123 protein-coding genes, 1 tRNA gene and 2 pseudogenes (2 of these 126 cut by a window edge) are annotated in these 113,318 nt (G+C 42.8%); 71 read left to right on the forward strand and 55 right to left on the reverse strand.

Annotated features, from left to right (window positions below; translation table 11 throughout):
* Both ycf46 and SYN7509_RS0217490 read right to left on the reverse strand, forming a co-directional pair.
* Positions 1-121, reverse strand: partial view of a stress-responsive protein Ycf46 gene (ycf46, locus tag SYN7509_RS0217485; RefSeq protein ID WP_009633422.1) — the start only. 1,388 nt of this gene lie to the left of the window's left edge; 121 of the gene's 1,509 nt are visible here — the first part of the coding sequence; its start codon is at positions 119-121; its stop codon lies beyond the left edge, outside the window.
* A gap of 81 nt (positions 122-202) precedes the next feature.
* Complete coding sequence (locus tag SYN7509_RS0217490; protein WP_009633423.1) at positions 203-547, reverse strand: slr0373 family blue light stress response protein; 345 nt, start codon at positions 545-547, stop codon at positions 203-205.
* A gap of 205 nt (positions 548-752) precedes the next feature.
* Between SYN7509_RS0217490 and SYN7509_RS0217495 the strand changes: the two genes are divergently transcribed.
* Genes SYN7509_RS0217495 through SYN7509_RS0217505 form a run of 3 tightly spaced genes read left to right on the forward strand, consistent with a single transcriptional unit; the run spans position 753 to position 3,299 of the window.
* On the forward strand, positions 753-1,901 hold the full coding sequence (locus SYN7509_RS0217495) for an NAD-dependent epimerase/dehydratase family protein (RefSeq protein ID WP_009633424.1): 1,149 nt from the start codon (positions 753-755) through the stop codon (positions 1,899-1,901).
* 1 nt (position 1,902) lies between these two features.
* Positions 1,903-2,157 (forward strand): DUF4291 family protein, encoded by a 255-nt coding sequence (locus tag SYN7509_RS0217500; protein ID WP_009633425.1) that lies wholly within the window; start codon positions 1,903-1,905, stop codon positions 2,155-2,157.
* 11 nt (positions 2,158-2,168) lie between these two features.
* Positions 2,169-3,299: a glycosyltransferase family 4 protein gene (locus SYN7509_RS0217505; RefSeq protein WP_009633426.1), complete on the forward strand. Its 1,131-nt coding sequence runs from the start codon at positions 2,169-2,171 to the stop codon at positions 3,297-3,299.
* Positions 3,300-3,400: 101 nt separating this feature from the next.
* Here SYN7509_RS0217505 and SYN7509_RS0217510 read toward each other — a convergent pair whose 3' ends face one another.
* The 3 genes from SYN7509_RS0217510 to radA all read right to left on the reverse strand — a co-directional run bounded on the left by SYN7509_RS0217510 (position 3,401) and on the right by radA (position 7,026).
* A complete protein-coding gene (locus SYN7509_RS0217510) occupies positions 3,401-3,664 on the reverse strand; it encodes a DUF7219 family protein (RefSeq protein ID WP_009633427.1) in 264 nt (87 codons plus the stop codon).
* Between the two features lie 324 nt (positions 3,665-3,988).
* The gene (locus tag SYN7509_RS0217515) at positions 3,989-5,515 is read right to left on the reverse strand and encodes a hypothetical protein (RefSeq protein ID WP_028954406.1); all 1,527 of its coding nucleotides are present in this window, start codon (positions 5,513-5,515) and stop codon (positions 3,989-3,991) included.
* A gap of 17 nt (positions 5,516-5,532) precedes the next feature.
* On the reverse strand, positions 5,533-7,026 hold the full coding sequence (gene radA, locus SYN7509_RS0217520) for a DNA repair protein RadA (protein WP_009633429.1): 1,494 nt from the start codon (positions 7,024-7,026) through the stop codon (positions 5,533-5,535).
* Positions 7,027-7,225: 199 nt separating this feature from the next.
* On the opposite strand from radA, the gene rpaB reads away from it, so the two are divergent.
* From rpaB to SYN7509_RS0217535, 3 genes are read left to right on the forward strand one after another with little or no spacing between them, the layout of a single operon-like run.
* Positions 7,226-7,954, forward strand: a complete 729-nt coding sequence (rpaB, locus tag SYN7509_RS0217525; RefSeq protein ID WP_028954407.1) for a response regulator transcription factor RpaB — start codon at positions 7,226-7,228, stop codon at positions 7,952-7,954.
* A gap of 10 nt (positions 7,955-7,964) precedes the next feature.
* Positions 7,965-8,621, forward strand: coding sequence for a cofactor assembly of complex C subunit B (locus tag SYN7509_RS0217530; RefSeq protein ID WP_009633431.1), 657 nt, complete (start codon positions 7,965-7,967; stop codon positions 8,619-8,621).
* Between the two features lie 9 nt (positions 8,622-8,630).
* Positions 8,631-9,149, forward strand: a complete 519-nt coding sequence (locus SYN7509_RS0217535; protein WP_009633432.1) for a DUF456 domain-containing protein — start codon at positions 8,631-8,633, stop codon at positions 9,147-9,149.
* Positions 9,150-9,324: 175 nt separating this feature from the next.
* Here the strand turns inward: SYN7509_RS0217535 and SYN7509_RS0217540 are convergent, their stop codons facing one another.
* From SYN7509_RS0217540 to SYN7509_RS27770, 9 genes are all read right to left on the reverse strand, one after another.
* Positions 9,325-9,621: a hypothetical protein gene (locus SYN7509_RS0217540; protein ID WP_009633433.1), complete on the reverse strand. Its 297-nt coding sequence runs from the start codon at positions 9,619-9,621 to the stop codon at positions 9,325-9,327.
* A 97-nt stretch (positions 9,622-9,718) separates the two neighbouring features.
* A complete protein-coding gene (locus SYN7509_RS0217545; RefSeq protein WP_009633434.1) occupies positions 9,719-10,360 on the reverse strand; it encodes an SDR family NAD(P)-dependent oxidoreductase in 642 nt (213 codons plus the stop codon).
* Positions 10,357-11,118: an alpha/beta hydrolase gene (locus tag SYN7509_RS0217550; protein ID WP_009633435.1), complete on the reverse strand. Its 762-nt coding sequence runs from the start codon at positions 11,116-11,118 to the stop codon at positions 10,357-10,359. The genes SYN7509_RS0217545 and SYN7509_RS0217550 overlap by 4 nt, the downstream gene beginning before the upstream one ends.
* A complete protein-coding gene (locus SYN7509_RS0217555) occupies positions 11,115-11,870 on the reverse strand; it encodes a class I SAM-dependent methyltransferase family protein (protein WP_009633436.1) in 756 nt (251 codons plus the stop codon). The genes SYN7509_RS0217550 and SYN7509_RS0217555 overlap by 4 nt, the downstream gene beginning before the upstream one ends.
* A 16-nt stretch (positions 11,871-11,886) precedes the next feature.
* Positions 11,887-12,939, reverse strand: coding sequence for an aminotransferase class V-fold PLP-dependent enzyme (locus SYN7509_RS0217560; protein ID WP_009633437.1), 1,053 nt, complete (start codon positions 12,937-12,939; stop codon positions 11,887-11,889).
* The gene (locus tag SYN7509_RS0217565) at positions 12,939-13,532 is read right to left on the reverse strand and encodes a CDP-alcohol phosphatidyltransferase family protein (RefSeq protein ID WP_009633438.1); all 594 of its coding nucleotides are present in this window, start codon (positions 13,530-13,532) and stop codon (positions 12,939-12,941) included. Before SYN7509_RS0217565 ends, SYN7509_RS0217560 begins: the two co-directional genes overlap by 1 nt.
* The gene (locus tag SYN7509_RS0217570; protein ID WP_009633439.1) at positions 13,529-14,191 is read right to left on the reverse strand and encodes a lysophospholipid acyltransferase family protein; all 663 of its coding nucleotides are present in this window, start codon (positions 14,189-14,191) and stop codon (positions 13,529-13,531) included. Before SYN7509_RS0217570 ends, SYN7509_RS0217565 begins: the two co-directional genes overlap by 4 nt.
* Entirely contained in the window at positions 14,188-15,201 is a 1,014-nt protein-coding gene (locus SYN7509_RS27765; RefSeq protein ID WP_009633440.1) for a Rieske 2Fe-2S domain-containing protein, read from the reverse strand. Before SYN7509_RS27765 ends, SYN7509_RS0217570 begins: the two co-directional genes overlap by 4 nt.
* Positions 15,201-16,160: a phosphatidate cytidylyltransferase gene (locus SYN7509_RS27770; protein ID WP_009633441.1), complete on the reverse strand. Its 960-nt coding sequence runs from the start codon at positions 16,158-16,160 to the stop codon at positions 15,201-15,203. Before SYN7509_RS27770 ends, SYN7509_RS27765 begins: the two co-directional genes overlap by 1 nt.
* Positions 16,161-16,466: 306 nt before the next feature.
* On the opposite strand from SYN7509_RS27770, the gene SYN7509_RS0217585 reads away from it, so the two are divergent.
* Positions 16,467-16,814, forward strand: a complete 348-nt coding sequence (locus SYN7509_RS0217585) for a hypothetical protein (protein WP_009633442.1) — start codon at positions 16,467-16,469, stop codon at positions 16,812-16,814.
* A complete protein-coding gene (locus SYN7509_RS26285) occupies positions 16,811-17,116 on the forward strand; it encodes an HNH endonuclease (protein ID WP_009633443.1) in 306 nt (101 codons plus the stop codon). The genes SYN7509_RS0217585 and SYN7509_RS26285 overlap by 4 nt, the downstream gene beginning before the upstream one ends.
* A 94-nt stretch (positions 17,117-17,210) precedes the next feature.
* Here SYN7509_RS26285 and SYN7509_RS0217595 read toward each other — a convergent pair whose 3' ends face one another.
* Entirely contained in the window at positions 17,211-18,596 is a 1,386-nt protein-coding gene (locus tag SYN7509_RS0217595) for a DUF3370 domain-containing protein (protein WP_009633444.1), read from the reverse strand.
* A gap of 163 nt (positions 18,597-18,759) precedes the next feature.
* On the opposite strand from SYN7509_RS0217595, the gene minC reads away from it, so the two are divergent.
* From minC to SYN7509_RS26290, 4 genes are all read left to right on the forward strand, one after another.
* Positions 18,760-19,557 carry a septum site-determining protein MinC gene (gene minC / locus SYN7509_RS0217600; protein WP_009633445.1) on the forward strand — a complete coding sequence of 266 codons (798 nt, stop codon included), beginning with the start codon at positions 18,760-18,762 and terminating at the stop codon, positions 19,555-19,557.
* Positions 19,554-20,360, forward strand: coding sequence for a septum site-determining protein MinD (gene minD, locus SYN7509_RS0217605; protein ID WP_009633446.1), 807 nt, complete (start codon positions 19,554-19,556; stop codon positions 20,358-20,360). The genes minC and minD overlap by 4 nt, the downstream gene beginning before the upstream one ends.
* Before the next feature lie 29 nt (positions 20,361-20,389).
* On the forward strand, positions 20,390-20,683 hold the full coding sequence (gene minE / locus SYN7509_RS0217610; protein ID WP_009633447.1) for a cell division topological specificity factor MinE: 294 nt from the start codon (positions 20,390-20,392) through the stop codon (positions 20,681-20,683).
* A gap of 527 nt (positions 20,684-21,210) precedes the next feature.
* Positions 21,211-21,933, forward strand: coding sequence for a hypothetical protein (locus SYN7509_RS26290; protein ID WP_009633448.1), 723 nt, complete (start codon positions 21,211-21,213; stop codon positions 21,931-21,933).
* A gap of 64 nt (positions 21,934-21,997) precedes the next feature.
* On the opposite strand, the gene SYN7509_RS0217620 is transcribed toward SYN7509_RS26290, so the two are convergent.
* The 4 genes from SYN7509_RS0217620 to SYN7509_RS0217635 form a co-directional block, all read right to left on the reverse strand.
* The gene (locus tag SYN7509_RS0217620) at positions 21,998-23,398 is read right to left on the reverse strand and encodes a ferredoxin:protochlorophyllide reductase (ATP-dependent) subunit N (protein ID WP_009633449.1); all 1,401 of its coding nucleotides are present in this window, start codon (positions 23,396-23,398) and stop codon (positions 21,998-22,000) included.
* Between the two features lie 126 nt (positions 23,399-23,524).
* Positions 23,525-24,172: a DUF5331 domain-containing protein gene (locus SYN7509_RS30210; protein ID WP_009633450.1), complete on the reverse strand. Its 648-nt coding sequence runs from the start codon at positions 24,170-24,172 to the stop codon at positions 23,525-23,527.
* Between the two features lie 29 nt (positions 24,173-24,201).
* Positions 24,202-25,065, reverse strand: a complete 864-nt coding sequence (bchL, locus tag SYN7509_RS0217630) for a ferredoxin:protochlorophyllide reductase (ATP-dependent) iron-sulfur ATP-binding protein (protein ID WP_009633451.1) — start codon at positions 25,063-25,065, stop codon at positions 24,202-24,204.
* A gap of 508 nt (positions 25,066-25,573) precedes the next feature.
* Complete coding sequence (locus tag SYN7509_RS0217635) at positions 25,574-25,828, reverse strand: TIGR02450 family Trp-rich protein (RefSeq protein ID WP_009633452.1); 255 nt, start codon at positions 25,826-25,828, stop codon at positions 25,574-25,576.
* Between the two features lie 130 nt (positions 25,829-25,958).
* Between SYN7509_RS0217635 and SYN7509_RS0217640 the strand changes: the two genes are divergently transcribed.
* Together SYN7509_RS0217640 and clpB are read left to right on the forward strand one after the other, a co-directional pair.
* Positions 25,959-26,651: a Uma2 family endonuclease gene (locus SYN7509_RS0217640; protein WP_009633453.1), complete on the forward strand. Its 693-nt coding sequence runs from the start codon at positions 25,959-25,961 to the stop codon at positions 26,649-26,651.
* Between the two features lie 121 nt (positions 26,652-26,772).
* A complete protein-coding gene (gene clpB, locus SYN7509_RS0217645; protein ID WP_009633454.1) occupies positions 26,773-29,403 on the forward strand; it encodes an ATP-dependent chaperone ClpB in 2,631 nt (876 codons plus the stop codon).
* A 27-nt stretch (positions 29,404-29,430) separates the two neighbouring features.
* Here clpB and SYN7509_RS0217650 read toward each other — a convergent pair whose 3' ends face one another.
* Positions 29,431-29,979 (reverse strand): SRPBCC family protein, encoded by a 549-nt coding sequence (locus tag SYN7509_RS0217650; protein ID WP_009633455.1) that lies wholly within the window; start codon positions 29,977-29,979, stop codon positions 29,431-29,433.
* A gap of 211 nt (positions 29,980-30,190) precedes the next feature.
* On the opposite strand from SYN7509_RS0217650, the gene SYN7509_RS0217655 reads away from it, so the two are divergent.
* The gene (locus SYN7509_RS0217655) at positions 30,191-30,772 is read left to right on the forward strand and encodes a thioredoxin family protein (RefSeq protein ID WP_009633456.1); all 582 of its coding nucleotides are present in this window, start codon (positions 30,191-30,193) and stop codon (positions 30,770-30,772) included.
* Between the two features lie 48 nt (positions 30,773-30,820).
* On the forward strand, positions 30,821-31,873 hold the full coding sequence (locus tag SYN7509_RS0217660; RefSeq protein WP_009633457.1) for a threonine aldolase family protein: 1,053 nt from the start codon (positions 30,821-30,823) through the stop codon (positions 31,871-31,873).
* Between the two features lie 16 nt (positions 31,874-31,889).
* Here SYN7509_RS0217660 and SYN7509_RS0217665 read toward each other — a convergent pair.
* From SYN7509_RS0217665 to hisF, 3 genes are all read right to left on the reverse strand, one after another.
* Positions 31,890-31,962: transfer RNA gene (locus tag SYN7509_RS0217665), tRNA-Ala, on the reverse strand.
* A gap of 165 nt (positions 31,963-32,127) precedes the next feature.
* A complete protein-coding gene (locus SYN7509_RS0217670) occupies positions 32,128-32,319 on the reverse strand; it encodes a hypothetical protein (RefSeq protein WP_009633458.1) in 192 nt (63 codons plus the stop codon).
* A gap of 72 nt (positions 32,320-32,391) precedes the next feature.
* Positions 32,392-33,165, reverse strand: a complete 774-nt coding sequence (gene hisF / locus SYN7509_RS0217675; protein WP_304412706.1) for an imidazole glycerol phosphate synthase subunit HisF — start codon at positions 33,163-33,165, stop codon at positions 32,392-32,394.
* Between the two features lie 78 nt (positions 33,166-33,243).
* On the opposite strand from hisF, the gene ruvB reads away from it, so the two are divergent.
* Entirely contained in the window at positions 33,244-34,341 is a 1,098-nt protein-coding gene (ruvB, locus tag SYN7509_RS0217680) for a Holliday junction branch migration DNA helicase RuvB (protein WP_009633460.1), read from the forward strand.
* Positions 34,338-35,138: a tetratricopeptide repeat protein gene (locus SYN7509_RS0217685; protein ID WP_009633461.1), complete on the forward strand. Its 801-nt coding sequence runs from the start codon at positions 34,338-34,340 to the stop codon at positions 35,136-35,138. Before ruvB ends, SYN7509_RS0217685 begins: the two co-directional genes overlap by 4 nt.
* Here SYN7509_RS0217685 and SYN7509_RS0217690 read toward each other — a convergent pair.
* Complete coding sequence (locus SYN7509_RS0217690) at positions 35,130-35,903, reverse strand: TIGR01548 family HAD-type hydrolase (protein ID WP_009633462.1); 774 nt, start codon at positions 35,901-35,903, stop codon at positions 35,130-35,132. The two genes, SYN7509_RS0217685 and SYN7509_RS0217690, sit on opposite strands and share 9 nt — an antisense overlap.
* A gap of 98 nt (positions 35,904-36,001) precedes the next feature.
* On the opposite strand from SYN7509_RS0217690, the gene SYN7509_RS0217695 reads away from it, so the two are divergent.
* The 3 genes from SYN7509_RS0217695 to SYN7509_RS0217715 all read left to right on the forward strand — a co-directional run bounded on the left by SYN7509_RS0217695 (position 36,002) and on the right by SYN7509_RS0217715 (position 38,775).
* Complete coding sequence (locus SYN7509_RS0217695; protein WP_009633463.1) at positions 36,002-36,301, forward strand: 30S ribosomal protein PSRP-3; 300 nt, start codon at positions 36,002-36,004, stop codon at positions 36,299-36,301.
* A 423-nt stretch (positions 36,302-36,724) separates the two neighbouring features.
* Positions 36,725-38,023, forward strand: coding sequence for a DEAD/DEAH box helicase (locus SYN7509_RS0217710; RefSeq protein ID WP_009633465.1), 1,299 nt, complete (start codon positions 36,725-36,727; stop codon positions 38,021-38,023).
* A gap of 407 nt (positions 38,024-38,430) precedes the next feature.
* Positions 38,431-38,775 carry a DUF1815 family protein gene (locus SYN7509_RS0217715; RefSeq protein ID WP_009633466.1) on the forward strand — a complete coding sequence of 115 codons (345 nt, stop codon included), beginning with the start codon at positions 38,431-38,433 and terminating at the stop codon, positions 38,773-38,775.
* Positions 38,776-38,862: 87 nt separating this feature from the next.
* Here the strand turns inward: SYN7509_RS0217715 and recA are convergent, their stop codons facing one another.
* The 5 genes from recA to serA all read right to left on the reverse strand — a co-directional run bounded on the left by recA (position 38,863) and on the right by serA (position 46,808).
* Positions 38,863-39,945: a recombinase RecA gene (gene recA, locus SYN7509_RS0217720; protein ID WP_009633467.1), complete on the reverse strand. Its 1,083-nt coding sequence runs from the start codon at positions 39,943-39,945 to the stop codon at positions 38,863-38,865.
* Between the two features lie 186 nt (positions 39,946-40,131).
* Positions 40,132-42,783, reverse strand: a complete 2,652-nt coding sequence (locus tag SYN7509_RS0217725) for an MGH1-like glycoside hydrolase domain-containing protein (RefSeq protein WP_009633468.1) — start codon at positions 42,781-42,783, stop codon at positions 40,132-40,134.
* 183 nt (positions 42,784-42,966) lie between these two features.
* Positions 42,967-44,172, reverse strand: coding sequence for a glutathione S-transferase family protein (locus SYN7509_RS0217730; protein WP_009633469.1), 1,206 nt, complete (start codon positions 44,170-44,172; stop codon positions 42,967-42,969).
* A 149-nt stretch (positions 44,173-44,321) separates the two neighbouring features.
* Entirely contained in the window at positions 44,322-45,215 is an 894-nt protein-coding gene (gene prmA / locus SYN7509_RS0217735) for a 50S ribosomal protein L11 methyltransferase (RefSeq protein WP_009633470.1), read from the reverse strand.
* A gap of 12 nt (positions 45,216-45,227) precedes the next feature.
* Entirely contained in the window at positions 45,228-46,808 is a 1,581-nt protein-coding gene (gene serA, locus SYN7509_RS0217740) for a phosphoglycerate dehydrogenase (RefSeq protein ID WP_009633471.1), read from the reverse strand.
* A gap of 263 nt (positions 46,809-47,071) precedes the next feature.
* Between serA and SYN7509_RS0217745 the strand changes: the two genes are divergently transcribed.
* Together SYN7509_RS0217745 and SYN7509_RS0217750 are read left to right on the forward strand one after the other, a co-directional pair.
* Complete coding sequence (locus SYN7509_RS0217745) at positions 47,072-47,587, forward strand: hypothetical protein (protein ID WP_009633472.1); 516 nt, start codon at positions 47,072-47,074, stop codon at positions 47,585-47,587.
* Between the two features lie 28 nt (positions 47,588-47,615).
* Positions 47,616-48,395: a photosystem II S4 domain protein gene (locus tag SYN7509_RS0217750; protein WP_009633473.1), complete on the forward strand. Its 780-nt coding sequence runs from the start codon at positions 47,616-47,618 to the stop codon at positions 48,393-48,395.
* A 94-nt stretch (positions 48,396-48,489) separates the two neighbouring features.
* On the opposite strand, the gene SYN7509_RS0217755 is transcribed toward SYN7509_RS0217750, so the two are convergent.
* The 9 genes from SYN7509_RS0217755 to SYN7509_RS0217800 form a co-directional block, all read right to left on the reverse strand.
* Entirely contained in the window at positions 48,490-49,284 is a 795-nt protein-coding gene (locus SYN7509_RS0217755; protein ID WP_009633474.1) for an SDR family NAD(P)-dependent oxidoreductase, read from the reverse strand.
* A gap of 73 nt (positions 49,285-49,357) precedes the next feature.
* Positions 49,358-50,554 carry a bifunctional phosphopantothenoylcysteine decarboxylase/phosphopantothenate--cysteine ligase CoaBC gene (gene coaBC / locus SYN7509_RS0217760; RefSeq protein WP_009633475.1) on the reverse strand — a complete coding sequence of 399 codons (1,197 nt, stop codon included), beginning with the start codon at positions 50,552-50,554 and terminating at the stop codon, positions 49,358-49,360.
* Positions 50,555-50,770, reverse strand: a complete 216-nt coding sequence (gene isiD / locus SYN7509_RS0217765; RefSeq protein ID WP_009633476.1) for a protein IsiD — start codon at positions 50,768-50,770, stop codon at positions 50,555-50,557.
* Positions 50,771-50,891: 121 nt separating this feature from the next.
* Positions 50,892-51,755, reverse strand: coding sequence for a 6-carboxytetrahydropterin synthase (locus tag SYN7509_RS0217770; protein WP_009633477.1), 864 nt, complete (start codon positions 51,753-51,755; stop codon positions 50,892-50,894).
* 92 nt (positions 51,756-51,847) lie between these two features.
* A complete protein-coding gene (locus tag SYN7509_RS0217775; RefSeq protein ID WP_009633478.1) occupies positions 51,848-52,531 on the reverse strand; it encodes a J domain-containing protein in 684 nt (227 codons plus the stop codon).
* A gap of 60 nt (positions 52,532-52,591) precedes the next feature.
* Entirely contained in the window at positions 52,592-53,563 is a 972-nt protein-coding gene (gene cysK / locus SYN7509_RS0217780; RefSeq protein WP_028954410.1) for a cysteine synthase A, read from the reverse strand.
* A 68-nt stretch (positions 53,564-53,631) separates the two neighbouring features.
* Positions 53,632-54,069 (reverse strand): RrF2 family transcriptional regulator, encoded by a 438-nt coding sequence (locus tag SYN7509_RS0217785; RefSeq protein WP_009633480.1) that lies wholly within the window; start codon positions 54,067-54,069, stop codon positions 53,632-53,634.
* 157 nt (positions 54,070-54,226) lie between these two features.
* On the reverse strand, positions 54,227-55,984 hold the full coding sequence (locus tag SYN7509_RS0217795; protein ID WP_009633481.1) for an iron uptake porin: 1,758 nt from the start codon (positions 55,982-55,984) through the stop codon (positions 54,227-54,229).
* A gap of 323 nt (positions 55,985-56,307) precedes the next feature.
* The gene (locus SYN7509_RS0217800) at positions 56,308-56,865 is read right to left on the reverse strand and encodes an SPOR domain-containing protein (protein WP_028954411.1); all 558 of its coding nucleotides are present in this window, start codon (positions 56,863-56,865) and stop codon (positions 56,308-56,310) included.
* A 194-nt stretch (positions 56,866-57,059) separates the two neighbouring features.
* Here SYN7509_RS0217800 and mnmA point away from each other — a divergent pair, with 194 nt between their 5' ends.
* Entirely contained in the window at positions 57,060-58,115 is a 1,056-nt protein-coding gene (gene mnmA, locus SYN7509_RS0217805; RefSeq protein WP_009633483.1) for a tRNA 2-thiouridine(34) synthase MnmA, read from the forward strand.
* Between the two features lie 83 nt (positions 58,116-58,198).
* Here the strand turns inward: mnmA and SYN7509_RS0217810 are convergent, their stop codons facing one another.
* Both SYN7509_RS0217810 and SYN7509_RS0217815 read right to left on the reverse strand, forming a co-directional pair.
* The gene (locus SYN7509_RS0217810) at positions 58,199-58,741 is read right to left on the reverse strand and encodes a hypothetical protein (RefSeq protein WP_009633484.1); all 543 of its coding nucleotides are present in this window, start codon (positions 58,739-58,741) and stop codon (positions 58,199-58,201) included.
* 148 nt (positions 58,742-58,889) lie between these two features.
* Positions 58,890-59,288 carry a hypothetical protein gene (locus tag SYN7509_RS0217815; RefSeq protein ID WP_009633485.1) on the reverse strand — a complete coding sequence of 133 codons (399 nt, stop codon included), beginning with the start codon at positions 59,286-59,288 and terminating at the stop codon, positions 58,890-58,892.
* 514 nt (positions 59,289-59,802) lie between these two features.
* Here SYN7509_RS0217815 and SYN7509_RS0217820 point away from each other — a divergent pair.
* From SYN7509_RS0217820 to SYN7509_RS0217840, 5 genes are all read left to right on the forward strand, one after another.
* Positions 59,803-60,366, forward strand: coding sequence for a YdeI/OmpD-associated family protein (locus tag SYN7509_RS0217820; protein ID WP_009633486.1), 564 nt, complete (start codon positions 59,803-59,805; stop codon positions 60,364-60,366).
* 50 nt (positions 60,367-60,416) lie between these two features.
* Complete coding sequence (gene sat, locus SYN7509_RS0217825; RefSeq protein WP_009633487.1) at positions 60,417-61,592, forward strand: sulfate adenylyltransferase; 1,176 nt, start codon at positions 60,417-60,419, stop codon at positions 61,590-61,592.
* 42 nt (positions 61,593-61,634) lie between these two features.
* Positions 61,635-63,644 (forward strand): caspase family protein, encoded by a 2,010-nt coding sequence (locus SYN7509_RS0217830; RefSeq protein ID WP_009633488.1) that lies wholly within the window; start codon positions 61,635-61,637, stop codon positions 63,642-63,644.
* A 142-nt stretch (positions 63,645-63,786) separates the two neighbouring features.
* Positions 63,787-65,904 carry a bifunctional arginine dihydrolase/ornithine cyclodeaminase gene (locus tag SYN7509_RS0217835; RefSeq protein WP_009633489.1) on the forward strand — a complete coding sequence of 706 codons (2,118 nt, stop codon included), beginning with the start codon at positions 63,787-63,789 and terminating at the stop codon, positions 65,902-65,904.
* Positions 65,905-66,032: 128 nt separating this feature from the next.
* Positions 66,033-66,530 carry a 2TM domain-containing protein gene (locus SYN7509_RS0217840; protein ID WP_009633490.1) on the forward strand — a complete coding sequence of 166 codons (498 nt, stop codon included), beginning with the start codon at positions 66,033-66,035 and terminating at the stop codon, positions 66,528-66,530.
* A gap of 5 nt (positions 66,531-66,535) precedes the next feature.
* On the opposite strand, the gene SYN7509_RS0217845 is transcribed toward SYN7509_RS0217840, so the two are convergent.
* Positions 66,536-66,892: a DUF2237 family protein gene (locus tag SYN7509_RS0217845; protein WP_009633491.1), complete on the reverse strand. Its 357-nt coding sequence runs from the start codon at positions 66,890-66,892 to the stop codon at positions 66,536-66,538.
* A 244-nt stretch (positions 66,893-67,136) separates the two neighbouring features.
* Between SYN7509_RS0217845 and SYN7509_RS0217850 the strand changes: the two genes are divergently transcribed.
* Both SYN7509_RS0217850 and SYN7509_RS31395 read left to right on the forward strand, forming a co-directional pair.
* A complete protein-coding gene (locus tag SYN7509_RS0217850) occupies positions 67,137-67,562 on the forward strand; it encodes a hypothetical protein (RefSeq protein ID WP_009633492.1) in 426 nt (141 codons plus the stop codon).
* A 19-nt stretch (positions 67,563-67,581) separates the two neighbouring features.
* Positions 67,582-67,704: a hypothetical protein gene (locus tag SYN7509_RS31395; RefSeq protein ID WP_255327315.1), complete on the forward strand. Its 123-nt coding sequence runs from the start codon at positions 67,582-67,584 to the stop codon at positions 67,702-67,704.
* A gap of 11 nt (positions 67,705-67,715) precedes the next feature.
* Here the strand turns inward: SYN7509_RS31395 and SYN7509_RS0217855 are convergent, their stop codons facing one another.
* A complete protein-coding gene (locus SYN7509_RS0217855; protein WP_009633493.1) occupies positions 67,716-68,150 on the reverse strand; it encodes a type II toxin-antitoxin system VapC family toxin in 435 nt (144 codons plus the stop codon).
* Between the two features lie 514 nt (positions 68,151-68,664).
* On the opposite strand from SYN7509_RS0217855, the gene SYN7509_RS29290 reads away from it, so the two are divergent.
* Positions 68,665-69,494 (forward strand): IS1 family transposase gene (locus tag SYN7509_RS29290; protein WP_148297933.1). Its coding sequence is split into 2 segments (ribosomal slippage): positions 68,665-69,006 and positions 69,009-69,494, totalling 828 coding nucleotides; the frame shifts between segments, so codons are not numbered across the junction.
* Here the strand turns inward: SYN7509_RS29290 and SYN7509_RS0217865 are convergent.
* The 6 genes from SYN7509_RS0217865 to SYN7509_RS0217890 form a co-directional block, all read right to left on the reverse strand.
* Positions 69,486-69,761, reverse strand: coding sequence for a hypothetical protein (locus SYN7509_RS0217865; RefSeq protein ID WP_009630757.1), 276 nt, complete (start codon positions 69,759-69,761; stop codon positions 69,486-69,488). The two genes, SYN7509_RS29290 and SYN7509_RS0217865, sit on opposite strands and share 9 nt — an antisense overlap.
* A 122-nt stretch (positions 69,762-69,883) precedes the next feature.
* Positions 69,884-70,474 carry an RloB family protein gene (locus SYN7509_RS0217870; RefSeq protein ID WP_009630758.1) on the reverse strand — a complete coding sequence of 197 codons (591 nt, stop codon included), beginning with the start codon at positions 70,472-70,474 and terminating at the stop codon, positions 69,884-69,886.
* Positions 70,467-71,750, reverse strand: a complete 1,284-nt coding sequence (locus SYN7509_RS0217875; RefSeq protein WP_009630759.1) for an AAA family ATPase — start codon at positions 71,748-71,750, stop codon at positions 70,467-70,469. Before SYN7509_RS0217875 ends, SYN7509_RS0217870 begins: the two co-directional genes overlap by 8 nt.
* A 113-nt stretch (positions 71,751-71,863) precedes the next feature.
* On the reverse strand, positions 71,864-72,478 hold the full coding sequence (locus SYN7509_RS0217880) for a helix-turn-helix domain-containing protein (protein ID WP_009630760.1): 615 nt from the start codon (positions 72,476-72,478) through the stop codon (positions 71,864-71,866).
* A gap of 59 nt (positions 72,479-72,537) precedes the next feature.
* Positions 72,538-72,990, reverse strand: coding sequence for an HNH endonuclease (locus SYN7509_RS0217885; protein ID WP_009630761.1), 453 nt, complete (start codon positions 72,988-72,990; stop codon positions 72,538-72,540).
* Entirely contained in the window at positions 72,980-73,240 is a 261-nt protein-coding gene (locus SYN7509_RS0217890; protein ID WP_009630762.1) for a hypothetical protein, read from the reverse strand. The genes SYN7509_RS0217885 and SYN7509_RS0217890 overlap by 11 nt, the downstream gene beginning before the upstream one ends.
* Positions 73,241-73,406: 166 nt before the next feature.
* Between SYN7509_RS0217890 and SYN7509_RS0217895 the strand changes: the two genes are divergently transcribed.
* The 14 genes from SYN7509_RS0217895 to SYN7509_RS0217960 all read left to right on the forward strand — a co-directional run bounded on the left by SYN7509_RS0217895 (position 73,407) and on the right by SYN7509_RS0217960 (position 85,697).
* Positions 73,407-74,648, forward strand: a complete 1,242-nt coding sequence (locus SYN7509_RS0217895; RefSeq protein ID WP_009630763.1) for an FAD-dependent oxidoreductase — start codon at positions 73,407-73,409, stop codon at positions 74,646-74,648.
* Complete coding sequence (locus tag SYN7509_RS0217900; protein ID WP_009630764.1) at positions 74,649-74,906, forward strand: sarcosine oxidase subunit delta; 258 nt, start codon at positions 74,649-74,651, stop codon at positions 74,904-74,906.
* Positions 74,903-77,758: a 2Fe-2S iron-sulfur cluster-binding protein gene (locus SYN7509_RS0217905; RefSeq protein ID WP_009630765.1), complete on the forward strand. Its 2,856-nt coding sequence runs from the start codon at positions 74,903-74,905 to the stop codon at positions 77,756-77,758. The genes SYN7509_RS0217900 and SYN7509_RS0217905 overlap by 4 nt, the downstream gene beginning before the upstream one ends.
* The gene (locus SYN7509_RS0217910; protein WP_009630766.1) at positions 77,755-78,348 is read left to right on the forward strand and encodes a hypothetical protein; all 594 of its coding nucleotides are present in this window, start codon (positions 77,755-77,757) and stop codon (positions 78,346-78,348) included. The genes SYN7509_RS0217905 and SYN7509_RS0217910 overlap by 4 nt, the downstream gene beginning before the upstream one ends.
* The gene (glnT, locus tag SYN7509_RS0217915) at positions 78,345-79,673 is read left to right on the forward strand and encodes a type III glutamate--ammonia ligase (RefSeq protein WP_009630767.1); all 1,329 of its coding nucleotides are present in this window, start codon (positions 78,345-78,347) and stop codon (positions 79,671-79,673) included. The genes SYN7509_RS0217910 and glnT overlap by 4 nt, the downstream gene beginning before the upstream one ends.
* A gap of 2 nt (positions 79,674-79,675) precedes the next feature.
* Positions 79,676-80,572 (forward strand): class II glutamine amidotransferase, encoded by an 897-nt coding sequence (locus tag SYN7509_RS0217920; protein WP_009630768.1) that lies wholly within the window; start codon positions 79,676-79,678, stop codon positions 80,570-80,572.
* A complete protein-coding gene (locus tag SYN7509_RS0217925; protein WP_009630769.1) occupies positions 80,560-81,246 on the forward strand; it encodes a GltB/FmdC/FwdC-like GXGXG domain-containing protein in 687 nt (228 codons plus the stop codon). Before SYN7509_RS0217920 ends, SYN7509_RS0217925 begins: the two co-directional genes overlap by 13 nt.
* A gap of 33 nt (positions 81,247-81,279) precedes the next feature.
* Positions 81,280-81,786 carry a GNAT family N-acetyltransferase gene (locus SYN7509_RS0217930; protein ID WP_009630770.1) on the forward strand — a complete coding sequence of 169 codons (507 nt, stop codon included), beginning with the start codon at positions 81,280-81,282 and terminating at the stop codon, positions 81,784-81,786.
* An 88-nt stretch (positions 81,787-81,874) separates the two neighbouring features.
* Positions 81,875-83,218, forward strand: coding sequence for an FMN-binding glutamate synthase family protein (locus SYN7509_RS0217935; RefSeq protein WP_009630771.1), 1,344 nt, complete (start codon positions 81,875-81,877; stop codon positions 83,216-83,218).
* Positions 83,219-83,312: 94 nt separating this feature from the next.
* Complete coding sequence (locus SYN7509_RS0217940; RefSeq protein WP_009630772.1) at positions 83,313-83,609, forward strand: hypothetical protein; 297 nt, start codon at positions 83,313-83,315, stop codon at positions 83,607-83,609.
* 439 nt (positions 83,610-84,048) lie between these two features.
* Positions 84,049-84,309, forward strand: coding sequence for a hypothetical protein (locus tag SYN7509_RS0217945; protein ID WP_009630773.1), 261 nt, complete (start codon positions 84,049-84,051; stop codon positions 84,307-84,309).
* Positions 84,310-84,774 (forward strand): type II toxin-antitoxin system VapC family toxin, encoded by a 465-nt coding sequence (locus SYN7509_RS0217950; protein ID WP_009630774.1) that lies wholly within the window; start codon positions 84,310-84,312, stop codon positions 84,772-84,774.
* Between the two features lie 287 nt (positions 84,775-85,061).
* On the forward strand, positions 85,062-85,283 hold the full coding sequence (locus SYN7509_RS0217955; RefSeq protein ID WP_009630775.1) for a hypothetical protein: 222 nt from the start codon (positions 85,062-85,064) through the stop codon (positions 85,281-85,283).
* Positions 85,284-85,337: 54 nt separating this feature from the next.
* Positions 85,338-85,697, forward strand: a complete 360-nt coding sequence (locus tag SYN7509_RS0217960; protein ID WP_009630776.1) for a pepsin/retropepsin-like aspartic protease family protein — start codon at positions 85,338-85,340, stop codon at positions 85,695-85,697.
* Between the two features lie 264 nt (positions 85,698-85,961).
* Here SYN7509_RS0217960 and SYN7509_RS26300 read toward each other — a convergent pair whose 3' ends face one another.
* Positions 85,962-86,681 carry a TetR/AcrR family transcriptional regulator gene (locus tag SYN7509_RS26300; protein ID WP_009630777.1) on the reverse strand — a complete coding sequence of 240 codons (720 nt, stop codon included), beginning with the start codon at positions 86,679-86,681 and terminating at the stop codon, positions 85,962-85,964.
* A 140-nt stretch (positions 86,682-86,821) separates the two neighbouring features.
* Here SYN7509_RS26300 and SYN7509_RS0217970 point away from each other — a divergent pair, with 140 nt between their 5' ends.
* The 11 genes from SYN7509_RS0217970 (at position 86,822) to SYN7509_RS0218020 (ending at position 93,850) form a co-directional block, all read left to right on the forward strand.
* Positions 86,822-87,238, forward strand: coding sequence for a DUF1761 domain-containing protein (locus tag SYN7509_RS0217970; protein ID WP_009630778.1), 417 nt, complete (start codon positions 86,822-86,824; stop codon positions 87,236-87,238).
* 205 nt (positions 87,239-87,443) lie between these two features.
* On the forward strand, positions 87,444-87,836 hold the full coding sequence (locus SYN7509_RS0217975) for a MarR family winged helix-turn-helix transcriptional regulator (protein ID WP_071994205.1): 393 nt from the start codon (positions 87,444-87,446) through the stop codon (positions 87,834-87,836).
* 76 nt (positions 87,837-87,912) lie between these two features.
* Positions 87,913-89,148: a cytochrome P450 gene (locus SYN7509_RS26305; RefSeq protein WP_009630780.1), complete on the forward strand. Its 1,236-nt coding sequence runs from the start codon at positions 87,913-87,915 to the stop codon at positions 89,146-89,148.
* A gap of 137 nt (positions 89,149-89,285) precedes the next feature.
* Entirely contained in the window at positions 89,286-89,699 is a 414-nt protein-coding gene (locus SYN7509_RS26310) for a helix-turn-helix domain-containing protein (protein WP_051482582.1), read from the forward strand.
* Positions 89,677-90,240, forward strand: a complete 564-nt coding sequence (locus SYN7509_RS0217995) for an IS630 family transposase (protein ID WP_038021010.1) — start codon at positions 89,677-89,679, stop codon at positions 90,238-90,240. Before SYN7509_RS26310 ends, SYN7509_RS0217995 begins: the two co-directional genes overlap by 23 nt.
* A complete protein-coding gene (locus tag SYN7509_RS0218000) occupies positions 90,219-91,139 on the forward strand; it encodes an NADP-dependent oxidoreductase (RefSeq protein ID WP_432205688.1) in 921 nt (306 codons plus the stop codon). Before SYN7509_RS0217995 ends, SYN7509_RS0218000 begins: the two co-directional genes overlap by 22 nt.
* Positions 91,140-91,262: 123 nt before the next feature.
* Complete coding sequence (locus SYN7509_RS0218005) at positions 91,263-92,123, forward strand: SDR family oxidoreductase (protein WP_009629859.1); 861 nt, start codon at positions 91,263-91,265, stop codon at positions 92,121-92,123.
* Positions 92,124-92,147: 24 nt separating this feature from the next.
* Complete coding sequence (locus tag SYN7509_RS0218010; protein ID WP_028954417.1) at positions 92,148-92,882, forward strand: SDR family oxidoreductase; 735 nt, start codon at positions 92,148-92,150, stop codon at positions 92,880-92,882.
* A gap of 104 nt (positions 92,883-92,986) precedes the next feature.
* Positions 92,987-93,259 carry an alpha-ketoglutarate-dependent dioxygenase AlkB family protein gene (locus tag SYN7509_RS29295; RefSeq protein WP_051482596.1) on the forward strand — a complete coding sequence of 91 codons (273 nt, stop codon included), beginning with the start codon at positions 92,987-92,989 and terminating at the stop codon, positions 93,257-93,259.
* Positions 93,260-93,262: 3 nt separating this feature from the next.
* Positions 93,263-93,607: an alpha-ketoglutarate-dependent dioxygenase AlkB gene (locus tag SYN7509_RS29300; protein ID WP_084610693.1), complete on the forward strand. Its 345-nt coding sequence runs from the start codon at positions 93,263-93,265 to the stop codon at positions 93,605-93,607.
* A gap of 33 nt (positions 93,608-93,640) precedes the next feature.
* Positions 93,641-93,850 (forward strand): hypothetical protein, encoded by a 210-nt coding sequence (locus SYN7509_RS0218020; RefSeq protein ID WP_028954418.1) that lies wholly within the window; start codon positions 93,641-93,643, stop codon positions 93,848-93,850.
* A gap of 118 nt (positions 93,851-93,968) precedes the next feature.
* Here SYN7509_RS0218020 and SYN7509_RS0218025 read toward each other — a convergent pair whose 3' ends face one another.
* A complete protein-coding gene (locus SYN7509_RS0218025; protein WP_009630225.1) occupies positions 93,969-95,060 on the reverse strand; it encodes an NAD(P)-dependent alcohol dehydrogenase in 1,092 nt (363 codons plus the stop codon).
* A gap of 99 nt (positions 95,061-95,159) precedes the next feature.
* On the opposite strand from SYN7509_RS0218025, the pseudogene SYN7509_RS31800 reads away from it, so the two are divergent.
* Positions 95,160-95,342: pseudogene (locus SYN7509_RS31800) on the forward strand (helix-turn-helix domain-containing protein); the annotation flags it as partial.
* 27 nt (positions 95,343-95,369) lie between these two features.
* On the forward strand, positions 95,370-96,050 hold the full coding sequence (locus SYN7509_RS0218030) for a LysR substrate-binding domain-containing protein (protein ID WP_227501567.1): 681 nt from the start codon (positions 95,370-95,372) through the stop codon (positions 96,048-96,050).
* 77 nt (positions 96,051-96,127) lie between these two features.
* On the opposite strand, the gene SYN7509_RS0218035 is transcribed toward SYN7509_RS0218030, so the two are convergent.
* The gene (locus SYN7509_RS0218035; protein ID WP_009630223.1) at positions 96,128-97,066 is read right to left on the reverse strand and encodes an AraC family transcriptional regulator; all 939 of its coding nucleotides are present in this window, start codon (positions 97,064-97,066) and stop codon (positions 96,128-96,130) included.
* A gap of 266 nt (positions 97,067-97,332) precedes the next feature.
* On the opposite strand from SYN7509_RS0218035, the gene SYN7509_RS0218040 reads away from it, so the two are divergent.
* The 8 genes from SYN7509_RS0218040 (at position 97,333) to SYN7509_RS0218075 (ending at position 105,251) form a co-directional block, all read left to right on the forward strand.
* Positions 97,333-97,689, forward strand: coding sequence for a ferritin family protein (locus SYN7509_RS0218040; RefSeq protein WP_028954420.1), 357 nt, complete (start codon positions 97,333-97,335; stop codon positions 97,687-97,689).
* A 28-nt stretch (positions 97,690-97,717) separates the two neighbouring features.
* Entirely contained in the window at positions 97,718-98,326 is a 609-nt protein-coding gene (locus SYN7509_RS0218045; RefSeq protein ID WP_009630221.1) for an SAM-dependent methyltransferase, read from the forward strand.
* A 113-nt stretch (positions 98,327-98,439) separates the two neighbouring features.
* Positions 98,440-99,096, forward strand: coding sequence for a 2Fe-2S iron-sulfur cluster-binding protein (locus SYN7509_RS0218050; RefSeq protein WP_009630220.1), 657 nt, complete (start codon positions 98,440-98,442; stop codon positions 99,094-99,096).
* Positions 99,097-99,129: 33 nt separating this feature from the next.
* Positions 99,130-100,113, forward strand: a complete 984-nt coding sequence (locus tag SYN7509_RS0218055) for an FAD binding domain-containing protein (protein WP_009630219.1) — start codon at positions 99,130-99,132, stop codon at positions 100,111-100,113.
* Positions 100,110-102,350 carry a xanthine dehydrogenase family protein molybdopterin-binding subunit gene (locus tag SYN7509_RS0218060; RefSeq protein ID WP_009630218.1) on the forward strand — a complete coding sequence of 747 codons (2,241 nt, stop codon included), beginning with the start codon at positions 100,110-100,112 and terminating at the stop codon, positions 102,348-102,350. Before SYN7509_RS0218055 ends, SYN7509_RS0218060 begins: the two co-directional genes overlap by 4 nt.
* Before the next feature lies 1 nt (position 102,351).
* Positions 102,352-103,524 (forward strand): XdhC family protein, encoded by a 1,173-nt coding sequence (locus SYN7509_RS0218065; RefSeq protein WP_028954421.1) that lies wholly within the window; start codon positions 102,352-102,354, stop codon positions 103,522-103,524.
* Positions 103,521-104,135, forward strand: coding sequence for a nucleotidyltransferase family protein (locus SYN7509_RS0218070; RefSeq protein WP_028954422.1), 615 nt, complete (start codon positions 103,521-103,523; stop codon positions 104,133-104,135). Before SYN7509_RS0218065 ends, SYN7509_RS0218070 begins: the two co-directional genes overlap by 4 nt.
* A 66-nt stretch (positions 104,136-104,201) precedes the next feature.
* The gene (locus SYN7509_RS0218075; protein ID WP_009630187.1) at positions 104,202-105,251 is read left to right on the forward strand and encodes a Kelch repeat-containing protein; all 1,050 of its coding nucleotides are present in this window, start codon (positions 104,202-104,204) and stop codon (positions 105,249-105,251) included.
* 40 nt (positions 105,252-105,291) lie between these two features.
* On the opposite strand, the gene SYN7509_RS0218080 is transcribed toward SYN7509_RS0218075, so the two are convergent.
* Positions 105,292-106,209, reverse strand: a complete 918-nt coding sequence (locus SYN7509_RS0218080) for a LysR family transcriptional regulator (protein WP_009630188.1) — start codon at positions 106,207-106,209, stop codon at positions 105,292-105,294.
* A 131-nt stretch (positions 106,210-106,340) separates the two neighbouring features.
* Between SYN7509_RS0218080 and SYN7509_RS0218085 the strand changes: the two genes are divergently transcribed.
* Entirely contained in the window at positions 106,341-107,207 is an 867-nt protein-coding gene (locus SYN7509_RS0218085; protein ID WP_009630189.1) for an NmrA/HSCARG family protein, read from the forward strand.
* 92 nt (positions 107,208-107,299) lie between these two features.
* Positions 107,300-108,154: an SDR family oxidoreductase gene (locus SYN7509_RS0218090; RefSeq protein ID WP_009630190.1), complete on the forward strand. Its 855-nt coding sequence runs from the start codon at positions 107,300-107,302 to the stop codon at positions 108,152-108,154.
* 72 nt (positions 108,155-108,226) lie between these two features.
* On the opposite strand, the gene SYN7509_RS0218095 is transcribed toward SYN7509_RS0218090, so the two are convergent.
* Both SYN7509_RS0218095 and SYN7509_RS0218100 read right to left on the reverse strand, forming a co-directional pair.
* The gene (locus tag SYN7509_RS0218095; protein ID WP_009630191.1) at positions 108,227-108,934 is read right to left on the reverse strand and encodes a class I SAM-dependent methyltransferase; all 708 of its coding nucleotides are present in this window, start codon (positions 108,932-108,934) and stop codon (positions 108,227-108,229) included.
* A gap of 314 nt (positions 108,935-109,248) precedes the next feature.
* A complete protein-coding gene (locus SYN7509_RS0218100; RefSeq protein WP_009630192.1) occupies positions 109,249-110,565 on the reverse strand; it encodes a glycosyltransferase in 1,317 nt (438 codons plus the stop codon).
* A gap of 204 nt (positions 110,566-110,769) precedes the next feature.
* Here SYN7509_RS0218100 and SYN7509_RS26320 point away from each other — a divergent pair.
* Positions 110,770-111,612, forward strand: a pseudogene (locus SYN7509_RS26320) (IS5 family transposase).
* On the opposite strand, the gene SYN7509_RS0218110 reads toward SYN7509_RS26320, so the two are convergent.
* On the reverse strand, positions 111,556-111,960 hold the full coding sequence (locus tag SYN7509_RS0218110) for a condensation domain-containing protein (RefSeq protein ID WP_028954424.1): 405 nt from the start codon (positions 111,958-111,960) through the stop codon (positions 111,556-111,558). The pseudogene SYN7509_RS26320 and the gene SYN7509_RS0218110 sit on opposite strands and share 57 nt — an antisense overlap.
* A 350-nt stretch (positions 111,961-112,310) precedes the next feature.
* Here SYN7509_RS0218110 and SYN7509_RS0218115 point away from each other — a divergent pair, with 350 nt between their 5' ends.
* On the forward strand, positions 112,311-113,318 hold the 5' portion of the coding sequence (locus tag SYN7509_RS0218115; protein ID WP_009631596.1) for a LuxR C-terminal-related transcriptional regulator. It continues 411 nt past the right edge of the window; 1,008 of the gene's 1,419 nt are visible here — the first part of the coding sequence; it begins with the start codon at positions 112,311-112,313; its stop codon lies off the right edge, out of view.

The raw sequence follows: 113,318 nt of genomic DNA on the forward strand, positions 1-113,318 counted from the left end.
GACGCACTGGTCTTACTTGGGCAATGGTAGAAATCGCGCTCTCTGCCCGTTCTTCCTCGGAGGTCACAAGGTAGATTAAGGGATATTGAGCTTGAATCAGAATATTTAGCTCTTCTTGCATGACCGTCAACCTACTTGGAACCGAATAAAAACAATTTTGGATACTTTGGGAAAATCACTTAGGCGATCGCCTGTCCTAAATTCACTTCAAACAAGGTACTAATTCTTCTTGACCTGCCGCCGTACCGGGTGTTACTTGAGCTACAGTCAATTTTTCTTCGTTTAATACTCCGCTAGAGCTACCTATGGCTACCATTTCACCGTCAGAGATTACTACAGTAGTGGCACACTCTGGGCAAGCATATAGCTGATGAGTACGACCGTGAATTGTTTCTAATTCCTCTACCATTTCTGGATGAGTTAGATAAAAACCAATTGCTTTTTCGGCTAGTTCGGACATTGGCTCGGAGTCAATTGCCGATCTGATTTTGAGCCTTCTATGTATTTCTGGAGTTAGGTAAAATGTAACCTTTTGCTTAGCTTGCATATGTCGTTTTTCAGTCTTGTTACCCGGGTATGTTTATCACCTTACTTGCCTCTTTTTGAATTGTCAAGACAGTATGCTGTTATGACAGCAATATTGTTACAAGTCGTAATAATTAATCGAAACAAGGGAAGTACGCTCAAATAGGTTATGGGTGTCACAAACCTGATAAATTTAGCGAGTATCAAGCGAGTAAGCATTGGTTAAGATGAAAGTCCTAATTATTGGTGGTGATGGCTATTGCGGCTGGGCAACCGCCCTATATCTGTCGAGTCGGGGTTATGAAGTTGGCATATTAGATAGTTTGGTGCGGCGGTATTGGGATTTACAGTTAGGGGCAGATACCTTAACGCCGATTGCATCGATTCAACAAAGAATTGAGCGCTGGCGGGACTTGACGGGTAAATCTATTGATTTATTTATTGGTGATATCAATAATTACGAGTTTTTAGATAAGTCGCTGCATCAATTTGGGCCGGAAGCGATTGTTCACTTTGGCGAACAACGTTCTGCGCCTTTTTCGATGATTGACCGCGAACACGCAGTATTGACGCAAGTAAATAACGTCGTTGGGACGCTGAACTTGCTTTACGCCATGCGCGAAAGCTTCCCTGATTGCCACTTAGTTAAGCTGGGGACAATGGGCGAGTATGGCACGCCAAATATAGATATTGAAGAAGGCTACATTACTATCGAACACAATGGACGCAAAGATACGCTACCTTATCCCAAGCAACCAGGTTCGATGTATCACTTAAGCAAAGTCCACGACAGCCACAATATCCACTTTGCTTGTCGAATTTGGGGCTTACGGGCTACCGATTTGAACCAAGGGATAGTTTATGGGGTGTTGACCGAAGAAACGGGAATGGATGAGCTGTTAATCAACCGTTTAGATTACGATGGCGTATTTGGAACGGCGTTAAATAGATTCTGTATTCAAGCAGCGACTTCGCACCCATTGACGGTATACGGCAAAGGCGGACAGACGCGGGGATTTTTAGATATTCGAGATACAGTAAAGTGCGTGGAACTTGCGATCGCATCTCCTGCCGAACCTGGGGAATTTAGAGTATTTAATCAATTTACCGAGTTATTTAGCATAGGTGACTTGGCGAATATGGTGGCAAAAGCTGGGTCAGCAATGGGATTAAAAGTACAAATCGACAATATAGACAATCCCAGAGTTGAAAAAGAAGAGCATTACTTTAACGCCAAAAACACTAACTTGCTCAATTTAGGTTTGCAACCGCACTATTTATCAGATTCGTTGCTTGATTCTCTGCTCAATTTTGCTGTGAAGTACCAACACCGAGTAGACAAAAACCAAATGCTTCCCAAGGTAAATTGGCGTTGAGATGAGGTCAATTACCGAACCTTACTTGACGCAAGTTGATAGATTGCCAAAAGTAGGCAATCACATTCTGGCGCAGTTTGATGAGTCCTCAATTGTCGTCTATCAAGCTTATCGTCCAGCGATTGGCAACTTCGCCGCCACCCAGGGTTATTTTGGCGGCGAGTTTAGTTTTGGGCGTACGAGTTGGATTGAGCCTAATTTCTTACTTGATACTGCTATCAAACTGGAACTAACACCAAATCCTGCCTGTAATTAACAATTTTTTGTATGCGAATTGCCTTATTTACTGAAACGTTTTTGCCCAAAGTTGATGGAATTGTCACACGGTTGCGCCATACTGTAGAGCATTTGCAGCGCAGTGGGAACGAAGTAATTGTTTTTGCTCCCGATGGGGGAATAACAGAGTATAAAGGGGCTAAAGTGTACGGTGTAACGGGGTTTCCTTTGCCTTTGTACCCAGAACTAAAAATGGCATTGCCAAGACCAGCGATTGGTCATGCTTTAGAGGAGTTTAAGCCCGATATTATTCATGTAGTTAATCCCGCCGTTTTAGGCTTGGCGGGCTTATATTATGGCAAGTCGTTAAAAATTCCCTTGGTGGCTTCTTACCATACTCATTTACCGCAATACCTGCATCATTACAACTTAGGAATGTTGGAGGGTTTGCTGTGGGAATTGCTTAAATCTGCTCATAACCAAGCACAGTTAAACTTGTGTACTTCAACGGCGATGGTGGCAGAATTAACCGCTCATGGGATTGAAAGAGTAGATTTGTGGCAAAAGGGAGTAGATACAGAGTTATTTCACCCAGAGTTGGCAACGGAAGAAATGCGATCGCACCTTAGCCAAGGTTTTCCCCAACACCCTCTACTACTGTACGTTGGGCGGCTATCGGTAGAAAAGGAAGTTGAACGAATTAAACCCGTTTTAGAAGCTATCCCCAATGCTCGTTTAGCTTTAGTGGGGGATGGGCCGCATCGAGCCGCGTTAGAACAGCATTTTGCGGGTACTCCCACGCATTTTGTGGGTTATCTCACTGGGAGAGATTTAGGCGCGGCGTTTGCTTCGGCGGATGCCTTTATTTTTCCCTCCCGTACTGAGACGCTGGGCTTAGTATTACTCGAAGCTATGGCGGCGGGGTGTCCTGTAGTAGCAGCTAGTTCTGGAGGAATCCCAGATATTATTACGTCGGGGATAAATGGATTTTTATTTGACCCGCAAATGGGAGATGAAGGAGCGATTTTAGCTACGCAAAGGTTACTCGCCCAGGCGCAAGAACGAGAAACTATCCGCCAAAACGCCCGCCTAGAAGCCGAACGCTGGGGCTGGGCGGCGGCGACGCTTCAGTTGGTGGCTTACTATGAAAAAGTCAGAAGTCTTTGTTTGGCTTATTCTTAGAGCTAAATTGCGATCGCCCAATAAATAACAAACTCTGGGGATTTTGAGGTTATTTGTTCGTAAGAGCGATCGCCTTAGGTTAGTCTATTTACTACTGTTTTTCAACTTTCGCCCGCATTGTTCTTGTTGTCAAAAGATTGACTACCAATTCCTAGCTGTTGTTTTGAGCGTTTGAGTTGCTTCCAAAGAGCGCGAATTTTCTCATAGGATTCTTCAGGAGAAAGCTTACCCGCTGTTTCCAAATTGCAAATATAGCTTACCCTTTGGGCAAATTCTTGTAAATTTGCATTAAAAACTAAGTTTTCTGGCTTAACTTGACCGTAATAGCGGCCGCGCGGGTAGAGAAAGTCTGTTTTATGATCCACTGCTTCTCCGTATTTTTTTAAAATGTATTTTGTTAATGAGAATTAAGCCTATATTTATTAGCCAGATTCTCTAAATATCTCTCAACCTAACGGTAATATAAACCTTATTCTAGCTTCTTAACCTCTTTTTAACCTAATATCTAGGTGCTGATGTTTATTAGCTGAGTTGATACTTAAGCTGATTGCGATTTTAACTGTTTTCAGCTTTTGCCTACAGTATCCCCAAGCACTACTTCCTCTGTCTAAAGAAGTAACTATAAGCAATGGGCTAAAATTTGTTCAAGCTGAGATTATGGTAGCTAGTTGTTTCTAATTGGTTCTTAATTATTTGCGTGGTACAAGCTTGATAATCGTTACTTTATCTGTGACGTTGAGGCTAATTCTATTATTCTTAATCGAGGTAGCTTTGGTAGACAAATTGCCCGCATCATCAAAAGTATAAATAGTAGCACTACGAATCGGGGTAGATAGATTTACTTGGGTTGGAATAGGTGGCGGATTAATTTCTCTAACTGGGGTGGTACTGGTATCTCCATTAGAAATTTCGTGCCAGATTATTAGGTAAAAATTGCCATCTCGTTTTTGTAATAAAAGGTCGTGTACGTACTCTGTGCGGTTATAACCTGGGGGTGCTGTACTTGAGAGATTATAATTTAACGTTTTAGGAATTATTTTCGAGCCTTGTGGATCGTTAAGGAGACTAATTAAACTTTTTAAGGCAGTGTAGGCGGGTTTTGGACTTAAGTTGTGGCGTAATAATCCATAGTTAGCTTCAGAATTGTCTGGTTGATTCCACTCATCTACAAGTTCATAAGAGCAAGTGCGGGGAACACGTTGACGAAAGTACTCCAAAAACAAACGCGGCATATATTTTCCATGCACTTTTTCAGAAATACCTCGTTCGCCTTTTGTCGTAAAGTAGCCCGTTTCTGTTGCTGCCATTGGCTTGCCTTTAAAAGGCGGGGCGTAAACATCAAAAGCATAAGGATTTCTATTAATATTTACTGAGGGAAAGTTGCCATGCCAATAGTATTTTTCAATTGTGTTGTATTTAAACGGATTATTAAAAGGATTGCCACCATTTGGGTAAGGATGAAAATTTCCCCAATCTACGTACTTACTCAAATCTCCTAAAGGTGATTTGCTGCCGTAATCGTAGGAACGCCCTAAAGATGGCCCAATGACTTTAATTTGATCTGTAGCGCGATCGCTTTTTAAGGCTTTGTAGGTATCTTTAGTCAAGCTCTCAATATAGCGAACCCAGTATAAAGAAGACTTTGGATCGTCACTGAGTTTGGTAGTATCACCTTTATACCAAGACAATCTTTTGTAGTTGAAATCGATTTCATTAGCGATTTCAACCGCATCAATGGCATTAGTCCCAACTTTGTTTTTGACAAAATCAGTAATGTTGTAAGCGGGAGGGGTAGCCCAGTAGGATGAATTAGCCGTAACTCCCAAAATTGGATACATAACGTAAGTAGTTTTAATACCCAAACGTCCTAGTTCTTTTGTTTTGTCAATTACATCTTTGGTTGCCCCACTATCGCGGATATGACGAATGCCAAGAGCGACTAATTTTTGCTTGACAGCATTATAATTTTGACCGTAGGGAGTATCGTAATAAGACCAATGAGTGGTGACACACATACTATCTACAAAACTATAGGCAGGCTTTGCAGCTTTGGAAGTGGCGGCAAAAGCTGGATTTGGTGTTGTAGAAGGCAAATTAGAACTAATTGTTACTTCTCGATCGAAGCAGCCAAGAGTCGTAACAATTAGCGTCAGCAGCAATAGTAATAGTTTTAGAGAGCGCATTGTAGTATCAATTAACAAGTTATTAATTAACAATGACCGTCGATGAAAGTTTAAGTTTCGTCTTCTTGGTCAGGCAAATCAAATTCTGCTAGGTGTTGAGGAGGGATAGCGGCAATAATCGCATCTATTACCTTCGCCACCGGGATAATTTCTAAACTGCTAATTTCGGGGTAGTTTTGACCTTTGGGAACGATCGCCCGTTTAAAACCAAGTTTTGCCGCCTCTTTCAATCGTAGTTCCATTTGGGAAACTGGGCGAATTTGTCCGCCTAAACCAACTTCACCCATTAATACTGTATGCGGATCGACAACGCGATCGCGGAAACTTGCCACAACGGCGATCGCTATACCCAAATCTACCGCAGGTTCTTCAACATTTAAACCCCCGGCGGACGCAACATAAGTATCTAATTTTGATAGAGGAATGCCTACCCGTTTTTCTAAAACTGCCAAAATCTGCAATAGTCGATTGTAGTCAACTCCTGTAGTAGAGCGGCGGGGAGAACTGTAGCTAGTAGGGCTTACCAAGGCTTGCAACTCTACAACAATGGGGCGAGTGCCTTCACAGGCGACGACAAGGGCAGTTCCGGGAGTACTTTGATCGCGAGTGCCTAAAAATAATTCTGAGGGGTTAGCAACTTCTCTTAAGCCTTGCTCAACCATTTCAAATACGCCAATTTCGTGAGTTGCGCCAAAGCGATTTTTGACCGATCGCAGCAAGCGGTGAGAAGCAAAGCGATCGCCTTCAAAATATAGTACCGTATCAACTAAATGCTCTAATACTTTGGGCCCTGCGATCGCGCCTTCTTTGGTTACGTGACCGACAATTAGTAGTGTAATATCTTCTCGCTTGGCTACTTTCATCAACGCCGCCGTACATTCCCGCACCTGCGCCACCGAACCTGGCGCAGAAGTCATAGAGGGTAAGTAAATTGTTTGAATACTATCAATTACCGCCACATTTGGTTTGAGGGATTCTAATTCGCGCAAAATTTCTTCTAAATCTGTCTCTGGCAAAACATAAAGATCCGCCCCCTCTCGTTTATTGTTAGTTATTTCAGCAACTTGACTCTGAGATTGCAATTTGTTAAAAACCCCTAATCTAGAAGCTCGGAGCTTGACTTGTTGCCCAGATTCTTCGCCACAAACGTAGAGAACGCGGTAGTTTTCAGCCAAAAGATTAGATACTTGCAATAGTAAAGTAGATTTACCAATTCCCGGATCGCCGCCAATTAGCACCAAAGAGCCTGGTACAATTCCCCCGCCTAACACTCGATCTAATTCACTGTAGCCAGAAAGCCAGCGCTCCTCGTCACGGGGAGTAATTTGAGCAAAAGTTAAAGCGGCGCGTGCTTTGGCGGGTTTATTTGATTTACCATTATTGCGCCCGGATTGGACTGCGCCTCGACTAGGAAGCATAGAACTACTTGACTCTATTTGCTCTTCTAAAGAATTGTAAGTTCCACAGTGGGGACACTTGCCAAACCATTGCGGTGAATCGCCTCCACAATCATTGCAAACGTAGTAAGTTCGAGGTTTTGCCATTGGTGTTTTTGAAGTTTTACGAAATATTTATATGAAGTAAATCTTAAGAAAGCTGCAAATCCAGTATTAGTAATACTCCCGGCTTCTTAAAACGATTAAATGAAGTGATAATCTTAATGGAATAGAACAAAAAATTAACGAAGCCCTGCGTGCGCGCTTGCGCTATCGCCAGATTTCACTCGTAGGAGAGTTATTAAAATTGGAAAACCATAAAGAAAAAATCCTAGTAGTAGATGACGAAGCTAGTATTCGCCGGATTTTAGAAACTCGGTTGTCGATGATTGGCTATGATGTCGTTACCGCCGCCGATGGCGAAGAAGCTTTAGAGATTTTTCGTAAAGCAGAACCAAATTTAGTAGTTTTAGATGTGATGATGCCTAAGCTTGATGGCTATGGTGTTTGTCAAGAATTGCGTAAAGAATCAGACGTACCCATTATTATGCTAACAGCCCTAGGAGATGTAGCCGATCGCATCACGGGGTTAGAATTGGGCGCGGATGATTATGTAGTTAAACCTTTTTCCCCTAAAGAGCTAGAAGCAAGAATTCGCTCGGTACTGCGGAGAGTTGATAAAACGGGTACATCGGGTATTCCCAGTTCTGGAGTTATCCATGTTACCAATTTACGCATTGACACCAATAAGCGGCAAGTTTACAAAGGCGACGAGCGCATCCGGCTTACAGGCATGGAGTTTAGCCTATTAGAGCTACTTGTTAGCCGCTCTGGGGAAGCTTTTTCGCGCTCGGAGATTTTGCAGGAAGTATGGGGTTATACTCCCGAAAGACACGTTGATACTCGCGTGGTTGACGTGCATATTTCCCGGTTACGCGCCAAGTTAGAAGACGATCCTAGCAATCCCGAACTAATCTTGACAGCTAGGGGTACGGGTTATTTGTTTCAACGCATTATTGAGCCTGGAGAAGAATAACTAGCAATTTATGGCGAAACCAGACCAAAACCAAGTTTTGCGCCGTTTGCCAATTGTGGTAGGGGCGATCGCAGGTGTATTGCTACTGATTAACCGCCTACTCACCCCAGAGCTTACCAGTTCTCAATCGCGGGCGGATGCTTTGGGAGTTATTTTGAGTGCGGTATTAATTTTGACGGGTTTATTGTGGCAGCAAGTGACACCGCGATCGCCTGATGCTGTTAATTTGATTGGCGAACAAGGTTTTGAGCTTGCGCCCGATTTGCCCGAAGAAGTCAAAACCGAATTAGCTTGGGCAAGTCACTTATTGCTAACTAACACCGTCACCAAAGCAATAGTAGTTTTTTACCAAAATAAAGTATTGCTGCGGCGGGGAATTTTGGGAAAACAAACAGAAGTTAAACCCGGTGCGATTTTGCAGCGAGTGCTAGATAAACAAAAAGCTATTTATTTAGTCAATCTGACTATTTATCCCGGAAAAATTGAGTTTGATTATTTGCCCGAAAATACTCAAGGAGCGATCGCGCAACCCATAGGCGATCGCGGGGTATTAATTCTAGGGGCAGATGCTCCGCGCAGCTATACCAAGCAAGATGAGAACTGGATTAGTGGTATTGCCGATAAAATCGCTGTCACTCTTATTAATCATTTACCCGATACAGGTTGAAATTGTTTTATGTTAGCTCTCTACTGGTCGCTTGTGGCAGTAATGGTTATAGGAATTATTGGGGCTGTTGTACCTGCAATTCCTGGTACTAGCTTGATATTGGTGGCGATTTTGATTTGGGGATTTGTACAAGGATCGTGGGCAAGTATCGGTTTACCTTTGGGAGTTGCGATCGCTGTTCTAATTATGGGAATTGGGATTGATTTACTTGCTACTTACTGGGGAGCAAAACGCGCTGGCGCGAGTAAATGGGGGCAAATTGGCGCAATTGTCGGTTTAGTAGTCGGTATTCTTGGGTTATTGCCTGCTTTGCCTGTGGGTGGCCCACTATTAGGTATTTTAATCGGGCCATTACTGGGAGCAATTATCGGTGAATATTTATTTCAGCGCGATTTGAAACTGGCATTAAAAGCGGGAATAGGTATTGTTGTCGGTTCTTTGATTGGCAACTTAATTCAGGGAGTGCTGGCGATCGCGGTGGTAGGAGTATTTTTATATACAACTTGGGGACAAGTATTTGCTGTCTAAAATTTTAGTTAGTTTGCTATCTCATTCAAGCAGCAGTAGAACTAATCAAACCTTCTATAAATTCAAGTTATCTAGACGAGCAGATCGCTAAAAAGTTTACGAGAGTGCATGAAGCAGTAGTATTTGCATATTTAGGCAGCATTATAGATGATGATATTGGTGTCAATTAAAACTTTCATTGCAAATATCTTTCTATCATCCTCTCCTCCAACATGGTTTGAACTTCAGTATCCGTAGGAGCGAGCTTATCTGTTTTCAAAAAACCACGCATTTGTTGAATTAAAGCTTCCCATTCTGCACAGGAATCTTGAATAGGACTACTAGGATTAGAAGTAAATGGTTGTTTAAGCGGTGTTTGATTCACTGAACTATTTAGCTCATTTTGCAGCGATTCAATAATGAGATTTACTAAAGTAAGGCGATCGCTCACAGATAACTTAAAAGCTTGTTCTTTGGTTTCTTGTAGAGACATAGCGTGTTTTTAACTCTAGTATCTAGCTTATTGCAACTAATTGGGGGATTGATAAGAGCGCGTTTTATACTTTGCTATTGATTAGCGCGATCGCAATTCACCACAATAAAGTTGCTATACCTGCAAGTATAGGACGACGACCTACACAACGATGCCCTAATAGTACATTTTTAACTAACTTATCCGCCGTTGGACAAGTAGATAATTTTGGTGGTTTACTGAGTTTTTCTGCTAATTTTCCTTGCAAATCTGAAGGCGCACGGGGCGGAAATACTAAGCTTAGAGAAACATTGTCTTTTAAGGTGCGCGATTGAGATTCCGCCCAAGTCCATAAAGCGCCCTGAGTCGCGCTAAAATGCCCTAAATTCGGTAAGCCAATTCGCCCATTTTGACCTAAAAATACACCAATTCTGCCTTCTCCTGCCGCTTGCATTTGTGGTACAACGCTTTCAATTAGATGGATAGGAGATATCACATTTACTTGCATCATTGTCTCTAAGTCATCAAAAACTGCGGCACAGTGAAACAATGCTGATGGTGTCTCTAATTCTGGTAGTTGTAAAAGTCGCAAATCGCAATGATGCCATACTAATTCTTTGTTTTGCGATCGCGCCCACAATATTAAATCTTCTGGAGGCGATCGCGTTAACGCCACTACGCGCCAATCTAGCCGTAATAAACTCAATACTACATTACGACCCCAAAACCCTGTAGCACCTGTCACCCAAGCGGTTTTCATGGTAGGAGAAAGTTATTAATTTCTTGGTATACGCGATCGCGTTCTACATCTAATAAAATAATATGGTCTGATTTTTCTAACCAGCAAAGTTTTTTCTCTTTAGAGCCGATTTGCTGATAAATTATTTTTGCACCATTAGGATCGACTACTGTATCTTTTAACGACTGGATAATTAATGTTGGTACTTCAATTTGCGGTAACAAAGGTTTAATTGCGTTAATCAATTCCAATGCGCTTTTAACTGTTGGTAAATTAAAGGTTTTAAAAAATGCCGCTTCTTCAGCCGCTTTTCGCATAACTTTATCGCTAATTGGCAATCTTAATCGAGGTACATCATTAATTAATCTACCTACCGAAGCTAGATAAGTTTCGGGTTTTAGTAAGTAATACCATTCGTGCTTGATTGCTAAAAATGGGCTAAGTAAAATCAAATTTTCCACAGGATTTGTAGCAGCTAAATATAACGCTAGTGGGCAACCTGTAGAAAATCCAACTACTGAAACGTTGGCATATTTTAAACTTAGCTTTTGATAGGTTTCTTCTATGTGTTCGTACCATTCTTTCCACTTAGAAGCTGGCATTTTAGGCATAAGTTCCGCATGACCTGGATAATTTATACCTTGAACAGCTAAACCGCGTTTATGCAAGTATTCTCCTAATAGCTGCATCTCATATACACCGCCACCTAAGCCATGTAGAAGTAAGCAAGCGCGATCGCCTGTGGATTCTAATAAAAACGGTTGATTGCTTAATTTCATCTTTTTACCATTGTTCCTACAGCAAAATAATCGTTACGTTGCAGGGTTTCTAGTTCCCAACCATAGGGTTTTGCCCAATCAATTAATTGTTGTGCTGGACGCAATACTAATTTCCAAGGTTTTTGATTTAGATCGACTAAAGTTTCTTGCAATAGTTTCAAATCTGGATGATTTTCTTCAATAGTAAAAACCCATCTTGCGCCGGGTTGAGTAATAGCTGAACCATTATTTAAAACTTTTTTAATCTGCTCGTCTTCTGTCAAAATGTCAAAGAATCCAGAAGATACTAAAATATCGGCTTTTTGGCTGGCAAAAGCAGATAAATTAAAAGCATCGTTATGTTTAAAAATAATATCGCTGCGTCCTTGGTTAGTAGCTTTTGCTTTTCCTTGAGTGACGGCTTCATCGTTGTAATCGCCAGCAATAATAGTTGCGCGATCGAAGGGTAATAAAAATAAATAAGAACCGACACCCGCCGCTAAATCGAACACTTGAGGATGGTTGTAATTAGAGATTGCATCATTAAGTTGAGTTACTAGCATTTGACGGCGCGATCGCACTCCATCCCAAACTTTATTTGATAGATATATCCGGTCAATTAATACCCCTAATGGTGTGATTCCCTGGGGTTTATTTTCATAGACGTACTCCAACATTACACCAGAATCAAAGCCCGTTCTCCAGCCTAAACTAATGCCTTTGCTGAGTTTACCAACAGTTTTGAGTAAAAAACGTAAAATTTGATATTTCATTGCTTTTAGGGGTGATTTAACGGTATTCGAGCTTACATTTCCATAGCCAATCAACGGTTTTGGATAAACCTTTCATTGAGTTAAAAATATGCGGCGATAGGCGGACATAATCACCTCTTTGGGCGGTAATAATGCGTTTTTTATAGCCATTTTTAACAATTAATTCTGCTTGTCCCAATCCTGGATCGAAGCAAAGAAGACCAGACCATCTTTCAGGACAAGATACAACTTTCCAACCCATTTCTAACAAGCGTTCGTGCAGGTAATCACGGCGTTGTTTTACACCTTGAGTTATATTTTCCCAACCATAGTTTTGAAAGTATTTTAAATTAGTTTCAAAGCGGGCGATCGCTTGCGGAGAAGACCAGCTTAATTCCCAACCCCGCGCGGTTTTACTCATTTCTGACTGCACCAAAGGCGGCTGATTTAATCCCAGCCAAGTAGGAAAAGGTGCAGATAATCGGCTTAAAACTCTGGGACTAATAACTAATAAAGCGAGTCCCAAACCCGAAGCTAACCATTTTTGCGTCCCTGCACACCAAAAATCAATTTCAGGACACCAACTAGGTTTAACTCCCGCCGATTGAATCGCATCTACACAAGTCCAAATCTCTTTAGCGCTTGCTTGTTTTACTACCTGTTGCCAAGGTTGTTCTATCCCAGTTGTAAAGTCAACGGTGGAAATGCTAACCATTTTTACAGATTCATCCCAAGGTTGCGCCCAATCTTGCACGGCTTGCGCTTCAACTCCAAAGCGGTCTAAACTCTGCCAAGGTAAAACATTAGCGGGAAAATCATTAGCTGGATACATCACGGTGTCGCCGTTTTGCCAATTTAGACTGTGGGCGGCGATCGTTAATGCCATGCTAGTAGAAGGTACAAAGGCAACTTGTTCGCTGTGACACCCTAACCATAAAGCTACACTTTCTCGTAGCTTATCAACTCGTTTAACCCAGTTTGGTAACAGAATATTGCCCATAAGTTCGGGGGCGATTAGGCTGTGCAAGTAGCTTTGTAAAGTTAAAGGTGCAAGTCCCGCCCAGTTTAGATAAGTAATTCCGGGAATCATTAGGCTGTTTGGGTGTTAATGTCACGGATAGATCGAAATATCCGTAAGCCAATAGTTAAACCGCAACCGATACACATTCCGGGTATAACGTATTGCCATACAGGGAAGCCAAACGCCGCCACAATACAGCTAATACCAATAATTGCCAGCCTGTCAGTTTGTCCGCAAGGGCCTACCGATTGGGTTTTACTTCCCGCCGTTAAACCAAGTAAACCAAAGGTTTGCACCCAGCTTGTCAGGATAATTAGGGCAATAATCCATGTAAGTTGACTGTGAGGAAATAAGCCCAAAATAATCAGTAAATCGGTGATTTCTCCCGGTAAACGGTTGAGATAAGCCCCTAATGGAGATGTTTTGTTAAATTCTTCTGCAACTAAGCCATCTAAGGTACTAAGTAACATTCGTAATGCGATCGCAATTATCGCCCCAATCCACCAACCTTTATACAAACAGTAAGCTGTAGCTAAACCGGGTATTAGTGTCGAACACGATAACCAATTGGGTGATAATTGATTGATTCCAGGAATTTTCCTGAGTAAAGCCCGTAACGTATATTTAGCTTGATACAAACCCAAATCAATTTTAGGAGTCATAAAAATAATTCTTGTTTAAGTTGAGTAATTAACTTGTCTAAGTCATTACCTGTATAAGGTTCTCCAAAGGTAACTTCTAAATGCTGAAATGGTCGCCACCACCGCACGTCTACTGACCACGCAGATTTAGTTCCAGCCAAATGTACGGGTAAAATTGTCCAACCTTCTTTTAGTAATATTTTTAGTAATCCGCGTTGAAGTTGGCAACTTTTACGGCTACCACTGGGATAAAACAAAATCCAGCCAGAGGTTGCAGCTTTTAAGCGATTTCGCCATTGTTTTAATTCCATGACGCTAAGGCGATCAAAAGCTACAGCTTGACATAATAATGATGCGGCTAACGCCCGATTAAGTTGACAAAAAAAGTAGTCTGCGGCGGCTAATACAACAACTTGACATCGGATTTTGGCAGGTAAGGCGGCAAGTAAAGTAATAGTATCTAGGTGTGATTGATGGTTTGCTACAATGGCAATGCGATCGCCTGTAGGAATTTGCCCTTTTACCGTTAGCCGATATTGCAATCTTAATAGTGTTACTGCAAGCCAACTACCACAAAGCCGCAAAGTGTCCCATGTTAAATCTGGTACGCGCGGGTAACTCCCTAATCTTTTAGTTAAAGGATCTCCCAAATCCGGCGCTGGTGCATACTCGAATCTCATACTGGTTTACCTTGATAAACAAAGGGTTCAGAAGTTAAAGGCTGTTTTCCATCAGTCTGATTTAAAATAACTTTGCGGACGGCGTGAGAAACTGGATTAGTTTCGCGGCTTAAGTCTTGACTATGTAAGTTATACGCCCGTTGTTCTTCTTGTACCGCGCGGATATCTTCAGCAAACACTTGGCGAAATGTACCTTTATCTAAAATTGGGTGCAGCAATTTTAAAATCCAAGGCATCCCGCGTATATGGCGAAAGTAAAATGTTGAATAAACCCATGTTCTTTGTGGTGCAATAGGGACATAAACTACAAATAAATAAAATGCCCCATCCTCCGACCATAAATGAAAGTAAGGATACTCATACATGACATGGACGCGATTTTTGCCGGGGTGAGAAATCAGCGCCGCGAGTAGCCTGGGGGTATCAACTTCATAGATGGCGTTTACAGTCCGTAAGTCACTTTTTAAAGACAATAGTTTAGGATTTGCCCAAGGTTGGGCGCTTTGATGCAAGTCTGCATGAAATAAATCGGTGGCATTTTCGGTAATATAGCTAAAATGACAGCCAACTTCTCCTTGCATCGGAATCGGATGATAATTATTGCTGTGAACTGGGGGAATTTTTGGTAATGGTACAGAATCGGCTAAGTTTGCATCACCTAAAAATACCCACAACCAGCCGCCATACTCTTTAACAGGGTAAGACTTAAGACAAAATTGCTTGTGTATATCCATACCCGGAATATCGGTACATTGACCGCTAGGGGCAAATTTCCAGCCGTGATAACTACAAACAAGTTTGTTCCCAACTCGGCGACCAAATTTACTTAAACGTACTCGTTTATGCGGACAAGCATCTTCAAAGACGCTGTAGCTATTATTATTTTTGACAACAACTAATTCTACCGTTCCCACTTTCGCCGCTTTAACTCCACTACGCGGAAAGCTTTTAAGATGGGCAACTGTCCACCAATAATCGAGATTAACACTACACTGGCGTACATCTTCCATTAGTAGCCAAAGCCTCCATGAAAAAAGCGGACTGTGTGAAAAAATACTGGCGCAACCCACAGCAAACTATCGATTCTGTCTAAAATTCCGCCATGTCCGGGTAAAAGTGCGCCAAAATCTTTAATTCCCAAATCGCGTTTAAAGGCACTCATTACCAAGTCGCCAATTTGACCGCCGATACCTACTATTAAACCAATTATTCCTACTAACCACCACTGAAAATGAGGAAAAGCAATTTGCCAGTTGAGAAATGCGATCGCAATACTTGACAATAAAGCTAAAAGCGAACCTTCTACAGTCTTTTTAGGCGATATTTCCGTCCAAGTAGTTTTACCGAATAATTTACCCCACAAAAAAGCTAAAGCATCGTTAAATTGAGTCGCCAGTACCATAAACAACACATACCCTAACCCATACCAAGACTGACTTAAAAAGCTAATATGCGCTAGAAACCAACCAAAATAAATTAGTCCAATCGCTGATAAGGAAATATGTTGAATTGCCCCTTTAGATTGGTTAGTAAGTATAGGTAAAGTTGTAATTCCAGCTATTCCCCAAATTGGCAACGCCATAAATAGCCCGTACTGATTAAAAGCCGCACACAAACCCAATCCGACAATTAAAATATCGACAATAATACAATAAGCCCGATGTTCGTAAAGTCCTGTACTACGGGCAAATTCTTTAAAACCATAGATAGAAACTAAAGTAATTGCGATCGCCCATGCACCCGAACCCAGCCACAAAGGTATAAAAATTACCGGTAACAAAATCGCCCAAGTTAAGAAAGGCTTCTTTGCTACTTCTAAGGGTTTTAGCCAAATAAAAGCGCCTAATAACGAATAAACAATTGCCGCCAAACCAGAATAAAAAGCTAAAGGAATAAAGTTGTTAGTAATGTTATTACTTATTAATTCAATCAAATTGAATGATTGAGCGATCGCATTTATACTGTTCATATTTATTCAAGCTAATACTGTCGGGAGTTGCAGCCATTTTTTAAGTAGTTGCATTCAAATACAAACAATGTATTGCTAATTCCAGAATGCTCATTGATTTAGCAGATACTTATAAATATATTTAGTTGCTGGTATAAACTAAAAAGTAGTATGCCAATATTTACAGCTAACACTATTAAGCTTGACAAAACAGCTTATGCAAGGTATGGCAAAAAAATAATAAGTATGGTCAATAATGCTGCTTGAACTAGCTATGGTAGAAATGCAAGTTCAAAAATCTAGCGGCTCTCAACTCAATATTAAACTATGCCTAAAATCACTTTAGAAGTCAGCGAAGAACTGGCAGAACAATTGGCAACTATGGGCGACAAACTCCCTGAACTCCTACGCCAGAGTATACAAAACCCAGTAGTGCCAGCCTCTATTTATCGCTACATCCTCAACTTTCTGACAAGTTCACCTACACCTGCACAAATTGCGGCTTTTAAACCAACTACAGAAATGAGCGATCGCTTACAAATTTTACTCAACCGTAGTCAATTAGGCAAACTCACCACTTCAGAACTTGCTGAACTAGATGAATACGAGCATATAGAACATTTAATAATTATGCTCAAATCTGGCAATTTGCCTCATCTGACAAGTAATCCGTGAGTGTTACTTACATTCCTAGTGCGTTGCGCCGCTTGGTAGAAAAACGTGCCAATTACAGATGTGAGTATTGCCAACTTTTGGCAGAGGTCGCCTTTTTCTCTCATGAAATAGACCACGTAATAGCTGAAAAACATGGCGGTGCAACTGATGCCAACAACTTAGCTTTTACTTGTTGGCGTTGCAATCGCTACAAAGGAAGCGATCTCGGCTCCTTCGATCCTCAAACAGGTGCTTTTAGTTTGCTATTTAATCCTTGGCTTCACCCCAGAAGGACGCACCACTATAAAATTGCTTCAAATTAACAGTGAAGAACGACGTGAAGAAAGGCAACGCTTGTCTGACTCATAACATTAGCCCAAAAGAGTTATGGCATTTAAATTTTTTATGATCCGCTAGCTACTCTAAAGTCCCAATAGTTAAGATTTGCGGTGGCGTAGAATCTGGGGGATAAATCAATTCCAACTGCACCATACGGCGGCTTGAAGGAGACATTTTCACTGAAAGCATGGGATCTAGCACTTGCCCAACACGATGCCACAAATGCACGTAGCGCGTCTGTGGTTTGCCGTTGTCGTCACTGTAACGCAGGCGGACTGTACCCCGAAAAAAAGGAAAATCTAAGGATGGTTGACGAAAACGCGCCCCTTTTTGACTTAGTTTGTCTTCTTTTAAAGGCGTAGCCAGGGTTAAAGTTACTGTTTGAGCTTTTTGAGTTGAATTAAGCAAAGGAATAGAAAGGTTGTAAAGAACGCCATAATTCCCATGAGATTCATAAGCTGTATCTGGGTATCGGGCTAACATCTTGGCTGTTTGCACTTGTCCTGTCCCCAATCTGCCACCTTTGAGCGTATTTACAGCATAAGAAATAGCTTTCCCTGGGGCAGGAATTGTCAAGTTTTTAGCTTGGGGATTGTCTGTAAGCAAAGCTTGCCATTGCGAACCTTGCGATATACCTGCAACTCTACCGTAGATTAATTGACCGCTAGTTTGTTCGGGAGGAGTGGGAGTTTTGTCACGGGGACTTGAAAGGCTGCTAGTAGTTAGTAATTGCTCCCATTGGGCTAAAGTGGGCGCTGGATCGCTTTGTTGTTTGGCAAACATTGCCAGACTTGCTACATAAACTTTGCCACTACTATTTAATTGCATCAATGTAGATCGCCCGTTAACAGCTTTAACTAAATCGCGGACGGGAATCGGCGAATTTAGTAACATTTTGCTTTTTCCTGGGGCAATTACTAGCTTTTGAGGAAACCCTGCTTGACGGACACCTCGTAAAACATCGCTCACAGCGCGATCGCCTGGGCCAGAATAAGTTTTACCATCATTATTTTCTAAATAAGATAATAAAGTGACATAAGGCGCTTCTGGCAACAAATAACTAGCGGCGGCTAAAACATCTATAGTTACAGGCTTTTTACCTGGGTTGTTAACGATTATCCCTAAATAAAGCGTTTGGGAATCTTTGGGATAGTAGCTGAAATGGTGAGCAAATAAATCAAAATGCCCCTCCAAAGGATAGTTAAGGTGGGCGGATGATACTTTTTTGTTTGTTGAGGGAAAAGTTGACAGTAAAATCCCGTCAGCTTTTACCCCTTCAGGACTATTGCTATTGAATACCGGAATATTGTCTAACTTGCCTGGTAATGGTAGAACTTCCTGGGATTGAACGACTTCTTTAAACGTAGCTTGGGCAAAAACTAACTTGGGAATTGGCGACAAATATAGCAAAGTAGCTAAAGATGCGATCGCCCCATACCCAATTTGTTTAGGAGTTTTTATCATTGCAGTTAAATATCAAGCGCGATCGCCAAAGGATTATTTTCTAGAGATTCTAATTAGAAATAATTTAGTATGGTATTCATTAAGTGAGTAGATTTGCTTTTTTAACTTAATAAAAAAAGTCGTCCTTACCGAAAATCCTAAACTTGCCTGCCCTTATTTTTGCATGACCTCTGATTCTGCCCTACCTGAAGTTGTTTCTGACCTTACTCCCGCTACAGAAGAAATAAAGGTTAATTTCCAAGTGCGCTTTAAAAGCGAGGCGGATCGAATGCTCTTAATTTTGCCTACCGAAGCAGAAATACCCGCCTCGGCAAACAATTGGTCAGAAATTTGGCAACAGATGAAACAACGCTTAAATGCTGGCGAAAGATTTTGGCAACCTCATACCCAAGTAGAACTACTGGCTAACGATCGCTTATTAGATGGCAGACAATTACAACAAATAGCCGATGCTTTAAGCGAAGTAAAACTGTCAATGGAGCGAGTTCGCACTAGCCGCCGTCAAACGGCTGTAGCGGCGGCAACGGCTGGTTATTGCGTCGAACAACAAGCCTCTGTAACAACTTTGGCAACTGCGCCTACCTCCTCTACTCCCCCCTTGATAGAACCGTTATATTTACAAATGACGATTCGTTCTGGCGCTGAGATTCGCCATTCTGGTACAGTAGTCGTGTTAGGAGACATCAATCCTGGTGGTATTGTAGTTGCAAATGGCGATATCCTAGTTTGGGGTCGCTTGCGGGGGGTTGCTCATGCGGGTGCTAATGGTAATGTCAAATGTTTAATTATGGCTTTGCAAATGGAACCAACACAACTACGAATTGCAAATTATGTAGCCAGAGCGCCAGCTAACCCACTGGAGGAATACTATCCTGAAGTTGCTTACGTTACTCCTGACGGTATTCGTCTTACCAAAGCTGCTGATTTTTCTAAGTTGTCGTCCCAGTTTCTACCATCATGAGTCGCATTATCGTCACAACTTCTGGTAAAGGCGGAGTAGGTAAAACCACCGTCACTGCAAACTTAGGTATGGCTTTAGCCCGATTGGGTAAACAAGTTGCTTTAGTTGACGCGGATTTTGGTCTAAGAAATTTGGATCTATTACTTGGTTTAGAAAACCGGATCGTTTACACGGCAATTGAAGTTTTTGCTGGCGAATGTCGGTTAGAACAAGCGTTAGTTAAAGACAAGCGCATCCCCAATTTGGCGCTGTTACCCGCCGCGCAAAATCGGACTAAAGAAGCCGTAAGTCCCGAACAAATGACCGAACTTGTTGGCACTTTAACTAAAACCTACGATTATGTAGTTATTGATAGTCCCGCAGGCATTGAATTAGGGTTTAAAAATGCGATCGCACCAGCGAAGGAAGCTTTAATTGTTACTACCCCAGAAATTTCCGCAGTCCGAGACGCTGACCGCGTAGTAGGCTTACTAGAAGCCCAAGGAATCAAGCGCATTAATCTAATAGTTAATCGTCTGCGTCCAGCAATGGTACAGCTAAACGATATGATGTCAGTGCAAGACGTGCAAGAAATTTTGGCAATTCCCTTAATTGGGGTAATTCCTGAAGACGAGCGCGTGATTGTTTCCACCAATCGTGGCGAACCATTAGTATTATCGGAAACACCATCCTTGGCGGGAACGGCTTTTGATAACATCGCTCGTCGTTTGGAAGGACAAACCGTTGAATTTATCGATCTAAGTGCGCCTCCAGATAATATATTTTCTCGAATCCGCAAATTATTGCGGACAAAAATCATTTAAGCGATGTTCCTTCTCCTGTTTCTACTGCTATGATTAGCGAACTTTTGGATCGGCTTTTTCCTCTGCCTCGTAATAGTAATGATAATAGTCGTGCGGAAGTCAAGCGACGGCTACAATTGGTGATTTCCCACGATCGCGCCGATCTAAATCCAGAAATGCTGGAAAAAATGCGCCAAGAGATTTTGGAAGTAGTGTCGCGTTACGTCGAACTTGACCTAGAAGGGCTAGAGTTTTGTTTAGAAAACAACCAACGAGCAACGGCTTTAATTGCTAATTTGCCTATTCGCCGCGTCAAAGAAGAAGTAGAGCCACAGGCTAAGTAGTTGTACGTAGCAACTGGCATCATTTTTTTTGCTCTAGCCGGGTAAAAGTAGCTGGCAGGGCTAGTTTTATTGGGTACGGAAATCTACTTACAAACTTTTGTGGGCAAAAATGCGAGCGCATTTTTGCCTGTTGAGTTGCCATGGATAAATTAAGCAAAAAAATTACTGAATAGGAATAATTTATAAACTTTTTATAAATTATTCGTACAATTTTTTATACATAAACACTGGCAAACCTAATTACGCAAAGCATTTAATACTTTTATTTATCTATTAGTGAGTATATTTTTTTGATGAACTATAAGTATAAACCGTAACTAGCAAGGGAAATTATGTCATCTTTGATAAAGAAACAAATTTCAAACTTACGTAAATCTAATTACTGATTAGCTTACATAAGTATAAATATTGCAGTGAGGCTCTAGTGTTTTCCGCAAAGGTTGCCTTACCTGCGAGTAACTCGATACAGATAACACCTCAAAATCTCCGTAATATCAACAGTTACCTTTTTTGGAGCATTCAATTCCATGTCTAACCTCGCAAAAACTTCAACTTTAACCGCTAGTGTATTGGGCTTACTAAGTCTATCAACTGTCCTTTCTGCTGCACCATCTCAAGCCGCAGTTATCAATGGTAGTTTTGAGCAGGGGCTTTTTGGATGGCAGAGTCAGGGTTCAGTAGGAGCTATCGACGATTCCCTAGGTGTTAACCCCACGGATGGTTATTTTCAAGCTGGTTTAGCTACTTACAACAGCACTCCTGCTGCTTCTTTAGAAGGATTTTTAGGTTTAAGTGTTGGTAGCCTAAGTACTTTAGGAAATGGCGTAGCAAGAGGCGGTGCAGCGATTAGACAAACCTTCACAGCAAATGTTGGCGATGTTATTAGTTTTGATTGGAACTTCCTCACCGATGAAGGTACGCCAAACGCCCGTAACAACGACTTTGCTTTCTTCTCTCTTACTGGTTTGACAGAATTAGCAGATACCAATGTCTCCTTTTTCGATTCTTTGTCACCATTTCGCGAAGAAACTGGCTATCAGACGACTTCTTACACCATTACTACGGCTGGAACCTATACTTTGGGCTTAGGCGTAATAAACTCAGGAGATTTTAAAGTTCAATCCGGCTTGTTAGTAGACAATGTTCGCACTGAAACTGTACCTGAGCCTGCTTCAATGTTGGGTATATTAGCTTTTGGTGCTTTGGGTGGTAAGAAGCTATTGAAGCGCAAGCAAAAAGTTGCCGAATAGTAAACTATAGCGCGATCGCTCTTTTTAACTGCTATGTCTCTAGACATAGCAGTTTTTTAATGTCTTAGATTTTAGCTTCTTCTTTAACCAACTTCTCCCAACCCAAATCTTTGAGGTTATTGTTGCGACGCAAAGGACGAGTTACCAATTCTAAAATGTCACGAGCGTTAGTAAAGCCGTGAATTTGAGCAAAGGTAAATTCTACCGACCACTTAGTATTAATTCCCCGCGCTTCTAGCGGATTTGCGTGCGCCATCCCTGTAATAACTAAGTCTGGGCGAGTTTCTTGAATGCGTTGAATTTGATTGTAATTATCCGGCTTTTCGATAATTCTGGGCAAAGGTACGCCCATTTCTTTGCAAGTATTCTCTAACATCGTCAACTCTGCCGCTTGAAAGCGCTTATCCATATAGGGGATGCCAATTTCTGGTACAGTCATCCCACAACGCACCAAAAACCGCGCTAAGGAAATTTCTAGCAAGTTGTCGCCCATAAAAAAGACCGATTTACCGCGAATTAGCTGCAAATAATCTTCCATACTTGCCCAAATTTGCGCTTCCCGCTCGTCTAAACCCTTGGGAGTAATACCAAGTACGGAGCAAATTTTTTCAATCCAAGCGCGAGTTCCATCGGGGCCAATAGGAAAAGGTGAACCAATTAACTTACACTTGCGACGGCGCATCAAAGTTGTTGCAGTGCGGCTAAGAAAAGGATTGACACCAGAGACATAATAGCCTTCTTCAATTACAGGTAATTCGGTATATCGCTTAGATGGTAGCCACCCAGATACTTTAATCCCTTGCTTTTTGAGTTCCAGTGTTAGCTGTGTAACTACAGGATCTGGTAAAGAACCAAATAAAACTAAGGGTGTATGGTTGACATACTCCGACTCATCGGTGGCAATATCTTCCTTTTTTTTACCAAAATTGAGTAGAGAGGCGATCGCATTGCGTTCTTTTTTCTCCGATTCTACTACCGATACTTTCTCTGGACAACGCGCTGCCATAGCAGCAAGTACCGTATCTTCCCCTTGAGTAAAGGCATAATCTAAGCCATTAGCACGAGCAGTTACAATTGGGATGCCAATTTCTGATTCTAGTTTGGGTGCTAATCCTTCCAAATCCATTTTGATAATTTCGGTGGTACAAGTACCAATCCAAACTATTACACTAGGATTGCGATCGCGCTTGATTTGCAAACATAACCGTTTTAGTTCTTCATAATCGTTTAGTTGCGCCGAAATATCGCCTTCCTCTAGTTCCGCCATTGCATAACGAGGTTCGGCAAAAATCATTACTCCCATAGCGTTTTGCAGGAAATAGCCGCAAGTTTTTGTGCCAATTACCAAGAAAAAACTATCTTCAATTTTCTGGTAAAGCCAAGCTACGCAACTAATCGGGCAGAAAGTATGATAGTTACCAGTTTCGCATTCAAAGGTTAAAGCTTCAGTTTGAGCTACGGTCATAAATTTAGTATTCTCCTCTTTAATTTTTAAGGACTCAGTAAAATTTGTGTTTTTAAAGATACGGCAACAGGAATAACTGCTAATTTTTGAGCAAAAAAAATTCCGCTCTTTTCAAGTTACCCTCTGTTAATAGTTGGGAAATAGACCAGAAATATCTTGAGAGCCTTGAACTTCTTGCTGTTCATCTGCTGTGACTTTGTTGGATGTAAGTTCAACCATTACTTCATCTCCTTCACCCAAAAACACATCGCCAAAATCATCTAAGGAATTTACAACAGAATTATTCTCTGTTGTTGTAAATTCCTCCATTTCGTCAAAGGCAATTTCATCGAGAGATGTGATAGTAAATGCTGCTTGTTCTTGGAAAGCCTTGGGGACGGATGAACCGCCCCCCAAGCTTTCCGCTTCGTCAACAACTACAACAAATTCATCATCAAGGTTAACTTGCAACAAATCATTGCATTGCGTTTGTTGTTTTTGTGCATCAATAGTGGCTTGAGAACTGTTACCCAACATCAAATCTGGATCGAAATTCAACCCTAATACATCAATTAAAGTATCTACATTCGGATTCAGCTTCGAGAAAGGCAACATTAATTCTGCAAGCTGCGGTTCTAGCGCATTAATTGCGCCCAGGATGAGGTAAGACGGCGGGCGTTTGCCACCGTCAGGAGTAGCAACGCCAGAATGCAAGCTAATCCAGAAACGATTGCTTTGAAAATATTGCAACCACCTCTGTTTCAACGAGTTTTTTAGACTACCAAAAAAAGCCATTGTTTCTTATCCTCATCCTTCAAACTAGATTAAACCATCATCAAATCTAGTTTTTCTTCCTGACTTGCGGCGGGAGTTGTGGGATTGAGATAGAAGTCAGACAACAAGGAGAACAATTCGCGGTCTGGAGCATCATTAGGTACAACACCCTCTGGTCGTGCCAAAATTTGATCGGCAATACTGAGATAGTAATCGCAAACATAATTTAGCGAAGGGTCTGTTTCTGCCATTTCAAACAAAGTTTTACCTTTAACGCGAGATACGCGGATATCTTCAATCAAAGGCAATACTTCTAATACAGGCATGGGGACAGCTTCTATATACTTCTCAATCAAATCACGCTTGGAAGTGCGGTTGCCAATCAATCCCGCTAGGCGCAAAGGATGAGTCCGCGCTTTTTCTCTTACAGAAGCAGCGATACGGTTAGCAGCGAATAAAGCATCAAAGCCATTATCGGTAACGATTAGGCAATAGTCGGCGTAGTTTAGAGGCGCAGCAAAACCACCGCATACCACATCACCCAAAACATCAAACAAGATAATATCGTACTCATCAAAAGCGTTGAGTTCTTTGAGCAATTTTACTGTCTCTCCTACCACATAGCCACCGCAGCCAGCACCCGCCGGAGGCCCGCCAGCTTCTACGCAATCTACGCCACCGTAGCCTTTATAAATGACATCTTCCGCCCAAACATCTTCGTAGTGATAATCTTTTTCCTGAAGCGTATCGATAATTGTGGGAATTAAAAACCCAGTCAGGGTAAAAGTGCTGTCGTGCTTGGGGTCGCAGCCAATTTGCAATACTTTTTTGCCACGCTTGGCTAAGGCAACAGAGATGTTACAGCTAGTTGTAGATTTGCCGATACCACCTTTTCCGTAAACTGCAAGTTTCACTTTATTTTTGGCTCCTATCGTTGTTTATCGAACTGCTAGTTAAAAAAATCAGTCTACTAGCTTGGTTGTTTTTTATCTTTCCGGTCTGTGATTGAATTATTGTTCAACTCCGGCGCAAAAGAAAGGGGGTTGAAAGATAAGTATAGGTTTAAAACACGTTTAAACCCTTTATGTGAATGCTTGTGAATAAAAAAAGACTCAAAAAGCCCTCTCAATCATTTATAAAGCTGTAAGTAATTATTTAATTACTGTTTTTTATAAAAAAGGTAACAAAAAACAAATATGCACAAGCCCTAGAAGCTGCTAAAAAAAAGAGTTCAGCGATAAAGATAGAACACAACACGTACTTGTTATCTGAAGTCTAAGCCAGTGTAAACAGCCTGTAAGCGGTATTTACTTGGAGAACAGATAGTTTTGCCCAGAGTTTGTAACTAAGCTAAGAACGAGATTAGAGCAAAGCTGGCTACTTATGTTAAAAATAATAAATTTTGTCCAAATAGCTGTATTTCTAGGAAACATCGCCAATGTTTTCTTCTATTTCCTGCAAAGACTGCCAACCTGCTTGCCATTGGGAAGCATTTTTGAGCAATTTGGCATTTACCCAGAAACGCACCAGAGGATCGCAAGCTGCGACCATTTCCGCAAAAACCCATTTGCCTTGATTTTTGCGATTGACAACTTGAAAATGCCGCCAACCGTCTATTTTTTGCTGTGCTGTCCATTTAGAACCAACTAAGTAAGGAAATTTTTGTTTTTTTTGCATAATTTATAAGTTATTGGCGGTTATAAAAATTAGACCTTTTTTGCAAGAATGGTAGCCAAATATTTCTGTAAACGGGAGGTCTATACAATAAAAGAAATCGCTACCTTATATTATTAACCGGGAGATAATTATGACTGCCGCAGCAAATCTGAGTGTAGACCAAGACATTATTTACCCAGACAGTGACGGACAGCCAATGTCGGATAATACCAAACAGTTTGAGTGGATAGTAACCATCAAAGGAGGACTAGACGCTCTATATAAAGATGACCCCAATGTATTTGTTGCGGGGGATTTGCTTTGGTATCCGGTATACGGCAACAATAAGCTTAGAGTAGCTCCCGATACGATGGTAGCGTTTGGAAGACCCAAAGGTTATAGAGGTTCGTACAAACAATGGCTTGAAGATAATATTGCGCCACAGGTAGTGTTTGAGATTCTCTCTCCAGGTAACACCCTTAAAGAGATGGCGAAAAAGCTAGAGTTTTACGAAGTCTATAGTGTAGAAGAATACTATTTATACGACCTGGATAAGAACGATCTAAGGATCTGGAACAGGGTTGAAGGACGTTTAACTGTAGTTGAAGTAACTCCAAGTTGGGTAAGTCCGCGTTTAGGCATTAGATTTGAGCTAAATTCAGAAACTATGCAGATTTATCGACCAGACGGGCGACCTTTTGCAACTTATGTAGAATTGGATCGGCAAAGAGAAACTGCCGAACAGCACGCCTCAGACGCACAACAAAGGGCGGAAACTGCCGAAAAAAGAGCAGAAGAACTAGCGGCAAAGTTACGCGCTTTAGGTATCGATCCTGATGCTTAGAAATATCTTTTGGGTGGAAATACACCTTAAATAGTACGTGAAGTCCGATCCACCAAAAACTTATCTGTTTCTACAATGAGCTTATAAAGAACTATTTATGCTAAGGCGGTTCATAAAATCTATGCAACCAACCAATCCTAACCAATTTACAGAAAAATCCTGGGAAGCGATCGCCCATACTCCCGATATAGTTAAAGCTCATAGCCAACAACAGATAGAAAGCGAACACTTAATGAAGGCTCTTTTAGAGCAAGACGGTTTAGCTAACAGTATTTGGACGAAAGCAGGAGCAAATATCCAAAAACTGCGCGATCGCACTGACCAATTTATTCAAAAGCAACCCAAAGTGTCGGGGAGCGATAACGTATATGTAGGACGCAGCCTAGACACGCTACTAGATCGCGCTGACACTTACCGCAAAGAATTTAGCGATGAATTTATTTCTATAGAACATCTAATATTGGGTTACGTCAAAGATGAGCGCTTTGGCAAAAGCTTAATTAAAGAATTCGGCTTGGATGAAACTAAGCTTAAAAACATTATTAAAGATATTCGTGGGAGTCAAAAAGTGACCGATCAAAGTCCAGAAGGCAAATACGAAGCACTGGAAAAATACGGACGCGACCTTACCGAAGCCGCAAAACAAGGCAAACTTGACCCCGTAATTGGACGCGATGACGAAATTCGCCGCACAATTCAAATTTTGTCCCGTCGAACTAAAAATAATCCTGTACTGATTGGCGAACCTGGTGTAGGAAAAACTGCGATCGCTGAAGGATTAGCACAAAGAATTGTCGCAGGTGATGTACCTCAATCTCTCACTGACCGCAAACTCATTAGTTTAGATATGGGTTCGTTGATTGCTGGTGCTAAATTTCGGGGAGAATTTGAGGAGCGTTTAAAAGCTGTACTCAAAGAAGTTACCAATTCGCGCGGCAATATTATTCTATTTATTGACGAAATCCATACGGTAGTTGGTGCGGGTGCAAGTCAAGGCGCGATGGATGCGGGAAACTTACTTAAACCCATGTTGGCGCGGGGAGAATTGCGGTGTATTGGTGCGACAACTCTAGACGAGTACCGCAAGTACATTGAAAAAGATGCGGCTTTAGAAAGACGCTTTCAGCAGGTGTATATTGAGCAGCCAAATGTTGAAGATACGGTGTCAATTTTGCGCGGTTTGAAGGAACGTTACGAAGTTCATCATGGGGTAAAAATCTCTGATAGTGCTTTAGTTGCTGCTGCTATGCTGTCCAATCGTTATATAAGCGATCGCTTTTTGCCAGATAAAGCAATTGATCTAGTAGACGAAGCCGCCGCCAAGCTGAAGATGGAGATTACGTCTAAACCAGAAGAATTAGACGAAATCGATCGCAAGGTTTTACAGCTAGAAATGGAACGGTTGTCGCTGCAAAAAGAAACAAACGCAGCTTCTAGAGAAAGGTTAGAAAGAATTGAAAGAGAACTTGCCGATCTTAAGGAAGATCAAAGAGCAATGAGCGCTCAATGGCAATCGGAAAAGGATGTAATTTCAAAAATTCAGAAAATTAAAGAAGATAGCGATCGCGTTAACGTCGAAGTTCAGCAAGCCGAGAGAGACTACGATCTCAACAAAGCCGCCGAGCTAAAATACGGCAAACTAACCGAATTGCAAAAGCAGCTAAAAGAAGCCGAAGCAGAGCTTAGTCAAGCGCAAACAAGCGGTCAATCTTTACTACGAGAAGAAGTAACCGAGTCTGATATCGCCGAAGTTATTTCTAAGTGGACGGGTATACCGATTAGCAAGTTAGTGGAATCGGAAAAAGACAAGTTGCTGCAATTAGAAGACGAGTTACATAACCGCGTTATCGGTCAAAATGAAGCCGTTACCGCCGTTGCTGATGCTATTCAGCGATCGCGCGCTGGACTTGCCGATCCTAACCGTCCTACCGCTAGTTTCATTTTCCTTGGTCCCACCGGAGTAGGTAAAACAGAACTAGCTAAAGCAATAGCTGCCTACTTATTCGATACCGAAGAAGCGCTAGTTCGGATTGATATGTCGGAATACATGGAGAAACACGCTGTTTCTAGGCTGATTGGTGCGCCTCCAGGGTACGTAGGTTACGACGAAGGGGGACAACTAACGGAAGCGCTGCGCCGCCGTCCTTACGCCGTGATTTTGTTTGATGAAATTGAGAAAGCGCACCCCGATGTATTTAACATCATGCTGCAAATTCTCGATGATGGGCGCGTTACTGATGCTCAAGGTCATACGGTGGACTTCAAAAACTCCATTATTATCATGACTAGCAATATCGGTTCGCAGTACATTCTCGATTTGGCTGGCGATGATTCTCAGTATGATGAGATGTATCGGCGGGTAATGGAAGCAATGCGCGGTAGTTTCCGTCCTGAATTTCTCAACCGGATTGATGAAACAATTATCTTCCACGCCTTGCAAAAAAATGAGTTGCGGCAAATTGTTCAGTTGCAAGTAGTGAGACTAGCAGATAGGTTGAGCGATCGCAAAATATCGTTAAAACTCTCTGATTCTGCTTTAGACTTTTTGGCAGAGGTAGGCTACGATCCCGTATTTGGTGCGCGTCCGCTCAAACGTGCAATTCAAAAAGAGCTAGAAACTCAAATTGCTAAAGCCATCTTGCGCGGCGAGTTTCACGACGGCGATACTATTTTTGTAGATGTCGAAAATGAACGGATTGCTTTTAAACGATTGCCATCGCAATTAGTTACAACCCAACCTGGAGCGTCATAGATGTAGAGACGTTGAACTGCAACGTCTCTACAATCCACAAATCACCTGGCGCATTGTTCGCATATTTGCAGGTAATTCTAGCTGCATCGCTTGCTGTATAAACATTGTTGGGATGGGAATATTTGGGGTTGCTTGCACAGCGTAAGTAAGCAGAGTTCCATCTTGACAATCTTGCAAGCTCAAATCGGCAGCAAAATCGATAAAAGTACCAGTTTCTAAACGAAACTGAATTTGCTGCTGCACTACTTCAATCACATTTAAGTAAACTTCTACTTGCGCCGTAAAAAACAAAAAGGCTTTTTTCGCCGCTTGATATAAGCGCTTGGCTTCCCCTCGGTGCAAAACTTCGCTTTTAGTCACATCAGGAAAATACTGCACCCAACGAGGGTAATCTGTGACTTGTTGCCAAACGTGCGATCGCACCAAAGGTAAGTACATTGTAGCTGTTACCGCCCCGCCCCAATCAGAGTGCGATCGCGTTTTGACTAAAATTTCTCCCCCAATCATAGCTATTTGCTGAAGCTTACTCCACTCAACAACCGATTTACTTGCATTACTAGCAGAAAATTCATTCATTCTACGTGCGAAGTCTCCTACACCAATAAATACAAAAAGTGTAAATAGTTACATGAATTTAGTTAACTCAATCACTAATTATCACCTGACTGTCTAGCAGTTTTGTAAAAAGATGCTAAACCTGTGATAAAGGTTCCAAGAATTTATCTATTAAAATTAGTAAATAAACAAGCACCGCTAATATTAAGTAAATTCAAAGGGAAAAAATATCATGGCTTTGACTACTTCAACTATGTTGTTATTAGGTACTAAAGCGCCAGTCTTTAAATTACCCGATGTATTATCTGGTCAATTAATTTCGTTAACTGACTATACAAAAAAACAGGCAATTTTAGTCATGTTTATTTGTCAACATTGCCCCTTTGTCAAGCATATTAAGACTCAATTAGCGCAACTTAGCAGCGATTATGCTAATAGTAATTTGGGGGTTATTGCTATTAGTTCTAATGATGTCAGCAATCACCCAGACGATGCGCCGGAATACTTGCAAGCTATGGCGCAAGAACTTAGCTTAACTTTTCCTATTTGCTATGACGAGAGTCAGGAAATAGCCAAAGCTTACACCGCAGCTTGTACACCGGACTTTTTTTTATTTGACGCTAATCAACAGCTAGTTTATCGCGGACAACTTGATGATAGTAGACCCAGCAATGGCAAACCTGTTAATGGTAAAGATTTACGCGCAGCCATTGAGGCAGTTTTGGCAGGAAAAGCTGTTGATGGAGAACAAAAACCAAGTGTGGGTTGCAATATTAAGTGGAAGCCTGGGAATGCTCCTAGCTACTATGGCTAATGATCTATTCGTGTTTTTAAACTAACAATTTTAATTATTAATATAAGCATGAATTTTTGTAGTGATAATGTAACGGGAATATCGCCAGAAATATTAACCGCTTTAGCTAAAGTAAACCAAGGTGCAGCTATGCCTTATGGCGAAGATGAATGTACCAAAAGGCTACAAACCAAGTTTGCGGAATTATTTGAGACGGATGTTACAGTTTTTCCTGTAGTTACCGGAACGGCGGCTAATGCTTTAGCTTTATCTGTGCTAGTTCCACCTTTTGGAGCAATTTATTGTCATTCGTCCGCACATATAAATGTCGATGAATGCGGTGCGCCAGAGTTTTATACAGGTGGGGCAAAATTACTTACACTTCCTGGCAATAATGGTAAATTATCTGCACAAGAATTGCAAAATGCGATCGCACTTTCAGGCATTGGTGTTGTCCATCACGTCCAACCTGCGGCTATTAGTATTACCCAAGCAACAGAAGCGGGTACAGTTTACAGCAAATCTGAAGTTCAACAAATTGCTGAAGTTGCTCGTACTCATCACCTTAGCCTGCATATGGATGGAGCGCGATTTGCTAATGCGGTAGCAACTTTAGGTTGTTCTCCCGCCGATATCACTTGGCGTTGTGGTGTAGATGTATTGTGTTTTGGCGCGACTAAAAATGGCGCTATGGCGGCGGAAGCTGTAATATTTTTCAACCGCGATTTAGCTCAAACCTTTGACTATCGCCGTAAACGTAGCGGACACTTGTTTTCAAAAATGCGATTTTTGTCAGCACAGTTAGAGGCATATATAACTAACGATTTGTGGCTAAAAAATGCCGCTCACGCAAACCTAATGGCAAAGAAACTAGCAATGGGACTTACTAAATTACCAGGAGTAGAACTTTGTTATCCGGTAGACGCAAACGAAGTATTTATTCAGCTACCCGAAACTGTTATTGCGGGACTAATAGCCGATGGTTTTAAGTTTTACCGTTGGGAAGGAGAGCATTCAACAATGGTAAGGCTAGTAACTGCGTTTGATACAACCAATGAATCAGTTGATGCTTTGATCAAAGCGGCTTATTCTCACTCTGTTAGTGTTTTGAGCAATTATTAAGTTAGCCTGAAAATAATGGAGAATTGGGGAGTCGAACCCCATACCTCTTCCATGCCATGGAAGCGCTCTACCAAATGAGCTAATCCCCCGAATCATTACACTGTCTTTTTTCTAGCACCTCTTAGAACCCATTGTCCACACTCTAGAGGATGATGACGTGCTAATAACTAAGTTCTACTTAGTCACAGTGCTTTGTTAGCATCTCTTAATAGTTGTTTACTTGTCAAGCTTATTGATAAAAGTTTATAAATTAATTAAGAAATCTTCAGTAAATAATTAAGACAGTTGTGCATAAGAAAATAAACTACTAACATTGCTGCTGCCGAAAAAGCCACTAAAGTTCCTGCCAACATTAAGGAAAATTCTCGCTTCTGCACCGCCGCATCCATGAGGTGCAGCGACCAAGCCACCAGCGCCACATCAAAAACTAATATAGAAACGAGCATATATTAAGAAGTTTAAATTTTATTAGTACATCTTAACATAAGTACAAAAAATCAGCAGGAAGGGAGATTTTGTCAAGGGTTGCGGACAAGACAAGAGCGATCGCGCAAGTAATTTTTGATTTGAGAGACGCTAAGATGTCCGTAATGTAACAATGAAGCTAATAGCGCCGCCTCTGCCTTACCTTCGGTTAATGCCTCATAAATGTGTTCGCAGTTGCCCGCACCACCAGAAGCTATAACGGGAATTTGTACCGAAGATGCGACTTTTTTTGTTAGTTCTAAATCATACCCAGCTTGCGTACCATCCGCATCCATACTTGTAACCAATAGCTCCCCAGCACCGCGCTGTTCGAGTTCTTTTGCCCAAGTTAAAGCATCTAACCCTGTATTTTCTCGTCCGCCGCGCACGTACACATCCCAGCCGGGATTTGTGGGATCTTGCCTACGCCTAGCATCAATAGCAACAACGATACATTGATTGCCAAAGCGATCGCTGGCGCGGTTAATTAAGTCTGGTTGGCGCACGGCGGCGGAATTGATACTAACTTTATCTGCCCCTGCCCTTAACAAATTTTTAATATGTTCTAATGATTGAATACCACCACCAACAGTTAGGGGGATAAAAACTTGCTCCGCAGTCCGGTACACAACATCAATAATTGTGTCTCGATCTTCATGGGTTGCTGTAATATCCAAAAATACCAATTCATCCGCCCCAGCCTCGTTATAAACCTTGGCAAGTTCCACCGGATCGCCAGCATCGATTAAATTAACAAAATTAACACCTTTAACTACTCGTCCGGCATTGACATCTAAGCAAGGTAAAATTCTTTTGGCAAGCATAATAATTTTAAAAGATTTTAATTATATTGAGAATTTTTTATTGCACTCTACCCACGCTAAAAAAGGCTAATAGCTGGCAATATGGCAATTATTTCTTCAAAACAAGACCCGAACCAACCAAATAAACAGCGCTCTGACACTGTAAAACGCGATCGCCCATTATCGCAACCATTACTAAAACCCGAAGTTACCGCCGAAGAAAAAGAGCCGCAAGAAGATAGTATTCGCCCTCACCGCTTTGCGGATTATATTGGGCAAAAAGAGCTAAAGGAAGTTCTCAACATTGCCATTAAAGCCGCTCTAGGGAGAAACGAAACCTTAGATCACTTATTACTATACGGCCCCCCAGGACTGGGAAAAACCACCATGTCGCTGATTCTAGCTGCCGAAATGGGGGTAGATTGCAAAATTACCAGTGCGCCCGCCTTAGAGCGTCCACGAGACATTGTAGGGTTATTGAATAGTCTTAAACCTGGCGATGTTTTATTTATTGATGAAATTCATCGCTTGTCGCGAATGACAGAGGAAATACTTTATCCAGCTATGGAGGACTTTCGCCTAGATATTACTATCGGCAAAGGTTCGAGTGCCAAAACTCGCTCTTTACCATTGCCAAAATATACGCTTGTGGGGGCAACAACTAGGGTAGGGGCGCTATCTTCACCCTTACGCGATCGCTTTGGTTTAATTCAACGCCTGCGGTTCTACGCCCACGACGAACTAACTCTAATTGTTTTACGCACCGCCCAACTACTGCAAACTTCTATTACCAATGATGGCGCAGAAGAAATTGCTAGGCGATCGCGCGGGACTCCTCGAATTGCCAATAGATTGCTAAAACGAGTGCGAGACTACGCCCAAGTCAAAAACGCTGGCATAATCGATCAATCCATTGCATCGGTTGCTTTGGAGCTATTCCAGGTCGATCCTTGCGGTTTAGATTGGACGGATAGACAGATGTTGAGCGTGATGATCGAACAGTTTAACGGTGGCCCAGTGGGTTTAGAAACAATGGCGGCGGCTACCGGAGAAGATACGCAGACAATAGAGGAAGTTTATGAGCCGTATTTAATGCAAATTGGCTACTTAAACCGCACTCCGCGCGGACGGGTTGCTTCCGCCGCCGCCTACAAACACTTGGGTTTTACCCCTCCAAATCAACAGTTATCTTTACTATGATGCGTTTAATTTCGATTATTTTACTTTGTGTACTTCTAGTATTTGGCTATAGCGATCGCGCGTTGGCGCAAAATAAACCCACACCCGAACAGTTGCAACAACTAGACACTCTAGCGCAAAAAGCAATTAAAGCTACTAATACGGGAGATTTTGCCACCGCCGAAACCTATTGGACAGAAATTATCGAGCAATTTCCCGATAATCCCGCCGCCGTCAGCAATCGGGGAAATGCGCGTATTAGTCAAAATAAATTAATTGAGGCTGTTTCCGATTTCAACAAAGCCATCGAGCTTGCACCTACTGCTACAGATCCCTATCTCAATCGCGGTACAGCTTTAGAAGGTTTGGGAAAGTGGGATGAAGCAATCGCCGACTACAACAAAATTTTGTCCCTCGATCCCAAAGACGCAATGGCTTACAACAATCGGGGTAATGCCGAAGCAGGTTTAGGTAATTGGGAAAAAGCAATTTCTGACTACCGTACTGCTGCCGATTTAGCGCCCAACTTTGCCTTTGCTAGAGCTAATTATGCGATCGCTCTTTATCAAAACAGTCAAACTGATGAAGCTATCCGTAATATGAGAAATATTGTCCGCAAGTATCCTAATTTTGCTGATATGCGAGCAGCACTAACGGCAGCTTATTGGGAACAGGGAAAACGAGGAGAAGCCGAAAGTAACTGGGTTGCAGCAGTTGGACTTGACAAGCGTTATAAGGATTTAGACTGGGTGGTTAAAGTCCGCCGTTGGCCGTCAAAAATGGTTGCAGCTTTAGAAAAGTTCCAAAAATTACAATAATACTAATTGCTCAATTTCTGCGGGTGTAAGTTCTTGAACATTGCTAAAAACCTTAGTCGCTCCCGACTCAATTAGAGTTTTGGTATAGTCACTGCGGCGTTCCTCTGATACCTGGACATGAGGGGGAAGAATACCTACACCAATCCAAGCTCTTTGAGGAAAACGCGATCGCGCTTTTTCTACTGTATACATATCCCCTACTGTATCCCCTACGTACACAACGGGCAGCATTTTATCAAGGTTTTGCTCTAACTGCTCCACGGCGGCAAAAAGTCCCGTAGGATCGGGCTTACCAGGGGCATCTTCCATCGCAATTAGTAAAGGAGATTGCAAACCTAGACGTTTTGATAACACATAATTAGCAGAGGCGCGAGTTGCACCGCTAAAAAAGCCCCAAGGAATACCAGCATTAGTTAGCCCGTTTAAATAACTTGGTTGCAATAATAAGGGTTCGTTGCAAATGTAACCATCCCAGTTATCAGGATCTTCGCCTCGGTAACGAGATTGAAAAAAAGCTACGATTTCCTGATAGTTAGTTTTAATTGATTGTCCTTGAGAGCGAAAATAACGGCAAATTAATTCTTGAGACGCTTCCCAATCGTTATTCCAAATCCCAACAGATTTTAGAGTGTCTATATCTAATTCACTGGGACGATAAGCTCCACCTGTAAAGCGTTCTACCGTGTCCGCCAACGCCCGACGATAGGAATTACCGACATCGCGGACTACTCCATCAATATCAAAAATTGCGATCGCACTACTCAAAATATTTATACCTAGTCAGGCAGATAAATCTGTATTGAGTTACAATAAGCGATCGCACGGTTTTAAGCAAGTTCAATACAAACAAGCGGAGGTAAGATTTGACCAAGTTTATTTTAAAAGTGCTGTGGTTAGATGAAAACGTAGCTTTAGCAGTAGATCAAATAGTAGGAAAAGGAACTAGCCCGTTAACTCGTTACTTTTTTTGGCCCCGCAATGATGCGTGGGAAGAATTAAAAAGCGAAATGGAAGCTAAACACTGGATAGCCGAACAAGATCGAGTTTCCGTACTCAATCAAGCTACCGAAGTGATTAATTACTGGCAAGAAGAAGGTAGAAGGCGACCCATTGCTGAAGCCCAATTAAAATTTCCAGAAATTGCGTTTACAGGTAGCGCCTAAGCTTAATAGCCAAAAGCAACCAAATTTTAACGGTGGCATTCCTTGCTACTGCTAATAATTAGTTGAGTGGTGGGGCAGAAGTAGCGATCGCGCCATTGGTACACCCGATGCAAGTACCAATTTCTGCCCTAATGCTTACTCACCTTTGATACTTTTGTCCAACGGCGACAAAATCAAACTGACCGCTTCCCAGGGAAGCAAGCGAGGATCGCCTTCTCCCCATAGAGAAATCACCATTGCCCTTGCTCAGGTAGTTTATGAAAATTACTGTTAAGATGAATTTCTGCTAGTGCATCCCGGTCTGTTGCTGGCGGATTGGACTTGCTTGTTCGAGCCATCCAACTAAACACACAAATTTTTTGCTCTTAGACTGGTTCCAGACCTTTGATTTGGATAGGGGCATTACTAGGAGCAATTGCAGCTATGACATTTTCTCATCTCGGTCTTTCGCAAGAACTGCTTAAAGCGATTTCCGAGCAGGGCTACACTCAGCCAACGCCCATTCAAAAGCAAGCAATTCCAGCTATTCTACAAGGAAAAGACGTTTTCGCCAGCGCTCAAACGGGAACGGGTAAAACCGCAGGTTTTACCTTACCTTTACTGCAACTGCTCAATAACACTAGCGCCAATAAGGGCGATCGCGCTCCTCGCGCCCTCATCCTCCTGCCTACTCGCGAACTAGCACAGCAAGTAGGTGATAGCGTCCGCACCTATGGCAAATACCTATCTCTGCGCTCGGCAGTAATCTATGGTGGGGTGGCAATTAGACCGCAAACTCAAACCCTGCGCCAAGGCGTTGATATTGTTGTCGCTACTCCCGGTCGTTTACTCGATCACTTAGAGCAAAAAAACCTGAATCTTTCCCAAATAGAGATACTCGTGCTGGACGAATGCGATCGAATGCTAGACATGGGTTTTATCCACGATATCCGCAAAATTTTAGCAAAGTTGCCCTCCTCCTCTCGGCAAACATTAATGTTTTCCGCCACCTTCTCAACCACAATCCGGCAACTTGCCAATACTTTACTTTCTTCTCCTACCTTAATTGAAGTTGCTGCCCGCAATACCGCCTCAGAGCAAGTAGAACAGGTAGTTCATCTTGTTGATCGCGATCGCAAACGAGAATTGCTGTCTTACACGATTAGTTTTCACAACTGGAAACAAGTATTAGTCTTTACCCGCACAAAACACGGTGCTAGTCGTTTAGCCGAGCAACTTGCTAAAGACGGGCTACAAACTGCCGCAATTCATGGCAATAAAAGTCAATCAGCCCGGATGAAAGCTTTAAACGATTTTAAGCAAGGCAAGGTAAGGGTATTAGTTGCTACAGATGTGGCTTCTAGGGGATTGGATATCGAGCGGCTACCTTATGTTGTCAATTATGAATTGCCCAACGTCCCCGAAGACTACGTACATCGTATTGGTCGTACAGGTCGCGCTGGTAAGGAAGGGCGAGCCGTTTCCTTAGTCTGTAAAGAGGAATATGAATATTTAGAGAGCATCGAAAAGTTGCTCAATCAGACCCTTGTCAAAGAAGTAGTTTCCGGGTACGAGCCTAGCTCTCTACCAGTAAATTCTGACATTAAGCGATCGCCGCCCAAACGCTCTCAGCAACGACGCAGCAACTGGGCAAAGTCCGCGACACCAGCCAAGACTCCCCCGCAACAAGCCAAAAAGTCGCGTCCAAAAACGACTCCACACCGCCTCAGCACCCTTGGTTAGATTAGTTGAGGGTTGATAATTTGTTGTACCTCTGCTCAAAACAGAGGTAGGAAGTATATTTATAAAAGAAATATACTTCCTGTTTATTTGAATAATCAGCGCCGCAAGGTGGCTGAAACCCTGGTCTATCAAAAGTATGAAATACAGGAAACTTATTTTAATTAAAAATATACTCATTATGCTTGCTCAATCAGTACCTTGACTATGTGCCAATAAAAGCAACAGCATTTTTATTTATTAAAGATTTAGCAGTTTTATCGGGGATCGGTTAGTCTCGATATGTAAGTGCGTAATAAAAGCAACCCCCTACAAAGTTTCTTTACAAATTTATTCAACTAAATTAGGAGTAAATCTAAAGAAAATATAAAAAAGGGTTTACAATTAAGTGTGGTGTTTGGAGGAAAACAGTGTTTCTAAGACTAGCACAGCAACACCGGCAATTTGTTCAGGATCTGGTAATGAACCTACAAGCTTTAGCTATTGTACTAGAGCGTCGCGGCTACCCAGCATCTTGTTATACCTGTGGCGGTCAAATGAGCAGTGCCTCATTTATGGTAAGTTTGAATAAAGATCATCTGATCCGGTTTTTGGTATCCGACTATGGAATCACCTGGACAGAAATGCGAGACGATCGCGAACTGATGAAATTGGAAGGGGCAGAAGCCATTAGTCAACTTCAAGAATTGGCAGACTTGGTCAAATACTCGATTGCTCCTTGCGAGGCTCCAACTCTAGTTACCAAAACAATTTAATCAGTACAGACAAATATAACGATAAGAATTAGTTTCACATAAAATAGCGCCCCAACTAGGAGCGCTATTTTTTGGTTCTAATGGTATCTACTCGTTATCTAGCTCATCGACTTCATCAACAGGATCATCTTCATTAACTACCGCTACAGAGTTGGCAGAAACAACCGCTCCCATTTCTAGTTTTTGGCGTACCTGTTGCTGGACAATTTCGGCAATTTCTGGTTTTTCTTCTAGGTACTTGATGGCATTATCTCGACCTTGAGAAATATTTTCGCCGTTGTAGCTGTACCAAGCTCCTTTACGCACAATAACTCCAGTTTCTTCAGCCAAATCTACGATGCAACCTAAAGTAGAAATACCTTTGCCAAAAATAATGTCAAACTCAGCAATGCGAAAGGGCGGAGCAACTTTATTTTTGGCGACTTTAACTTTGACGCGGTTGCCAAACTCGTCTGTACCTTTTTTCAAAGTTTGAATCCGACGAATATCTAGGCGCACCGAAGCGTAAAATTTTAGCGCATTACCGCCCGTTGTTGTTTCGGGGCTACCATAGGTAACGCCAATTTTTAGCCGTAACTGGTTTAAAAAGATAACTGTGCAGCCAGATTTACCAATATTGCCAGTAATTTTCCGTAAAGCTTGACTCATCAACCGAGCTTGCAAGCCAACATGGACATCGCCCATCTCGCCTTCAATTTCTGCTCGTGGTACTAGCGCCGCTACAGAGTCAATGACGACAATATCAACCGCCGCACTTCGCACTAGCTGGTCAACAATTTCTAATGCTGATTCTCCGGTGTCTGGTTGGGAAACTAGCAAGTTTGCAATGTCTACACCCAAAGCTGCGGCGTAGGTAGGATCGAGAGCGTGTTCGGCATCAACAAAAGCGGCAACACCGCCATTTCTTTGCACTTCCGCCAAGGCATGAAGGGCTAAAGTTGTTTTACCAGAACTTTCTGGACCATAAATTTCAATTACCCGCCCTTTGGGTAAACCGCCGCCTAGAGCCAAATCTAGGGTAAGCGCACCGCTAGAAATTGTTTCTACTTTCATGCGGGTGGCATCGCCAAGGCGCATGATTGCACCTTTACCAAAGCTGCGCTCGATTTGGGTAAGAACTAAGTTTAGGGCTTTTTGCTTTCCAGAGGTGTCTGTTGTTTCGATTGCCATTCGCGCCTCAAAGTAGGGAGGTATATAAAAATTGTAAGTTTGTTCAGCAGTAGTGCAGATATACTATTTTACCGAATTTTTTGCCTCTGAGCCGAGTCAGCAAGCTAGGATTAAGTGAAGTAATGTAAAGCTGTTTGGGTCTACGGCGGATGTTGTTACGTTCGTTGCATTATGAAGACTAACAAGCTAATTTTTTTGGGGATGTTTTATTTCTTGGCATTGCTCAATCAACGTTGCGATTAAGCCCGTCCAACCTGTTTGATGACTTGCGCCTAATCCTGCACCGTTGTCGCTGTGGAAATACTCGTGGAAAAGCATTAAGTCGCGCCAGTGGGGATCGGTTTGAAACTTTGTTACTCCACCATTAAAAGGACGTTGATTTGTATCATTAGTCAGAAAAATCTGCCTTAGCCTTCGTGATAGTTCCGTTGCTACTTCTTTTAAGTTCATTTTTTGCCCCGAACCTGTGGGACACTCAACCAAAAAATCATCACCTAAGTAGTTATAAAAGTTTTGCAGCGACTCAACGATCAGATAATTGATGGGAAACCAGATTGGCCCGCGCCAGTTGGAATTACCACCAAATAAAGCTGTTTTTGATTCTGCTGGCTCATAATCTACCCGGTATTCGGTGTCATCAATATTAAGGATATAAGGATGAGACTTGTGGTATTTAGAAACTGAGCGAATTCCATAGGGACTTAAAAACTCCTGTTCATCGAGCATTTTGTGCAAAATACGGCGGAGTTTGTCGGGATAGGCGATCGCAAGTTGTCTTCTTGCACCCACACCGGGGGTTTCCATACAAGCAACATTTCTTTTCAAGTCAGGACGATTATTGATAAACCAATCCATTCTGCGTTTGAAGTTGGGAAGCTGTTTTAAGGTTTCCGGTTCCAATGATGCGATCGCAAATAAGGGAATTAAACCTACTAAGCTGCGTACTTTCATTGTGACTTGGCGATCGTCTTGAAATTGCAGCGCATCGTAATAGAAACCATCTGTTTCATCCCATAGGGACACTTTGTGATTGCCCATACCATCCATTGCTTCGGCAATTCTAAGAAAATGCTCAAAAAATTTACTAGCAATATCTTCATAAGCTGAGTTTTCTATTGCTAATTCCAAGGCAATTGTCAGCATATTTAAGGCATACATTGCCATCCAACTCGTACCATCAGCTTGTTGAATATAGCCGCCTACGGGTAACTTGGCACTGCGATCGAATACTCCAATATTATCCATTCCCAGAAAGCCACCTTGAAAGATGTTTTTGCCTTCTATATCTTTTCGATTCACCCACCAAGTAAAGTTTAATAGTAGCTTTTGAAATACTCTTTCTAAAAAATGCCGATCCGCTCGTCCATATATTTGTTTTTCTATCTGATAAGTGCGCCAAGTTGCCCACGCATGAACGGGGGGATTTACATCGCCAAAAGTCCATTCATAAGCTGGCAGTTGCCCATTTGGGTGCATATACCATTCTCTTGTTAAGCGGCTAAGTTGACGTTTGGCAAAATCGGGATCGATAACTGCTAGAGGGATGACATGAAACGCCAAATCCCAGGCTGCATACCAGGGATATTCCCATTTATCGGGCATGGAAATAATATCATTATTAAATATATGTACCCATTCGCTATTTCTAACGTTGTAACGTTCTTTTGGGGGCGGTACAGTATCGGGATCGCCTTTCAACCAATCTTCCACAACGTAATAATAAAATTGCTTGCTCCACAACATTCCGGCGTAAGCTTGACGTTGAATATTGCGCTCGTCTGAGGATAATTTACTAGCAGAAACTCGTTGATAAAATTCGTCGGCTTCAGCTTTACGAGTTTGAAATATATTTGTAAATTCTTCAGCTTTTAATTGGGGCGAATCACTAAGACGTAACCAGATAGTTTCTGTTTCGCCTGGTTTAACTATTAAAGTATAATGAGCGGACACTTTAGTACCAGTTAAATCAGGATTTACGGTAGGTTTATTGTGAATTAAATAATTATTAATTCCATCTTTTACAAAAGGCGAAGTGTTTGGTGTATTAAAGATTTTTTGATTATTGGTTTCATTTTCTGTAAATAATAAGTTAGTTTTACCGTGACAATATAACCAGCGTTCCCCTAAAGTTGGATGAGCAGCTTCAATAATACTAAAATCATTGTTAGATTCAACAACTTTCATAATTGGCTTGGGATTTTTGCTATTCCAAGTCCAATAGTTTCTAAACCAAAGCGTAGGTAATAGATGTATGGGCTTTTCTTCAGTTCCTCGGTTGGTAATACTAATTTGCATTAATATATCTTCGGGGGAATTTTTGGCATATTCGACCAATACATCAAAATAGCGATCGCCGTCAAATATACCAGTATCGATTAATTCAAATTCTGGATTAGTGCGATCGCGCTGTTTGTTTGTTTCCACTAATTTTTGATAGGGAAAAGCAGCCTGCGGGTATTTATACAAACACTTCATATAAGAATGAGTGGGAGTGTTGTCTAAATAAAAATAATATTCCTTGACATCTTCGCCATGATTGCCTTCATTACCTGACAAGCCAAAGAATCTTTCTTTAATAATTGGATCTTCACCATTCCATAAAGCGATCGCCAAACACAATCTTTGGTGATTGTCAGAAATACCCGCAATCCCATCTTCTCCCCAACGGTAAGCGCGAGATCGGGCTTGCTCGTGAGGAAAATAATCCCAAGCCGCCCCATCAGGACTATAATCTTCTCTGACCGTACCCCATTGGCGATCGGCTAGGTAAGATCCCCAGCGTTTCCAGTAGCCCGTGCGATCGCGATCGGCTTGTAATCTTGCTTCTTCGGGATTCATGATTTACTGCTTTGTATTGCTCTATTACAACTTAGATTTTTGACTATTGCCTGCCGCTTGATGGAAAGGAATTTATTTTTTTAGTGATTTTTGATAGCTAAACAATTAGCTACCAATTTTGTGAATTTTGCCCTGATTTTCCTAACCAATATTTTAAAGAAAGGGAGAGGGCAAAAGGCTTAGTTAAAGTTTGACAAAGTTCGCCGGATTTTGGTCGCGCCGATGCTTAGTTTCAATAGGAGTACCTTGTTCTTTACCTGCTAAGGCGGCAGTTATTTCTAAAGATTCTCTAAGCCGTCTAGCTGCATAGATTGACATATCTCGCGGGACATTAATGCGATCGCGCAAGTATCGCAAAGCCTTATCCGATCCCGGCGGCGGCGGACAAGCTTGGTGAGTCATCAGATGAGTCAGAGTACATCGCAAAGCCGTATCTATCAATGCGTCATCAGAGGGATTGACGCGAATAATATTGGCGCGATGCTTCATTACCCGATAAAGCGCCTCTAGGCGCGAGGTAGTAGGTTCTTCGGGGTAAGTTGCATCGGGTAAACCATCCCAAGGGCCACAATCAACTCTTTGCTGGTTAATCAGGTTTTGCGGTTCGCCATTAGCAAAGCATCCTCCCATTTGGGGCGGCAAGTCATGGGCATGAGTATGAAAATCGCTTTGAGTACCTCGGTAAGTTGGTCTAGTTTCCATGGCTGTAAACCAGTCAGATAAACGGGGATGTTCTTCGCGTAGGGAGTAACCTTTGTAGTAATACAAACTAGCATTCATACGTTCGATATAGGGAGTAAAAATTACATCCACTGTCCCAAACTCCTCTAGAAAATAAGGACTTGGCGTAGCCGCGATCGCTGTTTCGACTTTTGCCACCATATTTATAAATCGCTCGCGGTTTTCTTGGTCTTTTCGAGCCGAAGAGGGATAGCATAACCAACTACACCATTCTCTAAACAACCGTCGCTCCAGTTGCCTTAGTGGTAGGACTTTGGGATGCAACATACTTAGTCCCAAGGGTTCGTAAACTTGCTCCAAGGCAATTAAAATATCATCGCTTTCAGTAATAATGCGACCATCTAGCTCAATGGCGGGTAGCATTCCTGAAGGTACTTTGCGCTTGTACCAGCTTTCTTTTTCCCCGTAGCAGAACATAGTTACTTTTTCGATGCGATAGGGAATTTGTTTTTCCTCTAGCCACAGCCAAATTTTCTGACAATAAGGACACCAGGCGTGATTGTCTCTGTATAGTGTCACCCGCACTTGGGACTCGCTACCACCAAACAGACGCAACTGAGCTTGAGCATTGGTTGCACCATTGACGGTATCGATTTCAAAATTAGTGAGGGCTTCTAGTTCTGTCCAGCTTAAAGCAGCAATAGTCATAGGGCAGGGGTTGTAAATGCTCTCAAAACTATTATTTTATCTTGACTCATTGCTAGTTTAAAGACACTACCCCAGCTATTGTAAGTTAGACTTCGCCCTAACCTATTCTCTAATTACTACTATGGGGCAAATCCGCCCCAAGTCTAGCTTTAAGAGCGGCGAACATTAAAGCAACACCATTCTTTGCGCCGCCAGATAGTCGCCACAACCCAGCCATTATGCTCTAAAGCATCGGCTACATCTGCCGCTTGGTCGAGTAATACACCACTAAATATCCCCCAAGTTGTCGGCTTACAAATCGCGCTTAGTTCGGGAATTAGGCGAATAATTACTTCTGCCAAAATATTGCACATAATGCCGTCTACTTGTTCGTTGTGGAGTAGCTTTCGCACTTGCTCTACACTACCTTTATCTACAAGTAAGCGATCGCTTGTAATTTTATTTAGCTCCCGATTGCTGGTAGTAGATTCTACAGCTAATAAATCCGTATCTACGGCATAAACTTTACTAGCACCAAGTAGCAACGCACCAATAGAAAGAATGCCCGAACCGCAGCCAATGTCTGCCAAAACTTCGCCTTGGGAATCTTCATCAATCCGCATTTCCAATGATTCCAAACATAGCTGAGTTGTGGCATGATTGCCTGTACCGAAAGCCATTCCCGGATCGAGAGTCAGAACTAAACGAGTTGTATTTTCTGGTACTTCTATCCAAGCTGGATTAATTAAAAAATACTCGCCGATTTCCTCTGGTTGCCAGTAGTCTTTCCAACTACTAGCCCAGTCTTCTTCATCCATCAATTGCCAATGCAACGATGGCGCAGGTAGTTCAGCAATTAAAGCATCTTGCCTTAGCCACAATGACAGCGCTGCCAAATCTAGCAGTTGGACTTGATTTCTGGGCAAATAAGCCTTTACTAAGCTGGTAGCGCCCTTATTTTCACTGGCTGTCCCCTGACAGCCAAACTTTTCCAAGCGCCAGAAAACTGATTCTTCCAGGCTTGGATCGCAATTAATTTGTAGTTCCCACCAACTATTTGCCATAAATTAGCAACATTATAAAGTGACCGTATAAGCATCTCTAATTCCGGGAACTTTGATAATTTCCGCTAAAATTCCATCGGGTAAAGGATCGTCCAAGCTCAACACCATTACCGCATCACCCCGGACAATTTTACGTCCTACCTGCATACTGGCAATGTTGACATTGAAGCTTCCTAGCAACGAGCCAATTTTACCAATTAGTCCCGGCATATCGCGGTGCAAAGTAAATAACATATGTTGAGTTGGGGGAACATTTATTGGAAATTCGTCAATATCTGTAATCCGAATTTCGCCATCTCCTAGTAATGCGCCAGTAACTGAATGAGAGCCTAACGAACCTTTGGCTTCTAAATACAAAGATCCGGCATAATCTTTCACCGCCGCATCTCGCGTTTCAATAACTCTAATTCCGCGCTCTTTTGCCTCAATGCTGGCATTTACATAGTTTACTCGTTCGCGCAAAGCTTCAGATAGCAAGCCTTTTAGCGATGCCACTACTAAAGGTTGGCTTTTATTGGTGGCGAGTTCTCCTTGAAGTTTGACATTGAGCAACTCTACTCTACCCCCCGCCAATTGACCGACAAACTTACCTAAAGTTTCGGCTAACTGCATATAAGGTCGTAGTTCTTCCATTACATCCGGGCTAATACCGGGAATATTTACCGCACTACGGGCGGGTAAGCCTAGCAGTACGTCCCGAATTTGCTCGGCGACATCTATGGCTACGTTTACTTGCGCTTCGGCGGTGGATGCGCCCAAATGAGGCGTTAAAATTGCTTGTTTGCCCAAAGCTCGAAGGGGCGATTCTCCCAAAGGTTCGGTTTCGTAGACATCTATGGCTGCGCCGCCAATAAGTCCCTTTTCTAAGGCTTCAGCTAGAGCAATTTCGTCAATAATTCCGCCTCTAGCACAGTTAATAATTCTAGCGTTGGGCTTCATCTTGGCTAAAGCTTCGGCGTTAATTAGGTGGGTTGTTTCGGGAGTTTTGGGGATGTGTAGGGTAATGTAATCAGATTCTCGCAACAGTAAATCCATATCTACCAAACGACAACCTAATTGTTCGGCGCGTTCGTTAGAAATGAAGGGATCAAAAGCAATTAGTTTCATCCCCATTGCTTTAGCAACGTTGGCTACATGAGAACCAATTTTGCCTAAACCAACAACTCCTAGAGTTTTTTTGTAAACTTCTGCGCCGACGTAGCTTTTACGATCCCACTGTCCGCTTTTTACTGATGTATTGGCATCGGGAATGTAGCGAGAGAGCGCCATCATCATTGCTAGGGCGTGTTCGGCGGCGGCAATGGTGTTACCTTCAGGGGAATTTACAACTACGATGCCTCGGCGGGTAGCGGCAGGTACATCGACGTTATCCACCCCCACGCCTGCCCGTCCGATAATTTTTAGCTGAGTTCCAGCATCAATAATTTCTTTGGTGATCCGGCTACCAGAGCGGATCATTAGTGCGTCGTACTCTGGAATGATTTGGATAAATTGTTCGGGCGATAAATTGGTTTTGATGTCAACCGTCGCTACTTGGGAGAGAATGTCAATTCCAACTTGGTCGATGGGGTCAGATACAAGAACTTTGGGCATTTTTCTGGAGGAAGTCGCGCTATACTTTGCTTTTACAGTGGTCAATAAGTTTTAACTTTAGCTAGGCTTGGGTTCGAGGGTGAAGACTTCACTTTATTATTGTTTGCAAGTCAAAAGTGCGATCGCACTTCCCCGTCACAGCGACACCAGCAATAATTGTTCTTGTCATCTTTAAAATAACTATAAGTTTAGGGCATACTCGCAGCAAGTTAAACTATAACCCAAAGCCGAAACAAGCACTAACAAAATAAGATCGCATTTTTATGAACTATCTTATCGCCGTAATGAGCGATCGCATTTCTGCCGAAGCCGCCTATGTATCTTTGGAAAAAGAAGGTATCCCGCTTACAAATATTAGTATTTTAGGTAAAGGTTACAAAACGGCAGATGAGTTTGGTTTAATCGATCCCAACGCCGAAGCTAAAAAACAATCGCGTTTACTCTCTTTTTGGCTAGTACCTTTTGGATTTATTGCGGGTGGGGCTTTTAATTGGCTCACTGGTTTAAATACTTTTCCTTGGGCGGGGACAACGGGTAACATTGCTATTGGCGCGCTTTTAGGCGCGATGGGTGGCTTTATGGGCAGCTTTTTCGCTGGTGGTGGCGTAGGTTTAACTTTAGGTGGCGGCGATGCGCTTCCTTATCGCAACCGTTTGAACGCAGGCAAATATTTAGTAGTTGTCAAGGGATCGGATCTGGTTACTCGTCAAGCTAATCGAGTTTTGAGAAAATTTGAGCCAGAAAACTTACAAGGATATAACGATCCCGACGAGCAGTAATAAAATTCATCTAAGTTAAAAGTTTTAAATGTTGCCAAGAGAAGAAATTTTAAAGGGTGTAGAAAATCGAGACAGTATAGCGCGGGTAATCGATCGCGCTGAACAAGCTATTAAAACGTGGGAAGTTGTGTTAACAGATTTCCTTTCCCCCCCCGAACTTGCAGAGCTACAAAAGGTGTTTAGTCGCTTGACAGAGGTGCAATTATTGGCTTGGGGTGGGTACGAACAAGCCGAACGTCAACGCTTGGCTGTCGCTCGCTCGGAAATGCCTTTAGAACGCCATCAAGTGGAGTTAGTGGCGCTAGAAATTGCCGGAAACTTTCTATTTGATACAGCAACTCACCGCGACTTTTTGGGGGCGATGTTGGGGACGGGAATTGTCCGCGAGAAGACGGGCGATGTGATTGTACTAGGCGAACGGGGAGCGCAGGCGATCGTTACTCCAGAAATTGCCGAATTTTTAGAAATGAGTTTGCAACAAGTGCGTTCTGTTCCCGTAAAAACTCAGCGTATCGATTTAAGTGAGTTAAAAATTAGAGAACCCAAAAAGAAGGAATCGACTACTGTTGAAGCTTCTTTGAGATTGGATGCGATCGCTTCTGCGGGTTTTGGAATGTCGCGCAGCAAAATGTCTGATTTAATTGATGGCGGCGATGTGCGCGTCAATTGGAAAGATATTACTCAAGCAAGTTATCAAGTCAAGTCTGGCGATTTAATTGCTGTTAGCGGTAAAGGAAGATTGGAAGTTGGCGAGATTATGATTACTAAAAAAGAACGTTATCGCATTCAATTAACTAGATATATGTAGGTAACAGAAACTCGGCGTTGCATACTTCAAGGGATGAAAATCATCGACTGCAATTTTTGCTGATGAGTAGAGACGTTGCAGTGCAACGTCTCCACTAATTTTTATCTACACCTGTACCTAAAATAGTTTTCCACAAATTTACTAAAGCTTCTCTAGGTAAAAATCGCGGTATATTTACCAACACTTGATTTCTAATATCTCCCGGTACAATACTAGAATGCTTGTTTTTTAGTGCTTCTAAGGCTTCTTTTACTATTACTTCGGGGGGCGTAGAATTAAGTTCCGACGCTTTGGCTAAAAAGCTGGGAAATTCTGCATCTGCAAAAAAGCTTGTAGGTGATGGGCCCGGACAAACCGCAAGAATATCAACATTGTAACGGCGATTTTCTGCCCACAAAGCTTCGCTAAAACTCAATACAAAGGCTTTACTAGCTGCGTAAACACTAAAGTATGGCATCGGTTGAAAGGCGGCGCTTGATGCCATATTAATTATGCCTCCCAAGCGGCGATCGCGCATTCCTGGCAAAAATTGATGAGTTAAGTCTACTAAAGCCAATATATTCACTTGAACTATCTTTACTTGCTTTTCACCGTCTCGCTCGGCAAAATCTCCGTAGTCACCAAAACCCGCATTGTTGACCAACAAATCAATAGTTATACCTTTTTGATTTACCTTGTCAAATACATCTTTTGCAGCGTTTGGTGCTGTCAAATCTTGAACAATAATATCTACTTCAATTTTGAACTGCGATCGCAACAGTTGCGCTAATGATTCCAGCTTTTCCTCGGATCTTGCTACCAAAACTAAATTCATTTGCTTTTGTGCTAGTTCTTGGGCGAATGTCTCCCCAATTCCCGCCGAAGCTCCAGTAATTAAAGCAGTTTTCATTAACTAATCTTGTTGAAACTCTTTAAATCTTAACAATTTACCCTACAAAAATGCTCTATCAACTGGAATGAATCTAAAATAACATTTGGATAAAATCGTATAAATGATGGGCTAGTTGGAGTTTGCTACAAGCAGGGATTTCTACTTGACGATTAGCGTCTATAAAAACTGCCGAGTTTGAATCGCTCCCAAAACCACTATTAGGTAAATCAACGGGGTTAGCTGCGATCGCATCTAACGCCTTTGACTGCAATTTCGCCAACGCTGGCTTGACAATATCTCCAGTCTGTGCAGCAAAACCAATCAAACGTTGATGCGGCTGTTTTAATTGTCCCAATTCTGCCACAATATCCCCAACTGGTGCTAAAGGTAAGCTTTGAGGGAGGGACTTTTTTGGTAACTTTTCGCTGCTGTAAGTTGCTGGTTTTACATCCGCTACCGCCGCCGCCATGATTGTAATATCCGCATCAGCAAAGTTATTTAACATTGCTTGACGCATTTCGTCAGCGCTTACAACCCCAATTGCTTGTACTCCTACAGGTATATCGCCGCTAACTGGTGCGTGAACGAGGGTGACTATTGCGCCTCTATTTATTGCCGCTTGCGCTAAAGCTAAACCCATTTTGCCTGTAGAGGGATTGCCGATAAACCGCACCGGATCTAAATATTCTCGCGTTCCTCCGGCGCTAATCAATACTTGCTTTCCGACTAAGTCTTGCTGCCATTTTGCATACAAAAGCGATCGCAAATTAGTAAAAATTTCCTTTGGTTCTGCCATACGCCCCGCACCTACGCGATCGCAAGCCAATAACCCATAACCTGTTTGCATACCATAATATCGCTTATCTGTCAATAACTGCTGCCAATTGCGTTGTACTGATAATTGCTGCCACATTTCTGTATTCATGGCAGGAGCGAGTAAAATCGGACAATTAGAAGCTAAAACAGTATTAGTTAGCAGATTATCCGCCATCCCATGAGCTAGTTTAGCAAGAGTATTGGCTGTTAAAGGCGCAATAACTAAAACTTCTGCCCATTCGCCCAAATCTATATGTAGAGGGCGATTGTAGGGTTGCCAGAAATCTTTATCGGTGTAAGCTTGGTGACGAGCCAGAGTAGCTAAAGTTAAAGGTGTAATAAACTCTTGGGCGGAGTCCGTGAGAATTACTCGTACTTCCGCCCCAGCTTTGAATAGTGTTGATACAAGTTCGCAAACTTTGTAAGCGGCAATACCGCCGCCTACGCCAACTAAAACTTTTCTGCCGAGCATTTATAACTCGTCGCAAGGATCTAAATCTAATAGATAAACGAAAGCCTCTACCAACTCTGGACGCTGAAAGGCGATCGCGCGGAGCAAATGCCAGTCGTTCAATCCGTCAAAAGCATTTGTGTAATTGTCTTGCTCAAGACGTATTGCTAAGTCTTCCACTTCTTCCGCAGACATGACGGCAATGTCTTTTTTAGAAAAGCTCAAAGTTTCTACCATTACTCGCGCCTCCAGCATCATTTAAGTGCAGTAGCCTATAGAGTTACATTATTGCAACTACCGTAACTATTTTAATGGCATAAGTAGAATTGTGTAATTAAATTGTCATTAGTATTTTTGACTATACCGAGGTCAAAACTGCATTGCTAGTGGTACTTGTTGCGGCAATTTGAGGGCAATAGACTTCACAAGAATTATTGGGGCTTTCAATTAGCTTAATTTTATGTAAAGTTGCGCCCAATTGCTCAATAGGAAGTCGCAATAAGTCCTGAATACGGACGGCAATATTTTCCGCCGTTGGGACAATTTGGGCAAAATAAGCAATATCTTTATTTAAAAAGGTGTGATCGAATGATTCAATTACTTGCTCGTCAATAACGGTTTGCAAAGCGCCTAAGTCAACTAACATACCTGTCCTAGGATCTATTTCCCCTTTTACAGTCACTTCCAAATGATAATTATGCCCGTGACCGTTGGGACGAGCGCATTTACCGTAAATTTCGACATTTTCCTCATAACTAAGATCGGGATGCGCCAGACGATGAGCGGCGCTAAAGTGAGTGCTGATAGATAAATAAGCTTCCATACCGTTTCCTTGATAATCTGCCCAAAGTTGAGGGTGTTCAAATAGTTGAATATTGACTAGAGGTAAATGAGATTCTAGCTTTTGCCAGATAATCCGGGCAATATTTTCGGTAGTAGGCAAAGTTTGTTGAAATTCTGACCAAGCATCATTAAGGTAGGAATAGTCTAACTGACTTGTAATTTCGCGTTTAATTACCTGCTTGACTTCCGACAAATTCATTACCATGCCATAGCGGTCTAATTCTCCGGCGATCGCCACATACAATACATAATTATGTCCATGTCCAGGATTGCGGGTACATAAACCAAAAAGTTGATTATTTTCAGCTTCGCTAAGTTCTGGCAACCAATAGCGATGACTGGCAGAAAATTGAGCGCGGCGATTGACAATACATTGCATGAGTATTTAGACGCAGTTTGTAAAAAATCTTAACCTACCTTCTTACAGGATAAAGCAAGTTTTATTTAACTCCCTGGCTCAAAACGGTGATTTTAGGCAAAGTCAGCTAAAGCACTTTGTACATCGTCATGTAAACCCGCCGCAATGCGGAACAATTCTTGACCAACATGAAGATAGCGATCGTCGTAGTTGAGGGGAAAATAGTTTAACTCGTCCAGTCCGTCGGCTAAATGATTCAGGCAATAGTAAAGATGAGCCGCCGCACTAGCTACAATCGGCGGATTGGGCATAGAACGAAAAATACTTTGAGCTTCTTTAAGAAAATCGCGGCAGTTTTTTAGATAATCTTGGAATCCTTCTAATAACTCATCATCAAAAGGATCTGCCGCTAGTTCGTCGATTTGTTCGTCTAGAGAATTAAGAATGTTATCTAAAAGCCCATTGACTGGTTGATAAACTTGTTGTAGCCATTTTTGTACTTGTTCATCTGCCGCCCTACCTCGTTTGCGAGGAATGCTATTGCTCTTTACCGAACTTGTAGGCTTAGTTTGAACTTTACTAGCATTCAATTGGCGATCGTAGGAGCGCCGATTAGCCGTATCTTTCAAGATTTCGTAAGCTGCATTAATCCGAATAATCTGTTCGCTGTCGCCATCAGCCCGATTGCGATCGGGATGAAATTGCTTGACTAAGCGGCGGTAAGCCTGTTTAATCTCCCCACTTGTGGCATCAGGAAGCACCTGTAGGGTGTTGTAGTGGTTGTTAAAATCTGCCATTTAACCACTTTAGCGCAAGAAAGCAGAGGGCAAAAGTATAATATATTGCCCTCTTGGTTTCTATTCTCTAATCCCTGCAATTGCTGGCATTCGCGGCTCCAAATCTTGGAATAATGGCGTACTTAAGTAGCGTTCGCCAAAACTTGGCTGAATCATCACGATCAGTTTTCCGGCGTTTTCTGGGCGCTGGGCAACAACGATCGCCGCTTTTAATGCCGCACCAGAGGAAATGCCCGAAAGCAGCCCTTCTTCGCGCGCCAAACGCCGCCCGTAAGCAATCGCTTCATCATCGCTAACTTTAACTACTTCATCAATCATATTTACATTCAAAACTTGGGGAATAAAACCCGCCCCAATGCCTTGAATTTTGTGCGCTCCGGGGTTGCCTCCCGATAAAACTGGGCTATTGACGGGTTCAACGGCGATCGCTTGAAAACTAGGTTTTAGCGCCTTAATCACTTCCGCTACCCCCGTCAGTGTCCCCCCAGTGCCGACTCCGGCGACAATCATATCTACTTGTCCGTCGGTATCTTCCCAAATTTCTAGAGCCGTGGTTTCGCGGTGAATTTGGACATTTGCGGGGTTGCGGAACTGCTGCAACATATAAGCATTGGGGGTTGTATCCGCGATCACTTGCGCCCGCCGAATTGCCCCACTCATACCTTCAATACCGGGAGTTAGTTCTAATTGCGCCCCATAAGCCCGTAACATCGCCCGGCGTTCGCTGCTCATGGTATCGGGCATGGTCAAAATTAAGCGATACCCTCTAGCGGCGGCGGTCATTGCTAGAGCAATTCCGGTATTTCCTGAAGTTGGTTCTACTAATATTGTTTTGCCAGGAGTAATTAGTTTTTCCTGTTCGGCGGCATTAATCATACTCACGCCAATGCGATCTTTAACCGAGGCGGAGGGATTCATGCTTTCAAGCTTTACCACAATTTGCGCTACACATCCCTCCGCTTGGGGAATGTGGTTCAACTGCACTAAAGGAGTGCGACCGACTAATTCTGTAATATCGTGAGCAATACGCATAGTCTTAGTTAGTTGTGTAATCGATGGGTCTAACAGCAAACAAAAAACTCAGGGAAATTCTCATCTACTTAGATGTAATACATTAAATTCAATTGCTTTCTAGCAGAGCGTTGATCGCAAAGATCCTGAAGCGTGTAATTGTGCAAAACTAAGTCCGCCGCTTGCCGTGCTTCCTGCCAGATTTCTTGAATTACCGCACTTTCTAATGTTTTGGGATTAGCTTCTTCTTCCGATGAATTAGAGTTTAACCCCTCCAAGCATCCCATCACCTCCAATAAAGTAATTTTCCAAGGTTCTCTTGCGAGAATGTAACCACCTTTTGCCCCGCGTTGGCTTTTGACTATTCCGCCACGCCTCAAGGTTGCTAATAGCTGTTCCAAGTAGCGATCGGGGATATGTTGTTCTGCTGCAATTTGCCGAATTTGCAGAGGTTCGCCGCCAGCATAATGACTTGCTAGTTCTAGTAAGGCAAGCAAAGCATATTCAGATTTACAAGAGATGTCCACAGGCAAAAATGAGCGCGAAAGATAATTAAAATTGTTATCGGCTTTAGGTTCATTATACTACGGTTCTCCACTGGGGTTTGCTAGTTTAGTTAAAAATAGCAAAGAAAAACCCCGCCTAGTTGCGGGGTTTTGAGCATTCAAGTAGATATTACCAAGTTTAGAAAGTGAATGTTGTTCTTAAAGTGCCAATTACGATGTCTTCTCTATTAGCACTTTGACCTGGAGCTGTTAACCAGATTACACCAGGAGTGAGGGAGATGTTATCGGTTAACTGATACTTGTAAAAGCCTTCGATGTGATAACCATAGTTAGGATCGAAGCTGCGACGTGCTACGCCGGGAGTATCCAAGCTTCTTAATGTTGGTTCTACGCCAGCAATAATTCCGAGTACGTTACCTTCTTTGCCTAAATCTGGGAAGGCAACACCAAGAGCGTAACTCCAAACATCCGCACTTCCGAGATCAGCAATTTCAATATCGGTTTTAGTTACCCAGCCGCTAATGGAAATGCGATCGCTTAAGCGCAAAGCTGCTGATAATCCATAGGAGTCGGTATTTAGTCTTGTTGCCCCGCTTAACAACGAACTAGGATCGTTTGCCTGAGCCGAACCTTCTATAGGCGCACCAATAGCTCTTGAGGCAGAACTGCCAAGATCAAAAATTCCATCTCCAGCATTGTGATAGCCTCTAACGTAGGTTGCCGCAATCCCAAAGCGATCACCTAAGTTAAAGTTAATTTGTCCCAAGGCACTAAAGTCACCTTCAATCAAGCCTAAACTATCATCAGGGCTGTTGGCATTGTCTGCAAAATAACCCAAACTAATCGATGTAGCACCTAGCACTCCTCTTTCACCAAAAGGAATGTTGATACCGCCACCGCCGCCACCACCAATGTTGTAGATTGGGTTGCGTTCGGCAAAGGTTGAAAGCGCACCATTACCCCCGGTAAAGTTTTCAAAATAAGGATTCAATGTCGGCACAAAGTCGGTATAAATACCCCCAACGGCGGCGAGATAAACGCGGGCTTTCTCAAATATTGTAAATTCGTAAGCTGCCCAGTCAAGGAAAACGCTATTGTCTGTTGATGGTGCGAGATTAAAGGTTTGCTGTCCTTCAAACGTTCCCCCTGTATTAAAGGTTTGGGCGTTCCCCGCAGCTAGGCGGGTATGTAAAATATCTGTGCCGTTAAAGCTACTTTGAAATTCTAGGCGAGCGCGAGCTTGCAAGACGGTATTGTTTTCAGCGTCTACATTATCGCCAAAAGTATCGGAGACGGCAGCAACTACTTCACCAAGTAGCTTAGTCGTAGTTGAAAATTGATTTGCTTCTAGTTCGGCGGTGACGACTTCTAGGCTGTCTACTCTACCGCGCAAGGTCGCAAGTTCTGTGGCAAATTCTTCTTGTAGTCTTTGCAAAGTTGCTAAGTCTTCTCGTCTTACTGCGTCGGCAGTAGCGGTGGCAATTAATTCATTAACTCTGTCTAAACAAGCATTTAAGCCTGCTGCAAATTCATATCTTGTGGTCGCTCGATTTCCTCGGTACGTGCCGTCAGGATAACCTGCTATACAGCCATAACGCTCTACTAACGATTGCAATGCCTGAAATGCCCAGTCAGTAGGCTGTACGTCCGACAACTGCGATACTGAAGTTACTTGCGCTATTGAATTGCTGTTGCCTTTGCCTTCGTTGCTGTAAGTATCGATCGCTCTTAGTGTATCAACGGGTGCGATCGCTTCTTGGGGTTGAGCTTCTACACTTGTTTGCGCGATCTTTAGCTCTTTTTCTGCTACAACAACTGGTAATTGCGCTTTAGTTGTTTTGATTTCTTCTGTAGCCATTGCCACGGGTGCGATCGCTACTATTGCGCCTATTACTGCTGGGTATAACAGTAAAGCTTGCCAAAATATTTTAGACATTGTTTATTCCTCACACCTTCAATTAAAAAATTATCGATTGCCGACGGCTAAACCGTCTGTCAATTTACGTACACTTCGATAAATAACCACACTAAGAAAATTCTATAGCTAAGTTATCTCAACGTAAAGCTTAATTAAGATTAATTTAATCTCTTAATGTTTCGTGCCTATTTATAGTATTTCGTATAGCAAGTAACAACTAATTTATAATAAATGTGCATTTATTATTTAGGCTGGCATCGCTACCTAGCGTTGCTATGGAGGTTACAGGCTACAAGCATTGAAGCTAATCAGCTTAGGGGTTGAATCTAGTAGATTTAAGTCTAAATGGTGGGAACTACGACAGAATAAAACCTAGACTTGTCGGTGGTCACAGCTACTGCCTTGACAGTAGTTAAATTAAATATGTAGGAAGTAATGCCAAAAGATTGCAAGTTTTGAGCTAGGCTAATAGCATTTAATTGGTTGCTAAAAACTCCAGCTTGAATTACAGTTTTTCCTTGAAGTTGTCGCCTAAAAGCCGTTGGAATAGTTTGTTTAATTTGTTCTAGTTGAGTGGGATCGTCAATATAAACTAAGTAACTATCAGCTTTTTGGGTAATAGACGGTTCTGGGGCGCGAAAATCAAGATCGCGGGGAACAAATACTTCTTCCAGTCCTGGGGAGTCCTTAGACTTATTTAATTGCGGTGCGGGTAAAGTGTCAACTACAGTTTGAGCGATCGCCAGGGGACTTGAAAATAGGGGAATAACTGTTGAAGTTGCTATACCTACACCCAGTAAAAATTGACAGCCAAAAAAAGCGGTAAAACGTTGATTTATCCGAAACATGGTTGAAGAAGTAATAGTGTGAAAAGGTGCGATCGCGCTAAACAAGCGCAAATAATTAGACGGTTACAGTAACATTAGGTTGCGGGAAAATTAAATTCAAGCGCAATTTCTCGGAAAAATTTAGCCAAAGAATAATTATTAGCGCTAAAACTCCGTAATTCTGCGGTGTTTTACCTTAGAAATCGCCTGTTCCACAAAGTAAAGTGTTAACTTAGAATATAATCCGGGCATTTGGGTAGACGAATATGGACAAAGTTGTGGTTGGTTTATCTGGTGGGGTAGATAGTTCCACCGCCGCCGCTATTTTGCGAAGTCGCGGTTATGAAGTTGTGGGCTTGACGCTGTGGTTAATGAAAGGCAAAGGTCAATGTTGCTCAGAGGGGATGGTTGATGCGGCGGAACTTTGCCAGCAATTAGGGATTCCCCATCATGTAGTTGATAGCCGGGAAGTATTTGAAGCAAATATTATCGATTACTTAGTAGCTGGTTACGGTGAAGGGATTACCCCTTTGCCTTGCTCGGCTTGCAATAAAACAGTAAAGTTTGGACCCATGGTAAAGTATGCCCGTGAAGAATTGGGTATTGACAAAATTGCCACAGGTCACTATGCCCAAATAACTTATGATCAGACATCAAGGCGTTATCAATTGCGTAGAGCCGTAGATCGCAACAAAGATCAATCCTACTTTCTATACGATCTTAGTCAAGAAATGTTAGCCGCTTCCGTGTTTCCATTGGGAGAGTACGTTAAAAGCGAAACCCGTCTTATTGCTGCTTCTTACGGGCTAAAAACGGCGGATAAGCCAGAAAGTCAAGATTTGTGCTTAGTCGAAAGTCACGGCTCGATGCAAACGTTTTTGGATAAATATATTGCTCCCAAAAAAGGCGATATTGTTGACAAGGAAGGCAAAGTATTAGGTCAACACGACGGCGTACATCACTATACAATTGGACAGCGTAAAGGGCTGGGAATTGCTGCCCCAGAGCCTTTGTACGTGGTGGGGTTGGATGCAGTGAGCAATAAAGTTATAGTAGGCGATCGCACAAGCGCCGATAAAAACGAATGTACCGCAAACCGAGTCAACTGGGTAAGTATTGACGAACCAGTAACGCCAATTCGCGCCGAAGTCCAGATACGTTATCGTTCCAGTGCTGTACCTGTGACGGTTATTCCTTTAGAAAATTCGCGCGTCAAGTTAGTATTTGACGAGCCGCAATTTAGCATTACTCCCGGTCAAGCGGCAGTTTGGTACGATGGCGATGTTGTGTTAGGTGGCGGGATTATTGAAAAGCAGACTTAAAATTATTAAGTAAGTTTTTGAGAGGTGAACTTAAGGAATTGTCTCAACTACTAGAAATTCGGTACAAGAAGTATTCATGCTATTCATTTAACTACTTCTAATATCCTCGGTATATCCTTACCCGGAGGTGAACTTACGTCTTGAGATATGATGTTTCCTGTTTCAGCATCATAAGCAGTAGTTAGCGTCGCTTCTCCAAAAAAACCGCCTTCGGTATCAATGCCCTCTGGAAAGAATAATTTTACAACCCACACCATTCTCTCGGTTGATACATCATGTAATATCGCACCACTAAAATTTTCCGTTTGATACTTTGACCAAGGTGCTAATTTAGCCGAAATCAGTTTAGCTTTTTTAGGAATTACCCCAATTGCTTTATCTTTAGTAATAAAACGATTAATTGACCGTCCTCTGTTTGTACCCAGTGTAGGGGCAGGATTTTCATTGTACAACAACTGGGAATCATTCAGATTTAGAGAATTTGTTGGTGGTGAGAGATGATTTGTTGGGGTTTGAGCGATCGCTTGTTTACCAAATATATTTCCTTTTGCCACGGTGATGCTAGTTGCAGCAGTTAATACTGCACAAGAGCTAACTACAATTAAAAACTTTGCTACTGATTTCATTAAACTATCTCCTCGTTAAAATTAAATTCTGTATCTATGGGTGAGTAAATGTAACTTTATTGTTCGCGTTAGCGTAGGAGAAAACTGACTTAAATCCTAAACCGTAAGTCCGATTCTTATCGTTATTAATAGCAGACTGTACCATTTTCTAGTTACCACTGGTATTGATAAATTGCCAATTTGAAATGTATGTACCGCTTCTGAAACTATTTGTGGTGTCTTTAGATTCAATTCCCACAACCACACCTTCAGCAGAGGGGTAATTAATCGTTCTGGGAATAGTTAATACTCTCGCAGAATTAAGATAAACAGCCCAACTGGTGCTACTAATCTTGCTGTTTTGGTAATTATGAGTACCAGTAGGGTATGGAGAACCATAAGCTAAATTATAAAATCTTGCTACACCAGAACTGTCTTTAAGTTTAAACCCCAAAAAGTGTCCGGCCCAAAGCTTTTGATTTATCTGATCGGTAAGGCTTACACCTACTGCACCATTTTTAGCACCTGTTTCAATCCACTCAGATGCGCCATTGAAAAATACCCACATTTCTTTGTTAATGCTAGGTCCAACTCTAGTTGTTAACCATTGCGTACTAAGGTCTTGTTGCCCATAAGTTGACGAGAAAAAACCTCCAATATTTGCTTCTGTATATTGTTGTTGGGCATATATAGCAGGTTGAGCAAGAATAGCATAAGCCCGTGAAGATGCTAAATCAGCAACACCATTAACGAAGCTAAAGCAAGCTATAGAGATGGCAATATTACAAGCTTTTGTGTGTATGATTTGTTGCCTTAATAGGCTAAATGTTAAAATGTAAGCTATCTAATTAGAAAAAATTAGATGTCAAACACAAAGTATTGATTTATCCCTTATTCCCCCCTTGACAAATTTGTCAATTTAAAACTTAAATGAAAATTTTGGCTTGAATTTATTGTATATAATTAAATGACTGCAATTAATTTTAGTATTTTTAAAACTGAAATATATCTATTACAAAAATCAGCTTAAGATCAGAAAAACGGTAGTAACTTTATAGGGTAAATTTCACAAATTTGGATTTATGAAAACTGTTTATGCAAGCGATCGCAACCAATGGCGAGAATGGTTAGAGAAAAATCACAGTACATCTGTTTGTGTATGGCTTATTTATTACAAAGTAAAAAGTGGTAAGCCTAGCATTCGATATAGCGAAGCCGTAAAAGAAGCTTTATGTTTTGGTTGGATAGATAGTAAAGTGAACTCTTTAGACGAAGAACGTTACCAGCAAGTATTTACACCACGAAAACCAAAAAGTGTTTGGTCAAGATTAAATAAGCAATATATTGAAGAACTTATAGCCGAAGGTTTGATGACAGAGGCAGGTTTTGAAAAAATTGCAGTAGCAAAGCAAAATGGCTCGTGGATTAAGTTAGATGAAATAGAACAGTTAATAATTCCAGCAGATTTAAAGCAAGTCTTAGTAGCAAATGAAACTGCCAACAAATATTTTGAAGCATTAAGTAATTCAGCAAAAAAAAATATACTCTATTGGATTGACAATGCTAAACGCCCAGAAACAAGGTTAAAAAGAATTGAACAAACGATAAGTTCAGCAATCCAAAACAAAAATCCCTTGGCTCGATGATGCTGCGATAACTTGGTACGATAGGTGCTTGTAGACAAAACCTAAATATCATGAGTTATAGAGACGGTATTGCTCCTCACGGAATGCAGTTAATTAATCGCATTGCTACACCAGAGCAAAAGCAAGAATTTTTAGAAAAAGCTGAGTTTTTGCCACGAGTGCAGCTTGATGAGCGTGCAGTTTCAGATTTAGTCATGCTGGCTATTGGCGCTTTTAGTCCATTAACAGGATTTATGGAGCAAGAGGATTACGATCGCGTAGTTATGGAAATGCGCCTCGCTAATGGCGTGCTGTGGTCGATTCCGATTACTTTGTCTGTAACTGAAGAAGTTGCTTCTCCCTTAAAAGAAGGTAGTTTAATTCGTTTAGACGATCCTACAGGCAAATTTATCGGCGTTTTGGAATTAAGCCAAAAGTATCGCTATGACAAAACCAATGAAGCAATTAATGTTTATAAAACTGATGATGCTAACCATCCTGGCGTACAAGTAGTTTACAACCAAGGTGAGATAAATCTAGCCGGATCAATTTGGCTATTGGCAAGAGAAGGACATCCCCAGTTTCCCGCTTACCAAATCGATCCAGTTGAGTCGCGGCGAATGTTTAAGGAAAAAGGCTGGAAAACAATTGTTGGTTTTCAAACTCGTAACCCCATTCACCGCGCTCATGAATACATCCAAAAATGTGCAATGGAAACGGTAGATGGTTTATTTTTACATCCTTTAGTTGGTGCAACTAAAGAAGATGATATTCCCGCAGATGTAAGGATGCGCTGCTATGAAATTATTTTAGAAAACTATTACCCCCAAGATCGGGTAATTTTGGCGATTAATCCCGCCGCCATGCGTTACGCTGGCCCGCGTGAAGCAATTTTTCATGCGATTGTCAGGAAAAATTATGGTTGCACTCACTTTATTGTTGGGCGAGATCATGCAGGGGTAGGTGATTATTATGGTACTTACGACGCGCAATACATTTTTGATGAGTTTGAATCAGCAGAATTGGGCATTGTCCCCATGAAGTTTGAACACGCTTTTTACTGTACTCGCACTGAGTCAATGGCGACAACAAAAACTAGCCCTAGCACTCCCTCGGAGCGAATTCATTTATCAGGGACAAAAGTACGGGAAATGCTACGTCGGGGAGAACTTCCACCGCCTCAATTTTCTCGCCCAGAGGTCGCCGCCGAATTAATTAGTGCTATGAAGTCGCCTATGGAAGCATAACTTACTGTTAGGCTGATAGCTACGGGCTGATGGCTGAAGGGTATGAAACGGCGGGATTTTTTTAAAAGAGCAGGCTGGATACTAGCAACGCTAGGGATAAGTGAAGCAGAGTGGATAAGCTTAGGCGATCGCACAATAAATGCGATCGCTTCTCCACTTAATCGTAAACTAGCTTTATTAGTGGGTATTAATCAATATCCAGGTAATTCGCCGCTTTCGGGTTGTCTTACCGATGTTGAGTTGCAAAAAGAATTACTAATTCACCGCTTTGGTTTTGTAGAATCCGATATTCTGATTTTGACGAATAAGCAAGCTACTAGAACCGGGATTGAGAGCGCCTTTTTAAACCATTTAACGGCTCAAGCTCAAAGCGGAGACACTGTTGTATTTCACTTTAGCGGTTACGGTCGTCGCTTGCAATGGAGCAACGAGACAAATATCAATAGTTTGGTGACTAGCGATGATGGGATAGATAATGATTTGACAGAGGAAGCGATCGCTCTATTATTGCAGAGTCTTTCTACTGCTTACATCACAACCATTTTTGATACAGGTTTTCTGTTTCCTAATGTTGCGCCTAGTTACCTAAAGGTTCGTTCTCTACCTGCTTTAGCACAATGGCAATTGACAAAAGCAGAATTAGCTTTTCAGCAAGAACTTAAAGACAAGCAAAAATTAGTTCGCAAGCAACCCACTATTATCAGTGCGGTTGATAATGGTGCGTTGGCGGTAGAGGGACAATGGACGGGTTTTAGTGCGGGATTATTTACTTATGCTTTGACTCAATATTTGTGGGCAGCGACACCAACAAACATTGTTCAAGTTAGCTTTAGTAAAGTAGCAGCGATTTCTAAAACGCAAGTAGAAAGCGCCGACGGGGTAATTACGGCGGTAGAAGCCAATAGCAAAACCGCTCAATTGTGGCTAGGAGGATTACCGCCTACAGTTTTGGAATATTACAAAGAAAATTCTCAGTTGCAGGTTTTAGGGAAAGATTTGACAGTAATGGTGCGATCGCGTAATGGTTTAATGGCTAAAGCCCAAGTTATAGGCAATACTTCCTTACAAATTGGGCAACTTGTACGAGAAGCAATTAGAGTTTTACCCCGCAATATCAGCCTAAATGTTGCTTTAGATCCGAATTTAGAACGGATTGAAAAGGTTGATGCAACTAGCGCTTTTGCAGCGATTCCCCGCGTGTCTTTAGTTGCAACTACGGGGCTACCTGTAGATTATTTATTTGGAAGAGTACCCGAATCTCCCGCCAGTCGTTACGGTTTATTTTCCCCCAAACAAGAATTGATTCCTAACAGTGTTGGGGAAGCTGGAGAAGCGGCAAAATTAGCTGTAAATCGTCTTCTTGCAAAGTTAAAGACACTTTTAGCCGTGAAATTGTGGCGACTAACCAGTAATGCGGGATCTTCCCTTTTAGAAGTGGAAGCAATTTTAGAAGTGATTAACCCCGAAAAGAAAGTATTAATGCAAATAAATTCCGGGCGATCGCCTTTAGCTAAAAATAAGCTCAAAGACTTGCCCCTCAATGCTTCTATATTACTGCCAACTATTGCAATTGGCAGTCAGATTCAGTATCGAGTTAGTAATAAGAGCGATCGCCCGGTTTATTTGTTACTTATGGGTTTGGATAGTAATAAAAGTGCGATCGCACTTTATCCAATTTTACCTACCAGCGAACCCCATAGCTTAGAAAAACCCTTACTGCAAAATATAGTAATTAATCCTGGAGATACTATAACCGTGCCGTCTAACTCCATTGATTTTCAATGGTTAACCCATACTCCGGCGGCGGTGACAGAAACTTATTTAATCTTTAGCAAAGCTAGTTTTACGTCTACGTTAGCGGCTTTGCAAAATGGCATCCAAGCACCCACCGCCGCAAAAGAGTACATTGGGGCATTATCAAACCCTGTAGAAGTTGCTAATGCTGTTTTACAAGACTTGCACAACGCCGGTGGAAATAAGCCCGATATAGACACTTACAATTTAGATGTTAATAATTGGGCAAGTCTTAATTTTATTTATCAAGTTGTTTGAATCCACGCCCCGTAAAATATAGATATCGCTACTAAGTTCATTGAAACTCTGCCAAGCTGTTAGTAGCTAAGTTAGCAGAATTGCAACAGCAATCTGTATGCAATAAAAGATTGATGAATTGCTCGTCCCACCAACTATTTTTATGACTTCTGAAATTCAGTTTCTCATGTGCGCCCCCGATCATTACGATGTGGATTATGTTATCAATCCCTGGATGGAAGGAAATATACATAAATCATCGCGCGATCGCGCTGTCGAACAGTGGCAAAAATTACACCACGTCCTCGCCGGAAATGCCATTGTAGACCTAGTTAAACCGCAAAAAGGCGTACCAGATATGGTATTTACAGCAAATGCGGGGCTGGTTTTAGGAGAAAACGTAGTTCTTAGCCGTTTCTTTCACAAAGAGCGCCAAGGTGAAGAACCTTACTTTAAACAGTGGTTTGAAGAAAAAGGCTACAATGTCTACGAATTGCCCAAAGACTTACCTTTTGAAGGCGCTGGCGATGCTTTATTAGACAGGGAAGGGCGCTGGTTGTGGGCGGGTTACGGCTTTCGCTCCGAACTCGATTCCCACCCTTATTTAGCAAAATGGCTAGATATTGAAGTATTATCTCTGCGCTTAATGGACGAGCGGTTTTATCACTTAGATACTTGTTTTTGTCCCCTTAGTGGCGGCTATTTACTGTATTATCCCGCCGCCTTTGATGCGTATTCCAACCGCGTGATTGAGATGCGCGTACCCGAAGAAAAGCGGATAGCGATTGATGAAGCTGACGCGGTAAATTTTGCTTGTAATTCGGTCAATATTAATTCTATTGTCGTGATGAATAAAGCCAGTGCTGCCTTAAAAGAGCGCCTAACGGCGGTAGGATTTCAAGTATTAGAAACTCCCTTAACAGAATTTCTCAAGGCTGGAGGTGCGGCGAAGTGCTTAACGCTGCGAGTAACAGAACCTGTAAGAGCAGAAGTTAGCGCCAATGTATCGGTAGAAAGCCGTACAATTAGATTAGAAGGTCATTTGCTCGATTCGGGCTTAATCAATCAAGCTTTAGATTTAGTTGTAGAAAGTGGCGGTAGTTTTAAAGTTCTCAATTTTAACTTGGGAGAGCAAAGACAAAGCACCTCCGCCGCCGAAGTCAAAGTATCTGCGCCTTCTCACGAAGTAATGGAAGGGATTTTATCGCAACTAATCGATTTAGGAGCGGTAGATTTACCCCAAGACGAGCGCGACGCAAAGTTAGAACCTGTAGTTCAAGCGGGGGTATCTCCTGATGAATTTTACGTCACAACTATTTATCCTACAGAAGTACGAATCGATGGCGAATGGATAAAAGTTCAATCTCAACGCATGGATGGCGCGATCTCCGTAGTTCGTACTCCCCAAGGTATAATCGCTCGGTGTAAACTGTTGCGGGATTTGGAAGTAGGCGAACAAGTAGTAGTCGATGTCTTAGGTATTCGCACCATCCGCAAACCAGAAGCGCGAGAACAACGCAACACTCAAGAATTTAGCTTCATGTCGGCGGGAGTTTCTAGCGAACGCCGAGTAGAACTTGTAGTTGAACAAGTCGCTTGGGAATTGCGCCAAATCCGCGATCAAGGCGGTAAAGTAGTGGTGACGGCGGGACCTGTGGTAATTCATACGGGCGGCGGTGAACACCTGGCTAGATTGGTGCGTGAAGGCTATGTGCAAGCGCTCCTAGGGGGAAATGCGATCGCCGTTCACGACATGGAACAAAACCTGATGGGGACTTCTTTGGGTGTGGATATGAAGCGCGGGGTAAGCGTGCGCGGCGGACATCGCCACCATTTGAAGGTAATTAATAATGTCCGTCGTTATGGCAGTATTGCTAAAACTGTAGAAAGCGGCGCTTTGACCGGTGGTGTAATGTACGAATGCGTGAAACACAACATTCCGTTTTCTTTGGCGGGTTCTATCCGCGACGATGGCCCTTTACCAGATACACAGATGGATTTGATTAAGGCTCAAGAAGATTACTCAAAGCTTTTAGTAGGCGCAGATATGGTGTTGATGTTGTCTTCTATGCTGCACTCGATTGGCGTAGGCAATATGACGGCGGCGGGGGTAAAAATGGTGTGTGTAGATATTAATCCGGCGGTAGTGACAAAATTAAGCGATCGCGGTTCGGTGGAATCGGTGGGCGTAGTTACAGATGTTGGTTTATTTCTCAGTCTTTTAGTTCAGCAATTAGATAAGCTCACAAGCCCTTATCAATCTTCTCCTGTAGGCGTATAAAGTTAACTAATGGAGCGACAAGGTAAGGTGGGTATCTTTCTTGTCGCTCCTAGTCAACAAAAAGATGCGCGATCGAGGTCTAATCTATACTAGAAATAGGATGGCTATAGAGGAAAAAATAACCAATTATGACAAGTTATGAAACTAAGATCGTCCGCTCTTATAGTCAAGAAGATATCCAACAAATCCTCTCGATTGCGATCGCTCGTCAATCAGACGATACGGAGTTTTCTTACCAGCAACTTGTAGAAATTGCTGAAGAATTAGAAATTACCCCCGAAGCTTTGCAACAATCAGAAATAGACTGGCGATCGCAAAACACTATAGTCCGTCAAAAACAAACCTTTGACTTATTCCGCCGTAACAAGTTAAAAAAGAAACTTGGTAATTATGCGATCGCTAATTCTTTTTTAGTTTTACTCGACTTGCTCAACTCCGGCGATCTTTCTTGGTCGCTTTATATTCTATTAATTTGGGGCTTAAAAGTTGGTCTTGATAGCTGGAATACCTACTACTCCAATGGAGAGGAGTACGAAAGAGCTTTTCAAAGATGGTCAGGGCAAAATCAGTTAAAACAATCAGTAAATACCGTTGTCAGTAAGATTAATAAGTGGCTAAAGGCGTAACTTTTTTAGATAGAATTTTGTTTTAAGTCATCTAAAGAAACGTGTTCTAGAGCCGAGGCATGAGTTGCAGCTAAATTTACAGGTGGAGCAACACCAGCGTCTATTGCTTCTTGCCAACGAGAAGCGCACAAACACCAGCAATCGCCAGGTTTTAAGCCCGGAAAGTTAGCTCTAGGCGTACTCAAATCGTTGCCTTGAGCCTTGGTATATTCCAAAAACTGGGCCGTAACTTTGGCACAAACAACGTGTACACCAAAATCTCCCGCGCCTGTACTACATTTTCCATCTCGATAATATCCGGTCATGGGCGAAGTGCAGCAAGTTTCTAATTCTCCCCCCAAGACATTTTGAGCGTTTGTCATTTTATTTAGGCTAAATATACTGAGGCTATATTACTTGCTCTAACGCTAGAAACCAATCGACTTAAGGGATTAATTTTTTGTAAGTACAACACGCTACACATAAAGTTGCTGTATTCAATCTATCCAAATAGTTAACTTGCCCAGGAAGTTATTAAAATCAAACCTCTATCTAGGGAACGTTTTGGTTGATGAGCTTAATGAAGTAAAAATAGATCACTAAATCTATAATTGCGATCGCATTTTTATGAAGCTAAATCATTTTAAGAACCTAGGACGCTGGGTAGCTACAACTCTATTTTGCCTGAGCGCGATTACCTTTGTATGGCAAGGGACATTTTTTGCCAACAATTCAGCAATGGCTGCTCCTATTTCCATTGCTTCTAGGGATGCAGGCGATAAAGTTAAAGACAAAGCTGAGGATGTTGCTAAAAGCTCCAAGAACTTTATCCGCGATACAAAAGATAAAGTAAAAGATGCTGCTAGTAGCAATGCCAGAAAAGTTGAAAATTCTACCGATACCAATAGTCCCGTTGAGGGCAAAGCCAAGAGCGACAGAGACACAATTTACAAAAGAGCAGATGAAGATGCGGCTCGGACGGAAAAAGCTGTAGACAAGTCAATGAATGCTGTAGAACGCACGGTTGAAAATATCAAAGACGCATTTAACTAGATTAGGGCTGAAATAATTATTGGGCGATCGCATTGTATTAAATAAGTGCGATCGCTTTTTAATTAATTGCTATTGTGAGAAATGCGATCGCACTTACGAGCCGCCTCAAAATGCTACCTGGATTTTAAACCTCAATAGATAATAGATAAGCTTTCAAGTTTTCTCCCAATTCCGATGTAACAAATTGTTAGTTAGTAGGTAGCAACAATCGTACAAATCTTGCTCAAAGTGGCGATCGGTTGTCAATGCCTCATCAATACCGCGCTGGCGCATTAAAACAAAACTAACCGCATCACACAACGAATAAGTCTTGTCTTGACGATCCACTAAAAGCTGCATTGCTTGTCGATGAAGTTGCTCATCTACCCAAACTGTTTCGATATCTGGACTATCCAGCAAGTTTGTTACAAAGATCAATACAGCAGGACGAGGAAAACGACGTACTAACGCTAGAACAATTAACTCAGCTAGAACATAGCTATGAGTCAGTAGATTATTGCTTGCACCATTGAGTAGCTGCACAACTTCCTGATGTTGTGGTTCATCTTGATGCAGATAGCAGAGTAAGCCGGACGTATCTAAAAGCACGAAGTAATTTTACCGGAAAAATGGGTCTAAAGCCCCGTCCTACAAGGACGGCTTTATATTATATTTAGCCCTCCAAAGTCTGGTATAATTAAAACAGCAAGTAGGAATAAACATCTATACGTTGAACCATCCTAGTGCGGTGAGACTCCGGCAACGGACATATCCAGCTTGATCTGGAACAGTTAAAGGGCAAACAAAGACGGGTTGGGGAGTATACCATTTTGGCATTAGTGATGAACTCGGAAAGCGGAAATAATTAAAAAGTAAGCACAATTGCAATACCTGTCGTACTGGTAGTTGGTTGAAAGTGTCTAGGGGGACTTTTGATTGTTCCTTTTAAGAGACGACTCTTAAAGAATCCTCGTACCTTCAGGTCGAGGAGTATCAATCTTAATAATCGTTTGCATAGGCTCTTGCCAGGTCATCATCAATACTTGTATTGTCTATTCGGTAGTGCGTCAATTCAATGTGGGATGATATAGTGACAGGGTGGTTTTAAACTCGAAGCATCTCTATGGATTGTCCTCTGTGTGGTCACATTAAAGCCCATAAACATGGCAAGATGCCGAACGGACATCAACGTTACCTGTGTCCCGCTTGCCATCAAACGTTCTCGGAATCCTTCGACAGTTTGTACTATCGTCGACATATTAGTCCTGAACAAATTCGCCAAGTGTTGCAAGCACATAGTGAGGGCAGTAGTTTACGAGGGATTAGTAGAACAACTGGGCTTGCCTACAACACAGTTGTGAGTATTGTTCGCGCTGCCAGTCAAAAAGCCCAATTGGTTCACAATGCCGAAGTCCAAGCTGTACAAACAGAGGAGGTAAGTGCCGATGAGATGTGGTCATTTGTCTCAAAAAACAGAAACAGTGTTGCGCTCAAGAACTAGAAGTCGGGGATTGTTGGATCGGTCTGAGTCTTGCCGATTCAAGTGGCTTAATTCTGGCGGCGCGAGTTGGCAAACACACTGATGAACTGATTGGTCAGTTAGTCCTCAACACCGAGGGAAAAACAAATTGCAAGCAATTTAACAGTGATGCTTGGGGCGGGTATGAGCGAGTTCTACCTCCTGAAATTCACCACTACATTGGCAAAGACAAAACGCAGCGATTAGAACGTACTAATGGTACTGTGCGACAACAAACCGGAAGATGGCATCGACGACAGAACAAGTTTGGTAAGGTGTGGGAACAGACAAAAGTGACAACTCGATTAGTGGTGAGTTACTTCAACTGGATTTGGCAGCATAGCCGATTCAAAACAACTGCTGCACAACGAGCCGGATTAGCAACGAGAGCGTGGAGTTGGCATGATATTGCTACCTATCCCACATTAATTTGATGCATCACCGTCTATTCCTGTCGCGTAGCCAAGACTAATCGCCCCAGCATTGTTTCTAAACCTCTGCCGAGCTTTCTCCTGTTGCTCCTCTGAAGCGGAAATTTTATTGACAACACTACTCTGTTTGCTTAATACCGCAACCATCCATTCTGTGATTGGCAGTCCCATAGCATTCGCTTTTTGCTGTAAGTCTGCATACACTTCATCGCTAAGTTCTAGAGTTAGGTGTTGGCTCATAAGTAAGTTATTAAGAACTTCAACGGGCATAGGAGTAATTATAGCTTTGGTTTTGTAAGGGAGTTGTTAAGGAATAATTGTTGTAATCTGATTTGTGCGATCGCACTTACTAGCCGCCTCAAAATACTCCTGGAGACTTCGCACTTTTATTTTTATCGCACAAATCTCTTTAGCTGTTCAACCAGTAAATGTACTGTAGTTGATGGATTGTCTTGTTCTGGCTTTGAAGGCTCGTATTCTTCCAAGAGTTTTTTAGCACGCTTGATAGCAATATCTTGTTTGTCTAGCAAATCATCATAGATAGTTGTACTATTTTTCTGATATTTTTTACCCAATAAGGATGTCAGTTTTTTAATATAATCATTCCTAGGAATGCCAGTATTAAGAAACTCAAAGTGCAATACATACCATAATTCAAAAGCTTCATTAGAATATGCAACTTTAAACCCATACTTTTTAGCACTAGAAATAGCATTATTAAAATCTTCTTTAGTCCAATCATCCCGATCGAATACACACCAGACTTGATCGTATTCATCCTGGCTTTTTAGCTCGTTAGCACTTTGAACTAACTTACTGGGATTCTCACCTAAACCTTGAATTTCTATTACAACTTTAGGTACGCGAAAGCTTTTAAAATAATTAGGTTCAGTTTTTGCACCTTCGCACACAATCAAGAACCTTTGCTTAATTTCTCTAGTATTGACTTTTCTCGCTGAATAGCCTTGAGAATTTTTAGACATGAGAATCAGCTAAGTAACTTAACTTGCCAATATACGGAATTGCACCATATCTGCCTTTGATATAGTCACTCTCGAAGGAAGCATCATTACGGACTTTGTACTCTGCTAATGAATATAAATCTGTTGCACCATATCTATCTTTTTCCATAAACCATATTTGATCTCTACGAAATAGTTTATTACTGAGTAAATTAGTATCATGAGTCATAAATACTAATTGAGCATTATTAGGATTAGTTTCTTTTGAGTTAAACAAATCGATAATTGCCTTAGTGATTAATGGGTGTAGACTTGAATCGAACTCATCAATTAAAATAATTTTGCCTTTTTTAAGAATTTTGAATATTAATCCAGCTAAAGCAAAAAGTTTCTGCGTGCCTTCAGATTCATGTTTTTTTAAATCAAAGTTTTCAAAAGATTTGTATTTATTATTCTCATCAAAAATCTTGTGGGATGTAGTAATTGAAGCAGCTTGTCTCCCTTCAATACCAGCAATGATTTCCTTGTGTTCATCTTGTAGATTATTTCTAAGATTAACTAGCAAATCTTCCTGATCTACCTTTATATCATCGATTCCTAAGTCTAAATCTCTAATTAATTGAATAATCTCATTTTTGTTTTCATCTTTGATGATGCAATCGACCGTATATTGCAGACTTTGAATATTATTAAGACCGAATTTTATGTTTAAATTTTCCGTTGTCCAAGTGAGAATTTTCTCAGCAATTTCTACATTAAACTGAGCAGATACAGATAAAAAAAGTGCATTTGCCCTCGTTCTTTGTTGAATGCCATCAGCTTTATAAGTTTTGGTTACCTCAATATTATTAAGTTGGCGTTCAAATAATTTGGTTTCTCTCTGTTTTGGAACATAAAACAGCCACTCTGAAACAACTTTTTTCTTATCTACTTCAAACCCATATCTATATTTTCGCCCATCCATCAAAAATACTAACTCAAAAAAAGATGGCTTTTCTTTAGTTTCGGTACTCAGTTTAAAAGGTTCTGCATCTATTTCATCTGTACTTTGAGTTTCTTTAGATGAATTAACCATAAACCATCTCATAAAACCTAATGCTTTGACGAGGTTGCTTTTACCACTAGCATTCGCGCCATATATTGCGGCGCTTTTGAGTAACTTCAGTTTGTTATCTACAGCAAAAACGTTATTCTCATCAAGCTTTTTATCTTTTGCTGTGATGTCTGCTGCTACCATGCTGAAAGTAACTGTATCTTTAAAAGACCTGTAATTACCAATACTAAACTCGATAAGCATAGGTTTTGCTCCATTTTAGCCGCCTAATTTGTGAAAAAATCACATATATATAAGTTAAGATTAGCAAATATTGAGTTGAAGTTGGCTACCTCGGCACTTTTGATTGCTAAATACTAGCTTTCAACAGGGGGCGTAGAATAATAAATAATCGCTAGAAAAACTATCGGTAATTCAATCAACTTTTCTGGCCCGTGCGGGATATCTCCCCGAAATGTTAGCGAATCGCCAGGTTCTAATAGATAGGTAGATTGTCCGTGACGATATTCAATTTTGCCTTGCAGCATATAAATAAACTCTACTCCTGGATGCTCAAAAGTTGGGAAAGCCTCCGAAGCATCGTCCATTGCAATCAAAAATGGTTCAAATAATTTAGTAGATCCGCGATCGTAGGCTAAAAGATGGTAAGTATGACCGCGTTTAGTCCCTCTGCGTACTACTTCCATTCCTTCGCCACTTTTAACCAGTTGCGCGTCGCCTTCGGGCATATTGTAGTTGCGAAATAATGTTGAAAGCGATACGCCTAAAGCACTAGCAAGTTTTGCCAAGGTTTCTAAACTGGTTGCAGTTTGAGCATTTTCTATTTTTGATAGCATACCGCGCGAAATATTGGCGCGATCGCACACTTCGGCGATCGTTAACCTGTGTTTTTGTCGCAATTGCCGGATTGTATTACCTATATAACGCTCTAAGGAACTATTGAGGGCAGTTTGTTCAACATTATCTGCCATGTATTTATCTTCTACTGCAATTTATTTTGCATAATAACAATATTTGTTGACATCTATTTTTAGTTTGGCAAACGGGGATCTTCTGAAGGTGGATGCCAGCCTCCTTGTGTCCACAACTGTCTAGATTCTTGAATAAACTTTTGGTTGTGAAAATCATCATTCAAATCGAGCCGATAGCAGGTTGCTCGACCTGTAGCCGTTGTAGAAATAATTTTTAATTCATCGGCTGTCCAAGTAAAATGTTCTCTCCACTGTTGTTTGCGGGGATTGAATAGAAGGATCTCTTGCTTGGTTTTGGGATCGATACTCGTACAAGAATTGTAACGACGTTCGTTGCAGCGACGGCAAGCAAGAGCTAAGTTATCAAGCTCGTCTGACCCTCCTAGAGATTGTGGAATAAGATGGTCAAGGGTAAAGCGACTTGAACTAGAACGTTCTGGAGAGTGACAATATTCGCATAAATATTTGGCTCTTTGGCGGACAAATTGCCGAGTGCGATCGCTAACTGACACGGCTAGCAATCAATTTCGCATTGATAAAAGTTAAAATACGCTCTAGTTCTGCAATTCCAGCATATTCCGCTTCTTCTTCCATCGTCAGCAACCCAGCTTTTCGTTGCTCTAACAATTCTTCAGCGCGATCGTGTAACTCATCCGTGAACTTAACAAGATCGATGTTATCAACCTTAGCAACGGTGATGCCAGAACGCAACCATGATGAGGGTTCAATCATTAAAACTGGGGTAATGACTTGAGGAGCCATAGTGCTTCAATCTAGTTATGAGATACCTATATCTAGTTATTGTAGTAGCGCTTATAGTTTCTGTCGCATCTGCCATTTATTTTGCCTGTCTGTTTTATTGACAGTCATAACTAAAAAGTGCATATTAGTAAATAAAGTTTCCTACAAAGAATCTTATAATTAACTTATGCCGTTACGCTTGCTAAAATTTGCGCTGAGTAAGAAGTATCCAGAACCGAGGATGTTTCGGCAATGCGATCGCCTAAAATCTAGCTACGATGCGGTAATTATTGGCGGTGGCGCTCATGGACTGGCGGCGGCTTATTATTTAGCAAGAGATTACGGGATAACTAATGTTGCGGTACTAGAAAAAGGTTACATTGGCGGTGGAAATACGGGGCGCAATACAACAATTATTCGTTCTAACTACCTTACGCCGGAAGGGGTGAAGTTTTACGACGAATCGGTAAAACTATGGCAAGATTTGGCGCAAGATTTTGACTTAAATTTGTTTTACTCAACGCGCGGACACTTTACGCTGGCGCATACGGACGCATCGGTAAGGACAATGCGTTGGCGGGCGGAAGTAAACAAGCATTTTGGGATTGATAGCGAGTTGGTTAGTCCCCAAGAGGTTAAAAAAGCTTGTCCGTATATGGATATAAGTTGTGGTGGAAATGTCCCGGTTTTGGGCGCTTTGTACCACGCACCCGGAAGTATTGCGCGTCATGATGCAGTGGCTTGGGGTTATGGACGCGGTGCAGACTTGCGCGGGGTTGAGATTCATCAACAGACGGAAGTATTGGGAATTGAGGTTAAAGGCGGCAAAATTACGGGTGTTAAGACTTCAAAAGGTGATATTTCTACGCCTAAAGTGTTGTGTGCGGTGGCTGGATCTACGCCTCGGATGTTGAAAATGGTGGAAATGCGATCGCCTATAGTTATTCATCCTTTGCAAGCAATGGTTAGCGAACCGATGAAAGCTTGGTTAGATCCGATTATAGTTTCTGGTAGTTTGCACGTTTATGTTAGTCAAACCGCTAGAGGGGAGTTAGTTATGGGTGCATCTTTAGATCCTTACGAGTTGCATTCTACCCGTTCTACCTTTGATTTTACTGAAGGATTGGCGGCGCATATGTTGGAATTATTCCCGATGCTTTCCCACGTTAAGGTAGTACGACAATGGGCGGGAATGGCAGATATGACACCGGATTTTGCGCCAATTATGGGTAAGACAGATATTGAGGGGTTTTATTTAGATGCAGGTTGGGGAACTTGGGGCTTTAAAGCAACTCCCGTATGCGGTAAGACTATGGCTTATACAATGGCGGGCGATCGCAATCATGACTTAATTACAGATTTTTCCCCTTCTCGGTTTGTTAATCACGCCTTGGTAGGTGAAAAAGGCGCGGCTTCGGTAGGTCATTAAATGAAAATTATAACTTGTCCGATTAATGGTGCTAGACCTGTATCTGAGTTTGTTTGTAGTGGAGAAGTGCGGATAATGCCCAATCCGCAAACAACAGATGATGCAACTTGGGCGGATTATGTGTTTAATCGCAATGGTAAAGCGGGGATAAAAAAAGAATGGTGGTGTCATACTCCTAGCAATACTTGGTTTATTGCAGAAAGAAACACGCAAACAGATGAAATTATCAATACTTATTTATATCAGGGGGTTGTATGAGTAATCGGCTATCTCCGGTAAATGGGGAATGGATAAATCGCAGACATCGTATAGATTTTACTTTTGAAGGTAGGCGTTATTGGGGTTATGAAGGCGACACTATAGCAAGTGCGTTGTGGGCATCAGGACAACGTATACTTGGACGCAGCTTTAAATACCATCGTCCGCGCGGAATTTTGAGCATGGCAAACCATGATATTAATGCTTTGATGCAAGATGGACAAAAGCTGAATGTGCGAGGAGATGTCACATTATTACAGCCGGGAATGATTTTAGAAGCTGTAAATACTTTTGGTGGAGTAGAAAGCGATCGCGCCAGCATTATCAACTTTTTCTCAGCTTTTCTTCCTGTAGGATTTTACTACAAAGCTTTTCACAATAAAAAGCTATTTCCTTTCTGGGAACGCACTATTCGCAACATTAGCGGTTTAGGCAAGTTAGATCCAAATACGCCTCACATTCGCACCTCAAAACGTTATGATTTTTGCGATGTATTGGTAATAGGTGCGGGAGTTTCGGGAATATCAGCAGCATTAGCCGCCGCAGAATCCGGTGCAGATGTCGTAATTGTTGATGAAAATGCCCAAATTGTAGAGACTTTGCGGTGCAACGTCTTCAATCATCCCAAAATTAGAATATATACAGCAACCCAAGCGGCGGGATATTACGCAGACAACTGGATACCTTTAGTTAATGACAATTATTTATCTAAAATGCGGGCAAAAGTTGTAATTGCGGCTACAGGCGCTTACGAACAGCCAGCAGTATTTCGCAACAACGATTTACCAGGAGTAATGTTAGCATCAGCCGCGCAGAGATTGATTTATCGCTATGGTGTTAAGCCGATGAATCGGGCGATCGCTTTAGTCGCAAATAAGGATGGATATCAGGCAGTTTTAGATTTAGTCGCCCATGATGTAAAAGTAATGGCAGTGGTGGATTTAAGAAAAGATCCGTCAGTAAATGAGATGGTTGAGAAAGTGCGATCGCTTTCTATCCCCATTTACCCCGGTTATTGCATCTATGAGGCAAAGCCAAACACTGTAGGAGATGGCGTTGCAAGTGCTGTGATTACTCCTATTGATAATCAAAAAATCACTGAAAAAATTGCTTGTGATGGCATTGTTATGAGTGTAGGTTGGGCATCTGCTGCCAACTTACTTTATCAAGCGGGTACTAAAATGCGCTTTGATGACTTTTTGCAGCAATTTGTCCCCGAAACCTTGCCACCGGGAGTGTTCGCTTGCGGGCGGGTAAATGGGGTGTTTGATTTTGAACAAAAACTACTTGATGGTAAAAGAGCAGGGTTAGAAGCCGCTAATTACTTAGGATTAGGGGATAAATTAGAGATTAATGTTGCTCCAGAAATAGAGTCACCTTCTTACAATTGGGCGATCGCACCGCATCCAAAAGGTAAGGATTTTGTAGACTTTGACGAAGACTTGCAATACAAAGATTTTATCAACGCTATTCAAGAAGGATTTGACAACATTGAATTATTAAAACGCTATACAACGGTGGGAATGGGCCCAAGTCAAGGTAAACATTCTAATATGAATGCTTTGCGAATTTTGGCAAAAATTACTGGGAAATCACCGAGAGAAGTAGGAACAACTACCGCTAGACCATTTTTTCATCCTGTACCGATGTCGCACTTAGCCGGAAAAGGTTTCACACCTTTTAGACAAACACCTTTACACAGCCGTCATGCAGAGATGGGCGCGTGTTTTATGTCGGCGGGAATGTGGAGTAGACCAGAGTATTATGTTCAAAAGGGGAAAAGTAGAAAAGAGTGTATTGAGTTAGAAGTTGCAACAGTGCGCGATCGTGTTGGCATAATTGATGTTGGTACTTTAGGTAAACTTGAAATTAGAGGTGCGGATGCGGCGGAGTTTCTAGAAAGAGTCTACACCGGACGTTACAGTAATATGAAAGTTGGTACTACTCGTTACGCCCTAATGTTAGATGAAACGGGGGTAATTGTTGATGATGGAGTAGTTGCAAGATTAGGAACAGAGCATTTTTACTTTACAACTACAACCTCTGGCGCAACGCAGATATACCGGGAATTGTCGCGGTTGCTGACAATGTGGCAATTAGATTGTGGGATTGTTAATCTAACAGGAGCGCGATCGGCAATTAATCTAGCAGGATGTTATGCGCCGGAAGTCTTAGCTAAATTAACTAATATCGATCTTTCGAGTACAGCTTTTCCTTATTTAGCAGTCCGCGAAACGGAAATTGCAGACATTCGAGCGTTATTAATGCGCGTTGGTTTTGTTGGTGAATGGAGTTATGAGATTCACATCGCCGCAGAATTTGCGCCGAGACTTTGGGATACGTTATTAGAAGCGGGAAAAGACTATCAAATCAATGCTTTTGGCGTAGAAGCGCAAAGAATATTAAGGCTAGAAAAAGGTCATTTAATTATCGGTCAAGATACAGATGGTTTGACAACGCCCATTGAAGCAAATCTAAATTGGGCGGTAAAAATGGATAAACCCTTTTTTATCGGTCAACGTAGCTTACAGATAGTAGCCAAACGTCCGGTAGAACATCAACTTATCGGCTTTATGTTAGAAGCTGACATCGTTACACCGCCGCAAGAATGCCATTTAATTATTGAGACTGGTGATATAGCTGGACGAGTTACAAGTATTACTTTTAGTCCAACTTTGCAACGATACATTGGTTTAGCTTACGTCACACCCGAACTTGTAGATAAAGGAGAGTTTTCAATTAGGTTAAGCGATCGCACATTTATATCTGCAACTATATGTCCTACTCCATTTTACGATCCCGATAATCTGCGTCAAAAAGAAACAATCCAACGTCAGGAGGTAGGTGTATGAATACTTCTATGAGCGATCTTATAGTTGATTCTCACAAATCAAACTTAACAGGCTTAGAAATTGCCGATTTAACTTCTATTCCTCGATTTGGAGTTAAAGGTACGGGTGCAGAAACTTGGTTGGCTACGCAATCAATAGCTGTACCCGATCGCCCGAATAGTTGGTCTTTTCTCTCAAAAGGCGGAATTATCGCTCGTTTGGGTGTTAATGAATTTGTGATTGAAGATCGAACGATTTCACCCCAGTTAATAAAAGCTTGTAAATCTCCTCCTGCTAGGGTTTACCCAGTTTTACGTTACGACTTAGCGCTCGCTCTTATGGGGACAAAGGTAAACGAATTACTGTTACAAACAAGTAGTTTTAACTTTCAATCGCTATCAATAACTGAAAATCCAGTAATTTTAACTTCAATGGCGGGGGTAAATGTAACGGTAATTCCTGGAGTTTTGCAGGAACAACCATTTTACAAAATTTGGTGTGATTGTTCATTTGGGGTGTATTTATGGGAAACCTTAAATGCGATCGCATTTGAATTAGATGGAAGTGCGATCGCGCTTGAAACATTCACAAAAAAGGATAATAATTCATGACACCAGAACAAGCCAAACAATTTTTAGCCGAAAACAAAGTAAAGTTTGTCCTGGCGCAATTTGTCGATATTCACGGCGCAGCCAAAACAAAAGCCGTACCAGCATCGCATTTTGACGATATCCTTCATCCCGGTGCAGGTTTTGCAGGTTTTGCGGTTTGGGGACTGGGAATGCAGCCAAATAGCCCGGATTTTATGGCGGTAGGGGATTCAACAACCCTATCATTAGTCCCCTGGATGCCTGGTTTTGCCCGTGTAGTCTGCGTTGGTAATGTTAAAGGACAACCTTACCCTTACGATTCTCGCTTTATATTGATGCAGCAGTTGGAAAGGTTAAAACAAAAAGGTTGGACTTTGTACACGGGATTAGAACCAGAATTTTCCTTACTTTATCAAGATAGACATGGGAAGATTTACCCATGCGATCGCACAGATAATTTAGAAAAACCTTGTTACGACTACAAAGGACTTTCGCGCAGTCGGGCGTTTATTGAAAAACTGGTAGACTCCTTACAAGCGGCGGAGTTTGACGTTTATCAAATCGACCATGAAGACGCTAACGGACAGTTTGAAATTAACTATACCTATACTGATGGTTTGACATCGTGCGATCGCTACATTTTCTTTAAAATGGCAGCTTCAGAAATAGCGAAAGAAATGGGTTTAGTTTGCTCTTTTATGCCTAAACCTTTTGCTAATCGTTCCGGTAACGGAATGCACATACATATGTCAATCTCTGATGGCAAAAGTAATATATTTGCCGATGATTCCGACACAAGAAACCTAGGATTATCAAAACTAGCCTATCATTTCATGGGCGGATTACTAGCTCATGCCCCAGCTTTGACAGCAATTTGCGCTCCTACAATCAATTCCTACAAACGTTTGGTAGTAGGGAGAAGTTTAAGCGGTGCAACTTGGGCCCCTGCTTACATAACTTATGGAGATAACAATCGCTCCAGCATGGTGAGAATCCCCGGAGGACGCTTAGAGTTACGTTTAGCTGATGGATCGTGCAATCCTTATTTAGCGACGGCGGCGGCGATCGCAGCAGGCTTAGATGGCATCAAAAAAGAGTTAGAACCAGGCGAACCTTACAACACTAATTTGTACGACTTTTCCGCGCAAGAAATCAAAGATAAAGGCATCCAAACTTTACCTCAAAGTCTCTCTGAAGCGCTGGATGCTTTAGAAGCAGACGAAGTAATAACAGGCGCTTTGGGGGTACTCGCCGAGGAATTTATTAGCCTTAAGCGCATGGAATGGGTGGAATATATGCGCCATGTTTCCGAGTGGGAAATCAAAAAGTATTTGGAGTTTTTCTAAAAATGTGTGGAATTGTTGGATTATTGGTTAAAAAACCCCATTTACGGGAAGATTTAGGCAAATTAATGTTGCCGATGTTGATCGGAATGAGCGATCGCGGATCGGATTCGGCGGGACTTGCAGTATTTACAGAACCCTTAGCAGACAAGGATCGTAAGTATAGTTTGTATTCTGGAAGTGCTTTTAATTGGGATGGATTAGCGCCAGCTTATCAAACACATTTTGGTATTGAGGCTAATTTAACTTTACCAGTGGGCGATCGCGCTGTACTAACTTCTGAACTTTCCCCAGAGATTGTAAAGTCATGGATAAAACAAAATTACCCGCAGTTACATATACTTTCAACGGGACGCGCCATCGACCTATACAAAGATATTGGCACACCTACAGAAGTTGCTCATCGCTACAACTTTCAATCTCTCAAAGGTTCTCATTTAGTCGGACATACGCGAATGGCGACAGAATCAGCCGTTACACCCGATCGCGCACATCCTTTCACGGCGGGAGAAGACTTTTGTTTAGTACACAACGGATCTCTATCTAATCCTAACGAAATTCGCCGCAAACTCGAACCACGCGGAATTAAGTTTGAAACCGATAACGATACCGAAGCCGCTTGTCGGTTTTTGGAATGGCGAATGCAAGAAGGAGACAACTTAGAAGCAGCTATAAATAAAGGTTTTGAAGAATTAGACGGATTTTATACATTTTTAATGGGTACGGAAGATAAACTAGCATTAGTAAGAGATGCTTTTGGTTGCAAACCTGCGGTAGTAGCGGAAACCGATGATTATGTTGCGATCGCATCTGAGTTTCGCTCTCTTGCTCATTTACCCGATGTAAAACACGCCCATATTTACGAACCCGTACCAGAGGAGATGTATGTATGGACAGCATAATTTTCGATCTTGCTAAAACTTCTTTGCGAGAAGTCAATCAACATCTGCATCACGATTTATTAGATAATCCAACTCCCATAAAAATCATTAATTCCGATGGCGCACACAACATCGCTATTGGTTTAAATGCACCTGTTGACATAGAAATTATCGGACATACAGGTTATTACGCCGCCAGCATGAACAAACTAGCCAACGTAACTATTACAGGTAACGCCGGAACAGGAGTAGCCGAAAACATGATGTCTGGACGAGTCCATGTCAAAGGCTTTGCGTCAGTTTCTGCGGGTTCTTCAGCGCATGGCGGATTACTAATTATTGATGGTAATGCAGGTTTGCGCTGCGGTATTTCTCTTAAAGGTGGAAATATTGTTGTCGGTGGAAATGTCGGCAGTTTCTCTGCATTTATGGCGCAAGCGGGAAGGATTGTAGTTTGTGGAGATGCGGGAGATGCGTTAGGCGATTCCCTTTACGAAGCAATAATTTATGTCCGAGGAAACATCAAATCTTTAGGCGCAGATGCTCAAATTGAACCAATGTTAGAAGCCGATTATCTCACAGTAGGGGAATTACTCGGTAAAGCAAATTTACCCCATCATCCCAAAGAGTTCAAAAAAGTAGCATCCGCAAAGCAGCTTTATCACTGGAATGCAGACGCAAACCAAGAATATTAACTTATAGCAAAAATTAGTGCTGAATTCAGGCTTATGTTGTTAGAAACACAACGACTGATTTTGAGAGAGTTTAAACAAGAAGATACTCAAAAACTTGTATCTATACTTGCTAATTCAAAAGTAATGAAATTTTCACCAACAGGTATTCTCTCAAGGTCACAAACTCAAGAGAAAGTAGAAAGCTTTATTACTTCTTATAAAAAGTATGGTTTTGGAAAATGGGCTGTTATTTTAAAAGAAAATAGCGAGTTAATAGGTTATTGCGGGATAGCAGTGGAAACAATTGATTATCAGGATGAACGAGAGATTGGCTATAGATTCGACTCTAAATTTTGGGGTAAAGGCTTTGGAACTGAAGCAGCATCAGCAGCTTTAGAATGTGGATTTAAAAAATTCCAACTTCCCTACATTCTTGGAATAGTTGAGCCTTCCAATGTAGCATCAGTCAGAGTTCTAGAAAAATTACATATGAAGTATGAAAGAAAAACAGTATTCCACAATGTCAAAATGGATGTATATCAGAAAAGTTTTGTCACTTAAAAGATTTTGGTTTATCAAAATCTTAAATATCTAAGTTGTCATTAATTCAATTTGTATCCGAGCCAAAAATTAAATCTAACAATTAATCATGAACCCTAATCAACCTATTTCTAACGAACAATCCTGGGGATACGATCGCACTATCCTTAACTATATTCAAAATGCCGCCGCACACGGACTCTATGAAATACGCGGATTAGGTGCAAAACGTAAATTACCCCACTTTGACGACTTAGTATTTTTGGGTGCATCTTTATCTCGCTACCCCTTAGAAGGTTATCGAGAAAAATGTTCTACCAAAACCGTTTTAGGGACGCGCTACGCCACCAAACCCATAGAATTAGAAATTCCCATCACCATCGCCGGAATGAGTTTTGGCTCTCTTTCTGCCAACGTTAAAGAAGCTTTAGGACAAGCCGCAACCCAAATGGGGACATCGACAACCACAGGGGACGGCGGGATGACTCAAGAAGAAAGAAAGTCATCAAAAACATTGATTTACCAGTGCTTGCCGTCGCGCTACGGCTTCAATCCTGACGATTTGCGATCGGCTGATGCGATCGAAATAGTCATCGGACAAGGGGCAAAACCCGGCGGTGGTGGAATGTTATTAGGACAAAAAATCAATCCACGAGTTGCCCAAATGCGGACATTACCCGAAGGAGTGGATCAGCGTTCCGCCTGTCGCCATCCCGATTGGACGGGTTCAGACGATCTCACAATCAAAATTCAGCAATTGCGAGAACTAACCGACTGGGAAAAACCAATTTTTGTTAAAGTTGGAGCTTCGCGGACATTTAACGATGTCAAATTAGCCGTCCACGCAGGCGCAGATGTAATTGTAGTTGATGGAATGCAAGGAGGAACAGCCGCCACGCAAACCGTATTTATCGAACACGTAGGCATCCCCACCTTAGCCGCCGTGCGTCAAGCCGTAGAAGCTTTAGAAGACTTAGATATGAAGGGGAAAGTGCAATTAATCGTTTCTGGTGGGGTTCGTACTGGTGCAGATGTGGCAAAAGCGATCGCATTAGGCGCAGATGCGGTATCTATAGGTCAAGGTATTTTAATAGCGTTAGGTTGCAACAGCCAAACCTACGTTCAAAATGACACCCATTATTCCGCCCTTGAAGACTACGCCGCCCTCGGTACTGCACCAGGAACTTGTCACCACTGCCATACAGGGAAGTGTCCCGTAGGCGTAACCACTCAAGATCCGATATTAGAAAAACGGCTAGAAGTTGAAGTAGGAACAAAAAGAGTCAAAAACTACCTGCAAACCCTAAACATGGAATTAACTACAATTGCTCGTGCTTGTGGTAAGCAAAACGTCCATCATTTGGAAAGAGAGGACTTAGTAGCTTTAACTATTGAAGCGGCAGCAATGGCGAAGCTGCCGCTAGCCGGGACATCCTGGATTCCTGGAACTTAACACCTCACTTTAAAATGACTCTGTAAACAAATATACTTGTACTATACATTAAACTCTAGAGTGCATTAGCTTGACTGTTATTGGAGGTTTGATCGTGGGCAAAAGCAAACTCAATAAAGTTGATCGATTGGCGAATAACATACAAATTATGGTGAAATCCCAGACTCCAGGCTTACTTTGTATCAATCCATCAAATGAAAAAGCATTTCAATTAGCCGTCCAACAATTGGGGATGAAGCTAGATGAATTTAATATTGAAAATGATGGTTTTTATTTAGAAATAAGGTTGAAACGGGATATTGGGAAGGATAGTAAGATAGTACCATCCCTACTTAAACGTCCTGAATTGCCTAAAAATAGTACAATAAAACTTCAAAACAACAGTGAGTGAGGAAAAGAGATGTGACGAGGTACTGTAATTGGGATGTAATCCACTACCTTAAACTTCCTTGCATACAACTAACTAAGGCTTTGGCTGTATATTTTAGGTTATCTGTTGGACTTGCTTTTATACGGCGCAAGAATCAAAGCAAAATTTGCCCTTGGCGCGATCGCTTTGTCTAAACCATAAACTATTAGTAAAAAAGTTGCCCCAAGGTGCGATCGCTCTCCCCAACACATAAACTGTTAGTAAGAAAAATTGCCCATAGTGCGATCACTTTGTCTAAACCATAAACTGTTAGTAGAAAAAATTGCCCCTGGTGCGATCGCTTTCTCTAAACCATAAACCGTTGGCGCGATCGTTTTCTGTAAAGGCAGTATTTATGAGTGTCCAAAGCAAAATTGTGTAAGATAGATATCAGAAAAACTCTAACTTTAGGTCAAAACTGATGTCTCAGACAATTCTGAGCCAAATGCTCGACAAACTCCAATTTCTTGAACCAGTAGAGTTACAACAGCTTAATTACGCTGTTCAAGAACGCCTTACCAACAAAGAACACACAGCCAAACAAGTTGATTTCCATCAAGCATTAGTAAATTCTGGATTAGTACAGCAAATTAAGAAAAGCTCTAATCATCCAATAGTACGGCAACCTATTGAAGTTCAAGGTAAACCAATTTCTGAAACAATTATTGAAGAACGCTGCTAAATGACAGTTTACTTTATAGATAGTAGTGCTTTAGTCAAGCGATACATCAGTGAAATTGGCTCAGTTTGGGTTTTAGAATTATTCGATCCTGCCTTTGGGAATGAAGTTTTTATCGCCGCCGTTTCAGGAGTAGAAATTATTGCTGCGATCGCACGGCGATCGCGGGGTGGAAGTATTAGTGCTACTGATGCAACAAAAGTGTTTAATCAACTAAAAAGTGATTTACAGACAGAGTATCAAATTATTGAAATTACAGAGAGTATTATTAATGATGGAATGACCTTAGCCCAAAAGCACGGTTTACGAGGCTATGATGCAATTCAGTTAGCCGCAGGTTGTGCCTTAAATATGCTTTGTATCACCTATAACGCCGCTCCCATAATTTTTGTATCCGCAGATAAGGAGTTGAACATTGCAGCTTCAATTGAGGGTTTGGTTGTCGAAAATCCAAACAATCATCCCTAGCACAACTCAAAAAGACTTCGCAAAGAAACAAAAGCCAATTTGGGATTGTGATAATGCGCGATCGCCTTCTCTAAACCATAAAATGTTAGTGAGAAAAATTGCCCCAAGGTGCGATCGCCAACTTTATCTCTTAGCTCTTAGGGTAAAAATTGCCGATACAGGAATTAGAAAGTTCCTGTATCAACCCTTCAGGCAATTGGTAGAATAAATTGTTAGCGATCGCACTCTTAGGCGACAAGCCAGCATTTCCAATCTTTTCATTGAACCTCAGACAAGGAGATTTTTAAATGCCATTGGCTGAACTCATGTCACAAATCCAGGAGCTTTCAAAAATTGATAAGCTTCGGCTAATGCGGTTTCTGGCAATAGAACTTGTCAAAGAAAAAGATGCAACTACCTTATTGGTTGCCAATCAAGAATATCCTGTCTGGTCGCCCTATAATTGCTCTGATGCCGCCAATGTTTTAATGGATCTTCTGGCGACAAAACGACAAGAACAGAATAATTGATGCTCAAAAATTCCCCTACAAAATTATTATAGCAGCCTTGGACTGGCGGATCAAATGCCCTACCTGCCTTTGACGCTCAGTTTTAATAATCAATCCCTCAACGCCGAAGGCTTATTAGATACAGGCTCAAGCGTTAATGTTTTGCCATACCAGTTGGGTCTACAACTTGGTTTAATCTGGGAGAATGAGACAATCTCGGTTCTATTGACAGGAAACTTGGCTCGCTTTGAAGCTCGCGCAGTCATTGTTGATGCTCAAGTTGGTTTGTTCCCAATAGTTAGCCTAGGATTTGCCTGGACGCAAGCAACCGATGTGCCTTTGATTCTGGGACAGGCTAATTTCTTCTTTGAGTTTAATGTCTGTTTCGTTCGTGCGCTTTCTGAATTTGAAGTCTGCCCTAAACAAGTTGAATAAAAATGAATACAGGTAATAGGAAAATTGGACAAGTGCGATCGCTTTCTCTAAACCATAAACTGTTAGTAGGAAAATATGACCAAGTGCGATCGCCTTCTGTAGAAGGCTTCTAAGATTCAGAAATAACCAAAGTTTTCAGAGTCTGACAGAAGAGGGATAGCACCAGAACCAATGGAACAAAATACTTCCAAGTCTCGACCCACAAAAAAGATGATCCGCCGGGTCTACCCGTTTAGATAGAGCATGACATATTTCTGTGACTGGTCATGCCGAAAAAGAACTATTCCTGGACGATGCAAGAATGCGATTCAACCATTCGTGAAGAAGATTCTGCTCATTTGGGGAGAGGACTTTGAGCTGATCTAGGTTACCTCCTAATGTTGTTGCCGCATTAGCAATTAGCCCACCATCGTGGCAATTTACTTTAATTGCGATCGACGAGATCATCGACTCCCTGATGTTCTCCAAATAGGAAGGGTCGTGAAGAACCCCAGGCAAGAAGTATGTCGACAGAACGACTCCTGATGCAGAAGAAAAGGCGACAAACGTCGCCTCTTCCTGGCTGACCTTGAGAGATCCCGAAGCCGCTAGTCGCCCAATCAAAGCAGTCAAACCATCCAACGCGATCTGAGCGGCGGGCGTAACCTTGCGGGAATAAGGGTTGGCATACATCAGGTCATAAAGTTCAGGATTTTCCAGCCCAAATCGTACGTGGATGTCCCAGCCATGGCGCAACTGCTCTATAGGCTCCAGTGTCTCCCTGTGTTCGGGATCGATCGCCATATACCGAGTGAACCCCCGTTCCGCCACAGCATCGAGCAACCCCACCTTGTCACCAAATAGTCTGTAGATGGTTGGTAGTTGTACCTTGGCTTCATCGGCCACTGCTCGAATCGTAATTGCATCGCGGCCAATGCTTCTCAAAAGAGACTCGGTCACATCCAAAATACAACTGCGGTTCTGGTGCTGTTTTTCTGTGGGCATCTCTACTTCCTTCAAAATCTACCAATAATTCTCCGACTGTATCCTTTACTTCTAGTGTTATCATTGTTAACATATTTAATATAACTTTGTTAACATTCTTGGTCAAAGAAACTTACCAAAAAACAAGGAGGATAACATATATGTTCAATGTACTTTCGGAGCTAAACTGGATTGCTATAGCGGCTGGCACGGTGGCACTCTCTGTCTTGGGTATTTTGTGGTTTGGTGTGCTTTTCCCAAAAGTCTATGCGATCGCTTTGGGAAAGCAAGATGAGCAGCCCACTCCGCCTGCTCCCATCTTCATCGTAGGTCCTTTCGTTTGTGGTCTAGTCACAACAATTGCCAGTGCGATTCTGATCTGTGCATTTAAAATTGAGTCCGTTGCCGACGGACTGATCTTTGGTGCCATCGTTGGGATTGGGTACTTGACTTCCACAACGGTTAACACTGGGATCAATCCTAACATTCCCCGCCCTCTGGTTTATGGTTTAGTTAGCGGCAGCTACTTTTTCTTAGCAGGACTGTTTGTTAGCGTCATTCTCGTTGCCTTGAAGTAGATCGACCGGGCTGTGGCAAGCCTCTATCGGGGCTACCTGGTAGAGTCACAATCTCATGACAAGGCGCGGCGTTCCGTTGTATTAAGAAGGTAGAAGCTCTGCTTGCCAATACCAAATTGCGGGAAACAAGAACGTGCCTTTTTACCATAAAAACAAAACGCCCGCGTCAAACGCTTTAACCGACCTGATTCGCGCCGTAATCCGGATGAACGCAACGGTGCAAAAATCAGGAACACGCCTGATGCGGGGTACGGGAATAACTAATACTCGATGGCAACTGCTCAGTGAGTTATTCGCCCTTGAAAAGCGCGTCACGGTAAGCGAATTGGCGCGGCATATGGGCTTAACACGGCAAGCCGTACAACGGCTCGCTGACGACATGGCAAGAGATGGTCTGGTTGAGTTCGCCGAAAATCTCGGAGACGCGCGAGCGATGCACTTGCTGCTCACGGAAGCAGGCAAGGCAAAGTATCACGATGCGTTAGAACGCGAATGGCAGTGGACAAATGTGATCGCCGCAGACTTTGACGCAGAACAAATCGCTCATGCTGTAGCACTTTTGGAAGCCATTACGCAGAAGATGCAAATCGAGCATTGACAACATACTGTCAATGCGTTAGATTTTATATCGACAACATACTGTCAATATATTTTGTAAAAAGGTTACTAACCTGATGCCAAACCCCACCGCCGCCGAACAGTTTGACCCAAGTAACCCGCGATTTACCGCCGACCGATTCACGCTCCTGGCGCAGATGCGCGCTGAGGCTCCCGTGACCTTCCTACCTGCACTTAATGTTTACGCCGTGACGCGGTGGCAGGAAGTGCATGACGTTTTGGGTGATGCTGTGACCTTCGCGTCGTCCGAGGCATTTAGCGCGGGAGTTCATCTCGCGCCCGAAGCCCTCGCCATCTATTCACTCACGTCACCACTGTTTGCCTACAACCTGATCAATGTGGACAAGCCACTCCACACCCGCTTACGTGAACCACTCATGGCGGCGTTCTCTCCCAAGCGCATTGGGTCCCTCGCCCCAACGGTGATAGCAGATGTCGAAGACTTGCTTGATGCGATCGCGGCATCAGGCGATCGAACTGACCTACTCCTAACCTTGTGCAAGCCGCTTCCAGTCCGAACAATTTGCCGACTACTGGGTGTTCCACTTGCGGATGCCGAGAAGTTGAGTAGTTGGTCAGACGCGCTAATTGCATTCCAGACACCCGGCTTACCTGTTGAGGTGCAAGTCGGTGCAGCACAAGGTTTGCGGGCGTTAGACAACTACGTTCGCGAAACAATCGCTCTTAAAGCTGCAATGCCAGACGAAGGTTTGATTTCTGCCTTGGTCGCCAGTCGCGCTGCTGGGGAAAACGATTTGTCAGAGGATGAGTTAGTCGCGGATATTGCCATCGTTTTCTTTGCTGGACACGAAACCACCATCAATACGATCGCCAATGCGTTCCACTCGCTTTTGCATCGGCGTGACTACTGGGAAGCCGTCGGAGCGGGAACTTTAGATGCCGAAAATCTCACTGATGAACTCTTGCGCCACGACACATCAGTGATGGGCTTATACCGACGTGCCACCGTAGATACCATTATCGGCGGTGTTCCCATTCCCCAGGGCGGGACAGTTTGGGTGTCTTATGCGGCGGCGAACCGCGATCCTGCCCTATTCGACGCGCCGGAAACGCTCCAGTGTCCACGCGCGAATGCCCGCCAGCATTTGACGTTCGGCTACGGCGCTCACTATTGCGTTGGACCGTTGCTTGCCCGTCTGCAATTGCGTGAGGCGATTTCTCGTACTGCAATTCGTTTCCCCTCTATGCGTCTTGAGCCAGGTGTGATCGTGCCAGAAATCCCGCATCATGGTCTTCGCGCCCCGCTTGCGCTTCCGGTACTACTGAAATAATTTTGTCATACCGATTGAATAAAATATAGGAGAAAAATGAAAGCAATTGTCATTCACACCTACGGCAATGAGGACGTTTTACAGCAGTTCTTGATTGAGCAAGATACAGTTAAAGATGAAACTGGAATGGAAGACAAATGAAAGCATACTCTACAGACCTGCGTCAGAAAATAGTTGATGCGTATAACCAAAAAGAGAGTTCCCAGAGGCAGTTGGCAAGAAGGTTTCGGGTCAGTTTGACATTTATTGAGAATTTATTAAAGCGTTATCGCACCGATGGAACCGTTGAACCCAGAGCGCATGGAGGAGGTCAAGTAGCTAAACTTAGCCCCGAACAAGAGGCGGTAGTAGCTGATTTAGTAGACGAAAATAATGATGCCATTTTGGTAGAGTTATGCGACCAACTGGAGCAACGTGTTGGAGTAAGGATCAGTCGAGCTACGATGGGACGATACGTCCAAAAGCTCAAACTTACCAGAAAAAAAAACTCTGCGCGCAACGGAGCGAGACAGCGAACGAGTACAACAGTTGCGGGTAGAATATTGGCATGAAATTGAAGCAGTCAACTTGGAGGATTTGGTGTTTGTAGATGAGACAGGCTCCAACTTAGCAATGACACGGCGTTATGCCCGTTCTGTCCGAGGCAGCCGCGCCTATAACCACGCTCCTTACGGGCGCGGACAAAATGTAACATTGATTGGTGCAATGGCGCTACGGGGGCTGGTAGGTGAAATTACTTTTCCCGGTGCAACTGATGCTCTAGCATTCAAGACCTATGTGACTCAGGTATTAGTGCCTAATCTCTGGACAGGCGCGTGTGTAGTTATGGATAATTTGCCCGCCCACAAAGTTAATGGTATCCGTGAGGCAATTGAATCGGTAGGCGCAACAGTCATTTATTTATCCCCCTATTCGCCAGATTTTTCACCAATTGAAAACTGTTGGTCAAAAGTCAAAGAGTTTCTGCGTGCCAGAGCGGCACGAACCTATGCTCAGTTAGACCAAGCAATTACCGATGCTCTCGCTGCGGTGACACTCCAAGACATTATTGGCTGGTTCACCCATTGCTGTTGCTATGTTTCACCCAACTGAGAACTGCTGTAAATTACACCGATGTCGAACGTCCAGAGCCAAAAGCAGACGAAGTTCTGGTGAAAGTTCACGTCGCGGCGGTCAACCCCTCGGATTGGAAAATCCGCGATGGGATGGGCGAAAACTTCGGACTCAAACTTCCGCTCATTCTTGGCGGCGACATCGCCGGAACTATTGAAGAGGTTGGCGTTGAGGTTACAAATTTCCAGCAGGGCGATGCGGTTTATGGGATGACCGTGTCCGGGGGCTTCTCTGGTGGTTATGCCGAATACGCGATCGCCAAAGCAGATGCGATCGCGCTCAAACCGGAAAGCCTAAATTTTGAAGAAGCGGCGGCGATTTCCATCGGCGCGTTGACTGCGTGGCAAGCGATGTTCGATTTAGCAAATCTGAGTAGCGGACAAAGAATCTTGATCACCGGAGCGTCGGGCGGAGTAGGCTCGATGGCGGTTCAATTGGCTAAAGCAAAAGGCGCGATCGTTATCGGCACGGCTTCGAGCAAAAACGAACAGTACGTCCGCGATTTGGGCGCAGATGAATTCATCGATTACACGCAGCAACCCTTTGAAGAAGTCGTCAAGGACGTTGATGTTGTTTTCGATACGGTCGGCGGCGATACCCAGGAACGAGCCTTCCAAACTCTGAAAAAGGACGGCTTTCTGGTAACGTCGGCGCAGACTCCGTCTGAAGAAAAAGCACGCGAATCGGGCGTAGAAGCCGCGTTTGTCTTTTGTAAGCCGAACGCGGGGCAACTAGCCGAAATTAACCGTTTGATTGAAGAAGGCAAATTGAAAATACACATCGAAACGGTTCTGCCGCTTGCGGAAGTAAAAAAGGCGCATCAACTTTCTCAAAGCGGGCGAGCGCGCGGCAAAATTGTTTTGCAAATTGGGACATAGTTTTGAAATGGGCGCGGCAATGGCAATTTACCAACCATAGCCCAACAAGGCGCTGCAACCGACAGCCTACGCTCGTTCCTCGCTACTGCACAAATCAAAATTCAACCAAAAAAGGATAAAACCATGATCTTGGTAACAGGAGCCACCGGACAGTTGGGTACAGCAGTAGTCCAAAATCTACTGGAAAACACATCCGCCAACCAAATTGCTGCATTTGTGCGTGATGAAAGTAAAGCCTCTGTCTGGAAAGAAAAAGGGGTAGATATCCGTGTAGGCAACTACGATGATACGAATTCACTCGACAAAGCCATGCAGGGCATTGAAAAGGTCTTACTGATCGCCGGAACAGATGAGGAAAAATGCCTTCAGCAACACAAAAATGTCGTAGATGCCGCAAAAAAGGCGAGAGTTAAATATATTACTTACACCAGCCGGAATTTGAAAGATCCAAACACTTTGGCAAACAAGTTGATGGTGAGACATTTTCAGACAGAAGATTGTATCAAAGCGAGTGGGTTGAACTATGTTCTCTTTCGCAATGCCTTGTATATGGACACCATTCCTCTGTTTGTAGGGGAAGGAGTTTTTGATACGGGAATTAACTTACCAACTGGTGACGGACGAGTACCCTTTGCCCTGAGAAGCGAAATGGGAGAAGCGATCGCCAATGCACTGTTAGAGAGCAGTGGCGATAACCGCATCTACAAACTCACCGGAAGTGAGTCCTATTCCTTTGACGATGTTGCGGCTACTCTTGCTGATTTATCAGGTAAGGCGGTAGGTTATACACCTGCTGAGAAATCGGTATTTAAGACGCAAATGGAAGAACGTGGCACAACGGAAACTGTGGTTCAGAAGATCGTGGGTTTTCTAACGGATATCAAGAACGGACAGGAAGAAGAAGTCAGCCCCGACATGGAAAACCTACTTGGGCGAAAACCTGCATCACTTAAAGAGGGGTTAAAAGTTCTTTTCAATTTCTGATTAAATATAGGGAGAACAATAAAAATGAACACAGCACTAATAACAGGAGCCAATAAAAGTATTGGTTTTGAAACCGCCCGTCAACTGTTGCAAAAGGGATATTACATTTATTTAGGCAGCCGCAATTTAGAGAATGGACTAGAAGCTGTCGAAAAGCTTAAAGCCGAAGGATTAACCGATGTGGAAGCCATCCAAATAGATGTCAGCGATGATGAATCGGTAAAGGCAGCCCGTGTCGAAATAGGCAAAAAAACCGAAGTGTTGGATGTGCTGATCAATAATGCTGGTATCCTCGGTGGTATGACTCAAACAACAAGTACAGATATAGCTGTTTTTAAGCAGGTGTTTGATACTAATATGTTTGGCGTAGTTAGCGTTACCCAGGCTTTCATGGATTTGCTGCAAAAGTCGCTTGAGCCTCGCATCGTGAACGTAACTTCAGGCTTGGCTTCGCTTACTCTGCACAACGATCCTACTTGGAAGTATTACAACGTTAAAGCGGCTGTTTATAACTCATCAAAAGCGGCACTTAATATGTACACTATTGTCTTGGCTTACGAATTGCGAGATACACCGTTTAAAGTTAATGTTGTCGATCCCGGATTTACTGCCACAGATTTCAACCAGCATAGCGGAACGGGAACCTTGAAGGAGGCTGGCGCGCGTTTAGTGAAATACGCTCTAATTGACAGCAACGGACCGACAGGAAAGTTTTTTAGTGATGACAATAGCCCGGAAACGGGAGAAAGCCCCTGGTAGTTTCAGTTAGTTAACAACCTGATGGCGATCGCGTAGCGTCTCGTAGAGAAGAACGAACCATTGGCATCCCCTCACCATAAGGAATTAATAAAAGGAGAAGATACATGAGTAGTTTTCTAACCAAAATTAAGCCGCCCGTTCTGTTTTACCCCAATTTTCTCAACTCCGTAGATAACCTCGATTGGTTTCAAAAGTCACAGAAACTAGAATGGACGCGGGGTGAAATAAGTATGTATGGAAAATTAATTCCTGTACCGCGTGAGGAGTCCTTATTTGGCGACGACCTGCACTACGAATATCGTGGTAGCCAAATAAAAGCCGCTCCCTGGCCGGACTTCTTATTAGAGGCGCGCGATTCCTTCGGAAAGCTTCGCTAACGCATTTACGCATTAAGCGGATATAAGTTTAATTTTGCCGTTGGTAATCGTTATCTCACAGGCAAAGACTCAATTGGCTGGCACTCTGATGATTTTCCTCAAATCGGTAAAAGACCTGCGATCGCATCAATAAGCTTAGGTAGCACTCGCAAATTTAAGCTGCGGCACAAGGAAAGCGGTCAAACCGTTGACTACCAACTAGAGAGCGGGTCTTTGTTAATCATGCTCCCTGGCTGTCAAGAAGACTGGGTTCACTCAGTGCCAAAAACCGCTCGTCGGGTTGGCGATCGCATTAACTGGACGTTTAGACCTCCTGTGGATGCGATTGATTGTGGCGAGCAAAATTGACGAGCTTCCCACTCTCTGTAGGGCAAAAGCCATGTGTGGCAGGTCATCGGCGTTGTACCGATTGAAACTTACCTTCTCACTTCCACTCAATTAAACTGGTCAGTCTTTGGTTGTGGATGGTGGGTTGTTACCGACAACCCAGACATGAACAAAATGATTGCTTCCCAAACTGCTTTAGATCGTGTTGATGTGCCTAATTATTTACAGTGCGATCGCTCATTGTTTTCTAAAGACAATAGGTGAATAAATGCTCAAATAATTGAAGTTTCCGGCAGGATGTTTCTTGAATCTTTGGCTAACCTCAATCAAAAAGAAAAATAAATTTTTACGATGTAGCTCCAGATTTTGGTGCTAGGAAAGATTAAGCAGCATCTTCGGCTGGCGCATTGAGCGTCGCCATGTCAATTACCAAACGATAACGAACATCTCCTCGCTCCAGCCGTTCAAACCCGTCGTTAATATCCTCCGCCTTGATGACCTCAACATCGGCTGAGATATTATGCTGGCTACAGAAGTCAAGCATTTCCTGGGTTTCTTGAATACCCCCCACACCAGAAGAAGCCAGCCGCCGCCGTCCCATTGTTAGCAAAACGGGGCTAAAATCCATGTCTGCGGGAATGCCAAGACAGCAAAGCGTACCGTCGAGCTTGAGAATCCGCAGATAGGGATTGAGTGGATGACCCGATGAAACGGTATCAAGGATGAAATCAAAGCGATTTTTCTGGACTGCCATTTGCGCCTCGTCCGTTGACAAAATTGCTTCGTCTGCCCCCAGCGCCTTCGCGTCAGCAAGCTTTGCTGCCGACGTACTAAACAGCACAACATAAGCGCCTAGAGCGTGAGCGAATTTTACTGCCATGTGTCCAAGCCCACCTAGCCCCACAATCCCCACTGTTTTACCTGTCCTTATATCCCAGTGGCGAAGCGGCGACCAGGTTGTTACTCCCGCGCAGAGCAGTGGTGCGACGCTTGCCGGAGCGAGATTAGAGGGGATGTGATAGGCAAAATGAGTGTCAACAACATACTCGTTCGAGTAGCCCCCGCGCGTAATGCTGCCGTCTTGTCTATCTGTGCCGTCATAGGTAGTGGTCACACCTTCACTGCAATATTGCTCTATGTGGCTTTTGCACGGAGGACATTGACCGCAAGAATCAACGATTGTGCCTACTACCACCGCATCGCCGACTTGGAATTTTGTCACATCTGCGCCGACCGCTGTCACTTCGCCGACTATCTCGTGACCGGGGACTAAAGGAAATTGGCTATTTCCCCGAATTGCGTGCAAATCGCTGTGACATACGCCGCAGAACTGAATTTTTACGGCAATGTCGTTACTTCGCAATGCCCGCCGCTCGAAAGCCCAAGGAAGGAGGCGATCGCTTTTGTTTAAAGCGGCAAGTCCATAACAAGGTCGCATCAATTGTTTTGGCTCAATAGAGGTATCTTTTGGCATTTGCGGTTCTTATTTGTAGATTATGAACCAAGGATAGATCGGCTGCGATTAATTTACTAGATAGTATAATCAGCATAGATTTATGAAAAATATGCAGTAATGAAACGTGACGAACTAAATGACTTAGCCGCCTTCGTGGTGGTTGCTGACGAGATGAGCTTTACCCGCGCCGCGTCAAAACTGGGAATGTCCCCCTCTGCCTTGAGCCACGCTATGAAAGCCCTCGAAGACCGTCTTGGTTTACAATTGCTGGCGCGAACGACCCGGAGGGTTTCAACAACTGAAGCTGGCGAACGACTATTAAAGACCTTGCGACCTGCCTTTGAAGATATCAATGCCGAACTGATAGCTTTGGGTGAAATGCGTGACAAGCCTGCGGGAACGGTACGCATTACCACCTTTAAGCACGCAGCGACCTCTGTGCTGTGTCCCGTACTACCTGGTTTCCTGGCTGCCTATCCAGATATCCGCGTCGAGATTACGGTAGATGACGCTTTAACGGATATTATCGAGAGCCGTTATGATGCGGGCATCCGATTTAGTGAAAAGGTTGCCAAAGATATGGTTGCACTAAAGGTCGGCTCGGATATCCAAACAGCCGTTGTGGGGTCGCCAGCCTATTTTGCTAACCGTCCTATTCCCAATACACCCCAAGACCTTGCCGGACATAACTGCATCAACTATCGATTCGCAACTTCTGGCGGTCTTTATTCTTGGGAGTTTGAGGAAGACGGGCGACCGTTTCAAGTCAGGGTCGATGGTTCTCTCGTTTTTAATGACGGCGATTTACTCCTTGCTGCTGCCTTAGCAGGACAAGGCATTGCCTATCTTTTTGAAGATCGAATTGCTGACCTTGTTGCTGAGGGTAGGCTGATTAAAGTGTTAGCAAAGTGGTGTCCAATCTTTCCCGGTTACTACCTTTATCATCCAAACCGCCGCCAGACACCGCCAGCATTGGCGGCGTTGATTGATGTTCTGCAAGTTAGTTAAATCTGCTGGTATTGTCGAACCACAAAGTGCCTGGCGATCGCCTTAAATTCAACATAAATCAATAATTGTCGCACTGCTTAAGCAATGCGCGATCGTCTAATATCCCCCATTGGCGGCGCGCCAAACAAACGAGAATACTCACGGCTAAATTGTGAGGAGCTTTCATAGCCTACTCGATACGCAGCACTTGTAGCATCGCAATCTTCCACCAGCATCAGGCGACGAGCTTCTAATAGTTTTAACTGCTTTTGATATTGCAACGGACTCATTGAGGTCACGGCTTTGAAATGGTAATGGAAAGAAGAAGCAGACATACTGGCGTTTCTAGCTAGATCCTCAACTCGCATTAGGTTTGTAAAATTAGCCTTAATCAGTTTGATCGCTTCAGCGATGCGTTGCATTGTGCTACCGGATGTGGCAATCTGGCGGACAGCTTCGCCTTGTTCGCCCATCAGCAAACGATAGTAGATTTCGCGGACAATCATCGGTGCTAGGATCGGGATATCTTGTGGCGTATCCAAAAGTCGGGTCAGTCGGAGCGCGCAATCAATCAATGGTGCATCAGCATTGCTGACGAACAAGCCTTTGACAGAGTTTTCTTTGTTACTGGCAATGATCCCAGTCTCCTCCATCACTTGAGTTTCTGCGAGAATATCACACAGTTGGCGTAAGTCTAATTGCAGCTTGAAAGCCAAATAGGGCTGTTCTGGAGTAGCTTGTACTACAAATGCTCTTAGTGGCAGATCGACGGAGAGCGTCAGATATTGAGCAACACTATAATGATAGGTTTCTTCCCCTAGCAATACTGTTTTTTTCCCTTGAACGACAATGACTAGGAGCGGTTCGCAGACATTGTGCAGTGATGTAGAAACATCAGATACTCGTCTAAATTCCAGCTTGGCGATCGCTGTAGGATGAGAACCATTCCCCCGACTATCGGTGTGTCTGGTGAGTAATGCCGCCAATTTTTTACACTCATTGTCAATCTCGCAGTGGTTGATACTCTCAATCGCCATGCTAGTTCTTCAACTTATTTCAGCATTATCTTAATGAGCAATATAGTGTAACTCCATTAATTTTTTAAACCTTGGTTTGGAGGATTAGGCAATTAAACGCGAGGTTTAGGCATTGAACATCCTATCGGTGGCGCTTAACATAAGCATATCTAACTTACAAATTTAGCTATGACATTGCCCACGAGTGCTTTTCTCATAGTGCCTGTGATGCGATCGCAAATCCTCGGAAACTAATGACATCTAGCCCCTAGGATAATTACCAAAACATGAAGATTTCACAATCAGCCCAATCTGAGGTAATTGAAATGTTACACCAAACCTTAGCGACTGTTATAGAGTTGAAAACTTACATCAAGCAGGCGCAATGGAATCAACAAATAAATTTTTACCAACCCCACGCAATCTATGACGAAATTTTGGCGATTGTGGAAGAATACATTAATTTTTTTGCCGCCTCAAAGGTGTCTTTGAGCAGGGTAGACACGAAAACAAATTGCCCAAAATCGTCGCTAAATGACTCCTCAAATACCATTATTTGCATCAAAAATAGAATAACTGCTTTAGCAACTCGTTTAGAACCTTACGCTCAGTTGCTGCGTGATACAAAAAAATTACCGATTTAGAACTTAATACTAAATAGAGTCAAAAATTATGCAACTTCAACGCACAATTTGTTTACTGGTAGCAAGTGTAAGTATTGGGATTACTGGATGCGTCCCATTAAGCCAGAGTAATGCTCAAATTAGTCAAACTCCGACCACTACTCAAACTCCTTTGCGCGAACCGGATGTAGTCTATGTGCCTACGCCCCAGGAAGTTGTAGACGAAATGCTGGCATTAGCCAAAGTGACAAAAAATGATGTAATTTACGATCTTGGTAGTGGTGATGGGCGGATTCCTGTCACCGCAGCGCAGAAATTTGGGACTAGGGGAATTGGCATAGATATTAACCCCGAACGCATCCAAGAAGCTAATGCTAATGCTCAAAAAGCCGGAGTAAGCGATCGCGTTAAGTTTCTTAATCAGGACTTATTTACAACGGATATTAGCCAAGCAACGGTTGTAACGCTTTACCTTTTACCCGAACTAAATGTGAGGTTGCGACCTCAATTATTTAAGCAACTCAAGCCAGGTACTCGCATTGTCTCCCATGATTTTGACATGGGCGAGTGGAAACCAGAGCGAACGGTGCAAACAAAAGAAGGTTCTACTATCTACTTATGGACTATCCCCAAAGAAGTTCCTCCCAATTTGCGATGAGCATATTTAACTGATTGAGTTAAAATGCTCGCTAAATCCTAGGTACAAGTAAAAAGTCAAGGGTGACTTCTTTGCCGTTTGCGCTTAAATTCAGTAATTTTAAGAGTATAAATATGCGAATCAGGTTAAAACGCCGACGGTTTGGTCAAATAATGATTTCCGGTACAGTAGTAGCGGTGTTGGGGAATTTGACAAGCAAAACTTGGGCGCAAACAAGCCCTCGTAGCCAAAGCGCACCAAATCAAGCACCAGAAGTAGTCGATGTAACGCTGCGAGTCAATGGCACAGAACGCAATCTAAAAATAGACGCGCGTGTCACATTATTGGATGCGTTGCGCGATCGCATTGGTTTAACAGGAACAAAAAAAGGATGCGATCGCGGTCAATGCGGTGCTTGCACTGTATTGGTTAACGGACAGCGCATCAATTCCTGTTTGTCGCTGGCAATTATGTACGACGATACCGAAATCACCACCGTTGAAGGGTTAGCGCGCGGCAATGAATTACACCCCGTACAAGCAGCCTTCATCAAGCATGACGGCTTTCAGTGCGGCTATTGTACCCCCGGTCAAGTTTGTTCGGCAGTGGGTGCTATAGCTGAAGCAAAAGCAGGTACAGCAAGCTCCGTAACAGCAGATGTCAGGAAGCAAGGACAAGTTGAATTGACCGCTATGGAAATCTCGGAACGCATGAGTGGCAACATTTGTCGGTGCGGTGCTTATCCTGGCATTGTGGCGGCAGTGCAGGAAGTAAGTCAAGCCAATTCATAAAAAGATTATTTGTTTTTATAACTCCCTTTCCCTATGAAACCATTTACTTATTTACGTGCGACCGAAACCAGCACAGCCATTGAGTCCGCCACCAGCCAAACAAAATTTATTGCTGGCGGTACGAATCTTCTTGACTTGATGAAAGAAGGCGTAGAACAACCAAACCGTCTAATTGATATTACTAGAATACAGTTGGCGCAAATTCAACCCACCGCTAACGGTGTACGCATCGGGGCGCTGGCAAAAAACAGCGATACTGCTAACCATCCTCTAATCCGCACGCGCTATCCGCTACTTTCGCAAGCTTTACTTGCTGGGGCATCGCCACAACTGCGAAATATGGCATCTCTTGGTGGAAATTTGCTGCAAAGAACTCGCTGTTATTACTTTTACGATACCTCCGCACCTTGCAATAAGCGTCAACCTGGGTCTGGCTGTGCCGCCATTGAAGGCTATAACCGCATCCATGCAATTTTAGGTACGAGTGATAGTTGTATCGCAACTCATCCGTCTGATATGTGCGTGGCACTAGCCGCACTGGATGCGGTGGTACAAGTTTCAGGAGCAAAAGGCGATCGCGCAATTCCCTTTGCGGAGTTTCATCGCTTACCTGGAGATACGCCCCAAATTGAGACAGTATTGCAACCAGGGGAATTAATTACAGCCGTTGATTTGCCTAATTCATCCTTTGCCGAAAATTCTCATTACTTCAAAGTTCGAGACAGAACATCCTATGCCTTTGCTGTAGTTTCCGTTGCTTCTGCCCTAGAAATTAACAACGGTACGATTGGCAATGCGCGAATGGCATTAGGAGGAGTGGCGCATAAACCTTGGCGGTCAGTAGAAGCCGAGAAGATACTGATAAGCGCAAAACCAAACGAACAAACCTTTCAGGCGGCGGCGGCGGCGACTTTACAGGGGGCAAAAGGTTACAAACACAACGCTTTTAAAGTGGAACTAGCAAAAAGGGCAATTGTGCGATCGCTAACTATAGCAACAGAGGGGACAGCAGTATGAATCAAGCAGATAGAGCAACTAATGCCGTAACAGGCAAGCCGATGGATCGGGTCGATGGTCGCCTCAAAGTCACAGGGACGGCACAATACGCGGCGGAATTTCCCCAAAAGAATCTTGCTTACGCCGTTCTAATTGACAGTAAAATTGCTCGTGGCGAAATTAAGAGCATGGATCTCAGCGCCGCAGAAAAAGCACCAGGAGTTCTCGCTATTCTTACTCACGCTAACGCGCCTAAACTCAAGGTCATGCCAGCTTTTACAGCCGGAGGAGGTGCAGCAGAAAGCCGCCTACCTTTAAGCGATAATAACATCTATCATGTTGGTCAATATATTGGTGTGGTAGTTGCCGACACCTTTGAACGCGCCACCCACGCCGCCGAATTAGTCCGGGTTACGTACGCCGAACAACCACCTTTAGTTGAGATACAGCGTTTGCGAGATCGGGCAGTTGTACCCAAAGGCAAAGTATCACGAAGACCAGCAGATATGCTGCGCGGGAATTTCAAGCAAGGTTTAGCTGAAGGGAAGGTGCAGGTTGAAGAAACTTATACAACACCCATCGAACACCATAACCCAATGGAGCCGCACGCGACAACCGCCGTTTGGGAAAGAAATCGCCTCACTGTTTACGATTCTACACAGAACATTTTTGGTACGAGCAAAACTCTAGCAGCAGCTTTTGGAATTCCTGAAAAAAATGTCCGCGTTGTCTGCAAATTTATCGGTGGAGCGTTTGGTTGTAAAGGTACAATGTGGTCGCACGTCCCCCTAGCTGCTCTTGCCGCTCGTTACGTGCGTCGTCCGGTTAAGTTAGTTTTGACACGCCCGGAGATGTTTACAGGCGTTGGATATAGAGCGCAAACCGAGCAACAAGTTATTCTAGCTGCTACTTCAGAGGGCAAGTTGACTGCTCTAGCTCATCAAGGTATTTCTGATACTTGCCTTGAAACCATTGGTGAATTTGTCGAACCGTTTACAAAGGCTACTCATATGATGTATGCCTGCCCAAACGTGCAAATTTCGCAACGAGTTGTACGGTTAAACAAAGGTCAGCCCACGTTTATGCGCGCCCCAGGTGAAGCTTCAGGAACCTTCGCCCTTGAATCTGCCCTTGACGAACTTGCTTATAAGTTAAAGCTAGACCCGATTGAGTTGCGCTTGCGTAACCATGCAGACACCGACCCCGATACCAATTTGCCTTGGTCGAGTAAATCGCTCAAAGAATCTTATCAGCTTGGCGCTGAGAAATTTGGCTGGTCGCGGCGCAACCCCGAACCGCGTTCGATGCGCGACGGTCGGTATCTTGTGGGGATGGGGATGGCTAGTGCTACCTACCCTGTGCTTCACTTTCCTGCTAGTGCTGTAACCAAAATTATGCTCGATGGTAGCGTCGTTGTCCAAAGCGGTACGCACGAGATGGGTACGGGTACGGCGACAGCATTACCACCAGTGGTTGCTGATGTGTTGGGAATTGCTGTCGAAAAGGTGCGATTTGAGCTTGGCGATACTGATTTGCCGCGTGCGCCAGTTTCCGGCGGTTCGGCAACAATATCTTCCGTCGGAACCGCAGTTGAAGGAGCAACGCAAGCAGTCCGGGCAAAAGTATTAGCTATAGCTCGCGCAGATAGAAAATCGCCGCTTTACAAAATTCCCGCCACAGAAATTGCTACTGAAAATGGACAGTTGTTTGTGAAGAGCGATCGCACTAAAAGCGAAACCTACGCATCGATTCTCCAACGCAATAATTTGAAAATGGTAGAAGCCAGCTTTGATGCTAAATTCGACCAAGCAGATAAAAAATACTCAATGCACTCCTTTGGCGCGCAATTTGCCGAGGTACGTATCGATCCCGATATTGGTCAAGTTCGCGTAACCCGCTTTGTGGGAGCTTTTGGCACAGGACGAATCATGAATAGAAAAACCGCAAATTCGCAATTAATCGGTGGGATTACGATGGGTATCGGCATGGCGCTGTTAGAAGAAACCATAACCGACAACCGTTATGGGCGTATTGTCAATCCCAATTTGGGCGAGTACCACGTACCTGTTAATGCTGATATTCCAGCAATTGAGGCTTATTTTGTTGAAGAAAATGATCCCCACATCAACGCAATCGGAGCTAAAGGGATTGGCGAAATTGGGATTACAGGCGTAGCGGCGGCGATCGCCAATGCGGTCTATCACGCTACGGGCAAGCGCGTTCGTTCTCTGCCCATTACCCTAGACAAATTAATTTAACATGAAAGAATTTATCGCCATCTTAGCGGAACTTGAAAAAAGCAACCGTCAAGGCAAAACAACTATCATGGCTACGGTGATTGAAGCTAGTGGTTCTACCTATCGCCGCCCAGGAGCGCGGATGCTGCTAACTTCTGATGGTCGTAGTATAGGGACAATTAGTGGAGGTTGTTTAGAAGCCGATGTTTGTTTGCGATCGCAAAAAGTAATGGCAACGAATCAACCAACAGTAGTAACCTATGACACCACCTCTGATGAAGATATTGTCTGGGGACTGGGACTAGGCTGTAATGGCTTGGTGCGCGTGCTAATTGAGCCGATTACACCTTCTCAAGCAGATTATGTAGAGTTTCTATTTAGGTGCTACAGCGATCGCCAATTAGGTGTTGTAGCCACCTTGGTTAGCGCCACCGGTTCGGTTCAAGAGCAAGTTGGAACTCGTTTAATGTTGCAACAAAATGGCAATTTTATTAACCAGTTCTCAAATTTTATAGCCGCAAGCATAGTTGAAGACGCACGTACAGCATTACAAGACAAAGTTTCAACCTTGAAGTCCTATCTATTACCTAATGGTGAAGTAGAGGTTTTTATTGAAGTTATCCAGCCACCATTACCACTTGTAATTTTTGGTGCGGGTCATGATGCAATACCTGTAGCGCGTTTTGCTAAAGAATTAGGTTGGAATGTCACCGTTGTTGATACAAGACAATCAGAAGCAACACAAAATCGATTTACTGATGCAGATGCCATTGTACTATCTCGTCCAGAAAATATTAGTGACTATGTTGCTGTGAGCGATCGCACTGTAGCTGTAGTTATGACTCACAACTACTTGCACGACCGCGAAGTTCTCAAAACCCTCCTACCATCGCAAGTTTGCTACTTAGGTATTCTCGGACCTAAAAGCAGAACCGAGCGTTTGCTAGAAGAATTGCGCCAAATAGAAATTAATCCCACTAGAGAACAAATGCACCGATTATATGCTCCTATTGGGCTTGATATTGGTGCTGATACTCCCGAAGAAATTGCTCTGTCAATTATTGCCGGAATTCAAGCTGTGATTACTAACCGTTTAGGAAACCAGCTAAGAGAGCGAAAGGGATCGATTCACGAACCAATTACCAAGCAGGGCAATCAATTAAACCCGTCAGTTAAAAAGTATGTCAGCGTATGAAGGTCGTTGAAGAATATAACCAAAACATTGGAATTGTTATTCTAGCTGCTGGAGCATCAACGCGCATGGGTACGCCTAAGCAATTGTTGCCCTATCAAGAATGCACTTTACTTCGTCACACCATAGAAGTTGCGAAGTCTTCTGTCTGCCGACCAATTGTTGTTATTTTGGGCGCTTATGCCCAACTTATTAAGCCTGATATCAGCCATCTTTCTATTCAAATAGTAGAAAACTTGCAGTGGGCTAAAGGGATGAGTTCTTCAATTAAAGTAGGGATTCAAGAGCTAACAACATCTTACCCAGAAGTAAAGGCAGCAATAGTCACGCTTTGCGATCAACCTTTCATTTCTACCGAGATTATTAATCAGCTTGCCTTAACACACTATTCGACAAATCAGCCGATTATTGCTTGCGAGTATGGAGAAGCTTTAGGTGTACCAGCTTTATTTAGCGATCGCTTGTTCTCGGAACTTATCACACTTAAAAATGGTGAAGGAGCAAAACAAGTTATTAAAAAGCATTCTCAGGAAGTTTTTAGTATATCTTTTCCAGAAGGCGCTATGGACATTGACACACCAAAAGAATACGCAGAGCTTCTTGTTATGACATGAACATTGCATTGCGAACAAAACTTTTTTTAGCTTGCGTAGAGAGAAAATACTACGGAATACATAACTATGCCATCTAAATCTCTGGTTTCTTTCTCACTCTCGATTTGTTCAGTAATGTTACTAGGTTCGCCCGTACTCAGTCAAGCGCAAAGTCAGTTGCCCTATTGGACTAAAGCGACATCACCAACGGTAGCTCGGCAAGAGCTTTATCCAGAAGTTTTGAACAACAAAATTTACGTAGTCGGCGGTTTACTCAGCCCAAACACTGGCTTTTCCGCCCACTTCGAGTCTTACGACCCGGTCAAGGATACTTGGACAGTATTAAGACCGCTACCGGAAGCACGCCATCATATTACACTGTCGGCAGTCAATGGTTTACTCTATGGTATTGGCGGTTTTACTGGCGGGTTTCCAGACTGGCGCGCACAGCCGACTATGTTTATCTACAATCCCAGTTCTAATACTTGGACTCAAGGTACTGACCTGCCAGTGGCTCGCGCCGAGGGGATATCCGCAGTAGTTGATAATAAAGTCTACCTAATTGGCGGGCGCGTTCGAGCTACTGAAAACGCTCGACTTTTCAACGACCACATCGACAGCGTACGAAACGAAGTATTCGATCCAATAACTAAACGATGGTCGTCCCTTGCCAATGCATCGACACCGCGAAACAGTGCAGCCTCAGCCGTAATTGATGGCAAAATCTATGTTGTTGGTGGGCGCAAATTTTCCAAAAATGCTGATGGCACTGCACGCCAAGTCAATGTAGCAAATCTTGAAGTTTACGATCCTAATCTCAATCGCTGGCAGACGCGATCGCCTATGCCTCAAGCTAGAGGAGGTCTGGCGGCAACTTCCCATTTGGGCAAGCTTTACGTTTTTGGCGGCGAACAATGGGTTCCAGAGCAGAAAGTTTTTGCCGAAAGTTGGGTATACGACCCGAAAACTGACAAATGGGAAACATTACCACCCTTACCAACCCCCCGACACGGATTAGGGGCATCCGCCGTTGGCAACCGAATTTTTGTTTTTGGTGGCGGAACTAAAACGGGCGGAAATGCCGCTACAACGAGCCACGAAGTGCTAGTATTGCCCACCAACGGAGCAATACCTTAATCTTTTACTATTTAAACACTACGCCAACTTGTTCAGGCTTTCAATCTACAACATCAGCTTGTTTTAATGCCACCGCTAATTTTGTCATAAATTCAACAAAGACGCGAACTTTAGCCGAGAGATAGCGTTTTTGGGGATACAATACTGCGATCGGTAATCCAACTTGAGTCGCGTAAGATTGAAGAATGGGTTGGAGGTTTCCACGCGCGATCGCTTTGGCGGCAATAAATTTAGGCAGTTGGACTACACCCGCTCCTTGAATCACTGCTGCTAAAATCACCTCTGAGTCATCAAATCGCAGATAACTATCAACAGCAAGGTCAATTATTTTGCCCTCTTGTTCAAATTTCCAGATAGGTTCTTGTCGAGTTTGTGGATAGATAAAATTGACAGTGCGATGCTGCAATAGTTCGATGGGCGTTGTGGGCATACCATATTGAGCCAGATACGACGGCGAGGCACAGGTGATGTAGCGTGCCGTTGCTAAGTAGTGCATGATTAAACTGCTATCGCTGCTGATGCCAATCCGCACCGTTGCATCAATACCTTCCTCAATCAGATCGCTCAAGCGATCGCTAAAAGAAACATTTAGCTTTAAGTCAGGGTATTGTGTGGCAAATTGCAGCAAAGTCGGGGCAATGTGCATTTTGCCAAAGGTATTACTAAGATCGATCCGTAAAGTTCCGCTCGGTATAGATTGCGATCGCTTGACTTCAAGTTCGGCTTCTGACAAATCGTTGATAATTTGCTGACAGCGTTGATAAAATCGGTTGCCATCTTCAGTCAGTGTCAAACTGCGAGTCGTTCGCCCAAGCAAGCGCACCCCCAATTGGTCTTCTAAACGTAATACCGCTCGACTCACAGCCGAAGGAGCCATGCCCAACTGTCTTGCTGCTTCAGAAAAGCTGCCACATTGAGCGGAGCGCATAAAAATCATCAGGCTTTTCAGCTTATCCATTCCCTCCACCACAGCTTTGAATTTTTTGCACAAGTGTTTTGAAGTTTAACTACTTTTTCTCTTTTCTTGTACAAGCTACTGTTTAGATAAGTTGAAATTGCCAAGTCCCAAATAAGATTAAGGAAACAAATATGACACAGCAAACAAACGCACAACAAATCATCTTAGTTATCGGAGCAACGGGCAATCAGGGCGGCGCGGTGGCGCGTCATCTTTTGCAACGAGGAAAATTTAAAGTTCGCGCTCTAGTTCGAGATCAAAATAAGCCCGCATCTATTGCCCTTCAACAAGCGGGTGCAGAACTTGTAAAAGGTGATCTGGGCGATCGCGCTTCCTTGGATCGTGCTTTTGCAGACGTTTATGGCGTTTTTTCAGTACAGGACTTTAAAAATGGATTGGACACCGAGATCCGTCAGGGCAAGGCTGTTGCAGACGCAGCCAAAGGCACAAATATTCAGCATTTCGTCTACAGTTCGGTGGGTAGCGCCCAACGCAACACTGGGATTCCGCATTTTGATAGCAAGTTTCAAGTTGAAGAATACATTCGAGAAACCGCATTACCTTACACAATCATGCGTCCGGTGTTCTTCTTTTATAACTACAACGGAATGCAATCAATGGTTGAAACCGGAACGCTTTTTCAGCCTCTCAGTCCCGAAACAAAATTACAGCAACTATCCGAAGAAGATTATGGGGCAATGGTTGCTGAGGTATTTGAGCGCCCCGCAGACTTTATGCACCGCGAGATCGAAGTTGCTAGTGTGGAAATGACAATGCCAGAAATCGCTGCTGCCTTTAGCCAAGTTTTGGGACAACCCGTCAACTACCAACAAATTCCGTTTGCAGCATTTGAGCAGCAAGCTGGAGAGGAAGTAACCATCATGTATCGTTGGTTTGAGAACGTCGGCTATATTGCAGACTTTACACAGTTGAAACACGATTTTCCTACACTGACTGACTTTGAATCCTATTTGCGCTCCGGTAATTGGGCAAAATAAACCAATATGGAAGCGAAAGTATAGAAAGTTTTTGCTGCCGCTTGAGTACAAGGTTGATTATGCCAGCAGATTTGCTAACCAAGGAGATAACGATGAAAGTATTGATAGCTGGAGCAACGGGCAAGTATGCCAGCCTTGTAGTGCCAGAGCTAAAGCAGCGTGGTGTTACGGTGCGATCGCTGATACGCAATGAAAGTAAATCAGAGGCGGTACGGCAGCAAGGAGCAGACGAGATTGCGATCGCAGATTTTCGTGACCCCGCTAGTCTTCGTGCTGCTGCTAGTGGTGTAGACGGAGTATTTCATATCAATCCCGCCTTTGCACCCGATGAGGCAGAGCTAGGCGTAGCAATGGTTGAGGCGGCAGTATCTGCTAATGTACAGAAATTTGTTTTCTCCAGTGTCATCCACCCGTCAATTTCTAAGCTAAGTAATCATGCAGCTAAACGTCCAGTGGAGGAAGCTTTGTACGAATCAGGGATGGAATTTACTGTCTTGCAGCCCACTATGTTTATGCAGAATCTCAATAGTAGCTGGAGCGCCGTGTTGGAACATGGTCGTTTCTCTCTGCCTTACTCCAAACACGTAAAAGCATCTTACGTCGATTACCGCGATGTCGCAGAAGTCGCCGCCCTAGCGCTGACTGGGGACAAGCTGAGTTACGGCACTTTTGAGTTGTGCGCCCCTGGCATGGTCAACCGTGTAGAGTTGGTGACGCTGATGAGCGAGGCGCTGGGGCGCACTATTGAAGCAGGGGAGCCAGCCTTTGAGGAGTGGGTGCAAGCAGCGCACATAAACGATCCAACTATTAAAGAGGGTTTGGCGCGGATGTATGCCAACTACAATCGCTATGGTTTTCCTGGCGGCAACTCTTTAGTATTGCAAGCTATTCTCGGTCGAAATCCGCGATCGCTAAAACATTACATTTACGAGCTAAAGAGCCGTTGAGAATCAATTGTCCCAGAATTTACAGGTGGTAATATTTGGCGTTTTAAAGTAGCAAGTAACCGTTGATGACTTTTAATCAGGTGATGTTCGCCTTGAATACCAAGCATGAATAAGTAGATTCTGAAAAAATAGCACAGGTGGATCAAAGCCAGCCGATGCAATAATTGATGCAACTTCCTGGGGTGGCAGCACAGCAACATCATGACCATAAGCAGCGCGCATTTTTTCAATGTCGTCCTCCGGCAATTCGGCAGACTTCATCATTCGTAGCCAAATCTCAAGAAGGCTTTGATAGTCTGAAGTAGACATATCAGAAGCTATATCAGAACTGATCAAATATCCTTGGGGGCGAAGTCGTAAAGCAATTTGGTTAAAAAAGTTGCGCCTCTCCTCTTTCTCCATAATAAAGTGAGAAACCACAAGGCAAGTCGCCGCATCAAAGGAGTCTGATTCGGGCAGTGAATCGAGATAACCTTCGTGAAAAGTGCAACGGGATGTGATGCCACCTTCTTCAACGCGCTGACGACAAACATTAATCATCGCGATCGCAGGTTCTACCGCCGTAAATTGCCATAGTGGAAATGCTTGAGCTAGATTAATCAATTCCGATCCAGTTCCTACACCGACGCAAAGTATCCGGGCATCGGCAGGAAGCTCAGATAGTATGGCGCGGATCAATAAATCAAGGGAGTCGCGGATTGGAGCCAACTTAGCCCACCTTTGATCGTAGGCAGAAGCAGTTTTTTGGTCAAAAACAATAGCTGGTTGTTGATTTTTCATGTGGGGAAGTCAATAAGAGAGCAAGCAATTAGTTTTTGTTGAGGAAGTAGATAACAGCAAATCTAACTTAATATGCCCCTACTGTGGCAGAGCGCCGAACGCTAAAAAAGGCAAAATAAAAGAACACCATTTTGCTCATGATGGGGAAACCTGCAATTTAGTTGTCAAGAGAAAACCGCGTGATATTCCGCATCTACCGTTGTACGATGCTTTCAATATCTATTTGACAGGCAAGCAATTAGAGCGGCTTAAAAAACTATGGCACAGGTACAAATTTCATAAATAGCGGTATTAATCGCCTCGCAGTGCTGCCATTATGAGTTGTTTGCATCAGAACCCTGTAGACGTTTATTCAAAACAGGAGCTTGAGTGGATATTACTTGTTCGATGACATCAGCAGCATAGCACACTCCTCCTGCCTCCTGAATAGCGGAGCATAACTTCGCTGCATTATCTCGATAAGTACGCTCTTCCAACACTTTCTTAATAGCCATCTTTAATTTAGGAACATTCAGTTTGGTAAGGGGTACGACTTCACCTGCACCAACTCGTGCGACCCTTGCTGCCATGCCTGGTTGATCGGTGGTAATTGGAATAGCAACCATTGGAACTCCACTACTTAAACAACTTAATGCTGTGCTGCCTGCATGAGTAATCACTAGGTGAGAACGGTTAATGAGTTGTTGATGAGGAGGGAAAGCAACTACAATTGGATTCCCAGGAAAATCAGCCTTCGATACATCTGCTTTAGCATTTCCTAGGGAAATTACTAACTGAGCATCAATATCCAAGCAGGCTTCGGCAATGCAATGAAAAATTTTCCAATTTTGGTTCTGCAACGTTCCTAGAGTTGCATATATTAAGGGCTTACCGTTTAATACGTCAAAAGAGAAATGCTGTCTATTTAAGGATACAGGTTCTATATCTGAGGGATTCTTGAGAGGTCCTGCATAATGAAACCACGGTGCGATTTTTTGCCGGGGAAAATCGAGTTCTTGAGGTAATTGAGATATCTGAGCAAGTTTTGAATAGGAATCAGTCCGCTTGTAATGAGGTGGCAAATGCCATGTTTTTCTCTGCTGAACCAATACATCCCAAATAGATCGAGTTAGATAATTAGTTAGAACATTCCCTAACTGATTTCGCAGTTTAGCCCACCAAACATTTTTATATGTCCAGTGAGTGAAATAAGGAGGAACCCCAGGTTCTGTATTAATGGGCAATGCATTGCAGACTGTAATAAAAGGTAAGTTTAGATAGTCGGCGATAGTTCCCCCAGCACTTGTAACTTGATCGATAAGAAGAACATCTATTTGAGCGTTACGAATAGCGTCAGGAGCATCACGAAACAACATACTAGCTTCTTTCTTAAAAAATTGGATGGCAAATTTTAAGCCTTCTAATCCAGTTAATTGTCCTAATTGAGCATACATACTTTCTATGCTGCCAAGGGGAAAATCCCTACCCCCGATTTCACAAAATTCCAAGTTAGACTGAGAAATTTTTTCCTTTACTTCTGGCACACCAAACAACAGGACATTGTGTCCGCGACGCAGCAATTCAATCCCCAAATTGCACATTGGATTTAAATGACCGATTGCACCAGGACATAGAATACCAATACGAGACATATAGATTAATGGTTAAGAAAGCAAGTCACTTTAGTATAGACCTCTTGCAAAAGTAGGTGTTAGAATTGGGAGAAAAAGATGAGATAGAAACAATAATGACTTATAAACAAGTAAAAAAGCTGACTTCTGAAGAATTCAAACACTAGACCTCTTGCAAAAGTGTTAATTGAGATAGAGTGAGTAGACATACTCAGGAAATTGTTGATGAAATACGAGGAAGCTAAAAAGCTCATTCCAACTGAATGTAAGCGTTTATGTGGCGTATATCCAGAAACTTTTGAGCTAATGGTGGAAATAGTAAAAGTTTATCAAAAGCAGAAAAAAGTTTTGGGAAGACCGAGCAAACTTAGTACAGAAGACCAGGTTCTTATGACTCTAGAATATTTAAGAGAATACAGAACTTATTTTCATATTGCCAAAGATTGGGGTGTATATGAATCTACAGCTTTTCGGATAATTAGAAAAGTGGAAGATGTTTTGATAAAATCATCCAGTTTTAAGTTGCCAGGAAAAAAGAAGCTATGGGAAAGTGAAGCCGAACCCAAAGTAATAGTAATAGACGTGACGGAATCGAAAATTGAACGCCCAAAAAAAACAGAAGCGATGCTATTCCGGAAAAAAAAGAAATCACACGATTGTTGTCTCAAGTGGTTGCCAACCAAGAAACAGGCGAAATCATCTGTACTTTTTTTGGGCAAGGAGGAAGCCATGATTTCAAGCTTTTTAAGTTAAGTAAATTAAAAATAAGAGAAGAACTTATTTGTTTAGGCGACAAAGGATATCAAGGCATTAAAAGATACCATAATAAAAGCTTAACACCTAAAAAGAAACCAAAAAATTCACGCTTAAGTCAAGAAGATAAACGGCAAAATCAACAACTAGCAAGGGCAGAGAATTATTATCGAACATATCAACAGAAAACTCAAAATATTCAGGATATTATCAGAAAAATATCGCAATCGGCGCAGAAGATTTGGCTTAAGATTCAACTTAATAGCTGGACTCTATAACTATGAACTTATGAGAGCTAATACTATCCCTAATTAACTTTTGCAACACATCATTAATTTGGGTGCGATAAGCCTGATGTACTTCTTGCAATAAAGCTTGGGTTTCTTGCTGGCTCAGATATACAGATACAGTATTAGCCTCCGCTACAGTATTTTTGCCACCTGCATCATGATGATTGAGCAAATGCTGTACTATCTGTTCCCACAAATCGGGGTTACTTCCGGGCGCAACTTCTAATAATAGTGACTGATTCCAGTAGTGCGCGTCGGGTTGATTTTGTGCCAAAAACCAGTGCTGAATCGGTGTAAGGGGTACTGCACCTGTAATTAATCCTTGTTCTATGGCGGTAGTTTGATTTGTAGTTGCTGCAATTACAGCAGGCACTAGGTATGCCCTTGGTAGAGGTTTGGCTAGGGTTGCTGCATTTCCCTACGCCGCAACAGTGGGATAGCACGGGGGAGTTTTATCGGGATGCGCGGGATTTTTGGATTAAAAGGTAGAAATTAATTTGAATCGCACTTGCTAAATTCAGGGCATAGGAAACAAAACTCTGTAGATTTAATAATGGCATTGTAGGTATTTTTTACGCCTTGAGAGTCAATAATTATTACTGCCTCGCCCACTTGACTTTTTCCCTTGCTCACTACTTTCCCTATTCTCCCTTTTCAAGGTTTTAGGCACAAAACCCCAACTCGTAGTTTGAGATACAAAACTCTGAGTCAATTTAAGACTCAATGAGGTTAGATATTTTATTTTCTAGTTTGATGCATGGCTTGCTCGACTCGACGCGAATTTTATTTGACTTGCAACAAGCAAACAAAATTGCTCAAAGCTTGTCTGGCTGCCTAGAACTAGAGGAAATTGCTCATCGAGTTACCGATGGTTTGGTAGAGAAATTTGACCAGTGTTTAGCTCGGCTTTGGCTAGTTGAACCAGACCAAACTAGCTTAAAACTCATTGCTTCGGCGGGAATGTACCGTCATACTAATGGTTTCTTTTCCCGCGTACCGATGGGGGCATTTAAAGTAGGCAAAATTGCTCAGAATCACGTTTCTTTTTTAAGTAACAATTTAGCTGGGGAACCTTGGGTAGGCAATAAAGAATGGGCAAGGTCTAATAATATTCATGGGTTTGCTGGGTATCCTTTGATCATTAACGACAAAGCTATTGGCGTTCTAGCAGTCTTTAGTAATCAAGCGTTAGAGCTAGAGTTTTTGGAAGTATTACAAACTCTTTGTACGATCACTGCGGTTGCTTTAGATACTGCCATGCAATACCAAAAGATTAAACAGTCTTGGCAAGCAAATGATAATACTTCTAACTTAAGTTTATGCGATCGCTTAGTTACTATTCTCAGCACTACTCGATTGACTTTGATAGGAACAGAAAAACCATTAAATCTACCTTTAAGTTATGTTTTTCTGCAAACTGCGGAAATTCTCAAACACCTTGAGTGTAATTCTTGTCGGCTAATTTATGGTGAAGATACGGCAAGTCTTGAAGCTATTTTCCCTATCAAGAGCGCTTTCAGTCCGCAGACGTGGATAGAGTTGTGCTTGAATGAACTATGTTTTATTGCTGCTTACTTAGGCGGCTCGTTGCATCAAGCTAGTATCGACGGACGAGCAATGCAAGTTGTGCTAAAACTTCCCTATAGTGGCGAAGTTTTAAAGCAGCAATTACAAATTAAGTGTCGTTCGCCGATTTTACAATTGGCTTTTACTCACCTATGTGTTTTAGCA

Source organism: Synechocystis sp. PCC 7509, assembly GCF_000332075.2.
Lineage (GTDB): Bacteria > Cyanobacteriota > Cyanobacteriia > Cyanobacteriales > Chroococcidiopsidaceae > Aliterella.

Excerpts from the sequence above, each read along its gene's own strand:
- SYN7509_RS0218040 (WP_028954420.1), top strand. The coding sequence starts at position 97,333 with ATGAAGATTTCACAATCAGCCCAATCTGAGGTAATTGAAATGTTACAC.
- prmA (WP_009633470.1), bottom strand. The coding sequence starts at position 45,215 with ATGGCAAATAGTTGGTGGGAACTACAAATTAATTGCGATCCAAGCCTG.
- SYN7509_RS0217670 (WP_009633458.1), bottom strand. The coding sequence starts at position 32,319 with ATGCTCGTTTCTATATTAGTTTTTGATGTGGCGCTGGTGGCTTGGTCG.
- SYN7509_RS0218050 (WP_009630220.1), top strand. The coding sequence starts at position 98,440 with ATGCGAATCAGGTTAAAACGCCGACGGTTTGGTCAAATAATGATTTCC.
- SYN7509_RS0217880 (WP_009630760.1), bottom strand. The coding sequence starts at position 72,478 with ATGGCAGATAATGTTGAACAAACTGCCCTCAATAGTTCCTTAGAGCGT.
- SYN7509_RS0217820 (WP_009633486.1), top strand. The coding sequence starts at position 59,803 with ATGAAAACTGTTTATGCAAGCGATCGCAACCAATGGCGAGAATGGTTA.
- SYN7509_RS0217960 (WP_009630776.1), top strand. The coding sequence starts at position 85,338 with ATGCCCTACCTGCCTTTGACGCTCAGTTTTAATAATCAATCCCTCAAC.
- SYN7509_RS0217495 (WP_009633424.1), top strand. The coding sequence starts at position 753 with ATGAAAGTCCTAATTATTGGTGGTGATGGCTATTGCGGCTGGGCAACC.
- ruvB (WP_009633460.1), top strand. The coding sequence starts at position 33,244 with ATGGCAATTATTTCTTCAAAACAAGACCCGAACCAACCAAATAAACAG.
- SYN7509_RS0217745 (WP_009633472.1), top strand. The coding sequence starts at position 47,072 with ATGAACTATCTTATCGCCGTAATGAGCGATCGCATTTCTGCCGAAGCC.
- SYN7509_RS0217930 (WP_009630770.1), top strand. The coding sequence starts at position 81,280 with ATGTTGTTAGAAACACAACGACTGATTTTGAGAGAGTTTAAACAAGAA.
- SYN7509_RS0217835 (WP_009633489.1), top strand. The coding sequence starts at position 63,787 with ATGACTTCTGAAATTCAGTTTCTCATGTGCGCCCCCGATCATTACGAT.
- SYN7509_RS0218010 (WP_028954417.1), top strand. The coding sequence starts at position 92,148 with ATGAACACAGCACTAATAACAGGAGCCAATAAAAGTATTGGTTTTGAA.
- SYN7509_RS0217865 (WP_009630757.1), bottom strand. The coding sequence starts at position 69,761 with ATGCCCGTTGAAGTTCTTAATAACTTACTTATGAGCCAACACCTAACT.
- SYN7509_RS0217620 (WP_009633449.1), bottom strand. The coding sequence starts at position 23,398 with ATGACCGTAGCTCAAACTGAAGCTTTAACCTTTGAATGCGAAACTGGT.
- SYN7509_RS0217975 (WP_071994205.1), top strand. The coding sequence starts at position 87,444 with ATGAACGCAACGGTGCAAAAATCAGGAACACGCCTGATGCGGGGTACG.
- SYN7509_RS0217685 (WP_009633461.1), top strand. The coding sequence starts at position 34,338 with ATGATGCGTTTAATTTCGATTATTTTACTTTGTGTACTTCTAGTATTT.
- SYN7509_RS26305 (WP_009630780.1), top strand. The coding sequence starts at position 87,913 with ATGCCAAACCCCACCGCCGCCGAACAGTTTGACCCAAGTAACCCGCGA.
- SYN7509_RS0218005 (WP_009629859.1), top strand. The coding sequence starts at position 91,263 with ATGATCTTGGTAACAGGAGCCACCGGACAGTTGGGTACAGCAGTAGTC.
- SYN7509_RS30210 (WP_009633450.1), bottom strand. The coding sequence starts at position 24,172 with ATGGCTTTTTTTGGTAGTCTAAAAAACTCGTTGAAACAGAGGTGGTTG.
- SYN7509_RS0217925 (WP_009630769.1), top strand. The coding sequence starts at position 80,560 with ATGGACAGCATAATTTTCGATCTTGCTAAAACTTCTTTGCGAGAAGTC.
- SYN7509_RS26310 (WP_051482582.1), top strand. The coding sequence starts at position 89,286 with ATGAAAGCATACTCTACAGACCTGCGTCAGAAAATAGTTGATGCGTAT.
- SYN7509_RS0217535 (WP_009633432.1), top strand. The coding sequence starts at position 8,631 with ATGTTAGCTCTCTACTGGTCGCTTGTGGCAGTAATGGTTATAGGAATT.
- minC (WP_009633445.1), top strand. The coding sequence starts at position 18,760 with ATGACCTCTGATTCTGCCCTACCTGAAGTTGTTTCTGACCTTACTCCC.
- SYN7509_RS27770 (WP_009633441.1), bottom strand. The coding sequence starts at position 16,160 with ATGAACAGTATAAATGCGATCGCTCAATCATTCAATTTGATTGAATTA.
- clpB (WP_009633454.1), top strand. The coding sequence starts at position 26,773 with ATGCAACCAACCAATCCTAACCAATTTACAGAAAAATCCTGGGAAGCG.
- SYN7509_RS0217640 (WP_009633453.1), top strand. The coding sequence starts at position 25,959 with ATGACTGCCGCAGCAAATCTGAGTGTAGACCAAGACATTATTTACCCA.
- SYN7509_RS0218045 (WP_009630221.1), top strand. The coding sequence starts at position 97,718 with ATGCAACTTCAACGCACAATTTGTTTACTGGTAGCAAGTGTAAGTATT.
- SYN7509_RS0217970 (WP_009630778.1), top strand. The coding sequence starts at position 86,822 with ATGTTCAATGTACTTTCGGAGCTAAACTGGATTGCTATAGCGGCTGGC.
- SYN7509_RS0217875 (WP_009630759.1), bottom strand. The coding sequence starts at position 71,750 with ATGCTTATCGAGTTTAGTATTGGTAATTACAGGTCTTTTAAAGATACA.
- minE (WP_009633447.1), top strand. The coding sequence starts at position 20,390 with ATGATTAGCGAACTTTTGGATCGGCTTTTTCCTCTGCCTCGTAATAGT.
- SYN7509_RS0217920 (WP_009630768.1), top strand. The coding sequence starts at position 79,676 with ATGTGTGGAATTGTTGGATTATTGGTTAAAAAACCCCATTTACGGGAA.
- SYN7509_RS0217935 (WP_009630771.1), top strand. The coding sequence starts at position 81,875 with ATGAACCCTAATCAACCTATTTCTAACGAACAATCCTGGGGATACGAT.
- SYN7509_RS0218070 (WP_028954422.1), top strand. The coding sequence starts at position 103,521 with ATGAAGGTCGTTGAAGAATATAACCAAAACATTGGAATTGTTATTCTA.
- SYN7509_RS0217955 (WP_009630775.1), top strand. The coding sequence starts at position 85,062 with ATGCCATTGGCTGAACTCATGTCACAAATCCAGGAGCTTTCAAAAATT.
- SYN7509_RS0217770 (WP_009633477.1), bottom strand. The coding sequence starts at position 51,755 with ATGCAATGTATTGTCAATCGCCGCGCTCAATTTTCTGCCAGTCATCGC.
- SYN7509_RS0217850 (WP_009633492.1), top strand. The coding sequence starts at position 67,137 with ATGAAGCTAAATCATTTTAAGAACCTAGGACGCTGGGTAGCTACAACT.
- SYN7509_RS0217755 (WP_009633474.1), bottom strand. The coding sequence starts at position 49,284 with ATGAAAACTGCTTTAATTACTGGAGCTTCGGCGGGAATTGGGGAGACA.
- SYN7509_RS0217545 (WP_009633434.1), bottom strand. The coding sequence starts at position 10,360 with ATGAAAACCGCTTGGGTGACAGGTGCTACAGGGTTTTGGGGTCGTAAT.
- SYN7509_RS0217570 (WP_009633439.1), bottom strand. The coding sequence starts at position 14,191 with ATGAGATTCGAGTATGCACCAGCGCCGGATTTGGGAGATCCTTTAACT.
- SYN7509_RS27765 (WP_009633440.1), bottom strand. The coding sequence starts at position 15,201 with ATGGAAGATGTACGCCAGTGTAGTGTTAATCTCGATTATTGGTGGACA.
- SYN7509_RS0217870 (WP_009630758.1), bottom strand. The coding sequence starts at position 70,474 with ATGTCTAAAAATTCTCAAGGCTATTCAGCGAGAAAAGTCAATACTAGA.
- SYN7509_RS0217830 (WP_009633488.1), top strand. The coding sequence starts at position 61,635 with ATGAAACGGCGGGATTTTTTTAAAAGAGCAGGCTGGATACTAGCAACG.
- SYN7509_RS0217900 (WP_009630764.1), top strand. The coding sequence starts at position 74,649 with ATGAAAATTATAACTTGTCCGATTAATGGTGCTAGACCTGTATCTGAG.
- SYN7509_RS0218035 (WP_009630223.1), bottom strand. The coding sequence starts at position 97,066 with ATGGCGATTGAGAGTATCAACCACTGCGAGATTGACAATGAGTGTAAA.
- SYN7509_RS0217895 (WP_009630763.1), top strand. The coding sequence starts at position 73,407 with ATGCCGTTACGCTTGCTAAAATTTGCGCTGAGTAAGAAGTATCCAGAA.
- SYN7509_RS0217910 (WP_009630766.1), top strand. The coding sequence starts at position 77,755 with ATGAATACTTCTATGAGCGATCTTATAGTTGATTCTCACAAATCAAAC.
- SYN7509_RS0217840 (WP_009633490.1), top strand. The coding sequence starts at position 66,033 with ATGACAAGTTATGAAACTAAGATCGTCCGCTCTTATAGTCAAGAAGAT.
- glnT (WP_009630767.1), top strand. The coding sequence starts at position 78,345 with ATGACACCAGAACAAGCCAAACAATTTTTAGCCGAAAACAAAGTAAAG.
- mnmA (WP_009633483.1), top strand. The coding sequence starts at position 57,060 with ATGGACAAAGTTGTGGTTGGTTTATCTGGTGGGGTAGATAGTTCCACC.
- SYN7509_RS0217560 (WP_009633437.1), bottom strand. The coding sequence starts at position 12,939 with ATGATTCCCGGAATTACTTATCTAAACTGGGCGGGACTTGCACCTTTA.
- SYN7509_RS0217555 (WP_009633436.1), bottom strand. The coding sequence starts at position 11,870 with ATGAAATATCAAATTTTACGTTTTTTACTCAAAACTGTTGGTAAACTC.
- SYN7509_RS0217650 (WP_009633455.1), bottom strand. The coding sequence starts at position 29,979 with ATGAATGAATTTTCTGCTAGTAATGCAAGTAAATCGGTTGTTGAGTGG.
- coaBC (WP_009633475.1), bottom strand. The coding sequence starts at position 50,554 with ATGCTCGGCAGAAAAGTTTTAGTTGGCGTAGGCGGCGGTATTGCCGCT.
- SYN7509_RS0217775 (WP_009633478.1), bottom strand. The coding sequence starts at position 52,531 with ATGGCAGATTTTAACAACCACTACAACACCCTACAGGTGCTTCCTGAT.
- SYN7509_RS0217550 (WP_009633435.1), bottom strand. The coding sequence starts at position 11,118 with ATGAAATTAAGCAATCAACCGTTTTTATTAGAATCCACAGGCGATCGC.
- SYN7509_RS0217710 (WP_009633465.1), top strand. The coding sequence starts at position 36,725 with ATGACATTTTCTCATCTCGGTCTTTCGCAAGAACTGCTTAAAGCGATT.
- SYN7509_RS0217490 (WP_009633423.1), bottom strand. The coding sequence starts at position 547 with ATGCAAGCTAAGCAAAAGGTTACATTTTACCTAACTCCAGAAATACAT.
- SYN7509_RS0217530 (WP_009633431.1), top strand. The coding sequence starts at position 7,965 with ATGGCGAAACCAGACCAAAACCAAGTTTTGCGCCGTTTGCCAATTGTG.
- SYN7509_RS0217725 (WP_009633468.1), bottom strand. The coding sequence starts at position 42,783 with ATGAATCCCGAAGAAGCAAGATTACAAGCCGATCGCGATCGCACGGGC.
- SYN7509_RS0217945 (WP_009630773.1), top strand. The coding sequence starts at position 84,049 with ATGTCTCAGACAATTCTGAGCCAAATGCTCGACAAACTCCAATTTCTT.
- SYN7509_RS0217655 (WP_009633456.1), top strand. The coding sequence starts at position 30,191 with ATGGCTTTGACTACTTCAACTATGTTGTTATTAGGTACTAAAGCGCCA.
- SYN7509_RS0217540 (WP_009633433.1), bottom strand. The coding sequence starts at position 9,621 with ATGTCTCTACAAGAAACCAAAGAACAAGCTTTTAAGTTATCTGTGAGC.
- SYN7509_RS0217905 (WP_009630765.1), top strand. The coding sequence starts at position 74,903 with ATGAGTAATCGGCTATCTCCGGTAAATGGGGAATGGATAAATCGCAGA.
- SYN7509_RS0217595 (WP_009633444.1), bottom strand. The coding sequence starts at position 18,596 with ATGATAAAAACTCCTAAACAAATTGGGTATGGGGCGATCGCATCTTTA.
- SYN7509_RS26290 (WP_009633448.1), top strand. The coding sequence starts at position 21,211 with ATGTCTAACCTCGCAAAAACTTCAACTTTAACCGCTAGTGTATTGGGC.
- SYN7509_RS0218075 (WP_009630187.1), top strand. The coding sequence starts at position 104,202 with ATGCCATCTAAATCTCTGGTTTCTTTCTCACTCTCGATTTGTTCAGTA.
- SYN7509_RS0217500 (WP_009633425.1), top strand. The coding sequence starts at position 1,903 with ATGAGGTCAATTACCGAACCTTACTTGACGCAAGTTGATAGATTGCCA.
- SYN7509_RS0217730 (WP_009633469.1), bottom strand. The coding sequence starts at position 44,172 with ATGACTATTGCTGCTTTAAGCTGGACAGAACTAGAAGCCCTCACTAAT.
- SYN7509_RS26300 (WP_009630777.1), bottom strand. The coding sequence starts at position 86,681 with ATGCCCACAGAAAAACAGCACCAGAACCGCAGTTGTATTTTGGATGTG.
- sat (WP_009633487.1), top strand. The coding sequence starts at position 60,417 with ATGAGTTATAGAGACGGTATTGCTCCTCACGGAATGCAGTTAATTAAT.
- SYN7509_RS0218080 (WP_009630188.1), bottom strand. The coding sequence starts at position 106,209 with ATGGATAAGCTGAAAAGCCTGATGATTTTTATGCGCTCCGCTCAATGT.
- SYN7509_RS0218055 (WP_009630219.1), top strand. The coding sequence starts at position 99,130 with ATGAAACCATTTACTTATTTACGTGCGACCGAAACCAGCACAGCCATT.
- radA (WP_009633429.1), bottom strand. The coding sequence starts at position 7,026 with ATGGCAAAACCTCGAACTTACTACGTTTGCAATGATTGTGGAGGCGAT.
- SYN7509_RS0217635 (WP_009633452.1), bottom strand. The coding sequence starts at position 25,828 with ATGCAAAAAAAACAAAAATTTCCTTACTTAGTTGGTTCTAAATGGACA.
- SYN7509_RS0217950 (WP_009630774.1), top strand. The coding sequence starts at position 84,310 with ATGACAGTTTACTTTATAGATAGTAGTGCTTTAGTCAAGCGATACATC.
- SYN7509_RS0217810 (WP_009633484.1), bottom strand. The coding sequence starts at position 58,741 with ATGAAATCAGTAGCAAAGTTTTTAATTGTAGTTAGCTCTTGTGCAGTA.
- minD (WP_009633446.1), top strand. The coding sequence starts at position 19,554 with ATGAGTCGCATTATCGTCACAACTTCTGGTAAAGGCGGAGTAGGTAAA.
- SYN7509_RS0218100 (WP_009630192.1), bottom strand. The coding sequence starts at position 110,565 with ATGTCTCGTATTGGTATTCTATGTCCTGGTGCAATCGGTCATTTAAAT.
- serA (WP_009633471.1), bottom strand. The coding sequence starts at position 46,808 with ATGCCCAAAGTTCTTGTATCTGACCCCATCGACCAAGTTGGAATTGAC.
- SYN7509_RS29295 (WP_051482596.1), top strand. The coding sequence starts at position 92,987 with ATGAGTAGTTTTCTAACCAAAATTAAGCCGCCCGTTCTGTTTTACCCC.
- SYN7509_RS0218090 (WP_009630190.1), top strand. The coding sequence starts at position 107,300 with ATGAAAGTATTGATAGCTGGAGCAACGGGCAAGTATGCCAGCCTTGTA.
- SYN7509_RS0217660 (WP_009633457.1), top strand. The coding sequence starts at position 30,821 with ATGAATTTTTGTAGTGATAATGTAACGGGAATATCGCCAGAAATATTA.
- SYN7509_RS0218085 (WP_009630189.1), top strand. The coding sequence starts at position 106,341 with ATGACACAGCAAACAAACGCACAACAAATCATCTTAGTTATCGGAGCA.
- SYN7509_RS0218095 (WP_009630191.1), bottom strand. The coding sequence starts at position 108,934 with ATGAAAAATCAACAACCAGCTATTGTTTTTGACCAAAAAACTGCTTCT.
- SYN7509_RS0217845 (WP_009633491.1), bottom strand. The coding sequence starts at position 66,892 with ATGACAAACGCTCAAAATGTCTTGGGGGGAGAATTAGAAACTTGCTGC.
- SYN7509_RS0217890 (WP_009630762.1), bottom strand. The coding sequence starts at position 73,240 with ATGGCTCCTCAAGTCATTACCCCAGTTTTAATGATTGAACCCTCATCA.
- SYN7509_RS0217505 (WP_009633426.1), top strand. The coding sequence starts at position 2,169 with ATGCGAATTGCCTTATTTACTGAAACGTTTTTGCCCAAAGTTGATGGA.
- SYN7509_RS0217585 (WP_009633442.1), top strand. The coding sequence starts at position 16,467 with ATGCCTAAAATCACTTTAGAAGTCAGCGAAGAACTGGCAGAACAATTG.
- SYN7509_RS0218060 (WP_009630218.1), top strand. The coding sequence starts at position 100,110 with ATGAATCAAGCAGATAGAGCAACTAATGCCGTAACAGGCAAGCCGATG.
- SYN7509_RS0218025 (WP_009630225.1), bottom strand. The coding sequence starts at position 95,060 with ATGCCAAAAGATACCTCTATTGAGCCAAAACAATTGATGCGACCTTGT.
- SYN7509_RS0218065 (WP_028954421.1), top strand. The coding sequence starts at position 102,352 with ATGAAAGAATTTATCGCCATCTTAGCGGAACTTGAAAAAAGCAACCGT.
- SYN7509_RS0217750 (WP_009633473.1), top strand. The coding sequence starts at position 47,616 with ATGTTGCCAAGAGAAGAAATTTTAAAGGGTGTAGAAAATCGAGACAGT.
- recA (WP_009633467.1), bottom strand. The coding sequence starts at position 39,945 with ATGGCAATCGAAACAACAGACACCTCTGGAAAGCAAAAAGCCCTAAAC.
- SYN7509_RS0217795 (WP_009633481.1), bottom strand. The coding sequence starts at position 55,984 with ATGTCTAAAATATTTTGGCAAGCTTTACTGTTATACCCAGCAGTAATA.
- SYN7509_RS0217565 (WP_009633438.1), bottom strand. The coding sequence starts at position 13,532 with ATGACTCCTAAAATTGATTTGGGTTTGTATCAAGCTAAATATACGTTA.
- cysK (WP_028954410.1), bottom strand. The coding sequence starts at position 53,563 with ATGCGTATTGCTCACGATATTACAGAATTAGTCGGTCGCACTCCTTTA.
- SYN7509_RS0217815 (WP_009633485.1), bottom strand. The coding sequence starts at position 59,288 with ATGTGGGTATTTTTCAATGGCGCATCTGAGTGGATTGAAACAGGTGCT.
- isiD (WP_009633476.1), bottom strand. The coding sequence starts at position 50,770 with ATGGTAGAAACTTTGAGCTTTTCTAAAAAAGACATTGCCGTCATGTCT.